Genomic DNA, 111086 nt, shown 5'->3' on the forward strand with positions numbered 1-111086 from the left:
GCGGCGCACCAGGCAGCGGTTCGGTGACGAATCCCGACAAGATGATCAAGGTCACGGTCGGCAAGTAATGTTTCGCGCGGGCTTTTGCGGCCGGCGCATCCCATTCAAAAACGGACAACCCAAGGAGAGGACTGGCCATGGCCGAGATCAAGGACCCGGAAAACACGATCATTCTGGAAACGACCAAGGGCAAGGTCGTCATCGCGCTTCTGCCGCAGGTGGCCCCCGGTCACGTCGAGCGCATCAAGGAACTCGCCCGCGAGAAGGCCTATGACGGCGTTGTGTTCCACCGCGTCATCGAAGACTTCATGGCCCAGACGGGCGACGTGAAGTTCGGCAAGCAGGGCGGAGCTGATTTCAATCCGTCGCGCGCCGGCATGGGCGGTTCCGACAAGCCGGACCTGAAGGCCGAATTTTCGGCAACGCCGCATGTCCGCGGCACCTGCTCGATGGCCCGTTCGCAGAACCCGAACTCGGCCAACTCGCAGTTCTTCATCTGCTTCACCGACGCACCGTGGCTGAACAAGCAGTATAGCGTCTGGGGCCAGGTCATCGAAGGCATGGACGTCATCGATCAGATCAAGCGCGGTGAACCGGTGCGCGATCCCGACTCGATCGTTACGCTGCGCGTCGCTGCTGACGCCTGATTGACTGGGTGATCCTTTGCCGCCGGCGTGGAAACCCGCCGGCGGCATTTTCGTGGAAGGAAAACAGCAATGATCGTGGCACTCTGGGCCATTCTCGGTGTTGTTGCCGGTGCATGTATCGCCGTTCAGGCTCCGATCAACACGCAACTCAGCCGCATGCTGGGCGGTGCGCCGACGGTTGCTGCCGGAATATCCTTCTTTGCCGGCGCTGTTGTGCTTGGCATCATTTCTTTCGTAATCATCCGGGACGAGGGACGTTCGCTCGACTGGTCCGCTCCCACGCCATGGCTCTATTTCGCCGGTGGCTGCCTGGGTGCCCTCTACGTCACGACTGCCGTGCTGCTGACCCCGCGTATAGGCGCCGCAGCCGTGATGGCATTTGCCGTAACGGGGCAATTACTGGCCGGGATCCTCATCGACCGGGCTGGATTTCTCGGTGTCGCCGTGCGTGAAGTCGGGGTTGGTCGAATTGCGGGGGCCGTCCTTCTCATCGCGGGCGCGGTGATGATCCGGGTATTCTGAACAGGTTTCTTATGCGTGTAGAGCTTTTCGATTTCGACCTGCCGGACGAGAACATTGCGTTGAGGCCCGCAAGTCCGCGTGACAGTGCGCGGCTACTTGTCGTTAAGCCGGATGAGGCGCCGGAACTCTCCGATCATCGGGTGTTTGACCTGCCGTCTTTCCTCAAGGCCGGCGATGCGCTGGTGTTCAACGACACAAGGGTCATTCCGGCGCAGTTCGAGGGTGTGCGTCTACGTCCCGGCGCGCAGGAAACGCCGGTTTCCGCCACCCTGCACATGCGCGTTGCGGCCAATTGCTGGCATGCTTTCGCCAAGCCTGGCAAGCGTATCAAGGAAGGTGATCGTATTCGTTTCACCTCCGCCGATGGTTCGGCCGAAATCGAGGCGCTGGTGACGGAAAAGCGCGAGGCGGGTGAAGTCGCCCTGACTTTCGATCTTTCCGGTCCGGATCTCGATGCGGCGATCGCCACCGTCGGCCATATTCCACTGCCGCCCTATATCGCCGCCAAGCGTGCCGAGGACGAGCGCGATCGCGCCGACTACCAGACGATCTATGCCCGCGAGAACGGCGCTGTCGCTGCGCCGACCGCCGGCCTGCATTTCACGCCCGAACTCTTCGAAAGGCTGGATGCAGCCGGCATTTCCCGGCATTTCGTCACGCTTCACGTTGGGGCAGGGACCTTTCTTCCGGTGAAGGCTGACGATACCGACGACCACCACATGCACCACGAGATAGGCCATGTAAGCGCGGAAACCGCGGTGGCGTTAAATGCCGTGCGGGCAAGGGGCGGGCGCATCGTTTCCGTTGGCACGACATCGCTGCGTCTGCTCGAAAGCGCCACAACGCCGGAAGGTGTTGTCCAGCCGTGGAGCGGTTCGACCGGGATATTCATCACGCCCGGTTATCGGTTCCGCGCGGTGGACCTGCTGATGACCAATTTTCACCTGCCGAAATCCACGCTGTTCATGCTGGTTTCGGCCTTTGCCGGCCTTGAGACGATGCGGCGCGCCTATGCGCACGCCATAGAAACCGGCTACCGTTTTTATTCCTATGGCGATTCCAGCCTTTTGACCCGGAAGATCTGAATGAGCGAGCAATTCACCTTCACCCTCAAGGCCACGAGCGGGAAGGCGCGTCTTGGTGAAATCACCATGCCGCGCGGCACGATCCGCACGCCGGCTTTCATGCCAGTCGGCACGGTCGGCACGGTCAAGGCCATGTATCTCGATCAGGTGCGGGAAGGCGGGGCCGATATTATTCTCGGCAATACCTATCACCTCATGCTGCGTCCTGGCCCGGAGCGGGTGGCCCGGCTGGGAGGCTTGCATGAACTGATCCGCTGGCCGCATCCTATCCTGACGGATTCCGGCGGCTTTCAGGTCATGTCGCTGTCCGGTCTGCGCAAGCTGGACGAGAAGGGCGTGACCTTCAAGAGCCACATAGACGGGTCGTTGCACCATATGTCGCCGGAGCGTTCCATCGAAATCCAGGGGCTGCTGGACAGCGACATCCAGATGCAGCTCGATGAATGCGTGGCGCTGCCCGCCGAGGCGAAGGAAATCGAGCGCGCCATGGAAATGTCGCTGCGCTGGGCCGAGCGCTGCCGCGTTGCCTTCGGCGAACAACCGGGCAAGGCGATGTTCGGCATCGTGCAGGGCGGCGATATTCCCGACCTGCGCGTCCGCTCGGCGGAGGGGTTGAAGCAGCTCGATCTCAAGGGCTATGCCGTGGGTGGTCTGGCAGTGGGTGAGCCACAGGATGTTATGCTCGATATGCTCGACATTACCCTGCCGGTATTGCCGAACGAGAAGCCGCGCTATCTGATGGGCGTGGGTACGCCGGACGATATCCTGAAATCGGTGGCACGCGGCATCGACATGTTTGACTGCGTGATGCCCACCCGTTCCGGCCGTCATGGCCTTGCGTTTACCCGGCGCGGCAAGGTGAACATTCGCAACGCCCGTCACGCCGAGGATATGCGCCCGCTCGACGAGGAATCATCCTGCCCGGCGGCGCGCGACTATTCCCGCGCCTATCTGCATCATCTGGTGCGTTCCAACGAGGCGCTGGGTGGCATGCTTCTGTCGTGGAACAACCTCTCCTACTATCAGGAATTGATGCAGGGCATCCGCAAGGCGATCGCGGAAGGCCGCTTCGCCGATTTCTATGCCGAGACGATCGAGGCGTGGGAAAAGGGCGATATCGACGCCCGGTAATTCCACCTCTGCCTGAATCAATTCACAGCCGCGTGAGGAACGGTTCCGCGCGGCTGCCATGCATTCAAACCGCTTGCAACGTTGCAGATGGCGTGCGAATGGCAACGCACGCCATCTTCTCATCCATTCGGGATTACTCCCGCTTCGTTTCCGGAGCCTCCCATGGCTGCGCTTGCGCCGTCTGCCCTGCTGCTGTTTTGCAATTCGATCCTGTTCATTTCACTGTTCACGCGAATGCCTGCCATTCAGGTGGAACTGGGCATCGACAAGGCAGTGCTGGGACTGGCGCTGCTCGGCATGCCGGTTGGTACATTTCTGGCGTTACCGCTGGCCAGCCGGGTGGTGGAGCGGTTAACTCCACGGCGGGCGGCGGCGCTGATGCTTGGCCTGCTTGCCTTCGTCGAGCCGCTCTTTCCGGTCATGCCGCTCTATGGCTTTGTGCTCTGCTTCATTGCTTTCGCATTCCTGCGCACTATTCTCGATGTCTCCGCCAACATGATCATCAGCCAGACGGAGCGCACCACCGGCAAACGCGTCATGGCCCGCAGTCATGGTTTCTGGTCCATCGGTCTTCTGGTCGGATCCACCTTTTCCGGCTGGGTTGCAGCCCTCGGCTTTACGCCCGTGTATCACCTCGGCTTCATTGGCGGTTGCATGCTGATGGCGGCATTTCTGGTGCTCGCCATCACCCCGGAGCCTGAGCCGGGGGAAGCGGAGCCCGCACGCCGCCGTGGTATTTTCGTGGTTCCGAACCGGGCGATCCTGCTCATCTGCCTGATGATCTTCGGCGTCGCCATTTCCGAAGGCGCTATCTACGATTGGGGCATGTTCCTCATTCGCGAGCGGATTGCGGCCGATCCCGCCATCGCCGGGCTGCTTTATGCGTCCTTCACCATCGGCATGGGCTTTACGAGACTGATCGGGGATCATCTGCGTGGAAGGTTTTCGCCACCGTCTATTGTGCGTGGTTCGGCACTTGCGACCGCGATCGGTATTGTCTGGGTGGTCAATGCCGGTGGCTATACCGGTGCGGCGCTCGCGCTGGCGCTTACGGGTGGCGGCGTGGCATTGATTGCTCCGCTCGCCTTTTCGACGGCGTTGTCTTTGCCGGGCCGGGGGCAGGCGGATAATCTGGCGGCGCTGGCCATGACAATGCTGATCGCCACGCTCGGCGTGCCGCCGCTGCTGGGGTCGGTTGCCGAACATGCCGGAATCGCCTGGGCGTTTCTGGTGCTGCTGCCGTTCATTGGCCTGACCTTCCTGATGGCGCCGGTGGCCACCGGCCGATCGATCAGGACCGAGTGAGCCAATCTTCGATGCCATACGCGGCGGCACGGCCCATGGCAAGGCAGGCGGTCAACAGGTAACCGCCGGTCGGCGCCTCCCAATCCAGCATTTCGCCCGCTGCGAACACGCCGGGCAGGGCCTTCAGCATGTAGCGGTCATCGATGGCGTCGAGGCGCACGCCGCCGGCGGAAGAAATGGCTTCGGCGATGGGGCGAGGGCGATCCAGCCGCAGGGGCAGGGCTTTGACGAGCGCCGCCAACGCCTCCGGCGAAAGCCGCGATGCGTCGGGTTCACATTCGCGAATGAGCGCGGCCTTGACGCCTTGCAGTCCGGCGGCCTTGCGCAACCGGTTGGCAAAGCTGGCCTTAGGATCCTGACGCGCCAGATCGCGGGCGAGGCGGGCCACATCTCGATCCGGCGTCAGATCGAGCGTCAGCACGGCCAACCCATCGCGTTCGATGGCATCGCGCAGGCTGGCTGCATGGGCATAGATCAGGCTTCCCTCGACGCCATGGCGGGTGATGACGAATTCGCCTTGATGGCGTCCGGCCATCGAGGTGGCCGCAACAGCCTTTACGGGCTCACCGGCAAAGCGTTCCTGAAATGTCGCGCTCCAGGCCCGTTCGAAGCCGCAATTTGCCGGGCGAAAGGGGGCGATATCGACACCCTGTGTCCGCAAGCCCGAGACCCAGGCCGCATCGGAGCCGAGGCGGGGCCAGCTTGCGCCGCCAAAAGCCAGCAGGAATGCATCCGCTTCGATCCGCAATGTCCGTTCGGGAGTCCCGATCAGCGCACTGCCACCGGAGAAGCCGGTAAAGCGGTGTCGGGTCAGGATTTTCACCCCGAGCGCCTCCAGCCGGGCGCGCCAGGCCCTAAGCAGCGGGGAGGCTTTCATCGCGGTCGGAAACACCCGCCCCGACGTGCCGACGAAGGTTTCTGCGCCGAGGCCCCTAGCCCATTCGCGAACATGATGCGGTCCAAAGGCGTCGAGGGCAGGGCGCAGCATGGGGGAGGCCGTGCCGAAGCGTTCGGCAAACAGGGCGTAAGGTTCGGAATGAGTGATATTCAGCCCGGATTTGCCTGCAAGCAGAAACTTTCGCCCGATCGTTGGCATAGCCTCATAAACCGTCACGGAAAATCGCGCCGATGCAGCCAGTACTTCCGCCGCCGCCAGTCCGGCGGGGCCACCGCCCAGTATGGCTACCGTCTTCCTGTCCATGCCGGCTCCGCGGTTCGAATCCTATCACCGTGTTCTGACCGATCACGCGGGGAATGCCAAGCGACTGAAAGCGGAACTTTTGTGGTGTCAGGATGTTAATACCCCGTCGCCGCAACAAGTTGGATTCACTTTGTGCGCCGGTGGTGGAAATTAGAATAGTGATTTTATGGAAAATATTGACTGAAAGGCGGCGACCGGCGAAAATCAGTACCGTTAAGCCATACGGCGAAATGAAGGAGGATGGTGCACATGATGAGTGGTTTCAGCCTGTTTTCGTTCGACCTGTTCGGTCTTTTCCGCGCTCTTGGCGCACGTGACGTCGACAAGGAAACCAAAATCGAACCGGCAGAGCAGGGCGATATCTATTTCTTCGGCATGTTCCCGCTTCTTTGAAAGGAAATTCATCCATGTCACTTGCTTTTGAAAAGACCGGTCCGGCGCTGCGGACCAGAAGCAGCAAGGATATTCGCGCATCGCTTCATGGTGCTGCCCAGCGCTTCGCCATTGCCGCATCCTTTGTGATCGTTGCCGCGTCAATTGCTATTCTCTAATCAAGGGAAACGTGAAAGCGGCTTGATATATTGGGTGCTATAAACTTCGCGCGGTCAATTGTGTTTCATCCGTCGACAGACTAAATCAATGATATTCGGGCGGTCAGAGTGTTCGTCAGGCCGCCCGTACAGACTGACCGCGAGAGTTGACTGATATATGCTGACCAAAAAAGGCAAGTATGGCCTCAAGGCGATGGCAGACCTTGCGCAGCTTGCGCCGGGCGAGACGGCTTTCGTGAATGAGATTGCCACGCGCAACAACATTCCGAAGAAATTTCTCGATACAATCCTGCTTGAACTGCGCAATGGTGGCATGTTGCGTTCAAAGAAAGGCCCTGGCGGAGGCTACGCCTTGTCCAAGCCGGCTTCCGATATTTACATCGGTCAGATCGTGCGCACGCTCGATGGTCCGCTGGCTCCCATCCGCTGCGCTAGCCGCACAGCCTTCGAAGCCTGTGAAGACTGTTCCAACCCTGAGACCTGCGCCGTGCGGCTTTCGATGACCGAGGTGCGTGACGCCATGTCAGCCGTCCTCGACCACATGACACTCGATCAGTTCATTCTGCAGGAAAAGGCTGGGGCCAATCGCGCCTGAGTGATCGCCAAACTCGGGAAATTCGTGGTCGTGGAATGTATTGCGCTTGATCTCGCAGTAGATTGTTGAACGACGACGCTCAAGCTGGCGGGTCATCTCGTTGATCGGTACCTTGCGGGCAACGAGGCGATAAAGCCGCTGTCGACCGGCGAGGGTCAGTTGTGGATAGCAGTGCGATATACCAAAACCGCCAAAGTTAAGTCATTGAAATAATTTACATGTCTCACTTGAATATAGAATGTATCCGGCTACAAACAAATATCACATAAGATAGATTATGGAACACATGAGTGAGAAGGCTTGGGAGAAACTTTGCGCCCGCCGCTGCCAAGTGTCGATAATTCAACGGTTTATTGTCCGCTTGGGTGTCCAAGGACACATTACCATGGGCTGGCATGACGGGTAAAATCTGGCCCGATTACGGCGCGGACGGATTGGCCTCAACCGTGAATACCAGCCCGTCATAAGCCGGCTCGACATGGGCCGGTGTCTCACCCATGACGGTCTCATAATCGAGCGGAATGTGCATATGCGTCAGCACGGCATGGCGAGGTTTCAGCCTGTCGATCCATTCCAGCGCTTCTTCCAGCGAAAAATGGCTGGGATGGCGTCGATATTGCAAGGCGTCGATTACCAGAAGATCGAGGCCTTGCAGCTTCGGCACGGTTTCATCCGGGTAAGCGGACACATCGCTGCAATAGGCCACGTCGCCGATGCGAAAACCCAGAGAATGAATATCACCGTGCCTTTGTAGTAGCGGCATGAAGGTGATCGGGCCGCCCGCGCCTTCGATGGTCACGGGACTGTCCGGCGTCTCGATGATTTCCGGTTTCACGATGGGCGGGTAACTGCTGCCGGGCGGTGTTTCAAGGCAATATCCGAAACCGGCCCGGATGCGGTCCATCGTGAACGCATCCGCGTGGATCGGTATGCGGCTGTGCTGCATCACGAAGTAGCCGCGCAGATCGTCCAGCCCGTGCAGATGGTCAGCATGGGCATGGGTATAGAGAACGGCATCGATGTGCTGCACGCCAGCAGAAATCATCTGCTCGCGGAAATCTGGCCCGGTATCGATGACGACTGTCGTCTTGCCGCCGCCTGGCGCGACCTGTTCCACCAGAAACGAGGCCCGGCTGCGGCGGTTTCGCGGATTGGACGGATCGCAGGCCCCCCAATCGCCGGTGATACGGGGAACACCGGGAGAAGACCCGCAGCCGAGCACAGTAAAGCGTCGCTGCCATGTCTTCCGTTCTTCCGTCATGCCACGACCTTCGGCATACGGGAGAAGACCCGAAAAGCATTTTCGGTGGTGATCCGCGCGATCTCCTCATAGGAGACGCCCTTCACCTCTGCCAGCACCTCCGCCGTGTTCACGACGTAGGACGGTTCATTGCGTTTGCCGCGCCAGCGCTTCGGTGCCAGATAAGGCGCATCGGTTTCGACCAGAAGCCGGTCGAGCGGCACGGTGGCTGCGATGTCGCGGAGTTCCGTCGATTTCGGGAAGGTCAGGATACCGGAAAAGGACACGTAACCGCCGAGTTCGACACCTGTGTCAGCCAGCGCCTGGCCGGAGGAGAAGCAGTGCAGAATGAAGGGGAATGCCCCCTTCCCCGTCTCGTCCCGCAGGATAGCCGCCATGTCCTCATCCGCCGCGCGACTGTGGATGACGAGCGGAAGCTGCGTGCGGCGCGCGGCTTCGATGTGGCGCAGAAGCCCGGTCTTCTGGTCTTCCGGTGTCTGTGTATCATAGAAGTAATCGAGCCCGGCCTCGCCGATGGCGACGATCTTCGCGTGCTTTTTCGTCAGCGCCACGAGGTCGTCGGCGGTAATGTCGAGTTCCTCGTTGGCGTTATTCGGATGCGTACCGACCGAACAGAAGATATTCGGATATTTGTCGGTGATCGCCAGCAGCATGTCGAGCTTGCGGACGCGGGTGGAGATCGTCACCATCTGGCCGACGCCGGCCTCCATGGCGCGGGCAACTATTTCGTCGCGCTCGGCCTCGAAGTCGGCGAAATCCAGATGGCAGTGCGTATCGATCAGCATGGAAACGGTCCTTACGCTTCCGGCGCCACGTAACGCGGGAAGACCGGCGTGGGGGCAGAAAGCGGAGTGCCGGGAACGAGACGACCCGCGTCGCCCAGTGCCACGAAATCACGCTTGTCGGCCGGAGCCGCCACGAGATCGAGCAACTTGCCAGCGCTGGTCGGCATGATCGGTTGTGTCAGGATGGCGATCTGGCGCACGACTTCCGCGGTTACGTAAAGCACGGTGGCCATGCGCGCCGGGTCGGTCTTCTTCAACGCCCAGGGCTCCTGACCGGCGAAATAGCGGTCCGTTTCGGAGACAACGGCGATGATGGCCGCCACGGCCTTGTGAATCTGCTGCGTGGCGAATTCCTCGCGGCATACGGTCAGCAGGCCGTCTACCGAGGCGAGCATGGCCTGATCGGCGTCCGTCAGTTCACCCGGCGTCGGGATCTGGCCGTCGCAGTTCTTGACGATCATCGACAGCGAACGGCTGGCGAGATTGCCGATGCCATTGGCGAGGTCGGCATTGATGCGGGTGGCGATCCCCTCTTCACTGTAGGAGCCGTCCTGGCCGAAGGAGACTTCGCGCAGGAAGAAGTAGCGCACCTGATCGAGGCCAAAATGGTTCACCAGATTGACGGGATCGACGACATTGCCGAGCGACTTTGACATCTTCTCGCCCTTGTTGAGCAGGAAGCCGTGGGCGAAAACGCGCTTGGGAAGCGGCAGACCGGCGCTCATCAGGAAGGCGGGCCAGTAAACGGCGTGGAAGCGGATGATATCCTTGCCGATGATGTGAACATCCGCCGGCCAGAACTTTGCCAGCGGGCCGTTGACGTCTTCCACATAGCCGGTGGCGGTGATGTAGTTGGTCAGTGCATCGACCCACACATACATGACATGCGCCGGATCATCCGGAACCTTGATACCCCAGTCGAAGGTCGTGCGCGAGACCGACAGATCCTTGAGGCCACCCTTGACGAAGGAGAGGATTTCATTGCGGCGCTCGGTCGGGCCGATAAAATCTGGCTGATCCTCGTAAAGCTTCAGCAGGCGGTCTTCATAGGCGGACAGGCGGAAGAAATAGCTCTCTTCCTCCACCCATTCCACCGGCGTGCCTTGGGGGCCGTAGCGCACGCCATCCGCGCGCAGCTCGGTTTCACCTTCCTGATAGAAGGCTTCATCGCGCACGGAATACCAGCCGGAATAGCTGTCCTTGTAGATATCGCCATTGGCCGCCATGCGGCGCCAGACTTCCTGAACCGTCCTGTGATGACGCTCCTGCGTGGTGCGGATGAAGTCATCGTTGGAAATGTTCAGAAGCTTCGCCATATCTTCGAAAGCGTCGGAGTTGCGCTTGGCAAGTTCCTGCGGTGTGATCCCTTCGGCGCGGGCCGTCTGCTGCATCTTCTGGCCGTGCTCATCCGTTCCCGTCAGGAAGAACACCGGACGACCGTCAAGCCGCTGGAAGCGCGCCATGGCATCGGTTGCGATCATTTCGTACGCATGGCCGATATGGGGCTTGCCATTGGGATAGGCAATCGCGGTGGTGATGTAGAACGGGGACTTGTCTGTCATGGCGGGCTTCATCCGATGTATCTTTCAACATGCCGCTCTTACTCCAACTGGGTCTTGAGTGGAACAGCAAGTTTACCGGAAAAGCCGATTTACGGGTCGAGGATCAACCCAGAGCCTTCACATCTTCCAGAAGCGATATGATGGTCTGCTTGCGGTCGAGATTGTAGGCCTGCGAGACCCGCAGCCGTTCCTGAATGTCGGCGGCAAGGCGGGCCTGCCGGTCGGCGGCATCGAGATCGCCGGAAAGCGCGAGCGCCCTCGCCCGCAGCATGACGGTGTTTTCCAGATGCCCGGTGAAGAAGCCGTGGATGACGTCGTTATCCTTGGAAGACAGCACATCCGCCAGCTTGTGCATGGCCTTGCGTGCGGACGGACCGGAGGCCGCCAGCACTCCTGAGAGTGCTTCAGCAATGTCCATGCCGCCATAGTTGATGAGCTTGAGCGCTTCCGAAACGCTGCCGCCCGCCTTTTCCAGCAAAGCCTCGGCATTTGCACCGGGATCGACCCTCAGCGCCGCGAGTGCCTTTTTCAGATCAGCCGTGCCCAGCGCCTCGAGCCTGAGCGGCAGGCAGCGCGAGCGAATGGTCGCCAGAAGCCGGCCTGGCGCATGGCTGAGCACGAGGAACATGGCCCTTTTCGGCGGCTCCTCAAGTATCTTCAGGATGGCGTTTGCGGCATTGCGGTTCAGATCATCAGCAGGATCGATGATGACGATGCGCCAGTTGCCGGTGCCGGAGGTCTGGGCGAAGAAGTGCCCTGCCCGGCGCACTTCGTCCACCGTGATCGCCGCCTTCACCCGGCCTGTCTTTTCGTCGACCGGTCGGGTCAGATGCAGCAGGTTATGGGAGGCGCCTGACGCAATCTGACGGCTGATGACGGATTGCGGATCGGGGTCGGCAATCGCATCCGGTGCGGTGGCCGGGTCTGGATGGGAGAGAACATGGTTGGCGAAGCGGAAGGCGAGTGTGGCCTTGCCGATCCCCTCCGGTCCCTCCATCAGGATGGCGTGGTGACCTTTGCCTGATCGATAGGATTGCGCCAGAAATGCCTGCGCCTCGGCATGGCCGAAAAGCCGTGTGTTTTCCGAGGGATGGATGGCCCCGTCGAGAACATCGTGCCGCTCGTTGCTCATACCGTGCCTTCCGTTTCGCCACCCGCGGGCGCGATCCCTGCAAGGCGCGGCGCCACCACGGCCATGATGTCATTGGCGATGGTTGCCACGTCGCGGGTCGCGTCGATGACCTTGCAGCGGTTCGGCTCGCGGCGGGCAATGTCGAGAAAGCCCTGCCGGCGTGCTTCGTGAACGGCGATGTTTTCCTTCTCGTAGCGATCCGGCTCTCCACCGGTGCCGGTGGCTTCGGCGCGCTGGCGCGCGCGCGCCAGGCCGGCGGCCGCCGGAATATCGAGGATGATGGTGAGATCCGGCGGTGTGTCGTCGATCGCCACCCGTTCCAATCGCGTCAGGAAATCAGGACTGAGATCGCCAGAGCCGCCCTGATAGACGCGCGAGGAATCCATGAAGCGATCGCACAGGACGACGGCGCCACGCTCCAGCGCGGGCCGGATGACTTCGCGAACATGGTCGTTGCGCGCTGCTGCGAAGAGCAGGGCTTCCATGCCCGTCCCAAAGCCTTCCACGGCGCCGGACAGCAGGACGTGGCGAACCGCTTCCGCACCGGCGGAACCGCCGGGCTCCCGCGTTACCAGCACATCGAAGCCGCGCCGCGTCAGTTTGTCGGCGAGGTGACGGATCTGCGTGGACTTGCCAGCCCCCTCCCCACCTTCAAAACTGATGAACAAACCTCTGATTTCAGCCAAGACGCTTTCCTGTCAGTCCGGGAATCCCATGCGGTGCCACCGCTCAGCGCATTTCATAGAGCAATGACGCCGGCAATGAAACATCGGCTTTCACAGCCATGAGAAAAGGAGTGACCAGACCGCGTCCTTCGCCCGACTGGCAAGCCCCCCCTCGCCCACGGCTTCGGAAGTGTAGACCGGCGCTTCCTGAAGAACAGCGTCCCCGATCATGATCCTGATGCGACCGACCTCCTGATCCCTGTTAATGGGCGCGCGGATCGGTCCGCGATAGACAACTTGCGCGGAAAGACGGCCCAGATCGCCGGTCGGTGCGTAGACCCGTACATCCTCTCGGGGCGCCAGGGCCACCTTTTCTGCCGCGCCGCCGTAGACCACGGCCTGTCCGACGACATTGCCGGCGCCATACACCGTAAGCGAGGTGAAGCCATTGAAACCCCACTCCAGGAGACGGGCTGCTTCGTCCTGCCGCTCCTTCTCGCTGGCAAGCCCGCTCATGGCGAGGTAAAGGCGTGTGTCGCCCCGCATGGCAGTGGCCATGAGGCTGAACCCCGCCCCTTCAGCAAACCCCGCCGCGAAACCATCGACGCCCGCGATCGTGCCGAGAAGCGGGTTCTTGTTGCGCTGGCGAATGCGGTTCCATTCGAAATCGGCCTGGGTATAGAGCGGCAGCACCTGCGGATATGCGGTGCGCATATGTCTGGCCAGCCTCACCATATCGATGGCGGTCATGCTGCTCTCTGCCGGCGGCAGGCCAGTGGAATTGCCGAAGCGTGATCCTGACAGACCGAGCGTATTCGCCCGCTCGTTCATGCGTGTGACGAATGCCGGCTCCGAGCCTGCCAGACCTTCCGCCAGAACGATGCAGCCATCATTGGCATTTTGCACGATGACGCCGCTCAACAAATCCCTGACAGTGATGTTGCTGCGCAGGGCTGCAAACATGGTGGTGGTACGGGAAGGTGCGCCGCCGGTACGCCAGGCGAATTCCGTGACCGGATAAGTGGTATCGAGACTTATTTCGCTTCTGGAAAGGGCATCGAGGACGGTTTCCACCGTCATCATCTTGGCAATAGAGCCCGGCGCGAAAGGCTCATCGGGCTTGCGGGAAAGAAGGACTGTGCCTGTGGCCTCCTCGACCATCAGCACGCGCGGTGCTTTCACATCCGCCAGCAGAACAGGATTGTTCTGGGCCCATGCACCGTGATTTGCCAAGGCCGTACAAGCGGCCCAGACCAGAAAAAGCGCTTGCCGGGTCTTCATGCAAGCCCTTTCCTCAAACTGAAGATGTCAGCGACTGATCGGGGCGGCCCCGGTGGTCCAGACGAGCGCCACATTCGGCTTTGACGGCGAGACGGCCGTCATCGGGGCCTGCTGGTGTGCGACGGGCTTGGCAGCAGCGGGTGCGCGCGGCACAACCTGCATGACAGGCGCTGCGGCAGCGACCGGAACCGGTGCGGGTGCGACGCGCGGGGCAGCCTGCACCGGCGCAGCGGCGCGAACGGTGGCAGGAGCAACGCTTGCCATCGGACGCGAGGCCGGCAGCGGAACGGCCGACGCCGTCGCCGCATGTTTGGCGTTGGCGTTCGCCGATGCCGCCTCTGCGGCAGCAGTGGATGCGGACATCATGGCAAAGGCGGAAGGACGCGTATTGCCACCGCTGGGCGTCGATCCGGACAGGCTCGTCTGCATGGAACCGGACGTCTGGTAGGATTCCATGCGGCGCATCGGCGACGACGATCCCATGCGTTCGTTGGAAGCGACCATGACGCCGGTAGCGATCTGGCCTTCCGGTGCGATGGACGGCAGGCGATCACCCTTGCGAACGTAGGAGGCCATCAGATACGGCATATCGTGGCCATCGAGCGGTGCGCGACCGACATATTGCACGTTGACGCGGCCCGTGCCGGTGCGCTGGAAATCCAGAAGCTCCGCGGCCTTGTTCGAGACGTCTATGATACGACCAGGGTGATAGGGGCCGCGGTCATTCACGCGCACGACGACCGAAGAACCGGTATCGAGATTGGTGACGCGGGCATAGCTCGGCAGCGGAAAGGTCGGATGTGCGGCGGAAAGGTGCAACTGATCATAGACTTCACCGTTGGCCGTCAGGCGACCATGGAAAGCCGATCCATACCACGAGGCGAGGCCAGTCTTGTTATAACCCTGCTCTTCCTTGGGAACGTAGGTCTTGCCCTTCACCTGATAGGGCTGGCCCAGCATGTAGCGACCGCCGCCCTTGGGAATATTCTTGCCATCAGCGACGCGCGGGCTGGCTTTGACGCCATATTCCTTCTCCGAGAAATATTCCTTGCTGCGTGCCTGCTGTTTCTTGGGCTCCATCTTCTGGGTCGTCGCGCAAGATGCCATGCTGAGACAAACCATAGGAAGGACAATCCACGAAAAGCCCTTCGCCAGCTTATGTCCTGCATTCTTCTTGCTCATCTTGTCCCACATCCTGTCATGGCCGGTCAAAACAACGAAATACGAAACCGGTCCGCCCCTCACCTCACGCTTCATGTCCGCGAGGATCGACAACTCCACAATTCATATCAGATGATGGCAAAAATGGGAGGCGCCAATCAATAACGTTAAAATTCAATGTATTATGGTTAATGGATCGTAAAGTCCTTGCCTGTTTGCAGGCTCCCGCCGGCCGGCGCCGCCCGGACGCGGCTATTAATTCGCCACGAAACAGGGCAGCACTCTTGCCAATGACGCGGCCTTTAGGCCATAAGGCGGCAATCGGAAGAGTGGCCGAGCGGTTTAAGGCACCGGTCTTGAAAACCGGCGTAGGCGCGAGTCTACCGTGGGTTCGAATCCCACCTCTTCCGCCATTTTGGCCAAAATGGCCAATTCCGAGAACGGATTGGTGCCGATTGCCGCCGATTTCCCTCCGTACTTCTCTTCTCGGGAGCCTGAAGTGCCGTCGCCCCGACCGCAATGCCACTGACTATGGCGCAAAGGCTTTGCTCGCCATGCAATGACTACAGAACAAGCTCGGCAACAGCGTCCTGCGCTTTCGACACCGCATCGGGCGCCAAGGCCGGGATATTCATCCCCTGCGCACGAACGGTCTGCACGTCCGTAACGCCTATGAACCCGAGGATCTGGCGCAGGTAAGGCTCGACGTAATCCCACGACTGCCACGGGCCGTCCGTGAACACGCCACCCGACGCGAGCACCAGGATCGCCCTCTTGTGCTTCGCGAGCCCGAACACCCCACCTTCGGCATACTGGAATGTCCGGCCTGGTCGGATGACCAGATCGATCCAGGCTTTGAGTGCTGATGGAATGCCGAAGTTCCACATCGGTGTCGCGATCACCAGAAGATCGGAGGCCAACAACTCGTCAGTCAATGTGTCGGACAGGCGTACGGCCTCTTGTAATCGCGCTGCCTCGTCCGGGTCCTTCGTAGAGATGGCCCGGAGCGTGGTCCCATCCAGATGCGGCAGGCACTCGGTTGCGATATCGCGGCGCACGAGTTTTGCCGATGGGTAAAGATCGACAAGGCGCGCGGCCAGTGTGTCGGCCACGGCCCGGCTTGCCGAGTCCCGTCCCCTTGGGCTGACTTCGATCATGAGAATCTGCTTCATGGCGATCACCCCCGAGCCTGCGCCGTTAGCGCATTCCAGGCCGCGAGCGAGTCCATGTAATCCCGCCAATGGGCAATCTTGCGGTTCTCAAGCCGGATGATCGAGCAAAACCGGTTATCGTAGTTCACTCCGGTCGAAAGGATCGTGCCATGCACCTCGTATTCAATGACGATGCCGTCATCCGTCTTATGAACGGCCAGCTTGTCGGCTGATTGCAGCGCGATGGCTTCAACATAGCCCCGGAATACGGCCATCAGATCGTCACGCCCGGTGATGACGCGCGGCCAGCCGGGCACCTCATAAAGAACTTCATAAATGGTCTGGTTGGTGATGACGTCGAAGAAATGCCCACCATCAACGAGATCGCCAAGCGCCTCTCGTACGAGGTCGAAATATGGGGCCGCAGGTTGGTAGGTGGCGTACTCGGGATTTGGCATCGGGCGCTCTCCGCTATTCGAGTAGTTGCTTACTGAATGAGAGCTAGATATAATCTGGAAGCCAATTCTTCGGAAGAACGCATTTTGAAATCAGTCACTTACGTCGAGGTAAGTTATGGGGGCGTCGAGCAAAATCAGGCAGTTGGACCCTGCAGCGATTTGCCGGAGTTCGGACCCGCTGGCGGTACGGGAGTTGCTGACGAAGATCGGCGACAAATGGACGATCTTCGTCGTGCTCTCGCTCGATCTCCTGGGTGGCCGCGCCCGGTTCTCCGAGCTTGAGCGTGCGGTCCCCGGCATTTCGCAGAGAATGCTGTCTTCTACCCTGAAGAACCTCGAGCGAGATGGGATGGTGATCCGGGAGGTGTTTCCCGAGGTACCGCCCCGCGTCGAATATGAGATGACAGAACTCGGAAGACGGCTGCTCCACCCAACCCAAGGATTGGTCGATTGGGCCAAGGAGAACTGGGAACAGGTCCGTGAGGCGCAGTCGCGATACGATGAACGATAGCGTCGGCAGCTACCGTGGGAGCTCGCCATCCGCAGCGGGTCGTTTGCCTGCATGAACGACTCAAGGCGTTTGCTCGCCTTCTCCGAACACTGCCGAAACCTCTCTATTGGCGCCAAAAGCTACGCAATCGCTGCCAAAGACCGTCGATTACCGCACAGAGCGGACATTTCCATTAAATATCAGATGACTATCGTAAATCTGTAGTGCTCATCTTCATCGGGTGCTGTCCGCCATTTCCCTCGAAATCGTTCAGTTCATGCGGCGCGGGTTTGTTGGGAAAGCGCTATGGCATCCGCTCCGGCCGGGAAGTGCAGCCGTTCGGTGGTATCATTTACGGCGGTCCAAATGGTTTCCGCGACATCTGCTTCCTGCGTTGTCAGGGTCGGCGCGGCAAAGGCGGCGAAGATCGGGGCTGCAAAATCCGCATAGGTTTCGGGAATGAGATCTTCGATCCGGACATTGGTGTTCTGGCTGAAACGGGTCGTCGGACCGTAGCCCGGCTCCACCAGCTTGGTGCGAATGCCGAAATGGTGGAGTTCGTGGGCAAGCGACCCCGTGAAACCTTCGATGGCCTGTTTGCTGGCTGTGTAGGCCGCCGCCAGCGGCATGGCGGCTAGCGTGACCGAGGATGTGACGTTGACGATAACGCCGGAACGGCGGGTGCGCATCTGCGGGATAACCGCCTGGCACATGGCCATGACGCCGAACGTATTGGTATCGAAGACCTTGCGGACGTGGTGCATCGGTGTGGCTTCGAAGGCACCAACGACACCGATACCGGCATTGTTGACCAGCACATCGACCGGTCCAGCCGCCGCGATGGCGGTTGTGATGCTTTCATCGCTCGTCACGTCGAGCGGCAGAAGTGTCAAGTTCGGCGATTGCGGCAGCAGGTCGGGGTTCGGCCGCCGCATGGTGGCGATGACGTGCCAGCCTTTGGCGAGGAAATGGCGCGCGGTTTCAAGGCCGTAGCCCGACGACGTGCCGGTAATCATGATTGTTTGCATTTGAGCCTCCATCAGGTTGGGATGGCCCTTGTTAGACGCAATAGCCTGGATCGACCATAATCATCAGTCCGTTATGATTGCTCAATCGTCCTGACTGCATACTGTGTGATTGGGGCGGGCCGATTTCAGACGGCTTCGCGGGCGAATTTTCCCGGAGGACAGCCCTGTCGTTTCCGGAAGGCTGTGCTGAAGGCGCTCGCGGATTCGTAGCCAATCTCTTCGGCGATGCTTTCGAGGTTTTTTTCTCCCCGGATCAACGCATCCCTGGCCAGGGCCATACGCCAGCGGGAAAGATATTCGATTGGCCCGTAGCCGAGAACATCTCGAAAGCGGGCGGCGAAGGCCGACCGGGACTGACCAGCCAGATTCGCGAGTGACACAACTGTCCAGTTGGCTCGCACATCCGCGTGCATTGCCCGCAGGGCGCGGGCAAGAGAAGGGTCGCGCAGACCGTTAAGCAGCCCGGATCTGGAATCGTTTGCGGCTGTGCCCTGCCCCCGCAACGCCTCGATCAACAGAACCTCGAGCAGACGTTGAAGAAGCATCTGTCTGCCGGGATCATCGCCGGCGCATTCTTCCATTATGAGATCGATCACGCGGCTCAGTTTGCCGGTCCGGCCACTGGAGGATGGAATATGGATCATGCGCGGCAGCAGCGTTAACAGCAGTGCGGCATTGGCCGGCTCGATATGGAAACTGCCGCCCAACGATTCGAAATCGGTCTCGCCTTCCTGCTCGCCGTGGCGGACGGCTGTGTCCATCGGTTCGCGCATGTGGGCATCGACGCCCAAATGACTGGTGAGCGTAAAGGCTGGTGTTGTTGGCAGAAGCAGGAAGTCACCTTTGCGCAGCCTCAGCGGTTCCTGGTCCTCGAAGGTAATCCAGCACTCGCCTTTCAGAATGATTGTGAAGCCGGGCGCATCATGCGCCACATAGCGCACGCCCCAGCGCCCTCGCCCGGCAATGGGTTTGGAAATAGCCGTGTTCGGCCGAAGCAAGGTCACGATATCGCTTAGCGGGTCCATTCTGGACTTTCTGTAATCATATTCAGAGTTTCATGTTAGATAATCCATGCGGAATTGTCGAGCGCGCGCTTAACCGCCTCGCTTCTGGACAACCTGCCATTGTCATATTTGCGACACATCACGCGGAATTGTCGTACATTTCATCTTGTTACGCTTTACAAAAGGTGATGAATGAGGTTATTCAACACTTACCTTTCGTGGATCCACACGCGAAGGGTCTCAGCGGGGGATCCCGACGATCATAGACGGGATTTCCCCATTTCCCTGCCCTGAGCAGACGCCCGCGTTAGCGGGCGTTTTGTTTTTAAGGACCAATTGTCGCGTTTGTGGTCTATCCGGGGCGCGACGGCGAAGATTACCAACTATTCACTTCAATACCGCGCAAGGTTGTGTCACCACGCAATCAGACGACGTGCAAGCAGGCAGGAGATGGTGGAACGATGAGCGAGCTGGACGGAAGAGCGAGCGGTGCGGCCGGGCAGACGACGCCCGACATGGCGGCCATTCTGGGGGCAGCCGGCGGCATCTCTGGTGGCATGTCCGGCGGGGCAAAGCGGCGGAAGTACATCATCACCTCCCTGCTCGTTCTGGGGCTGGCTGGCGGTGGCTATCTGTGGCTCTCCAGCGGTTCGTCCGCCCGGTACAGCTACACGACGATGCCGCTGACGCGGGGTGATCTCAACGTTATCGTCACTGCGACCGGTTCGGTTCAGCCGACCGATCAGGTGGATGTATCCTCGGAGCTTTCGGGCACGATCCGCAACGTCAACGTCACCTATAACAGCCTGGTGAAGACCGGCGATGTTCTGGCCGAACTCGATACGAACAAGCTGCAGGCCGATTTGCAGAGCGCGCGCGCGAAGCTCGCCTCCGCACATGCCAATGTGGTGAAGGCCGATGCTGAGCTCAATGCGGCGAAAACCAAGCTCGACCGGCTGACAAGTCTCGTCGACAACCGCGTTTCGAGCCAGCAGGATCTCGACGCCGCTCAATATGCCTATGATGCAGCGGTCGCCGCCAAACAGATCAACGAAGCAAGCGTGTTATCCTCCGAAGCCGATCTCAAGCTGGCAGAAGTTAACCTTGGCAAGGCGAAGATCGTGTCGCCCATCGACGGGGTGGTCCTGACGCGCGACGTCGATCCCGGCCAAACGGTCGCCTCGTCCCTTTCCGCTCCCGTGCTGTTCACAATCGCTGGCGATCTGCGCAAGATGGAGTTGCAGGTGGCCGTTGATGAAGCGGATGTCGGGCAGGTGGAGGAAGGCCAGAAAGCCACTTTTAACGTCGACGCCTATCCGGAAAAGAGCTTTCCGGCGAGCATTGAGACCGTGCGATTCGCCTCTGAAACCACATCGAATGTCGTGACCTACAAAGCCATTCTGACGGTGGACAATGCGGATCTGCTTCTGCGGCCCGGTATGACGGCGACGGCGGATATTACCGTTCAATCCGTGGATGACGCGCTGCTTGTTCCCAATGCAGCGCTGCGCTATTCGCCTCCCGCGACGGAGGCGAACTCGTCGGGCTTCAGCCTCAGCCGAATGTTCCGTCCGCCGCGCTCGCCGAGTACGGGCCGTCCGGCGCAGACCAAATCCACAGAAGGCCGGACCCTGTGGGTGATGCGTGACAAGACCCCGGTTTCGGTTCAGGTGAAGACCGGCCCGACGGATGGGCGCTCCACCGTTCTGGTCTCCGGCGACATCAAGGAAGGCGATCAGCTTGTGACGGATGCCACAACGGTTTCCAACTGAGGGGAACGCGTCATGGCCAATATTCCGCTGATTGAGTTCCGCAAGGTTTCCAAGATTTACGGATCGGGAGAGGCTGAAATCCGCGCGCTGGATGGGGTCGATTTGACGATACAACAGCACGAATTCGTCGCCATCATGGGACCTTCCGGTTCGGGCAAATCGACGGCGATGAACATCATCGGCTGTCTCGATGTGCCGAGCGCCGGTGAATATCTGTTTCAGGGTGTGGCGACCAGCGGCTTCGGCCGTGCGCAACTGACGATGTTGCGGCGGCATATGCTCGGCTTCGTGTTCCAGGGCTTCAATCTTCTGCCCCGCACATCGGCGATCGAAAATGTGGAGCTTCCTCTCGTGTATCGCGGCGTTGACGCTGGCATGCGTCGCAAACTGGCCCGAGATGCTCTGGCCCGCGTCGGGCTGGCAGGTCGCGAAAACCATACGACCCAGCAACTTTCCGGTGGCCAGCAGCAGCGCGTGGCGATTGCCCGAGCCATCGTTACCCAGCCCGCCGTTCTTCTGGCGGATGAACCGACGGGCAATCTGGATACAAAGACGAGTATCGAAATCATGGAGTTGATCACCGGCCTCAACCGGGATCAGGGCATCACCGTGATCATGGTGACGCACGAGAACGACATTGCCGAATATGCAAAACGCATCATGCGCTTCGTGGACGGCAAGATCGAATCCGACAGGCCCAATCCGGAGCGGGAGGCGACGCATGTTTCTTGAAACACTGAAACTTGCGCTGCGCGCCATTCGCCGTAACATGCTGCGCTCCTTCCTCACGGTGCTTGGCATCGTCATCGGCGTTGCTGCGGTCATCGCCATGGTCACCATCGGCAACGGCACGACCGCGCAGGTGAAATCCGAACTGTCCAAGCTCGGTACCAACATGCTCTTCGTGCGGCCCGGCCAGTTCGGCCCCGGGCGGGCCAGCACCACTGCGCGTGCCTTTACCGATCGGGATGTCGAGGCCATCCAGACCCAGATCTCCGGGCTGCGGGCCGTTTCGCCTTCCAACCGCAGCACGGCCACCGCGATCTATGGTGGCCAGAACCATTCGACATCCGTAACCGGCGCAACCAATGATTTCTTCATTGCACAGGATTGGGACCTGACGGAAGGCCGCGACTTCCTGTCTGGTGAGGAACGGGGCGGACAGGCCGCCTGCGTGATCGGTCAGACCGTAAAGAAGGAGTTGTTTGGTTCGAGCGATCCCATCGGTCAGCAGATCCGGATTGGTTCTATCTCCTGCCCGGTGATCGGTATTCTGGCGGCCAAAGGCGAATCCGGCATGGGGAGCGACCAGGACGATACCATCGTCATGCCGCTCAAGGTGTTCCAGCGCCGCATCGGCGGCTCGACCGACATTTCCTCGATTTCGCTCTCTGCCAAGGACGGTGTCTCGACCTCCAAGATCCAGGCGGACGTGGAAAACCTGCTGCGCGAGCGTCGCAAGATCCAGGCCGGCCGCGAAGACGACTTTTCCGTGAATGACATGACGCAGCTTGCCGCAACCATGACCGGCACGACGACGCTGCTGACTGGTCTTCTTGGTGCCGTGGCGGCCGTCAGCCTGCTTGTTGGCGGCATCGGCATCATGAATATCATGCTGGTTTCGGTGACAGAACGTACCCGCGAAATCGGCATCCGCCTCGCCATCGGCGCGCTGGAAGGACAGGTGCTGACGCAGTTTCTCGTCGAGGCCGTCACGCTGTCGCTTCTGGGCGGCGTCACCGGTATTGTACTGGGTCTCGGCCTTGCCTTCCTCGGCACAAGCCTCATGGGCCTGCCCTTCGTCACCAGCCCGTCGATTATCTTCATCGCCTTCGCATTTTCGGCGGCGATCGGCATGGTCTTCGGTTACTTCCCGGCGCGCAGGGCGGCACAGATGAACCCGATCGAGGCGCTTCGGCACGAGTAAAGACCCTCTGGCCCGGGAGCCAGAGGGGACTCTATCAGCCCTGCTTCACCAGTTCTGCGAGTTGCGTCATGACCACCGCCGCGCCGCTGAGGCGTTTTTCGGGGGTGGGCAGGTCGCGGTTGAGATAGACGCTGTGGTCCGGCCTGATCTTTGCCAGCGAACCTTGCTTGGCGATATAGCCGACAAGACCCGCCGGATTGGGGAATTCCTTGTTGCGGAACTGGATGACGACGCCCTTCGGGCCTGCTTCCAGCTTTTCCACATTGGCGACGCGGCAGAGCGACTTGATATAGACCACCTTCAGCAGATGCTGAAGTTCGAGCGGCATCGGGCCGAAGCGGTCGATCATTTCCGCGCCGAAGGCATCGATCTCCTTGAGTTCGGTGATCTCGCCCAGACGGCGGTAAAGGCCCATGCGCAGATGCAGATCCGGAACGTAGTTTTCCGGGATCATGACCGAGGTGCCGACCGAAATCTGCGGCGACCAGCCGCGCTCGGCCACATCCTCGTCGCCGCGTACTTCCGCAACGGCTTCTTCCAGCATCTGTTGGTAAAGCTCGAAACCGACTTCCTTGATGTGGCCGGATTGTTCCTCGCCCAGAAGGTTGCCGGCGCCGCGAATGTCGAGGTCGTGGCTGGCAAGCTGGAAGCCGGCGCCCAGCGTGTCCAGCGATTGCAGCACCTTTAGGCGGCGGTCGGCACCTGAGGTCAGAACCTTGTTGACCGGCAATGTGAAGAGCGCAAAGGCGCGCACCTTGGACCGGCCGACGCGGCCGCGGATCTGGTAAAGCTGCGCCAGACCGAACATATCCGCACGGTGCACGATCAACGTATTGGCCGAAGGCACGTCGAGGCCGGATTCGACGATGGTGGTCGAAAGAAGCACGTCATACTTGCCCTCGTAGAAGGCGTTCATGATGTCTTCCAGTTCGCCCGCCGCCATTTGCCCGTGGGCGATGGCGACTTTCAGTTCCGGCACGTCGGATTCGAGGAAGGCCTTGATATCGGCAAGATCCGCCAGACGCGGGCAGACATAGAAGCTCTGTCCGCCGCGATAATGTTCGCGCATCAGTGTTTCGCGAATAACCAGCGGATCGAAGGGCGAGATGAAGGTTCTGACCGCCATGCGATCGACTGGCGGCGTGGTGATGAGCGAAAGTTCGCGCACCCCGGTCATGGCCAGTTGCAGCGTGCGCGGAATGGGCGTCGCCGAAAGGGTCAGGACGTGAACGTCCGTCTTCAACTCCTTTAGCCGCTCCTTGTGCTTGACGCCGAAATGCTGCTCCTCATCGATGATGAGAAGGCCGAGATTGGCAAACTTCACGCCTTGCCCCAGCAACGCATGGGTGCCGACGACGATATCGGCCTTGCCTTCGGCCGCGTTCTTCTTCACCTGCGCCAGTTCCTTGGGGCCAACCAGACGCGAGGCCTGCTCGACACGAATGGGCAGGCCGCGGAAGCGCTCGGAAAAAGTCTTGAAGTGCTGGCGGGCGAGCAGCGTGGTCGGCACGACGACGGCCACCTGAACGCCGTTCATGGCAGCGGCAAAGGCGGCGCGCAGCGCCACTTCCGTCTTGCCGAAGCCGACATCGCCGCACACCAGACGATCCATCGGCCGGCCGGCGGCGAGATCTTCACGCACGGCCTCGATAGCGGCCATCTGGTCCTCGGTTTCCTCATAGGGGAAGCGCGCGGCGAATTCGTCGTAAAGGCCCTCGGTCGTCGAAAGCACAGGCGCATGGCGCACGAGACGGGCAGCGGCGACCTTGATGAGGCCGCCGGCCATATCCAACAAGCGCTTTTTGAGCTTGGCCTTGCGCATCTGCCAGGCGCCACCGCCGAGCTTGTCGAGTTGCGCGTCGGAGGACTCAGAGCCGTAGCGGGACAGCAGGTCGATGTTTTCAACCGGCAGGAACAGCTTGGCGTCGTCGGCATATTGAAGTTCCAGGCAGGCATGTTCTGCGCCCGCCACCTTGATCGTGCGCAGACCGACGAAGCGACCGATGCCGTGTTCGGCGTGAACGACGATGGAGCCTTCATCAAGCCCCGCCACTTCAGCAATGAAATCGGCGGCACGTTTGCGCTTCTTTGTCCGGCGCACCATGCGGTCGCCGAGAATATCCTGCTCGCCGACCACGACGAGATCGCCGGTTTCGAAGCCGTTCTCGATGCTCAGAACCGCCGATCCCGCCTCGCCCTTGCCGAGCTTCAGAAGCTCTTTCCAAGAGGCGACGGGCTTGATCCGCTCAAGGCCGTGTTCGTTCAGTACTTGCAGCAGGCGATCGAGTGAACCGTCGGACCAGCCGGTCACCAGCACCTTCGAGCCCTTGGCGCGCTTGTCTGCGATGTGCTTGACGGCGATGTCGAAGACGTTGACCCGCTCACCCTCGCCTGCCTCGTTGGCCATCGGTGCAAAGCGCGGCCCCGCATGAGCGTCGAGTTCCAGAACACGGGTCGCGCCCGTTTCGGCCTCATTGAACGGCGTCAGGCGGATCGCCTTGCGTTCATCGAGAAGACGGCCGAACTGTTCGGCGCTGAGATAAAGCTGGCCCGGCGGAACCGGCTTGTAGGGTGCACCCTGCGTGCCGCCATGGCTCTTGCCCGGTATCATGTTCTCGTGGCGGGCCTGATAATAGTCCTGAACCAGCCGCGCGCGTTCGGCGGCGGCCTCGCGCACCGTGTGGTCGGTGACGATGCGGAACCCTTCGAGATAGTCGAAGACCGTTTCCAGATTTTCATGGAAGAGCGGCAGCCAATGTTCCATGCCGGCATAGCGGCGGCCATCGGACACGGCGACATAGAGCGCGTCGTCGCGGGTCGCCGCGCCGAACATGCTGAGGTAGTTCTTGCGGAAGCGGCTGATCGCATCCGGCGTCAGCGTCACTTCGCTCATCGGGTTGAGATCGAGCGACCGCACCGGGCCCGTCGTACGCTGGCTGGCGGGATCGAAAGCGCGGATGCTCTCCAGCGTATCGCCGAAGAAATCGAGCCGTACAGGCTCTTCCGCTCCCGGCACAAAGACATCGAGAATGCCGCCGCGCACCGCGAACTCACCCACTTCGCGCACGGCCGGAACGCGGTCGAAACCGTTCTTTTCCAGCTTGGCGGCGATGTCTTCCATGCGGATCTGGCTGCCGGGCCTGGCCGAAAAGCCGGAGGCTTCAATCACCTCGCGCGGCGCTACCTTCTGCAGCATGGCATTGACCGTGACGATGACGATGGCCGCATGCGGCTTCTTCGCATGCTGGGCGAGCCCGGCCAGGGCTGCCAGCCTTCGAGCCGATGTGTCGGCGCTCGGCGACACTCGGTCATAGGGCAAACAGTCCCAGGCCGGCAGCGTCAGCACCGGAATTTCAGGGGCGGCGAAAGACAGCATCTGCTGGAGATCGGCCAGACGCTGGCCGTCCGAAATCAGGAAGGCCACGGGCTGGCCCTCGCGCGCCAGTTCCGCCAGCAGGAACGGGTCCATGCCAGCGGGCACATGACCTACCGTCAGCGCTTCCTGCGATGCGCCGATCCGCTTGGCGTCAAATCCGGAAATCATCACTTCGCGCCGATATTATCCATTGTCACGGGATCGAAATCCGGGCGGGTGGCGGCAATGCGCTGAAACATCGGCGTATCCATATGTTCCGGCACGGCGCGCGAACCGTTGATCCAGCTAATGAGGTCCTGATCTTCCTCGCGCATCACATGTTCGAGCGCATCCAGTTCCGCCTCATCGAATCCTGAGATTTCCTTTTCGGCGAACTGACCCAGAATAAGGTCCATTTCGCGAATGCCACGATGCCAGCAGCGATAGAGAATGCGGCGGCGGCGTTCATCGAGATCGGCGCTGGTGCGGGTCAATCCGGTCATGGTCTTACCTTCGGGCTTCGATGTCTCGCGCAAACGTCCGCTGAAAATGCAACGTGGTTTCGGCGACATGCGCTGTTGATGCGCGCTTCTATAACCCTTAATTTCGCCCCTGTCAGCCGTTCGCGGCACCCGCTTTTACGAGAGTTCCATTCCGGTCATGCGTCCAGCCCTGCTCGATCCCCTGTTTGCCTCGGTCACTTCGCTTCCGGGCGTCGGACCCAAGCTTGCCGTGCTGTTGGCCAAGCTGACCGGTCACGAGGACGGCGAGGATGCGCGCGTGGTGGATCTGCTCTTCCTGCCGCCACATTCCCTCATTGACAGGCGGACCCGGCCGGAGATCGCCTTTGCACCAGAGGGCACCGTCGTGACCATCGCCGCTCGCGTGGATCGCCATCAGCCACCGCCGCGCGGCAACCGGTCCGCGCCCTATCGCGTGTTCCTTCAGGATGGCACCGGCGAACTGGCGCTCACCTTCTTCCACGCCAAGGGGGACTGGCTGGAAAAGGCGCTGCCCATCGACGAAGACGTGATGGTGAGCGGCAAGGTCGACTGGTTCAATGGCCGCGCCTCCATGGTTCACCCGGATTACATGGTCAAGGTCAGCGAGGCGGATAACTTGCCCGTCGTCGAGCCCGTCTATCCGCTGACGGCGGGCCTTTCCGGCAAGGTGCTGCGTCGCGCGGTGGAAGCCGCCGTCAGCCGTCTGCCGCATTTTCCCGAATGGCTGGACGAGACGCTCGTGCGCAAGCAAGGCTTCCCGACCACAGGCGACGCCTTCCGTCGCCTGCACGATCCGCGCGATGCCGCCGACATGGACCCGCAGGCACCGGCCCGCCGCCGTCTGGCCTATGACGAATTTCTGGCCGGTCAGGTATCGCTGGCGCTGGTGCGTCGCAATGTTCGCCGTACCAAAGGCCGCCCTGTACACGCCAGCGGTAGGCTGGCGGAAAAGATCCTCGCCAACTTGCCGTTCTCGCCGACCGAAAGCCAGAGGAATGCGGTGGCGGATATTCTGAAGGACATGGCGAGCGAAGAGCGCATGCTGCGGCTCATTCAGGGCGACGTCGGTTCCGGCAAGACGCTGGTGGCGTTGCTGGCCATGGCGGCCGCCGTCGAGGCGGGCGGTCAGGCGGTGCTGATGGCACCGACTGAAATTCTCGCCCGGCAGCATTTTGCAACTATATCCCGTTTCCTAGAAAAAACAGATATTTCCGTCGAACTGCTTACGGGAAAGATGAAGGCGAGCGAGAAAAATGCGGCGCTCGCGCGGATCGCCTCGGGCGAAGCGCAGATCATTGTCGGGACGCATGCGCTGTTTCAGGATGGCGTGACCTATGCCGACCTGATGCTGGCAGTGGTGGACGAGCAGCATCGTTTTGGCGTTCACCAGCGTCTGCGCCTGACGGCCAAGGGCTTTGCGCCGCATATGCTGGTGATGACTGCGACCCCCATTCCCCGCACGCTGGTGCTGGCAGCCTTCGGCGACATGGACGTTTCCAAGCTCACCGAGAAGCCGGCGGGCCGCAAGCCCATCCAGACCGTGACCGTGCCCGCCGAGCGGTTGGACGAGATCGTTCATAGGCTTGAGAAAGCGGTTGAAGAAGGTAAAAAAGCTTATTGGATATGCCCACTTGTGGAGGAATCCGAAGAAAGCGATTTAACCTCTGTCGAGGAGCGCCACGCCGTTCTGCGCCAGTTCTTCGGTGACAAGGCAGGGCTCATACACGGACGCATGAGCGTCGCGGACAAGGAAGCCGCGATGAGCGCTTTCAAGGATGGCGAGACGCGGCTGCTGGTGGCGACGACCGTTGTCGAGGTGGGCGTCGACGTGCCGGATGCGACGATCATGGTCATCGAACATGCCGAGCGCTTCGGGCTTGCCCAGCTTCACCAGTTGCGCGGACGCGTGGGGCGTGGCGATGGCGCTTCCTCCTGCATCCTGCTCTACAAGGCGCCGTTGTCGGAGAATGGCAAGGCGCGGCTGAACATCCTGCGGGAAAGCGAGGACGGGTTCCTGATTGCGGAAGAGGACCTGCGGCTGCGGGGCGAGGGCGAATTGCTCGGCACCCGCCAGTCCGGCACGCCGGGCTTTCGGATCGCAAGCCTTGAGGCCCACGGCGATCTTCTGGAGATCGCCCGCAAGGATGCAGCCTATGTGATCGACCGTGACCCCGAGCTTCAGGGTGAGCGTGGAGAGGCGTTGCGCACCCTGCTCTACCTCTATCGCCGCGATGAGGCGATCCGTTTCCTGCGCGCCGGTTGAGACGTCAGGCGACCGGCTCCGCCCGCTCCTTGAAATCAGGCGTCACGAGGCCGCCGGAGAGCAGAAGCTTGGCGGCATCTTCCGGGGTCATGTCGAGCGGGATGATCTTGTCCTTCGGCACGAAGAGCAGGAAGCCAGCAGTCGGCACGGGCGTCGGCGGCAGAAAGACGGCCACCATTTCCTGTCCCATTTCGTTGAAACGCGCTGCCAGTTCGCCCTTGGCCTCATCCGCGATGAAGACCATGGCATAGGTACCGGGACCGGGAAACTCGATCAGCCCGACCTTGCGGTAGGAACTGGAATTTTCCTTCAGCACCGTTTCGAAAATCTGCTTTACGCCCTTGTAGATCGGGCGCACCAGCGGCGTGCGGTTCAGTACCGACTCGGTGAAGGTGACGACCCACTGGCCGATGAGGTTCGAGCCAAGCAGGCCGATCAGCGTGATGAAAATGACGGCAATCAGCAGGCCCAGACCGGGAATGGCGAACTGCAGATATTCTTCCGGATTGTAATGCAGCGGGATATAGGGCTTCACCCAGCTATCGGCCCAATGGATGAAGGTCCAGATCAGCCAGGACGTGATGACGAGAGGCGCGCAGATAATCAGCCCCGTCAGGAAGCTGTTGCGCAGTCTCGTACCAAATGAAATCTTGTCCGGGTTGTCGCTCATGCCTTACCGTCACCCTTGCCATGAAACGCCGGATGGAAGGCAACAATGCCGGAGCGGCCTTGATCCGACAAGGGCAGCGCCAGGAAAAATACCGGGGGAACATCAGGCAGAACAAGTGCTTCCCGCGCTGCAAAACCGAAGCGGCTGTAATAGGCGGCGTCGCCCACGAGGACACAGCCGCCAGCGTCGCGATCCTGCATCCAGGCAATGGTCGCCTTCATCAGGGCCGAGCCGATGCCCGCGCGCTGGAAATCCGGCAAGACGGAGATGGGACCGAGACCGAACCAGCCGCAATCGACGCCATCGATGAGCACGGGAGAAAGGGCGACATGCCCGATGATGTCGCTGCCTTCCTCGCAGACCAGAGACAGGGCAAGAGCGCCCGCCCGCCTCAGGTCGCGGATGATCCGGGGTTCGGACCCATCGCTATAGGGGTGCCCGGTGAAGGCGGCGATGGTCACGGCCTCGATGGCCGCTTCGTCACCGGCCCTCTCGTGGCGGATGATCATTCCACCGTTACCGACTTCGCGAGGTTGCGCGGCTGATCCACATCGGTACCCATGAAGACGGCCGTATGATAGGCGAGCAACTGGATCGGCAGGGCAAAGACCATCGGCGCGATGATCTCATCGACATTCGGCAGCACGATGGTCGCCATGGTCGCAAGCTTGGAAGCTGCCGCGCCCTTTTCGTCTGTGATGAAGATGATCTTGCCGCCGCGCGCCGCCACTTCCTGCATGTTCGAGATGGTCTTCTCGAAGAAGCGGTCATGCGGGGCAATGACGATGACCGGCATGTTCTCGTCGATCAGCGCGATGGGGCCGTGCTTCAACTCTCCGGCCGCATAGCCTTCGGCATGGATATAGGAGATTTCCTTGAGCTTCAGCGCGCCTTCCAGCGCTAGCGGATAGCTGGTGCCGCGACCGAGATAGAGCACGTCCTTGTAGCGCGACAGGTCACGCGCGAGGTTTTCGATCTGCGGCTGAACGGCATTGAGCACGCGGTTCATGATGCGCGGCATTTCGATCAGCGATTTGACCAGCGCGATTTCCTCGGCTTCCGAAACCGTGCCGCGAGCGCGGCCGGCGGCCACCGAAAGGGCGGCCAGAACGGCAAGCTGGCAGGTGAAGGCTTTCGTGGAGGCCACACCGATTTCCGGACCGGCGAGAATCGGGAAGACCGCATCCGACTCACGCGCAATGGTCGATTCCTTGACGTTCACGACGGCGCCGATCTTCAGGCCTTCAGCCTTGCAGTAGCGAAGCGAAGCCAGCGTATCGGCGGTTTCGCCCGACTGGGAAATGAAGAGTGCGGCCTGATCCGGCGAGAGCGGCATCTCGCGATAACGGAACTCCGAAGCCACATCGATCTCGACCGGCAGACGTGCATAACGCTCGAACCAGTACTTGCCGGTCAGGCCCGCAAGATAGGCAGTGCCGCAGGCGGAGATTGCAAGACTGCGCACGGCGGCAAAATCGATGCCGGGCTGGGTTGTCACCTTGTTGGTGGTGAAATCGACATAATGGCTCAGCGCGTGCGAAATGACTTCGGGCTGCTCATGGATTTCCTTTTCCATGAAATGACGATGGTTGCCCTTGTCGACCATGAAGGCGGCGGCCTGGGTGATCTGGCGCTGGCGAGCTACCGGCTTGCCGGCATGATCGATGATCTCGGCGCCAGTCTTCGTGAGGATCGCGCAGTCGCCATCGAGCAGATAGGTGATCTCATTGGTGAAGGGAGCAAGCGCAATGGCGTCCGAGCCGATGAACATCTCGCCCTTGCCCCAGCCGATGGCCAACGGCGGGCCGAACAACGCACCCATGATCGTGTCCGGATCGTCCTGAAACATCACCACCAGCGCATAGGCGCCGGTGACGCGGTTCAGCATCTTCAGCATGGCATCGCGGTGGGACAGTCCCTCGCGGGTGTATTTCGCCAGAAGCTGGGCGACGACTTCCGTATCGGTTTGGCTGGCGAAGGTTGCGCCATCGGCCAGCAACTCATCGCGGATTTCGGAAAAGTTTTCGATGATACCGTTGTGAACGACGGCTACACCATCGACAAAATGCGGATGGGCATTGGTTTCATTGGGAATGCCATGCGTGGCCCAGCGGGTATGGGCGATGCCGGTGGTGCCGGGCAGAGGATCGCCAGCCAGCTTGTGTTCCAGATTGTACAGCTTGCCTTCGGCGCGCCGACGGTCGAGCACGCCATGGTCGATGGTCGCGACACCGGCGGAATCATAGCCACGATATTCAAGGCGCTTCAGCGCATCGACCAGACGACCGGCGACCGGTTCATTGCCCACGATTCCAACAATGCCGCACATGCTGTTCTTCCATATATCCCAGGTTACAGGCCCACGCGGCCTCTACTCGAAATGCTTTAGCGCGTGGGTATCAAAGCGCAATCGCCGCGCCGGTCACTTTCGGTTTCGGCGCGTAACGTAGCACCTCACCCCTTCTTCTTCGCGGCCTTGACGGCGAGATTGCGCTCACGGATAACGACCGCTCGTCCCGGCTTCATTTCCTGTCGCGCACGGCCAAGCGCCAGCGCTTCCGCCGGAACATCGGCCGTGATGACGCTGCCCGAGGCGACAAGCGCATCGTCGCCTACCGAAACCGGCGCCACCAGCGATGTGTTGGAGCCGATAAAGGCACGCTCGCCGATGCGGGTCACGTGTTTGTTCACACCATCGTAATTGCAGGTAATGGTGCCAGCACCGATGTTGGCATCCGCGCCGATAAACGCATCGCCGATATAGGTCAGGTGATTGACCTTGGCACCCTTGCCGATCTCCGCCTTCTTCACCTCGCAGAAATTTCCAACCTTGGAGCCTTCGGCGAGGTGCGCGCCGGGGCGCAGGCGGGCAAAGGGACCGACGGTCGCGTCGGCTTCGACATGCGCGCCTTCCAGATGGGAAAAGGCATGGATCACCGCGCCGCTCTCCACCGTCACGCCCAGACCGAAAACCACATTGGGTTCGATCAGGGCATCCTGGCCGATCACCGTATCATGGGACAGGAACACCGTTTCCGGCGCAATCATGGTCACGCCGGACAGCATGATTTCGCGGCGCTTGCGTTTTTGCCACAGGCTTTCGAGCACGGCGAGTTCAGCGCGGGTATTACAGCCGGTCATTTCCTCCTCGGAGGCCGCGACCATGACGGTGCGACCACCGCGCGCCCGCGCGATCTCCACGAGATCCGTCAGATAATATTCGCCCTTGGCATTGCTATTGCCGATACGCTCCAGAAGATCGAGGGCCTTGTGTCCGTCGATAGCCATGATGCCGCTATTGCACCACTTGACCGCCCGTTCAGCCTCGGTCGCATCCTTCTCCTCACGGATGGCGACCAGTTGCCCGTCTTCCGTCAGAAGGCGGCCATAGCCGGTTGGGGCATCCGTGTGAAAACCAATGACCACGACGTCGTTGCCTGCAGCGAGCGCACGGCGGGCCTCCAGCAGCGGTTCGGGCGTGATCAAAGGCACATCGCCATAAACGACGATCACGTCGTCATATCCCGCCGCAATCGCTTTGCGCGCCGTCAGAACGGCATGGCCGGTGCCAAGACGTTTTTCCTGAAAGAAAGCCTCGACAGGCACACCTTCCGCGGCGGCGGTCGCCGTTACCTTATCGGCGTCACGACCGACGACCAATGCCGCATTGCGAACGCCGGCAGCGTCAATCGCCCGGACAACGTGCGAAATCATCGGCAGGCCGGCAACCGGGTGCAAAACCTTCGAAAGGCTGGATTTCATCCGCGTACTGTCGCCAGCGGCGAGAATGACTGCCAGACAACTGCGTTCCATGAAAATGCCCTTCCCTGCCTTCTAATCCTTAACCGCTCTCGGCAAGAAGCGAGTGCGACTCTCTGCTTCTTCATAGCAGCAGGGGGCGCTTGCTCAAAGGCGATACGTTGAAGGTTTCAGGCGGGGGCGCCGGCTGCGTGAACGATGGTCGTCATGGCAGACGACGCCACGTCCTCGTTACGCTCCAGAAGCGCGGTCACGAGCGCACGGTAGCTGTCACCGGCTTCGCGGCACACATGTTCGGCGAATGCCGGATCATAGCGGAAATGGCCGATGAGTGCCGCTTTCAACAGCGCGTGAGCTGATTGAAGAAAGACGTTGGCAGATGCTTCGGTCACCGCCGTATGAATGGAAAGCATGGCTGCAACCGCATCTTCTGCGGACAGCGTGCCCGAAAGCAAGCTGCTGACATTCTGATTGATGGTCGTGATCTCCGCGTCGGTTGCATTGCGCGCGGCCAGCCCGGCGGCGACGGGCTCAAACGCCAAACGAACGACTGCCAGTTGAGACAAGAGGCGTGCATCGACCCCGGTTTCGATATACCAGAGCAGCACTTCCGGATCGAAATGGTTCCATTCGGCGCGAGCGCGAATACTGGTTCCGATACGCACACGCGGACTGATCAGCCCCTTGGCGTCGAGTGTTTTCAGCGCTTCGCGGAGAACCGTGCGCGAAACATGAAACCGTTGGGCAAGCTCGGCATCACCCGGTAACAAGGCTCCGGTATCAAACCGACCGGAAACGATATCCCTTCCGAGCTGCTCCACGACGCGGGCATGGTTGGTCGTGGCTTGCCGCCCTTTCAGCGTTGCTTCCAGTGTTGGCCTGCGCACTTCTGTTGTGTCCTGAATTATGACAATGCAGGACAAGAATAGCGTGCATGAACGCAAATCGGTTAAAAAACCGCCTATCAATAATAACCCCTTCTTTGTTGGGGCAAATAACAGAAAAGCAAAGACCCGCATCGGCTTAGCGATGCGGGCCGGATTTACGGCAATGATTTCCGACAGATTACTGCGGCAGCTTGTCTTCTACGCCTTCAACGTAAAAGTTCATGCCGAGGATGGTGCCGTCATCCGCCTTTTCACCAGCCTTGAGCCAGGGGGTGCCGTCCTGCTTGTTGAGCGGGCCGGTGAAGGGGGCGATCTCGCCGGACTTGATCTTGGCTTCGGTTGCTTCGGCCTTGGCCTTCACGTCGTCGGGCATGTTGGTGTAGGGCGCCATGGTCAGGATGCCGTCCTTCAGGCCGTCGAAGCTTTGTTCAGACTTCCACGTTCCATCGAGCAACGCATTGGTGCGCTTGATGTAGTAGGGACCCCAGGTATCGACGATGGCCGAAAGCTGCGTCTTAGGGCCAGCCTTGATCATGTCGGACGCCTGACCGAAGGCCTGGATGCCACGCTCGGCGGCAACCTGCATCGGTGCGGTCGTGTCGGTGTGCTGCGTCAGGATATCGACGCCCTGGTCGATGAGAGCCTTGGCGGCGTCGGCTTCCTTGCCGGGGTCGAACCAGGTGTTTGCCCATACGACCTTCAGCTTGAAGTCGGGGTTCACGGTACGGGCACCGGTCACGAAGGCGTTGATGCCGGCGACGACTTCCGGGATCGGGAAGGACGCGATGTAACCGCCAACGCCCTTCTTGGAGATGGCGCCAGCGATCTGGCCGTTGATGAAGCGGCCTTCATAGAAACGCGAGTTGTAGGTGGAGACGTTTTCGGCGGTCTTGTAGCCCGTTGCGTGCTCGAACTTCACCTTCGGGAACTTCTGCGCAACCTTGAGCGTCGCATCCATGAAGCCGAAGGAGGTGGTGAAGACGAGGCTGCAGCCGGAACGGGCCATGCGCTCGATGGCGCGTTCGGCATCCGGACCTTCGGGAACGTTTTCAAGGAAGGGCGTTTCGATCTTGTCGCCAAGCGCCTTTTCGAGTTCCTGGCGGCCGAGTTCGTGGGCCTGGGTCCAGCCACCGTCGGTTCTGGAGCCGACGTAGATGAAGCAGACCTTGGTCTTGTCGGCGGCTTCTGCCGTAACGGCAGCGCCAACCAGAACCGCAGCGCTGGCGGCAAAGGAAAGAAGAAGCTTTTTCATAGTAACCTCTTTGGTTGATGTTTCCGAAGTTGGTGGCAGCTCAGCGATCCGGGACGAACGGCTTGCCGAGCGATGCGGGTGTGTTGATCAGCGTCGTGCGCCGATTTTGCGAGATGAGAACGAGAACCACGACCGTCGCGACATAGGGCAGCATCGACAGGAACTGTGCAGGGATAGCGATCCCGAATTCCTGACCGATGATCTGTGCGTGAAGCTGGGCGATGCCGACGGCACCGAACAGGTAGCCGCCGATGAGAACGCGCCACGGCCGCCAGGAAGCGAAGACGACAAGCGCCAATGCAATCCAGCCGCGACCCGCCGACATGTTCTCCACCCATTGCGGCGTATAGATCAGCGAAAGCTGTGCGCCCGCGAGGCCGGCACAGGCGCCACCGAACATGACGGCGAGATACCGGGTGCGGATAACGTTGATGCCGAGCGCATGGGCGGAGCCATGGCTATCGCCAATCGCACGCAGCTTCAGGCCGGCACGGGTCCTGAACAGGAACCAGTTGATGCCGAGCACCAGTGCGATGGACAGATAGAAGGCAATGTCCTGCTTGAAGAGGATCGGCCCGATAAAGGGAATATCCGAAAGCAGAGGGATAGCGATTGCCGGCAGTTTGATACCGGGAATGCCAACGAAACTTTCGCCCAGCATGCCGGAAGCGCCGAGGCCGAGAATGGTCAGCGCCAAGCCGGTCGCCACCTGGTTTGCCACCAGCGTCAACGTCAGAAAGCCGAACAGCAGCGAGAACACGGCGCCGGAGACGATGCCGGCAATCACGCCAATATAGGGCGAGCCCGTCATCTGCGCCACGGCGAAGGCACCAACGGCGCCCATGATCATCATGCCCTCGACACCGAGATTGAGAACGCCGGCCCGTTCCGTCACCAGTTCACCAAGCGAGGCAATGACGAGCGGCGTAGAAGCCGTGATGATCGTCAGAAGAATAGCTTCGAAGATCATGTCAGGCCTTCCCTTCCGATTTGCCGCCCGCCAGAACGAGCCTGACCTTGTAGAGAATGAGCGTATCGCAGGACAGCACGAAGAACAGTAGCAGGCCCTGGAAAACGCGGGTGACCTTATCGGACACGCCAATCGAAAGCTGCGCGGCTTCGCCGCCGAGATAGGTCAATGCCAGAACCAGACCGGATGCGATGGCCCCGAGTGGATTGAGGCGACCGAGGAAGGCGACGATAATGGCCGTGAAACCGTAGCCGGGCGAAATGATCGGCTGAATATGGCCGATGGAACCCGCGACTTCCGAAATGCCGGCGAGACCCGCCAACGCGCCGGAAAACAGCATCGAGAACCAGATCATGCGGCGCGAGGAAAAGCCGGCGAAGCGCCCTGCCCGTTCTGACTGGCCGAGAACTGCGACCTGAAAACCCTTCATCGTGAACCGCATCATGATCCATGTCAGGAGAGCGGCAATGAGGGCAAAAGCAAAGGCCCAATGGGCGCGGCCCGATTCGAACATCGGCCCAAGCGTGGCGGCATCGGAGAAGGTGACAGATTGCGGGAAGTTGAATCCCTTCGGGTCTTTCCACACGCCACGCGCCAGCCAGTCAAGGAAAAGCTGAGCGACATAGACAAGCATCAAGCTGGTCAAGATTTCATTCGTATTGAAATGGGCCTTGAGCAGCGCCGGAATCCCCGCATAGAGCGCACCGCCGAGGGCTCCGAGAATGAGCATCATGGGCAGGGTCAACGGCGTCTGCCATCCGGCAAATACGATCGGCAGGATGGAACCGAATATCGCGCCGACGGTGAACTGGCCTTCGGCGCCAATGTTCCAGTTATTCGAACGATAAGCGACCGACAGGCCGACGCCAATGAGGATCAGCGGTGCGGCCTTGATGGCAAGCTCGTGCAGTGACCAGGTGTCGAGCAAAGGTTCGATGAAGAAGCTGTAGAGCGCGCTCAGCGGATCCTTGCCGAGCGCCATGAACATCAGTCCGCCGAAAAACACGGTCAGCGCCAGTGCCAGAAGCGGCGACAGCAAGGCGTGCAGCTTCGATGCCCGAGGCCGTCTTTCAAGCTCAATGCGCATGCGCTGCCTCCGGGTGATTGCTGCCGTCATGCATGCCGCCCATCAGCAGGCCAATCTTTTCCATCGTCATTTCACCGGCCGGATAGGGTGCGGAAAGCCGCCCTTCAGAGATCACAGCGATCTGGCTGGCGACCTCGAAGATTTCGTCAAGGTCCTGACTGATGACGATGACGGCCGAACCGCTGCGCGCAAGGTCGACCAGCGCCTGACGGATACGGCTGGCCGCGCCGGCATCCACACCCCAGGTGGGCTGGTTGACGATCAGAACCGACGGCTGGCGGTCGAGTTCACGGCCGACGATGAACTTTTGCAGGTTGCCACCCGAAAGCGACCCGGCGGGCGGGTCGATGCTCGCCTTGCGGACGTCCATTTCCGCGCTGATTCGCTTCGTTGCATCCGAAAGCGTACCCTGGCGGATGAGCCCCAGAGGCCCGCCGCTCAGGAAGGCCGCCCGATCCGATTGACTGCGGGCCAGAAGCAGGTTTTCCGAAAGCGAAAGCGCCGGCACGGCAGCGTGGCCGTGGCGTTCTTCCGGCACGAAGCTGGCTCCCAGCAGACGGCGGCGGTTGATGCCGAGCGTACCCGCCGGCACACCATTGAGAAGGACAGCATTGGCATCGGCCTGCGGGAACTCACCCGAAAGCGCATCGAACAACTCGCCCTGCCCATTGCCGGCAACGCCAGCAATCGCCAGCACCTCGCCGGCTCGCACGGAAAGCGAAATGCCCTTGAGTGAAACGGCAAACGGCGTGCGTGCCGCAACCGTCAGATTGCGGGTCTCAAGCTTGACCGCGCCGATGGCGACGCTCTGGTCGCGCTCGACGCTTGCCACATCGGCGCCGACCATCATGCGAGCCAGCGACGACGGTGTTTCGCTCTTGGGGTCGCAAGCGCCCGTGACCTTGCCGTGGCGAAGCACCGTTGCCCGGTCACAGATGCGCTGCACTTCTTCCAGACGGTGGCTGATATAAAGAACCGAGCGGCCTTCCGCGCGAAGCTTGTCCAGCGTTTCGAAAAGCTTGTCGGCTTCCTGCGGTGTGAGCACCGACGTCGGTTCATCAAGAATGATCAGACGCGGATTCTGGAGCAGCGCGCGGACAATTTCAATGCGCTGGCGCTCCCCGACCGAGAGATCGGCCACATGGGCGGACGGATCGAGCGGCAGGCCATATTGACGGGACAGGGCCGCAGCCTCTTCGGCCACCTTGGAAAGCGGCACATTGTCATCAAGGGAAAGCGCGATGTTTTCCGCGACCGTCAGTGCCTCGAACAGCGAGAAATGCTGGAACACCATGCCGATGCCGAGCTTGCGCGCTTCGCCCGGAGAACTGATCGAAACCGGAGTCCCGTTCCAGACAATCTCGCCGGATGTCGGGCTCAGAACGCCGAAAAGCATTTTTACGAGCGTGGATTTGCCTGCGCCGTTTTCACCGAGAAGCGCGTGAATCTCGCCGGGCATGATTTCGAGATCAATGCCGTTGTTTGCAGCGAAAGTACCGAAAAGCTTCGTCAGTTTCCGAACGGACAACAGCGGGACAATGGCCGCTTCTGTCATAGTCAATCTTTTCCCCTCGACCGGCACCCGGCGGGCTCTTGCAGGCCCGTTCCACAGCGGCGGCTTTCACGCGTCGATTTCACGACCAATTATTGACCACCCGGATAAAACTTATGCAAGCCCTTTTTTTAGCCACACACAGTGTGCATGGGTTGCGACGCAGGCGGGTTACTTTTTGCCAAGCCCCGGAAAAAGTTGAAGGACTGCGCCGATCGCATATAGGTACAGACCACTTGCCGTAATGCCGATCTTCAACCACAGCGGAGTCTGGAAGCCGACCGCCAGTGCGTAGGCGCCCAACCCGGCCCAGACGAAGAAAACCGTGAGATTCAGCCCCCGCAGTCGCTTCACGCGCACGGGGTGCAGGAAGTGGATGGGCAGGAAGGTGAGAACAACCGAAAAGGCGACCACAAGACTTGCCGCCAGCATTCCGGCATCCACCACGAAGAGCGTGAAGATGACCATGTTCCAGACGACGGGGAAGCCGGAGAAGAAATATTCGTCGGTCTTCATGCCCATGTCGGCATAATAGATGGCGCTCGAAACGACGATGGCGCCGCCAGCGAGGAACGACCAGGGTTCACCGATCATGCCGCTCTGATAAAGTGCGAAGGCCGGCAGGAGAACGTAGGTAACGTAATCGATGATGTTATCGAGTGTGTCGCCCGACCAGTTCGGCAGAACTTCCTTGACGCGCACGCGCCGCGCGATGGGGCCATCGATACCATCCACGAAGAGTGCGGCGGCCAGCCACCAGAACATCGAAACGAAATCGCGCTCAGCAGCAGCGAGAACACCAAGAAAGGCCAGGAACGAGCCCGAAGCCGTGAGAATGTGGACGGAAAAGGCCCGCATCTCCGCATAGGGAACCCGTCTGTAATTGAAGATTTTCATGCCCGCGTCCCCTGGACAATGCCTCGTCATTCCGCTTCTAGACCGAAAAGATAACGGGAGGAAAGCGGCATTCGCTGACTTTTCACATGGTGCGGATGACGGAAAAACGCGCCGGGCCCGAATGCCGCATGGAAATCCGTGTGCGGGCGGCATAAGTTACGTCCGGTTGAATTGCTTCGGAGCGTGAAATGGCAAGGTTCGAAACAGCGGTTGTGGGTGGCGGGCTTGCCGGGTTCATTGCTGCACTTGCAATGGGGCGCGCCGGTCGCTCTGTTGCACTGATTGCCCCCGAAACGGAAAAGACCGACCGCCGTACCACGGCGCTGATGGACCAGTCCGTGCGCTTCATGGAACGGCTTGGCCTTTGGGACCGCGTTTCGCCCGATGCCGCCGCCCTTTCCACCATGCAGATCATTGATGGCACGGCGCGGCTCATCCGCGCGCCGGTTGCCCGCTTCCGTTCGTCGGATATCGGCGTTGCCGCCTTCGGCTATAATTTTGTCAACAGTTCCCTGCTCGGCGCGCTGCTGGATGCCGTCGTCGCGGAACCCAACATCACCCTGTTTCCGTCTACTGTGGAAAATGTCGCTCTTTCGCCCGATGGCGTTACCCTTTCCCTTTCGGACGGCGTAACGGTGGAAGCCGATTTCGTGATCGGTGCGGACGGGCGCAAGTCCCGCATGCGGGAAGCGGCGGGTGTCGGTATCCGCACCTGGGCTTATCCGCAAACGGCTGTCGTGCTGAATTTTGCCCACACCCTGCCCCATAACAACACCTCTACCGAATTCCACACGGAAACAGGCCCGTTCACGCAGGTGCCGTTGCCGGGCAACCGGTCGAGCCTCGTTTGGGTCGTGCGCCCGGAGGAAGCCGAGCGTCTGCTGGCGCTCTCGCCCGAGGATCTCGGTGAACGGATCGAGACCCGCATGCAGTCCATGCTCGGCAAGGTAACCGTGGAAGACGGCGCGCAGGCCTGGCCGCTTTCCAGCCTTGTCGCCGACCGGTTCGGCAAGGGGCGAGTCGCGCTGATCGGCGAGGCCGCCCATGCCTTCCCGCCGATCGGTGCGCAGGGCCTCAACCTTTCGCTGCGCGACATCATCACCCTGACGGAAATTCTCGGCACGGTGCGCGAACGTCCGGTGCCTGCCGATGCCGGCGACCGTTTCGACCGCCGCCGCCGCATGGATGTGTTGAGCCGTACCTATAGCGTCGATCTGCTCAATCGCTCGCTGCTTTCTGAGTTCCTGCCGGTGCAGATGGTCAGGGCCGCTGGCCTCCACCTCATTTCCGGCCTTGCGCCGCTGCGCAACATGCTGATGCGCGAGGGGGTGGAACCCGGCCGCGGTCTGCGGGCCCTGCCCCAGATGCTGAAAGACGCGGTCAGCCGCCGCTGACTTCCCGGTTCACAGCCAGCCGGCCCGGATGGCGTAGAGAAACGCCGACAGGGTGAAGACCGAACAGGCGGTGGTGACGAGGATGGTCACGGATGCCTTTTCCTGCCAAACACCATAGTGCTGGCCCATGACCTGCACGCTTGCCGCCGTGGGCAGTGCCGCAACCAGAACCGCAGTGTGCACCCACACAGGATCGAAGTTGCCGAACTTGGTCAGCACCGCATAGACCGCCAGCGGATGCAGCACCAGTTTGACCGGAACGATAGCAAGAATATCGCCGGGCACACGGGTCAACGGTTTCAGTGCCAGTGTCACGCCGATCGAAAAGAGCGCGACCGGTGCCGCCGAGGATGCCAGGGCATCCACGAACTGTGCGAGCGGTCTCGGCTGGTTCCATTGCAGCAGGGCCGCCGCAAGCCCCGCCAGTGCACCGAGCACGAAAGGATGGCTCAACACCTTCCTGCCGATATCGCCGGCAAGCTGGATGACGGAGCGGCGATCCCCCTTGGCAAAGGCCATGAGTGCCGGAATGACCGTGAAATGCGTGGCGTTTTCGAAGCAGACGATCAGCGCGACAGGGATCGCCGCCTTTTCACCGAAAGCCAGAAGCGAAAGGCCTGGCCCCATGAACCCGATATTGCCGTAGGAACCGGCAAAAGCCTGCATTGTCGCTTCCGGCGTCGTTTTCCGGCGCCACAAGCGGGCCACTGCAAAGATCAGCACGAACATGAGATAGGTGCCGAGCACATCGAACAGGATGAAATCGAACCGGGTGATATCGGCAAAGGGCGCCCGCGACATCAGCTTGAACAAAAGTGCGGGCATGGCTGCGTAGATCACATAGATATTCAGCCATCCCAGTGCTTCGATGGGTTGGCGAAAATAGAGCGCCGCACCGTATCCGACGGCAATCAGGCCGAAAAAGGGGATGAGCATCCCGATGATATCAGCCATGTCCGCCGCTCCCGATTCGTGTACGCGCTCCGGTTTAACCGATCTGCATCAACACGGGGAAGGTCTGCTGGAACCAGATTGCGGCATCGCTCACGAAACCGAAGATGAAGGCAAGGCCAGTCAGCACGAGCAGGAGGCCCATGATCTTCTCGACCACGCCCAGGTGTTTGCGGAAACGGGTGAGGAAGCGCATGAACGCACCGGAAAAACCGGCAGCAATCCAGAACGGTACAGCCAGACCAAGCGAATAGACCGCCAGAAGCAGGGCACCATCACCCACCGTGTCACGCGCGGCTGCGACACCGAGAATCGCTCCCAGCACCGGACCGATACAGGGCGTCCAGCCAAAGGCGAAGGCAAGGCCCATGATGTAAGCGCCGGATAACGTTGCAGGCCGGCCGCCGCCCTGGAAGCGCGCTTCACGCGCCAGAAAGCCAATCCGGAACAGGCCAAGGAAATTCAGACCCATGACAATGATGATGAGCCCGCCGACCTTCGCAAGAAGATCCATATGCTGCCGCAGGAGGCCACCAATGGTCGACGCCCCTGCCCCCAGCGCCACGAACACGGTCGCAAAGCCGAGCGTGAACAGGAAGGCCGTCAGAAGAACGGCGCTCCGTGTCCGCACGGCCGCCGCCGCGCTTCCCTCGGATTCGCCACGAAACTGGTCCAGCGAGATGCCCGCCATGTAACAGAGATAAGGCGGCACCAGCGGCAAAACGCAAGGGGATAGAAAGGACAAGGCTCCGGCCACCAGCGCGCTCAGGAATGAAATATCGGCGATCATGACGCGAAACGCTCCGGAACCTGTGAATTGTGCGCCTTCCTAGCGCCCGAAAGCCGCAAATGCCAATCACCTTTTCGCATCCGCGACTTGAAACCGCAGGAAAGCCGCAAAACCTTCCATTTTTCGGTTGACCGCTCAATGGCTCGTGCATATGTTCCGCGCACTTTCGAGAGGCGGCCTTCGCCCCACGGGAGCGCGTAGCTCAGCCGGTAGAGCAACTGACTTTTAATCAGTAGGTCTTGGGTTCGAACCCCAACGCGCTCACCACCTTCCCTCCCCAGAAACCCTAGTGTTTTCATAATCTTATCTACACCCTTTGAAATTTCTGCACGCCCCCACAAAATGCCTGAGGGTCAGCATAGGGTCAGCCGCCTAAAAACCGTGCAGTATCAACAAGCAATTTTGACGTTTGATTGCCGACTCGGAATCACGACTCAGTCGTACTGTCCGCATGCATATGCAGCGTATACCTTGCATGGATTGCACAGTCGGTGCCCGTAGCCATCGCTCATGATAACCGTCTTACACCGCATGCACTCTCTCAGTTTCCGAACCTGGACAGACGTCGACTTCGGCTTCTGCAGCCCTGGTTTGCGGAGACGGCTCTCGACGGCAGCCTTGGTCCGCCCGAGCGCCTCGGCGATATCGCGCAGTGTCATGTGACGGCGGCGTAGCTGATCGAGAAGAGCGTCATCGTCAGAGGTCCAATACGTCCTCCCGTCCGCCGTGGGCTTCCCCTCGGGCCGATATCGGCGTCCGAGACGGAGATCGGCAGCGCGCGGTTTGAACGTGGTCGGCGGCTTGCCAATGGCTGCCTCTATCTCGTCGTCCGTAAAATTCTTCGCCCACATTTCCGCGAGCGTCGCATCCTGCTCTTTTGTCCAGCGGCTCCCCATCGATCTCTCCCTCTATCGAAGTCTTGAGATCGATTCTGTGGTCTGAACGCCGCCGGCGGAAATTAGACGGGACTTATGGTCAGCCCCTTGAACTCCCGACGCATTGCTTCGTACGCGTCGCCCGATCGATGGGCCGTCAGTCGCTCCCCATCTCGATATCGGTCGAGGAGAGCGCGGACGTCATCGATCAGTGCTGGTCGCGACGACAGCACTGTCTCGAGCGGATCGAGGCGGCCGAGGGCTACCGACACATCGACGTAGGCCGCGGCGGCCTCGACGACGTCGTGACGGTCAAACGACATGTCGATGAACTCCATACCCTCGCGCCTGTTGGCATTCGGCGCACCATACTCGCGGACCTGTAGGCGTATCCACAAGCCAACCAGGACGGCCGTCACGCGCACACGACCACGCCGAAAGGCGTGTGGCGTCTCTGACGATATCGTCGGCAGCGTGAATGGTTTCCTCGGGCAACGGACGCTCGAAACCGAGCGTGATCCACATGAGACCACGCTCGGTTTCGAGCTTCTCGATCCGAAGATCAGGGTTGAGTTCGCGGAGCGCCTTCGCGGCTTCGACGGCAGCCGTGAAATGGCCGACGTGGAGATCGACCTCGGCCCAGGGATACACGACGTCAGCGTACGCACGCTTGAATACGCGGCTCATCAGGTCATCCATTAGTGCAGGCTCCCCTTGTTGATCTGCTCGACAGCTTCGAGCGCTCGTCCAATGATCTCGTTGACCTGCTTCATGCCGTTGGCTTGGATGAGATGCACCGCGCCCGCGATCTGAAAAGTGAGGTCACCCTCCGCATCGCGAACGATGCCGATCACGATCAAGAACGCGCGGACGTCGGTCGGCAGGTCTACGAGTTCCTGCATCGCGGCGTGGACGGCAGGCAGCCATTCGTCCGGAATGTCGACAGGAGCGGTCGGCGAGATCATCGCGCCGTAGATGTGGTTCAGTTCTTCGCCGGTCATCGCTTAGCCATCCAAGTCCATGCCAACGGTCAACTCTTCAAACGTCCGCGGGGCGAACCCCGTGTCGGGGCAGTCCACCCCGACATCCCTAGAGCGCCCAAGAGGCGGCAGGCTGCCGTGGCTATGGCCGAAGAAATGGACAGCGCCCTTATGCGCGCCAGGCCATGTCCTGTGGGCGTAGTGGCTTAGGTAAACACGACGTCCGTAGTCCGTCGTCTCGAGCGCCGTCGTCGGCGTCCCGAGCCAGTCCAGACGTGCGATCGTCGGATGCATCTGGTTGGCTTTCTTGAAATCATGGTTGCCGAGGACGAGCTTCTTCATGCCCTTGAGGCGGCCGAAGATGGTGCGGACACGCTCCTCGTCGTGCAGGCCCATGGCGAAATCGCCGAGGTGATAGACGATGTCACGCTCTCCGACGACGGCGTTCCAGCGGTCGATCAGGGTCTCGTCCATCTCCTCAGTCGAAGAGAACGGACGGCCTGGATGGGTTAGCATAAGAGCGTGGGAAAAGTGGCTGTCAGCCGTGTAGAACTTGCGTCGGAAGTGCGACATGAGATGTCTCCTGCGAATAGATCGATAGCGGTCGTCAGCCCCCAAGGGCTTCAGTCGGCTATCGCTATGCGCAGGTTGGTCATCTCGGTCTCCATCAATTCGCGGCAACCATGCCGGGCACGAATTGGTAAGTCAACGCGGCATCCGCGCATCCGGTTAACGAGATGCGATCGGATCAGAAGTCGATGTCGTCGTCGCTGTAGTCAACGGCGGCCGTCTTGAAATCAGGGGTCGGCTCGTCGCCGTAGCTGAGATGCGCGTAGTCGTCGCCCATGGAGATGTCGTCATCGGCGACATACTCGGCTTCGACAACGTTCGTCTCGATGACGGCGGTGACCACCTTCTTCTTCGGCTGACGCTCGACGGCGACGCCGACGTCCTCGGCGATGTTGAAGCTACCGAACTGAGCAAAGTCCTTCTTGTCGAGCCAGAACTCGAGGACATCGTCAGCGCCGTGCTGGTCGATCAGACCGATGAAGTCGGCGTCTGACAGGCCAACGCTGAACTCTGCCTTACCGCCCATGGCCGCCCAGACCTCCAGTTTCCACTTGTCGGCGACGAACTGCACGCTGCTGTTCAGCCACGTCGCGGCTTTCCGCAGAACCAGGAGGTTCGGGTAGCGCTCGGTCGGGATCGAGTTGACGCCCGTGTTCACGGCATCGACCTGTTCGCGGGCCTCTGCGGTCAGGTTCAGGGCCTTCACTTCCTTGAGCTTCTTGGCCGCGTTGCCGACTTCGATGAGAATGTCGTCCTCAGGACCGAAGCCCAGGTCGAACGACAGCTTGAAGCGGCGGCGCGGGCCAGAGATGGCGAGCAGGTCGTCACGGACGCGAGCGATGGCATCTTCGACAACGCTGGTCTGTGCTGTCTCCGGAATGCCGAGAGCGGACGCGAACTGCTGACGGCTGCCGCCGATGGTCTGCCGCTTGGACCAGTGCTTGCCAGCCTCGAATGAGGCCTTGATGTAGAGCGCCGTCGTGTATTTCGAGCGGAACTTGGCGATGGCGTTGATGTCCACCCAGCCGTAGTCCCTGCTATGACCGACGGCGTCGCGCAGCACCTTGGGCATGCCGAACGTGACGATCTCGCCATCGATCTCCAGCATCTCAAGCATTGGCATCGAGACACGGCCGTGAGCGCCAAACTGGTTGACGTGAATCGACATCTGGAGCGACGTCAGCTTCTGGAGCGACTTGATGATGCGGCTACGGTGTTCGACGCCGAGGAAGTCCTTGAGGGCCTGCATCGAGATAGTAGCGGTGGCGTCTTCGATTCCGTGATGCCGGTGCTGCCCGAACAGTCTCCAGAAGATCGCGATGTCTTGGGCGTTCAGGGTCTTGATGTCGGTCTTGAGGGTTTCGACGACAACCCGGGGAATCTCGATCCTCGGCGACGTCCTGTCGTTTGTCTGAACGGTCTCGAAATCGAAGTCGGAGGCTTTGATGCCACGGCGTTGATAGCCACGGATGACGGCATTGCCGGAAAGCTGCCAGATGTAGTCAGAGCGGACGCCAGCTTGGTTCCAGTGTTCCATGAACGTGCCGCGCTTGCCGTGCATCTTATGCCGCGGCTTGCCCATTTCGTCGATGTCTGTAGGTTGCTGGTAGTCCAAGATCGTCTCCCCGTTAAACAAGGATTGATCGAGATGGCGCACGGCGCAATAGCCGACGACAGGATTATTTCACGTATTGCTCTCGGGCCTTAGAGTTCTGCCGCCTCTGCTCGTCTGTCCAGGGTGGTATCATGGAATCATAATAAGAGGACTTATTAGAGCGCGTAACGGGGTTGTCTTAGAAGACCTTGGATAGCGTCTTCGAGACCTTATGGGTTCAGAGAATACACTGGGGTTTCCTGTCTTCCCTGGCGGGGCCTAGCGGGGCGCTTCGCTTGTTTTTGTTCTTTAGGTCCAAAGCGGCGAAGCGTCGAGTAACCGTCAGGCGGACGAGAGAACATTATGAGCGTAGCGACACATAAGATAGCGCTGTCCTGTACCCTTCGGGTTCGTGACGGCGAAGCCCCTTGGTTTCATTATCTATTGGGAGCGCCAGGGAGAGTCGTCGCGCGGAGCGCTCCTAGTGCGCGACGCGTTTTTAAAACGCAAAGTTACTTGTAACCGAAATACGTTCATGGCGACTCTGTCATCGTTAGCAAAGTTACATGTAGGTCCAAGAAATTAAAGTTACACGTAACTTTCGTGTTGTGTGAAGTTCCGCCGGTCGACATGCTTGTGTCAGTGGAGCCGAGGGAGACGGACATGAAGACGTACACACAGCAGTTGCTCGAAGAGATGATCGCGGACGACGATGCGCCGGTCGCCGAGAAGCCCAAGATGAAGCGTGGCCGCAAGGTCCGCGAGGATCGGTCGGGCGAGACGCCTGAAGAGTTCCGCGCCCGGAAGTCCGAGGAGCAGAAGGAACGCCGTGCTGCGCGCGCCGCGAAGGAAGCCGAGATGAAGACGGTCATCAGGACCGCCGACACCACACGTCAGGCGTTGGCCGATGCGGCGATGGTCCTGCTTCATGAGGGCGGCGAAGTCGCGGCCAGGATCGAGGCACTGCTCGGCGAAGTGTTCAATGTCCAGGTGGGCGCTCCGATGAGCATCCGCTCTGAGTGTAGGACCCGCACCCTCAAGCCGAAGTACCTCAAGTACCCCCCGATGACCGACGCCGAACGCGCACGTCGGATCAAGGCGCTGGCGATGTGATCCAATGTGCGAATGGGACAAATGTGACGGCTTATACCTCTAGCTCCGGTTTAACCATATCTTGAGGTTCTTGCGGCTGACACTCGCCAAGGCACACGCCCTGGTTTAAATGGGGCGAATGCCCCACCAGTCTGTCTTCAGATGGCGCTACGACCGCAGACCAGCGTTCTGCGCTTTTGGATAAACGAACAGGAGGCATCAACCGACCCGCTGACCACGGCGATATTCGGCGGCATCGACGATTGTCCGAGCCTTTTCAAGCACGTCCTCAAGATCGACACTTTCCCCGCGATCCAGTTCATCGATGCCTTGAGCATCTCGGAGAACTTCCGCTCCTTCACCTGCCAGATATTGACCAAGGGCCCTCTGCATCACCCAGGTACGATCTCGATCCAGAAGCACGGCAATCCGATCAAACTCCTCAACCAAAGGCGTCGGCAACCTGAGGGAAACCTGGGTTTTTTCGTTATGCAACATGGCAAACCGCACCGTATTTCACTGAAATACGGTGTAACCCATTCGCTATAAAAGTCAATTGCCACTGCTCTTTGCTGCCCGGAGGGAATCGCATAAACCCCTGATTATCGGACATTTATGCAAATTTTATCGAGCCTCAATATATAGTGGTTCCGGAGCTAACGGGACGTCAAATGTGTCCCATTGAAGATTTAAGATGACGCGGCGGTCTTGGGTGTCCCAGCCGCCGTTTTTGTCGCTTGCATGATAACGCCGTTAGATCGGGCGCATAACGGCGTTACGGGAGAAGCGCGAGATGGCAAAGGTTTCGAGGGAGCAGTGGTACAAGACGACAGAGCGTCAGAGGGAGGCCTCGGAGCGCACGAGGTCGGCGAGGAAGAAAGCCCGCAGTCCTCAGGCGCGCGACGTAGACGAGGCATTGTCGGCGGCCATGGCGTCGGTATCCCGGCGCATCCTGCGTGAGGACAAGGCCGCCCGAGACGCGGGCTCCTGCGTCGAGATGGTGATGCCCAGGCAGATCACCGACTGGCTCCTGGATGCTACCATCAGCCACCTTGTCGACATCCGAGGAATGGATCGCTCGAAGTCGAGGTCCGCACTTCAGGACCGTCTCAAGAAGAGCCGACGCTACCAGTCCTGATCGGCGAGTTCGCTGATACCTACACATCATCCAAAGCTCTGGACCCCATCTGGCGGCCTTCCCTGCGCTTGTTTTCTGAGGCGTTAGTCTCGTTTCCCCCCATTACTCCCCAAATCAGAATCGAAAATTTTGAAATAACGGCGTTTTTGCTTAGTGCCTTGCAAGGCCCAGAAACACGATCTCCTCACAGTCTGAGGAGACACCGATGAGAAAGCAGTTTTCCCCCGCCCAGATCGCACTCGGCCATTCGTTCAAGCAGGCGTGCGCCAACAACGATCTGGACACCCAGCTCGCCGCTCCCCGATACGTCGGCGAGCGCTTCCTGGCGCACTGGCATGCGGGAATGGGTCCGTCTCGTATCATGATCAAAGGCGGATACAAGTTCGGTCAGGCCGACAGGCCGACGCAGGACTGCGATATCGTCACCGTCCGGAGATATAGCAACGGCGAGATACAGCGCGGTTTCGGCATCATCGCTGAGCGCCTGGCCGCCGAAGGCATCACGTTAAGCCGCTGGTCTTCGGAAGCGCAGGAGATCGAAACAGGACACGACCCCGTCGTTCGTTACAAGATCGAGGCGACCCTTGGCACCATCCGCGCCAACGTCGACTTGGACATCTCAACCGCTATCGGCCCCGACGCATTTCCCAGGGACGTCCCTTTCGAAGACCTTCCGAGGATGTTCAAGGCTCCGAAGTGGCCGACGCTGCACGCTCAGGTGCAGCCTGACGAAGCTGCTGTCGCTGAGAAGTGGATCGCGGTCATAATGCAAGACGCTGGCGATTATCGCGTCAAGCACTTGGCTGACGTGATCTCGTATAACGCCCGTGGCGTCGATCTCGACCGTGTAGCCGAGGAACTGATCCGTGTTTGCCGTCATCGCGGCATTCCGATATCGGTTTGCGCGCCGTCGCCGCCGGCTCTCCGCTGGCCCCGTTGCGACCATCGGGAGTCATCGTGGAACGCGTTCCGGGCAAAACGGAACTGTCCATTGACGTATGATCAGGCTTGGATCGACGTCAGCGCCTATTGGGCTGATACACATCGCGCGCTCACTCTAGCGCTCAGGAACGGACCGAGACGTACGTTCTCCGACCGAATAATATTCGACGAAATCATGGCAGCGTCACGCCGACCAACAGTACATCAGTACATCCCAAAAATGTAACTCGATTATATATATTTATATATACAAATAGCTTGCTTCATTCCGCCGATGGAGCAACCATTGTTGTTAGGAGGCATTCAGCAACAAGCCTCAGAGGAGATGGAAATGACAACACTACTTCAGACATTGGCGAGCATCCAAGATTCCGCCGTTATATTGGGCCACGTGCATCGTCGTCAGGCCGATCTGGACACGCTCTTCGCCAAGAAGTCAGATCGGGACTTCAGCCAAGCTACGACCGAAGACTTGTTCGATCTCTGCTTTGTAGATGCGTTCTTCGGCCATCTAGCACGTCCCTATATGCTTAAAGACATGCAACAATGGCAGGCTGATACCCATGCCAGATATGAAAAAGATGCTGCGGTCGTTGCCGCAGGCATCAGCAGGGCAGCCAAGGAGCTGCATGTCAAAGCAGGCATGCTCGCGGCTCAGACGTTAATGTTCGGCACAGGACCTCGCTCGTGGAAGCAGACCGAGAAATATCTCGCGATCGCCGAAGAGCCTAGAGGCGATGCGTCCTTGGCAGCCTGAGCCCAACATTAACCTTTCACGCAAGAGGCGGCCCCCCAGCCGCCTTTTTCTATGCATGGGGCCCGGACATCATCCCCTCAGACGACTATGTCGAAGGCAACCTGGGGAGACGGCCATGAAACTGACGGACGACGAGAGGATGGCGATGCGCATGCTGCGCGAGGAACTCTGCCTCCAGGACATGTACATCGTGCATGACAGGATGGAAGAATTCCTCGACCTCAGCATTGGTCGCGCCTTCATCACTCAGGTGCGCGCCCTTGATCGCCAGAAATACAAGGGCGCTGTCCCGCCTGAGCGTCCTCGGCACATCGTCCTGCAGACATGGAAAGCCCGTATCGAAGCGTGGACCCGTGTTCACGAGTACGATTTGATCGAGATTATCGACTGGCTCATTTCGTCTTGCGCCCAGCCATTGCCTTGGATCGAGAACCTCGACGAACTCGGGCGACCCAAGAAGCTCATGAAGTGCGCCGGGATTACCGCGCTGGCGTACGAGGCGAACAAATGGGCGCTCCGTCGCGACACCATGCTCGCGAATATCAGGCTCGGTCCTGACGACGAGCATGTCGAAATGGACCTCGGCGGCGGCCTGACGTTGGTGCGGATGCTGACGCCCGCCGCGCTGGACGTCGAAGGCGCGCGCATGCAGCACTGCATCGGCAAAGGCGGCTACGACGTCCGTCTCCATGAAGAGTACGGATGCCGATACTACTCCGTCAGGGCTTCGGATGGCGAACCCGTGGCGACGATCGAGGTCTGCGACGAATACGTCGACGACGTCTCGCGCGGTGTCATTCGGCAGCTACAAGGTCCTCGCAACTCGCACCCCGATCCGGACGTCGTCGCGCGCGTGGTCGAGGCGATGCCGTCCATGAACTGGGTGGCGAGCTGGGCGACAGAGAGCCGTATCGAGGAGCAGACTGCCGCGCCCCTTGGCCCTCGTATGTAGGATATGTCGATGAACACCTTTGATCCCCAGAAGAGAGCCGCCGAGAAACAGGCATCTCGCGATGAGGATGGTTGCCATCGGCGGGAAGCCGATCCGTCGACAAAAACCATCAGATGATTTGTAGCCCGCCGCCGGCGGCCACACCATTTCCGTAGTCAGTGCGTCAGAGGGAGAAATGACATGCAGGACAGACCGACCGAAGAAATGGACGTGATGGTCCTTACCATGCGCGCGATCGAGGCGCACATGGCGCTCTACAGCGATGCGCAGCAGGACATCATGATGCAGCACGTGCGCGGCCTTGCGGCCTACGAGGCCAGCCGCCCCGAGTGGAAGCGCCCCGTCAAGGACAACGTCATCGATCTGGAGATCGCCCGTGTGAAGGCCCGGCTTGAGGGACATGTCCGTCGTGAACGCTCGTCGGCTATTGCCGAGACCAGGAACACGGTGAAGCATTGGGTGAATGCTTTCGGAGACGACGTGTATGACGGCGACTAAACCCACATTCCCCGAACCAGGCGACGACGCCTGGCCGCCCTGTGACGATCCCGAGTGCGATCACTACATGGCCCCCTGGTGGCCCGAGGCGATAGCGCAATGGGAACTGGATACGGAAGACGCCACGGCCCCGTCGGGTCTCCCCAACTGCTTCTGGTAATCAGGACCCCGCCATCGTCGCGGGGTCTTCCATTTCAGGAATCGTGCCGGCGGACGCCCGTCGTGCGAAATCCAGGACAACAATCAACTCAGACACCAAAAAGGGAGATTGTGATGTCTGAGTTGAACAAAAAGCCTGATAACCTGCTGCTCAAAGTTGCCTACGATGCCGAGCGAGTCACCCTTCAGAGAGCGACAAACGGCTACGTGACACGGAACCCTGTGGCCTCAAACGGAAAGACGTCATCTATTCCGTTTTTGACGACAGTCGCGACTTCGATCTTAATCGATCGCCTAGAGTCCAGTCGTTGCAGGATAGAAATCGAGCCAGCCAGAACGCCAGATGCACAGACGGTAGTCACCGTCTACAAGCGCCGATGTGATGACAACACCTCAGAGCACATCGTCTACATCCCCAAAGGTTACGAGGTGCCTGGATGGGTATGGAACACGCTGTATAAAAAGCCCTTCCGCGTCGTCAACACGCCTTTCAATCAAGACGCGAGCGAAGCGGCTGAAGACAAGCTGCACCTCTTCACCGAGCGCGGCAAGGGTTTTCCTAAGCCGAAACTCATCATGTATCCTGAACTCGGTCTTGGTGACGTTGAGACGGGATGGACAATTGGCTCCCCGGCCTTCTGCCAGCCCCAGTACCGTCGCCCTGAAGCAGCCGACCTCGCCGCATACGCAAAGGCTGTCGTCAAGCCTGACGCTCCCGACGTCGCCACCGTCGCGGCCGCCGAACTCACGCCGTCCCTGCCGGATATCGACACCCGCATCTCGGCGATCGCGGGCCTTCTGGCACTGGCGACGGCCAACTACGACTCGGTCGACGAGGACGATCTCAAGGCCGCCACGGCAGCAGGCTATGCCAACCCGACCGTCCTCTCGGCTGTCGTGGACATGCTCAAGGACGTCACCGAGGACGCCGAGAGCCGTGGACGGTCGGCAGGATGGGATGACGGCTGGAAGGCCAAGGAGGCGACGATCGGAGACGACGGCCTCGACACCGCGTCGCGGATCGCGAAGGGTGGAAGGCTGCGCTCGACGCCCGAGGAGATGGACCCGATCCTGCGCCTCGTGCGCGCCCAGACTATCGTCGCCGAACTCGACGCCGCCAAGGCTCTGGAGGACGATATGTTGGACTTCGACGACGTCGAAGCTGTTGTCCAGGCTGCCAAAGCGTTCCGCGAAGCTGTCAGCAAAACCATCCGTTAACCCCCGGACAAGGTCTCCATCTCCCGGTAGCGTGCCGACGGAATGGAGACCTTTTTCATGCCCGCAATTTCCCACCACGAAGCCCGACAGCGCCTGTTCACCCACCTTGCCGCCATGCTCGCATACTGGCGCGATCTCCCGCCCGAGCAGCTTCTCCGCGGCAACCCTGACGCCGATCCCGTTCACGAGCGCCTGAGCGGATTCTTGTTTTCCACGCTCGTAGCCATCGACGGCAGCGCGGCGCTTCCCGGTTTTGACCTTGTCCCGCGTGACGATAACGAATGGCCGACGACGTCGATAAATGAGAACGTCGAACTGCATGCCGCTTTTCCCGAGGACCTCATTCCACCTCCCAGCACACCACGGTCTTAACCGGATTTTTTCCAAAGTATCGAACGCTGTCTTTACTTTAGACGACGTAGACATGGCGCGGAAATGGAGAAGCACATGTCTGATAATCCTGATGAAAATCGCAAAGTCCTAAGCCTCGACGAACATCGTGCCAAGCGGCGGCCCGTGAAAGCGGTTGATGAGGATACCGACGACGATGATGTTGAGGACGACGGCGAACGTTTCGTTGCGACATTCCAGGGCGACCCCGATGACATTTTCGATCAGGTCGTCGAATTCCTGAGCGGCGATCCCGAGATCGGCGACGTTATTGCTGTCCGTCCTCAGCTGCTGATCCTCGAAGACGAAGGCGATGGAGACGTGCACGGCAGATACGATGACGCCGTCTGGGAAGAAACTCTGCCGATGTGGGATGTTGACGGGGACGACGGAGAGCCGCTCGGACCGTTCGACGCATCTGTTCTGCTGGAATTGATCAGGACGCATGCCGACGACTTCAAAGCTATGCTAGGTTCCAAGGAGCCTGTGCAGAACGATGACAACGCTTTCCTGACGGCCTTCTATCAGTACTGATAGCGGAGCATTTCAAGACCCCGGGGCCGCCCCGGGGTCTTGCCCGTGAAACGCCAAGCTTCACCCACGCTGCTCCGCGATCCTCGTATTGGAGGAGCAACCCCATGGCAGGCATCACAGTACAACCTAACACACTGGACCTCGGGACCCTCGAGGCCGATATCAGGCGCGCTGCTACCCTGACCCTCAGGGGTATGTCTGACGGTCTGCGTGACGGCCATCGTCAGTATCTCCGCGACAATCTCGACAGTCCGACGGTGTTCACCGAGAACTCCTTGTATGTCGTAGGCACCACGGCCGCGACGCCCGAGATCATTGTAGGCGTCAAGGACCAACAGGCCGGCTATCTCCAGTACGCCTATGACGGTGGTCACAGAGACCGCGCCGTGGTGCCCACTCTCGACGCGCCTTTGGACACCCATGGCAATCTGCCGCGTGGATACACCCGTGCTGTGGCGGCCGCCGATGGCTTCTGGCTGACAACGCCCAAGGGCATCCGCGGCCTGTTTACGGACAATGGCAACGGCGGCCTGCGCGCGCTCGCCCTGGTGCTGGACACCGACTATGAGCAGCGCCTTGATTTCCGTGAGGAAATTGAAGACCTCGTAGACGAGCTGCTCCCTGACGCCGCCGAGAAGGCGTTCTCGCTCGTGTTCGGTCAGTCGTAAAAATTGCCGGCGGCGCGATATCAGGCTAACGGCCGACATAGAATCTCCTGAGCGACAAGGGAGATTGCAATGTCGAATACGGAGAGAGTTCTACGCAGACACGAGATCACGGACTGCTGGTTCGTGGATGAAATCACGACTATCGAGGAATGCGATATCGCTCTCTCGATCCTCATGGAATACGCGGAACATATTGACGTCGATCTCGACCATTACGTCAAGTTGCGCAGTAGGCAGGTCCATGACACGGCGTTCGATGAGGCATGGTGCATGCGCGCCCGTGGTGCGTTGGGTTATAAGCGATCAGCAATCAGGGCCGTAGAAAGACTTCGGAAGAACATAGCGGATAAGGAGCGCCAATCGTTCTTTGAGTTCATCGGCAGTGTCGTCGGCGACGAGACGATGGATGGATGGCGAAAGCAGTTCAGCAGAGATCGTAAGGAAGCTGAGAGGGCTGCTAACCATGGCAATTGAAACCGCACCCGAGATTGAGCTCGACAGCTCACACAAGGTGCAGTCGTTCCTGACAGACGCTGCGGATCGTTTCGTGATGTCTTACTCAACTGCCCTTTTTCAGTCGCTCTTGACCCCTGTCAACGAGAACACACTCGATCCTGTTCAGCAGGTTATCGCTCTCGACGATGCTGTCAAAAAGGGCATTGTCTCGCGCGCCGAGGCATGCCGTCGCATGGGCTATGACATCGAGGAGATTGATGCCGAGCGGGCGGATGAAGAAGCGCGCCTTCTTGAGCTTGAACCTACTTTGAGTGAGTTCTTGGAAGCTCTAAGAACCACCACGCCTCACACACCCCCCTGGGGGTAGGTTCTCCTAAGGCCATGAACTTCAACAGGTTTCGCGTTCGTCGGGGTTCCCTCACTGGGAGCCCTGAAAACCAGGTAACAACCTGAGGACCTGGCCGACGGGGAGCAGAAATGTCGGAAACAATCCAGAAATCTTCGGGCGTCTCTCAGGCACAGTTCTCCATCATCGCGGGCGTGTCACGAAAGACCGTAACGACATGGAAATCAAAAGGCTTTCTGGTTTTTCTCGATGATGTAACGGTCGATGTCGACGCCTCGATCGCGCTCCTCCGAGATCGCGGCCTCGGAAATTTCGGCGACGTTACCCCGTCCGTTACCCCATCGGAAACGGGTAACAGCTTCGATGACGGACCCGATCCGTTCGCGGTCGCCGTCGAACGCACCGAGCAAGCCCGACAGATCGGCGACGTTGCCGCCGAGGTCATGAATTCACCCGACTTCGAACTCCTCTCGTACGCCGACGCGTCAAGGATGAAGGAGAACTTTCTCGCGCTGACACAGCGCCTCAATTACGAAACGAAGGTTGGCCGGCTCGTCGATCGATCGGAAGTCGAAGCCGACTTTGCCAACCGTTGGGCCGCCGAACGCAACGCCTGGGAAGTCTGGCCGTCGACCGTCTGCGGCGATATCGCGGCTCAGCTCGGCCTCGATCAGGTCAAGGTTCGCGTCGTACTCGAGGCTGCCGTCCACTCCCATCTAACCGCCCGCATCCAGGCCGCCTATGACGAAGTGGCGTAACCGGGAGGCGGAAGACGCCGATGAACTCACGACTTCGGAAGCCTTGGCTCGTCTCTTCGACGACGAGCTGCCTGGATTGCCCGACCCGGCGTTCGTATCGAGGTCTGCCTTCGTTGCGGGATACAAACCTGCCGCGAGGTTGAAGGTCTCCGAATGGGCCGACAAGAACCGCATCCTTGCGGGCGTCGGTGCATCTGAGCCAGGCCAGTGGCGCACCGACCGTACCCCTTATCTCCGCGAGTTGATGGACAACCTGTCCGCAGGATCGGAGGTTTGGAAGCAGTCGCTTATAGCAGGCGCGCAGTTGGGCAAGACCGAGTCCGGCCTGAACTGGATCGGCTACACGATCGACAACAATCCGGGTCCCTTCATGTTCGTGCTGCCGAAGGCGGACACGGCGAAGAAGATCAGCAAGCAGCGTATCGCACCCCTCCTGAATTCGACAGCATCCCTCCGCGAGAAGATTACTGACCGCAACCTTCTATCGCTCGAGTATCTCGGCGGCATGATGTTCTTCGCATCGGCGCAAAGCGCCAGCGACCTGATGTCCATGCCCGTCAAGGACCTCTATCTCGACGAGGTCGACCGCATGCCCGTGGACGTCGAGGGCGAAGGCCCTCCGTTCAACCTAGCCATTGCCCGTACCCGCACCTTCAAGAGCAAGCGGAAAATCTACTTCACCTCTACGCCGACACACGAGTCGACGTCGGTGATCTGGAACGAAGGCTGGCTCAAGGGCGACATGCGCCTGTACTTCATGCCGTGTCCCCTCGACGGCTGCGGCAATGACATCGTCTTCGAATTCGAAAACCTCAAATGGACATGGGGGAAGGCAAAGGAGACGGTCCATTACGAATGCCCTCACTGCAAGGGCAAGATTTACGAGCGCGAAAAGACCGGCATGCTCGCCAAGGGGCGTTGGATACCGACGCGCAAGGACCTGGAGAACGTCGAGCCTGGCGTCCGTTCCTATCGTCTGCCGTCCCTGTATTCGCCGATTGGCTGGTACAGCTGGGACGAGATGGCCATCAAGTGGGAAGGTGTTCAAGGGAACCCGTCGAGGATCGCGGAATTCCGCAACGTCGATCTGGCGCTCCCGTCTGTCGAGGTTTCCGAACGTGTCGACTGGGATGTCGTCTGGACGCGGGGCGACGTCGGCGCGCAGCCGTATCAGATGTTGCCCGAGGGCGCTCCGATACCCCGCGAGGTCCTTTTTCTCACAGGCGGAATGGATATCGGTCAGGATCATATTGAGCTCGGGGTCTGGGGATGGGGTCGCAACCGCAAGCGCTGGCTCATCGATCACATCCGCATCTACGGCCCGACGTCTTCGATGTACACGAAGGAAATATGGGACCTCGCCGCTACTGAAATACATCGCACCTACACGAACGTTGACGGCGTCGAACTCGGCTTCCGCAAGGTTCTAGTCGATACCGGGTATATTCCCGAGGTCGTGAAGCCGTGGGTGCGGCAGCAAAACCAGTTGATCGTTATGTGCTGCGATGGCGTGGATGGTGCCGATCAGGCCTTTAACGGCGTCAAGGTCGTAAACCAGGGTGTACCGGTTCAAGGCTCGTCGGGAAAGACCACGAAGGTCGGCTCGATCCCCGTGGTCATGGTGGACGTCTCGCTTTTCAAGAGCGAGTTGATGGGCTCATTGTCCATCCCGCGCCCCGAGATATCGGAAGTATCCCCAGACGGATGGGTACATATGCCTGTGCAGGGTGGCTCCTTCACCACGGAAATCTGCAAACAGTTGGTCTCGGAGCGCAAAGTCATCGAGCGTGACTCCAACGGCGGCATCACCAAGATCAGGTGGGATCGCGTGGAAGGTCGCCGCGCCGAGGTTCTCGACGGCCACAACTATGCCAGAGGCGGCGCTGAGCTCCTTGGATGGAGCCGAATGACGGACGCGCACTTTGCCCGCTTCGAACGCGAGTTGGTGGATGCCGCCACCGCCATCAAGGAGGCCAAGGCCGCCTCCGACCGTGGCGCACCCATCACTAAGCCGCCTGTTTCGAAGGTCGGCGTCATCTCGCCGAAGACCACCGTCTCCAAGCCCGTCACTATCGCCGTGCCTCAAGCGCGGACGACGGGTCCTACTGTGACGATCACAGGAGCAGCCCCAGAACCGCAGCGTCTGGTGCCTCTTCCGAAAGCCATGAGAACTATGGCGACAGCAGGAGATTGAGATGGCGACGACGGAAATCCTGACCCTCCAGATGAGGATCGCGGAAGCCGAGATGGCGAAGCACCAGATCGCGATGGGCAAACAGCTCGTGGTCCTGTCATACAGCGCCGAGGGCACGAACACCCAGCAGTGGAGCCAGGCGTCGCTTCCCGCCCTCGAACGCCACATCGCCGACATGAAGGCACAGCTCGCTCGCTTCACGGGCGTCGGCGTTCGCGGCCCGATCTACATCGCGTAACCGGAGACCGCGACCATGGCCGTCTCCATCTCCAGTCCTGACGTCTCGAACCTGATCCTCGCCGCCGACGGCTCTCCGATGCGTCGTATGTCGACGTCGGCGCAGGACAGTGCCTATCGCGCGGCGTCGCAGGAACACGTCGCGATGAAGGCGTTCCGTCCGCCTCGTGGATCAGCGGACAGCGACCTGCTTCCCGAGAAGGACACTATCGATGCACGCGCTCGCGACATGGTTCGCAACGAGCCGTTGGCGAAGTCCGGTATCGGCGTGTGGCTCGACATGGCCATCGGCACGGGCGTCACCGTTCAGCCGATGCCCGACTACCGCGCGCTCGGGATTACGAAGAAGCAGGCCGACGAGTGGGCGTCCGTGGTGAAGAACCTCGTCCACGAGCATCTCGACTCGCGTTTTATCGACGCCAGCGGTCACGGCCCTCTGCTCGACATGATGCGGCTGATCTTCAGAACGAAGTTGATACAAGGCGAGTTCGCGCTCCTTCCACATTATCTGCCGGACCGTCCAGGTACGAAGTTCGGCACCTGTTACCAGATCATCGATCCCGACCGCATCTGCAACGACAAGGACCAGCCCGATACCGTCGACCTGCGTTCCGGCGTCCGCATTGACGAGTACGGCGGAGCGGTGGCGTATCAGGTGCGTAAGTCGCACGAGTCCGATGGTGTATTCGGATACGACCCGAAGCAGTACGAGTGGGAGGAAATCCCTGCCTACGACGAATTCGGACGTCCGCGCTTCATGCTCGAATTCGAGCGCGAAAGAGCCGAGCAGCATCGCGGCCTGAGCCTTCTGGCGGCCGTCATGCCCAAGTTCAAGGTCGCTAGCGAATACGAGTCGGCCGAGCTACAGGCCGCTCTCGCCAACGCGATCGTCGCCGCCTTCACCGAGTCCTCCATGGACATGCCGTCGCTGCTGGAGATGTTCGGCGGCGATGCGGCGGCCCTCATGCAGAACCGCGCCGACTACCAGCTGAAAATGCAGATGGGCGCTATCATGCCCCTGTTCCCGGGCGACAAGTTCGCCTCCCACAACCCGGCAAGACCGAACACCGCTTTCCCGGCATTCATGGACAGCGTCGCACGTCACATCTCCGCAGGCGGCTTCGAGCTGCCGAAAGACTTTGTTCTCCGAGACTTCACGGGCGGCTCCTACACCTCCCTGAAGATGGCGTTCAATACCGCGCAGAGAACGGTCGGCACGGCACGGGAATGGATGAAATCCCACTTCCTCGCTCCCGTCGTCGGCATGATTATCGAGGAGGCCGTTGGCAGAGGCTTCGTCGAAGCGCCGGGTTTCTACGAGAACCGCCGCGCCTGGACACGGTGCAACTATATCTTCGACGGTGCCGGCTGGCTCGACCCCGTCCGTGAGGCGCAGGCCGCGCAGCTTCGAATCGCCGCCACGATCTCGACGCTTCAGGACGAATGCGCCGAACAGGGCAAGGACTGGGAAGAGGTCCTCGAGCAGCGTGCGGCCGAGTTGAACAAGATGAAGGAACTGAACCTCGACGTCGCGGTCATTCAGCAGACCGTCGCTGTCGCGCCCCAGACCCCTGAGGAACACGACCGCTGATATCAGACCGTTGTCGTCGTCGAATCCCATAGGCGTTCGATGACGGCTTCTTCGATCTTCTTGAAGAGCGGCTCGCCCTCGGCCTTCAGCTTGTCCGCGCTTTCGCGCATGCGCGGGCGGACGTCATGTTCCTGGTTGATCTGATGTTCGAGTACCGCCGAGTGAATCAGGTCTATCAACGTCTTCATATCCTGGCGGATCGCGGGCAGGACGAAGATGCCGTGCTTCGACAGCGAGGCGTTCGCTTCACGTAATTTATCCATGGCGTCGGCGTAACGGTATCGCTCCAGTATACCGATGTAGGTGTTCTGTTTGTCGGTCGCGTCCCTGATACCACGCTTCTGTCCTTCCGAGAATCGTGTGCCCGAGAGGAATTCGTCGAGGTCCGCCTCGTTCATACGGCCGATGTCGGCGTATTGCTGGAATACCGCCATGTAGCCGCCAGCCCAGTCTCGGGCATCGACTAGCTTCGCCCAGATGTCCGGAAGAAGTTCGAACTCGCGGTCGTGAAGACGCTTTGTCCTGTCGAAGACGCCGTTGATGCGGTGACGCAGCCGTTCCAGCTCTCGGGTCTGCTCTGACTTGTAGGCCTCGAGCTGTTTCGCGAACTTCTGGTCGATCCACTTCGCCCCGAGGTACCTGAAGAATGCGTAGGCCGCCCCGATGAGGGCGACGATCGACACGCCGATCAGGCTCAGGATGGCGAGGATCGTTTTCAGGACTTCCCAGAGCCTGAGTATTTCGGCGAATAGTTCAGTCATGACGTCCCCCGTTACCCGTGGACGTACAAGTAATGTGTGGCCCCGACCGCCGCAACACTTTCACCGGGCCTCACACGTTCCTGCTGGCGTCTCCTGATAGAAATTCAGGAGTGACAGATGCTCAAGCTTTTCAGATCGACGTCCCACCTCGGACAGCCTTGGGCTATCGAGCAGTCGGCTATGCGCGCGATCCTCGCCCGCGCCGAGGAGCAGGAACGGTCTTTTCAGGCGATCGCGAAAGAATGGGGCGACCAGCTCGAGGGAGCTTGGGACGGCCAGATACACAACGGCATTGCCGTGATTCCAGTCGGCGGCGTCCTAATGAGGCAGCTGTCCTGGTGGGGTCTTTTCTCCGGTTCCAGCTCATACGAAATCCTGATCAGGGACATCAACGCTGCCGTCAAGAACCCAGACGTCCGCGCGATCATTCTGGACGTCGATAGCCCCGGTGGCGAGGTGACCGGCTGTGCCGAGTTGGCCGACGCCATCCATTCCATGGCTCAGGAAAAGACCATCGTCGCCTACGGCACGGGCATGGTCGCCTCGGCCGCCTACTGGATCGCTTCCTCGTGCAGCCGTGTCGTGGTCTCCGCAACGTCCTCCGTCGGCTCCATCGGCGTCATGGCGACAATCATGGACGCGAGCGCCGCCTACGAGCGGAGCGGCATCAAGGAATACCGTTTCATCTCCTCTCAATCGCCGATGAAGAACGCCGATCCCGGCACCAAGGAAGGCGACGCCGCCATCCAGACGAACGTCGACGCGCTCGCCGAAGTCTTCGTTTCCGCCGTCGCGAATTTTCGCCGGGTCTCACGCGCGGACGTCCTGTCAGATTTCGGGAAAGGCGGATGTTTTGTCGGCCAGGCGGCGGTGGATGCGGGTCTCGCAGACGCGGTCGGCAGCCTGGAAGGCCTGATCTCCGAACTCGGAAACACCAATCAATCGACTGCCCCGGCTCTGCCGGCGGTGACGGGAGGAAACGAAATGGGTCTCATCAAGGCGACAGCCAAGAGCCTGAAAGTCAAAGCCAAGGCGCGGGCCGCCGAGGAAGACCAGAACGCCGAGGACGAGGAAGAACTCGACGCCGAAGACGAGGATGACGTCAACGCCGAAGGCGAGGACGACGACACCACGGCCGAAGGCGAAGACGACGATACGTCCGCCGAGGACGAAGAGGTCGACGCCGAGGACGAGGAAGAAGCCGAAGACGAAGAACCCGTTCCGGCCTCCAAGGCCAAGGCGAAGGGTGAAAAGGCCCGTATCGCCGCGATCCTCGGCCACCCGGCCGCCGTCGGCCGTCGCAAGCTCGCCGAGCATATTGCCCTCTCGACGTCGATGTCCGTCAAGGCGGCCGCCGACATGCTCCGCGCTTCGCCGAAGAAGACCGCCACGTCCGCCAAGGGCAACGGCTTCGACGCCCGTCTGCGCGCCCAGGGCAACGTCAAGCTCGGTGCCGGCAGTCAGGGGACCAGGTCGGCCCGTGACGGCGGCGACGAACTCCTCGCAACCGCAAAGATGCTCGGCATCAAAACCAGGTAAGGAAACCCACCGATGTCCGCATCTTTTTCCCGCACAAGCTACGTCGTCAAGGAAATCATCGCTGGTGATTTCCCGCTCGTGACACGCCCCGGCGTCCTGGCCGCTGGCCAGAACCTGACGCGCGGTGCTGTCCTTGGCCGCGTGACCGCCACCGGTAAGCTCGTCCTGTCGGTCGCCGCGGCCACCGATGGATCGGGGACGCCGTTCGCCATCCTCGCTGACGAAGAGGCCGACGCATCGGCTGCCGACGTCGGCGTCACCTCCTACCTCACTGGCCAGTTCCTCGCCCGGAACCTGACCTTTGGCGCGGGTCACACGGCCGACAGCACGCGCGACGCGCTGCGTCTGCTCAGCATCCACATCTAATCGCGGCGGGGGGAACATAACCATGGCCAAGACTATCGACATCTACAGCACCAACGCCATGCTCAAGGCATCGCGTTCGCTTATCACTCCGAAGCTCGGCATCTTGGACCTCTGGTTCCGCACCGAGCAGCTGGAAGCAACCGAGGAAATCCACTTCGATATCGAAGTGAAAAAGCGCAAGATCGCTCCCTTCGTCGCTCCGACGTCGCAGGGCAAAATCATCGAGCGCGACGGCTACGAGACGGCGACCTTCCGTCCCGCCTACGTGAAGCCTAAGACTCCGCTGCGTCCGGCTGACGCCCTGAAGCGCGCGATCGGAGAAGGCCTCGAAACACCTCTGACTCCGTTCCAGCGGCGTCAGGCGTCGCTCCTGGCGACGATCGCGGACCACAAGGAGATGATCGATCGCCGCCTCAACCTGATGGCCGTCGAGTCCGTCGTGGACGGAAAGGTCACCGTCAAGGGTGACGGGTACGCGGAAAAGGTCGTCAGGTTCGGCCGCGACGATAGCCTATCGATCGTGCTGTCCGGTTTTGACAAATGGGACGAGGACGGCGCGACGCCGATCGACGACCTGGAAGCTGCGTGCGAGCGCGTCCACGAACTCGAAGGCGCTCCCGTCACCGATATCGTCATGGACCCCGTGGCAACGAAGTACTTCAGGCGCAACAAGCAGGTCACCGAAATCCTCGACATCCGGCGCGCCGCCGGCGCGCCGACAGCCGAGCTTGGCGGCCTGGGTTTGGCGTCGGTGCCGAACGGCCTGAAGTTCGTCGGTAACTTCGGCTCGTTCAACGTCTGGACGTATTCCGAATACTACCTCGACCCCGATACCAACACCGTGAAGCCCGTGTTCGCACCTGGCACCGTTGTCGGAGGCTCGGACGCAATCGAGGGACTGCGTGCATACGGCGCGATCCTCGACGAAGAAGCAGGAATCCAGGCGGTGTCGATCTTCCACAAGAGCTGGGTCGAGAACGATCCGTCGGTGCGCATGCTGCTGTCGCAGACGTCGCCTCTTCCGGTCCCGACACGTCCGAACGGCTCCTTCTCCATGAAGGTTTTCGGCTGACCAAACGAGGCCCCGCCGAAACGGGGCCTCTTTCAGTCCACTGTCATCAGAATTAGGAGACGCCACATGGCGAAGAAGCCCGAAACAACCCCGTCGGAAAACACCATCGAACCGATCGTGACCGAGGAACTCTACAACGCCACGCTTACCAGGACGGTCAAGCACGACGGCAGATTTCATTGGCCGGGTACCGTGTTCTCGAACATCGGCGTCGATTTCGCGTCGGAACTCCAGAGCGCCGACGCTGCCGTGATCACGGCAGTAGAAATCGCCGAAGTCCAGGCACCCGACGAAGACCCCGTTGCATGACGCGTCTATCTCCGCGCGAGCATGCCTCAGGCCCCTGGTTTTCGTAATCGGGGGCCGTTTCGTTTCACCGAGCGTCACACATTAAAAGACGCCATCCTCAAGGGAAACACGGAGTCTTCAAATGGGTAGCTTTGCGACCAAAACGATATTCGGCGATCCCGAGCTTATTCCGGTCATGCCGCTGGATACCGCGAACGCCCAGATCAAGCTCATCTCGAGCGCGTCTCATAATGCTGATTTCGTCATACCTGACGGCATACAGCTCGTGGAAATCGTCGTCATCGCTCAGATCGAGAGCGCGGATATCGTCAATCTTTTTTACAGCGACAACCCCGCCGCGACCCCAGCCCTGAACCCCTACCCTGTCGGCCCGTGCTCCGGCACGTCGCGGCTGACATACGCCATCGGCGAGAGCCGAGACCTCAGCATCTTCCTCGCGCAACCCGCTACGGGCAGCGCGATGGTTGCAATTTTGGGAGCCTGATAATGTTCAACTCGGGTTCTCCAAGCTCTCCAGGTGTCTCAAAAGCCGAGCTGGAATTTGCGAAAGCTGAGATGATCTCTCAGATGATCACGCGGGAAAATTTAAACACGGCGATCGGCCGGAGCGGCTGGGTCAGCCTCGGCACGCTCAGCCTGAGCGGCAAGAATTTCATTGATTTAACTAATGTTTCTTCCGATGCCAATGAACTCGACCTCGCGCTCCAAGGCGTCTCGACGACCGCGACGTCGAGTATGTACGCTCGCGTCTACGGCGAGACCGGGTCGCTGCTGTCGAGCGGCTATTATGGCTACCTCAACAACTTGGCCGGATCGACGTTGTCATCAGTCGCTGAGAGTCCAGGCGACGCCGCCATCCTGGCGGGCAGCCTGCTGGCGAACGGGTACATGTCGGGAGGTATCAGGTTGCGTAGGCAGCTCGGCAACACTTGGCGCATCGAATCATCGGTCTTCGACGCCGCAAACCGAAGTATGTTTTCTTGCCATGTCACGACGGCCGTCGGCGTCGGGATCACGGGCATCCGTCTGCTGCTAGGAACCGCAGGCGTGACATGGGACGACGGGTCCGTGACAACAAGATGGAGACGGTGATGGCACGTATTGGTCTACGCTACAACGCCGAAACGGACACATACGAGGACGTCGAGGACGATTTCGAGATCGCAGAAGTCGTGATCCCGTCGCCGCCGATCTCCGATCGTCAATTTTTCCACCAGCTCGCGATCGACGGTCGCATATCCGAGGCCGAGGCATTGGCCGCCGTAGCAACCGGGACGCTCCCCGCTGCCGTCGAGACGATCGTGTCAGGCCTGTCCAGCGTCGACCAGTTCTCAGCACGCATGCTGATGACCGGGGCGACGAGCTTCCACCGAGATCACCCCCTGGTGATAGTATTCGCCACGGCCATCGGTATGGACGCCGACGGCCTCGACGAGTTCTGGTCGGCCGCATCGGAGCTGTGACGTCATGCTCCTGACCAGCGCACCCGGATTTGAAGACTTCGCCCGAACGCTGCTCTCCACGGGGAACGCCGAGGACGTCGTGCTGAAATCCGCCGGCGGTGGCGAGAGAACGATCCGCGCCATCGTCAGGCAGAAAGCTCGGGAATTCCCCGAGAGCCAGCGGGGGTACGCGATGAAGACGATGCTCAACACCCTGCGTGTCGACCCCTCGGACATCCTCGACATCCAGAAGGACGATAGCTTCGAGGTCCGAGGCGTCACCTACAGCATCGCTGACAAAGGCAACGGCATCCGCCCCGACGGCGTGGCCCTGGTGACAATCGATCTGGAGACGACCCCGAGATGAGCATCGAACAGGATATCGTGGACATCATCATCGCCCGCATCGTCGCCGAATGTCCCGAGTTCGGAGGTCGTGTCGAGGAATCAGCGCACGTACCTCTGACTCCAGAAGATTGGCCGTGCGTCCGCGTCCAGCTGCCAACGACCCAGACCGAAACCCGCGACGGCGGACGACAGGGTCATCGTCCCCGTAAGAACGATGGTCAGATTGCCATCAGCCTCGTTCATGACGGTAGGGACACAAGCGTTCTGGCCGTACAACGCGCGCTCGGCCTGCGGATCGACAAGGCGCTCATGGACGAACCCTTCCTGCGCGGCGCGGACGGCAAGGCGCGGGTTTCCGAACTCATTTCCACCGGGTCTCAATCGGGCACGACGAGCAATCGTGGCTCAGTCGTCTCCGTCAGGCAGCTCTTCTACTCGGCAACCTGGCGGACCACCGAACAAAACAATTCCGTGCCGATGCACGCTTAACCGGGAGTCGCCACATGGCTGCATCTTATTCCGTCCTCAGCCCGAAATTTTACAAGATGTCTCGCGCAGAGGTCATCTTCCGCGTCCTCAAGAACGGCGTAGCGATCACGCCCTTCCGCCAGTTCGGTGACGTGGACAAGTTCGGGTTCAACCTGACGTCCACGAAGGTGGCGCGCTACAGGAAGAATGCTCGCGTGCGCACCAAGGCGAAGGAAAGCGTCACTCAGATCGACTCCGCAGTGTCGATGACGGTTTACCAGTTCACCCAGTTCGTCAGGATGATGTCGATCCTCGGCGTCGCAGTTGATTACGAACAGGACGCGGGAGACTTCGAGTATCAGGAGACGGCAGCTGTCGGCCTGTTCTACGTCGGCGTTCAGGATATCGAAGTCACTGGGATCGCCTCGGGTTCCACCACATTCACCGCTGGCCAGTTCCGCACGGTAGACCCTGAACTCGGTATCGTCGAGGTCTTCGAGTTGCCCGCGGGTCTTGCCGAAGGAGCCGTCTTGACGATCAGCGGTACGAAGGGTGCTATCGCCAAGGGTACCAGAATGAAGGCCAAGGTTGGCGCTCAATCTTCTAACACCCTCGAAATCATCGTCCGCGACGTCGGCGAGGATTCCATTCCTCAGGCGCTCCACTTGTACCAGGTCGAACTATCGCCTGCGAACGAGGTGGCGTTCATCGGCGAAGACGACTTCGACTCGGTGGAGTTCACCGGATCGGCGCTGGACACCTCTCAGGGGCTGGGCGTCCTCATGGACCTAAGGGACGAGTGATCGGCCGCATCCGACCTTGCGAAGCCGCCCTCGTTGGCGGCTTCTTCATTTTCACCGGGTCTCACGCGCGCCTGCCGCGCTCTCCTGATCCAAGCGCTGGAGATGCGCCACAGGAGAGACCATGACCGCACTTGCCCACCGAAACCTCGCCGCGTTCAAGGCGATGAAGCGGACCCACACCGTCGTCATCGGCGACACCAAACTGGAAATCAGCCCGCCGGGCCTCATCGAGATCATCGAACGCGTCGAAGCCGAAGTCAGCCATGAAGACCTCAGCAGGTTCGCCACCGGCGACGTCGATATTCCGGGTCTCCTCCGCAAGGTGCCCGCGCTGGCCCGCTGGATCGGTGTTCGTAGCCTGGCCGCCAAGGCCGACGCCGAGGCCGCTGCCGAGATCGAGGAATACGTGATCTCCCTTCTGCCCGACGAGCTGTTCGAACTCGCTGAAGGCATCGTCGCCGCCATCATGCCCGACACAGAGACCTCTAAAAAAAAGCTGGCGAGCCTGGGGCTTCGGTTCGGGATCACGGTCGAGAAGCCCGCTCCGGCAAAGGTCGCAGCCGAGTAAGCCACCCGTCGCAGGTCAAACCTTCCACAGGTCCGTCTCTGGGCCTGTGGGAAATGCTCGACCAGGCCTGCGCCGTCCTCGTCGAGGCTGGCTATCCCGATCCCTGGATGATGACACCGCGGCAGATCATGCATCGACTGCACATCCATAGGCACCTGAAAGATTACGAGGGCCTTCGGGAGCTGGATATCGCGACGCTCGCCTCGCGTGGCGACGAGAAGACTATTGAAAGTTTCCGATCCGCAATCACCGAGCGTCACGCGCCCGAACGGTCTCACAGTGAGGAAACATCGGCACCCGTACCCGTGTCGGACGCGACGGCCAAGAGGCTCGACGCCCTGCACGGAAACCTTCCCTGGAGAGATCGTAAGTGACCCAGCCCATCATCAACGCGAAGATCAGATTCCAGGGTCTCGACGAGATCAAGGCTTCGTTCGCGTCGATATCGGCAGACTTCGAACGCGCCGCCGACCGCATGAGCGATGCGGGCAAGAAGGTCGGCGACGGGCTGTCCAAGTCTGTCGGCGTCGCCAACACCACGCTGCGCACGACCGGCACGGTCGGGGTCCGCAGCTTCGGCCTGATGAAGAACGCCGTCGGCGGCCTAACGACGATCATCAAGACGTCATCGAGCATGGTCACCGAACTCGGAAAGGCCGCCGTCAACGCTTCCGGCAAGATCGCTACCCTCGGCGTCGGCGCTGTGGCTGCCGTCAACGGGTTCGGTATCAAGGTCGGGTCCTCGATTTCGGAAATGGGCAAACTCGCCCGCGCGGCTGGCGTCTCCACCGAGACGTTCTCGCGGCTAGCTTCCGCGACCCGTCTGGCTGGCGGCTCCGTCACGGACATCACCACAGGTCTCCAGTCTCTATCCGACCGCATCATCGACGCCTCCAAGGGCGGCGCGTCCGAGGCCTATTTCAAACAGATCGGCGTCAGCGTCCGCGACCTCAACGGGGAGATCAAGTCGACCGACCAGATTCTCGACGAAGTCGCCGACGGCCTCAAGGCAATCCCCAAGGACAACCTCCGCGCCAGCGCCGCCGTCGACCTGTTCGGGACGAGCGCCACGAAGCTCCTGCCGATCCTCGAGGACGGCGCGGAGGGTCTGCGCAAGTATTCCGCACAGGCTGACCAGTACGGCACCACGGTCACGGAAGCCCAGTCGAAGCAGGCGTCCGATCTCATCGCGAAATCCCGGAAGGTCCGCGAAGCCCTGATCGGCATCTCGTACAAGGTCGGCGACGCCCTGTTGCCCCAGCTCACGAAGAATTCCGAGAAGACAGCCGCCTTCCTCGCCAAGAGCGGCGACCGGATCGCGAAGATCGTCGGGGACGCCGCCGCCAACATCACCAGCCTGTCCGCCGATATCGCTCGCGCGTTCATGGGCGACATCGGAAAGATCGAGCGCGGATGGGTCCGCAAGCTCGTCCCGGCACTCAGCACGGTCAAGGATGTCCTTGCCGACGTTCTCGACATCATCGGCGGTAAGACAGCCACCAGAGCGACCTGGCTTAACGACGTCTGGAAGGCGCTGAACTCTGCGTCGGCTGCGGCGTGGTCGCTAGCCCAGGCAATCGTCGCGGCGGCCGGCTACGGAGAATCACAGTTTCCGACCCTTGCCGAGATCGCGGCGACCGTTGCCGTTGCCTTCGACAACCTGCGACAGGGCATGTCCGGGGAAAAGGGCGAATACTCGATGCCGTGGGCGGGCAAGATCGGCGAGACGATCCGCAGCCTCGGCATCGCCGTCGGTGCGGTCGCGGGCGTCATCGTCAACTACCGTGACGAGATCGCGACTGCCGTCGCCTTTATCGCCTCGGCGTTTTCCGACCTCGTAGTGGCGGTTGCCACGCTCCTGAACGGTGACCAGATTGCAAAAGAAAATCCCTTCGCGTTCCTCGGCCCGATCGCCGACTGGGTCAAACAGCACCGCGATACCATCGTCAACCTGTTCAAGAACCTGCCGAACGATATCGTCGTCGCGGTCACCACCGTGAAGGACATCTTCGTCACGTTCTACAAGGGCCTTGACGCCGTCGCGAAGGCGCTTGGACTGGACAGTGGCGTCCAGCTCGGTCTCGTGTTTCTCATCCTGCACCTGACGAAAGCGACCGCGATCTTTCAGACGATCGCGACGGCGATCTCCACGACGCTCTTTATCGTCAATGGTTTTGCGGGTGTTTTGAGGTCGGTCGGCCAGTTGATCTTCAGCGCGATCATCCCGGCGCTGACATGGCTGACGACGCTGTTCGTCGGAGCCACCGCGCCGATGTGGGTGATGATCGGCGCTGCAACCGCTATCGCCGTCGCGATCGCTGGTATCGGATATGTCGTCTACCAATTTCGGGATGAGGTTTGGGCCGTTCTGAAGTGGGTTTTTGGAACGCTCTGGTCCGCCATGAAGGGCATCGTCCAGACGATCCTGCACCCCGTCGAAACCTTTAAAAGCGCCATCCGCTCGATCGCCGAGTGGTTCGGGCTTATCGATCCCGTAGAAATCTCCAAGCCGTTCGAAGAAGCGGGCGACCGTATTCTCGATGCGTCCGGCAAGACCGTCGAGCGGGTCGAGAAAGACCACGCCGCCATGGAAAAGGCGGCCGCCGACAGCCGCCAGGAAATGGAGAAGGCATTCGGCACGATAAAGGACAAGGGCTCGGAAGCCTTCGGCGGCGTCACGGAGAACGTAAAGGAACTGAAGGCCGAGATCAGCACGGCGGCAACTGAGAGCACGAGCAAGTGGGACGCCATGTTCGCCTCGGGCAAGGACGCCGCAAGCGGTGCGACCGCTTCCATGGGCGACCAGTTGCGCAAGCTGCAGCAGCAGTACGGTCTGACTGGCGAGCAAATGAAGACCTCGGCCATGGACACGACGTCCAAGGTCTCCGAGCAGCTCGCCGATCTCCGGAAAGAATACGGACTGACCAGCGAGCAGATGGGCGCAGCCATCTCCGACACCGTCGGAGTTATGGACGAGAAGCAGATCGCCGCGATCAAGGCGGCGCAGGATCGCATGTCGTCCCTCGACGTCTCTCTGCCCGATCTGAGCATGCCGACGTCTCTCGGCACAGCTGGCCTCGACGCCGCGAAGAAGAAGCTGGACGAACTTGTGAAGTCCGGGGCAAAGCTCCCCGAGGGCCTTGGCGGCACGCTCAAGACCTCGTTCGGCGACGTCAAGGACGCCACGGCCGACGCGGTCGACAGCGCGAAGGAAGCCATGGCCGAAATGCCAGACACCTTTGCGGACTTCGGCGACCGCGCTAGGGACGCCCTTACCGACGGCATGGAAAAGGCCGGCACGGCGGCGGACTACGTGGAAACACAGACCGCCAAGGCGGTAGCGTCCATGAAGACCATGTGGGACTCGAGCGACGAGTATCAAGCTGCGGCTTTCGAGAAGACCAAGTCCACCTGGAGCCGGATGACCGATTTCTTCCGAGAGCAGGTCGATGCTACCCGCATCGTCTTCCATGGCCTGTGGCGCTCGTTCGACCTCGCGCCAGCCCTGGCGTATTCCGACGTCACCGACAGTTTCGAGGGACTGTTTCCGTATTTCGACGACCTGGCGACCCAGATCGGCGACCGCTTCCGAGCGTTATGGAGAGCGATCACGGCGGAGGCTTCCGATGCTGTCGGACGCATTTCCGAGACCATTCCATCGTTTGGTACTCAAGGTTCGATAGGTTCCGCAGACAAGTCTCCGCGCCTTGCAACAGGCGGGATCATCCGTGGCCCCGGCGGCCCCGTCGGCGACAAGATCAGGGCGTGGCTCTCGTCTGGCGAAGGTGTCGTCAACGCCCGTGCCGTCACGCACTACGGCGAGAACTTCATCCACGGTCTTAACAACCTCATGATCCCCAGAACCCATTTCGCCACCGGCGGCATCGCGGGTCAGATGGTTCCGGCATCATCAGGCATGGAAAACATGGGGTCTTGGAATCTCGCCCTTGGCGGCCAGCGCATCGGCCAGGTCTTCGCCGAGCGCGACGCCGTGCGCGCCGTCAACCGCGCCATGAACAGGTCGGCGGCCGCATCGCGAGGACCGGCCGCACGCTGGAAGAGGAGCTGACATGTATTACGGCGAAACCCATCTCGACTTTCTCGAACTTGGAATCGTTCCGCAGTCGTCGAGAAATCTCGGACAGACGATCACCCCAGACACGCCTGTAGCTCAGCGCCGTCTCGCGAACGGGGACCTGAAGGATCGAAGCCGTCCGAGTCTCAGGAAGTACCGTTCAACGATCACCTTCGGGGACACGTATCCACCTGCGTTCGACGGGCTTTGGTCAGGAGCCATTCTGACTACGCATAACGCCGCCGAACTGTCCGGCGATGCGGGGAAGCCGTTCTCCAGACCGCACGTCCCCGGGTCCGTGATCTGGCGTGACGCGAATGGTGACATCGTGCCTTCCGGCGCAGATGAGGCCGTCGCTCCCCAGGGGGCCACGAATTACACCTACCGGCCGATCATCGTTTGGATGGTCGGAGAGTGGGATATCGATCACGATGAATGGGGAGCTATGGTTTCGGCCACCCTGAACTTGCGCGAGGTCTGATATGGCCTGGGGCGATCCGTATATTGCAATGGTCGATGAGGACGAGGTCTTCGACCCAGCCGTCCACTGCCGCTTCGATCTGGAGGTGGAGCGCATCGAATTCGGGCCGAGTTCTGAGGACGAGTTCGCGACCTTCCAGATCGACGTGCGCCCGCCCGAAGGCGGCCTCGCCAATCCCGGCAAGAAGCAGTGGGCGTTCTTTTCGTATCTCCATCGGAACGGCAACGTCTACTTCCTGGCTAAGGGCAAGGTCGACGCGTTTCCTCTTGGCGGCGATCCTGAGAGCGCCACGCTGCTGTTCAAGTGCGCGCCCGGAGACTGGGAAGCCGCCCAGCTCGTCGTCCTGCAGGCCACCAAGAACGAGGGTCATTATGACGACGTCCTGATCGCGTCCGACAAGCGTGACGACCCCGTCGAACTGCTCGACGGCCAGAGTCGCGTCATAGCCTTCCATCCCGCGACCCATGCCGTCGGTCTGCACGATATCTTTGGCGTCGGCCTCGATGTCATCGATTTCGGCCTCGAATGGTACGACGACAGCCTTTCCGCCGAGGTGACGGCTCCCGCTCTCGAAGAGGTCGAGGTCAACGTCACGGCCACCTGGAAGCAGATGCTGTCCGGGATCGTCTTCGCGACCAACGCTGTCGAGGAGGCTTTCGAAGACGTCGTCGCCACCTTGACACCCGACGATTTTGAAAACCGCTGGCCCCGCGTCGGAGACGGACTGGCGAACGCGAACGGCTATTCGGTGCGCTCGTCGTCGCTCGTGCGGACATACCCCGCAGGCCAGCCCGAGAAAGCCGGACCTTTTCAGGGCTCGTCCGACAACTACCAGTACATCACCGACTCGAACCTCACGGCCAAGGAAGCGCGGCCCGTCGAGCTTCCCATCGTCTATTACGACCCCGACATCAGCCTCTCCTGGTCGGCCGAGCAGACCCGCACCGAGCGTATTAAAATTGTCCTCCGCTCGGGCGCTCAGGACACGTCCCTTGGCAAGGGCGGCAGGCAGGTTATAGACCTCGACTGTCAGGATGTCACGATCGACGACGTCACTCCGGCATGGAAGTCGTCCACTTATTATTCCGTCGGAGCGGTGGTCCGTCAGGGCAGCGCGAACTGGCGTCGTGTTTCCGCTGGCATGTCGGCCGCGACTTGGGGGCTTGATTTCAAGCGGGTCGATACGACGTCCTTCCCACCGGTCCTCGTCCAGAACTGGGAAAAGCAGGAACTCGACGCGTCCCCGCTCGGCGGCGTCCACCTCGACAGATATCTGACCACCGTACGCGGCCACAGGACGCTGCTCGCCGCAGCCATGCGGGGCCGCGCCGTCCTCGCCGACAGCATGCGCGCCGTCGAGATAACGGTCGAGGTGCCGCTCGACGACGCCATCGAGAAAGGTTTGTGGATCGGCAAGGTCGCGCGCTTCACGATCCCAAGGAGTCGGTTGGCGATCGAAGGCGACTTCCTCGAGGGCAAAGTCACCGCCTACCGCATGACGATATCGGCTGACGACGACGACCATATCTGCTCGATCACCATCAAATGCGCCCTCGGATCGGGCAAGGCAACGCCTGCGCCGGCCGGCACGGTTTCGACGTCACTGACGGGTGACGACTGGGATGTCGTCGCGCTGCCGTCCGTGTCAGCGCTCGAACCGTCGCCTATGAACGCCGGCGGCGTCATCCGCGCCAATGTCGAGAACGCCGTCGCCGATCAGATCGCCTACATCGAGGAACGCGATTATGACCCCGCCGCAGGTCGCACCGACGACAACGCCACCGATCCGAGCAAGCTGATATCCGACGTACCGACAAACTTGTCTTTCGACCTTGTCCCACTCGCGTCCGACGATAAACTCTTGCTGGAAGCGGAAATCATTTCTGCGATCCCGTTCGAGGGACCACGGCAGATCGATCTCGGAGGTGCAGCATGACCGACCTGACCACAGGCATCCGCCGTGCGGCGACGCCCGAGCGTTCCCCAGGACCGAACGTCACGTCGACAGCAGGCGTCAACGCTGGCGATCCGACCCTTCAGTCTCAGCCACCGATCCGCACCGTCGGTGCCACGGCTCCCGCGTTCCCGAAAGCCGAGGGCGCACATAAGAGCAACGGATGGCACGAGCTGACCGATGTCGAGATCAGGGCGTATACGGAGACCATGGTCGTGCTCAACGTTCCCGACGGTGGTTCCGTTGCCCTCGATCCGACACGCTGCCAGATATGGCGCGTCTCCGTTGCAGGGCAGACTACGATCATTTTGCCTATGCCGGAATTCCCCACGGCGGCCACCCCACGGCAGGATGCGCCCGAACGCATGCGGACGTGGTCCTGCGTCCTCATGCTGTCGGTACCTTCAGGCGGATCGATCCCGTCGTTTCAGGGCGTCAGCTGGTCGGAGAAGGCCACCATACCCGACACGCTGAACCCCGACGGATCGCAGCCAGTGAACTATGGTGGGCTGTATGTCTTCACGTTCCTATTCGATCCCGTGTCGAACGTGGTCCTCGGCTTCGAGGGAGGCATGCGCTTCTGATGCTGACCCGTCGCGTCCTCGCCCGCATCCGGAAAAAATACGAGACCTCGGTGTCCCTGTCGCAGTGGTACGCCAAGGTGAAGGGTATCGGCCTGCGCGTCGTCCCCGACGCCGAGGGATATCTGACCTTCCCCAACGACTATTCAGTGACGGAATCGAACGGTGGATATCTCGGTTTCGTCGGCGACGGTATCGTAGCGGGATCGCGCGGAGGCTTCTCCAGCTTCGCGCAGAAATGGTTCACACCACCGTATGACCCTCTGGCTCCCGACGTCAGCGCCCAGAACCGCGCGAGCGGCTCCAATCCGGTGCAGATGCTTCGCGACGTCCTGCTGTCCTTCGGCGGCCGCATCGGGGATCAGGGTGCCGTTCGTGTGACGCTCTACGATAGCGCCTTCGGCACCAACATTTTCGTGCGCCCCGAGTATTCCCACGCCGTCGGCGGCGTCGAGCCGCAATCCCCTGACGGAACCTTCTGCGCCATGTTCCGAGAGGACTGGGCTTCAGGCGTCGTTCTCGACCGGTCAGGCGTCGATGCGTTTCCGGACGCCGACTATGGAAACAAGGTCGTCAGTGGGTCGTTCGTCGTCCCGTACTACGACACGCAGGTCGCCGAGGCCTCAGATTGCTATATGACCATTGCGTCGTCCGACCGCGCCATCGGGTATCACACGCTGCCTGACGATCCACGTCTGCGCCCCTTCATCCCCGCAGGCGCTGAAAGCCTTCCTGTTCTTTTCAGCCGTCGTCAGGTGATAGGTTCGACCTTCGCCCGCGCCAAGAATGCCACGTATTTCATCGCCACGATCCGCTACGACGAGGCCCGTAAGGCACCCGACAATGCCGCCGTGAACGGTTTCAGGAACGCCCAGGCTTCCTACTCTTGGGGTTCCGTCAGCGCCCTGTGCAAGCTGTCTCCCGGGAATGTCGTGACCGTGGAGAACATCCTCTATCGGCATGCCTTCTACCATGCCCCCGGCCGCTATGCCTTTACGACGTCGGATGGCATGGAGCGCATGCATGTGAACAGCCGCCCGGATGGCGCGACCGAGGCCGACTTCCCGCCGCGACCCAGGATGCCGCATCCGCAGAACATCCACTCATCGGAAAACGTCTGGGACACCTCGCTCGAGCCGAGCAACGGCGCGCGTCTTCTCAAGATGGCTGACTACATGTTCGTCCACTCATCGGGACGTCCCATCAACCAGGTCCTCCGTGTTCGTCTCGGTCTCGACAACCAGACCGCCTTGACGTTCGTGACGCTGCCCGAGAACTGGGAGACGTGGACAGCTTTCGAAAACCACGGCGTCCTGCTGCTCGTTGAAGGCGACAACGCGACCATCCACCAGTCGATCGACGCAGCCGAGACATTCCGCACCTGGGTGGCCCCGAGCGCGTCGCTTTACCATGAGCGGGCGGCATGGTCTCCACGTGCGCCTGAGGTCATTCCCGTGTGACCATTCGGCTTGTTCCATTTCCGCCGGCGGCCAATCATTGGTCCATCGGCGATGGAAATGACATGACTGAGGCTCGCAAGAAATATTCCCGTACATCCAAGGGCGACGGATCGGTAAAGGACAATGCCAGGAGCATGTCGCCGATCGAGGAGAACATCCAGATCGGCCTCGCGGAGGCGCTGTCGAGGACCGTGTTCCTGAGGGACATGACCATCGTGGATATCCAGAAGATCATGCCGCATTGGCGAACGGGACACCTTGCCAGCCTGCGGGCCATGAAGATGGACGAGTTCGGCACCTGGAAGCTGTCCTATGCCGCCGAAAAACTCGGCGTGACGCCCATCTGCCACTTCGTCCCGGCCATGGCGCGCTCGGGATACGACGGCGACTTCGCCGAACTATTCAACATCCTGCATGCCGCGGGAGAAGCCTGCGGAAAGGCTCTCCCCGAAATCGGCCAGAGGACTTATCCCTTGGCGTGGGTGGCCTGTGAATCGGCCAGACTGTCATGCCACCTCGCGATCGAGGGCATTCGCCGCAATCGACATTTCGCCGATCGGGAGGCCGAGGATTTCACCCTACAGCTCGTGTCCGCCTCCAGGCTCCTCAATCGCATCACCCATAAGACCACAAGGATCAGGTTGGCAATATCCAAGCTCGAGGCAGCATGCGACGCGCTCGACGAGTTTTCCGAGGGCCAAATCAACCAGGCCAAACCCCACATTTCCGACGAGCCTCACGCTGCCGCTTGATGATCTTCTCTGGAGAAACAAGACCTCCAGAATGTGGACACCGCAATGGCAGACCCCATCACCATCGACCACTTCATGAAGATCGTCGAAGGTCAGGCGAAAATCGCCGAGAAACTCGACAATTTCATCGACGCCCAAAAATCGATGAAGAGCGAGATCGACGCAATTAAGGCCGACGTCGCCGCGATCAAGCAAGCGAACAGCAGCTATAAAGCTTACGTCCAGGGCGCGCTCGGCTTGTTCACCATCATCTGGACCGGGCTAACGCTTTTTGTCATCCCGATTATCCATAAAAAACTTGGCCTCGGCTGATGCTCAGGATTCCTCCGCCGGCGGAATTTGCTTTCTCGATATTGCCAACAAAACGTCTTCCTCAGCCTGAGGAGGCCGATAAATGACGAGAATGACGATGTCCGTGGCGGAACGGGCCGAAAAAATCCGCGAACTTGGACTACAAGACCTTGGCCGTCGCGCGCTTTCGAAGCGTCTCAACTGGTCGATCCACGAAGCCAGGATGGCTCTGGAGCATCTTCGCAAGGCTCCGATCGCCGAGCCGCCCCAGAAGGCGAAGCCGGAGAAGCCCAAGCCGCCTCGGATATCCTCGATCCCGGAGATCGACGCCGATCTCGAACCCGGCCGCGTCCACCGCTTCATTCTGACAGCCGCCCAGGACGACACCCCAGTTTTCAAACCGTTTCTCGACAACCTCCTAGCCTATGCCGACTATCTGGGCGCTCAGATCGCCGTCGCCGGATTTACCTACCAAAAGGGCTTGTTCGAAGACCACGCCGCCGCCAGCGCCGTCTTCGCCCCTGAAATCCGCGACTACATCGTCCATGACCGCGTCAGGGTTACGCCGAGCCTTCTCTTCGTCGCCGACGCCAACGTCCTGCCGACATCGCCGAAGCCTTTGAGCGGATGGGAAACCGTCAATCGCGGACAGCATGTCGTCGTCCCCGCGGCCCGCATCGCACTGAAATCGATCCCGAGGCCGATATCCGATCCAGCCCGATACGCGGTTTCGACAGGCTGCTGCACGCTGCCGTCATATGCCCCTCGGACGGCCGGCCGAAAAGCCATATCCCGACATACCTATGGGGCGCTCCTCGTCGAAGTGGACACCGATGGCGAGGTCTTCTTCCGCCACCTAGTCGCGTACAAAGATGGGACCTTCCAGGACCTCGACGCCTTCGTCACACATGGTCAGGTCTTCCGAGGCTGTAGCGTCGCGACTATCGTCTGGGGCGATATCCACCATGAACAACTCGACCCCGTCATCGCCATGGCCTGCTTTGGCTACTGCACCACGCAGAAGAAGGTCGTGACGAAGAACAGCATCTACGAGTATTTGCGACCGTCCTTCTCATTCTTCCACGACGCTCTCGATTTCCACAGACGGAATCATCACAATATCGCCGATCCCCACCTGATGGCCGAAGCCTACGTATCCGGTAAGGAGAACGTGGAAGATGAGGTCCGCGACGCCGCCAACTTCATCAACGAGATGCATAGGGAATGGTGTACGTCGGTAATGGTGCAGTCGAACCACGACAGCGCCCTCGGCCGCTGGTCGAAGGACAAGCGCGGACAAGAAGACCCGGCGAACTCGTACTACTGGCATGAAATCAACGCTGCCTGGCATCGTGCCATCCGAAACCGTCTGGCTAACTTCAACATTGTCGAATGGGCAATGCGCGGCGCTGGCCTGCTAGATAGCGTTGTGTTCCTTGCTTCTGGAACCTCGTACGTCATCCGAGACTGCGAATATGGCTATCACGGAGATTATGGCGTGGGAGGCGCTAGAGGCTCGACGTCGGCATTCACCCAGATCGGCAGACCATCCGGTAAAGGCCATGCTCACGCGCCAGAGATGGAAGGCGACTCCCACACGGCCGGCATCTCGTCCAAGCAAGATCAGGGTTATAACCGTAATGGTTTCACCAGGTGGGGGTTTGGCCACGGTGTCGGTTACGACAATGGCACTCGCATCATGCTTCTCCAGACGGCTGACGGCAGGTACCGGGCTATCGGCGACCTCGCCGAAAACCGTCTCGCCGCATGACCTTGTGATTTCCAATTGCGAAATTTCGCAATCCAAAATCACAAAGCGTTTGCAAAGCTATAGAGCCGTCAATTATTTTTTCGGTTTAAGTTGAAACGAGGTATCAAACACTCCAGGTGAGTTCTGTAACCAGTCAGAAGGACACCTGAAATGAACGAAGCCCGCCTTGCTCAGATCGCCGATGCGAAGACCAAGCTCCTCGCCGTACACGTCGCGCTCAGCGATGTGTCGAGCGACATCGACACGCTCCACGACGACGAAGTCGATGCCGAGCGCCAGGAAGATGACGCCGATCTGTTTTCCGCGAAAGTCGAGAGTGCCTTGCTGTCTGCATACGAGCAGACTGCGGCGGCGCTCGAAGCGTTGGACGTCTCGATCGCCGAACTCTCCAAGATTAAGGAAGGCGATGTTGGGGACTACGCAAGCCAGTGGTTCCCGGAATTGAACGAAGAAGATTGAGATCGCGGCGGCCTTCGGGCCGCCTTTCTCATTTCCGCCGGGTCTCACGCGCCCCGTCGGACTGACCATGTCGAGGTATTCGGGAGAGCCTCGCGATGGTCGCGTCCACCTACACAGCTGCTATGAAACACCTCCGCCGCGACGAAGGCGGATATGTCAATCATCCGTCCGATCCAGGTGGAGCGACGAACCACGGCGTCACTCAGGCCGTCTACAACGCTTATCGCAAGCGTAGGCACCTTAGCGTGTGCTCCGTCCGCGAGATCACCGAGGCAGAAGTCGAGGCGATCTATCGAACCCAATACGCAGACAAGGTCCGCTACGACGATCTGCCCGCTGGCGTGGACTACGCGACCCTCGACGCTGCCGTTAATTCCGGCGTCAGCCGTGGCGCGAAGTGGTTGCAGGCATCGATCGGCGTCAGCGCCGACGGCGTCGTAGGCCCCCAGACCGTCGCCAAGGCGAAGGCGTCTGACCCCGTGAAAACCGTCAAGGCGATCTGCTCTAAGCGCCTGGCGTTCGTTCAGAGCCTCAAGACTTGGTCCGTATTCGGTCGCGGATGGGGACGTCGTATCGCAGGCGTCGAAGCCAACGGCGTCGCCATGGCGCTCGCGGCAGGTGGCATGTCCTCTCTCGGGATCGCGGCAGTCGCCAAAGCCGAGGCTGACGTCGCCTCGGCAAACTCGACGGCGCAGAAGACTGCCGCTGGATCGACGGCTGTCCCGGCCGCCACATCGGCAGGCAGCGCCGCAGTTACGGACGTCAGCACCGTCACCGTCATCGCGCTCTGCGTCGTCGCCGCCGTCCTAGTCGCCGCCGTCATCTATTTCGTCCGGAAATCGAGCATCAACCGCGACCGTGCCGAGGCCTACGCCGCTGTCGCCGAGGAGACCCTGCATGCCTAAGACCGCCCTTATCATCCTCATCCGCCAGGCGCTTGTCGTCGGTGGCTCCCTCGTCGTCGGTTCGACCCTCGATCCTTCGCAGGTCGAGACCGTAGCGGGCGCGGTCGCGACCCTGATCGGCGTCGTCTGGGAAGTCTATGAGAACCGTCACGCGCTCCGCAGGAAGACGACAGAATGACCGCGCTCCTCGCCTGGTTCACCGCGACGTCTATCGGCAAGACGCTCCTTAAATGGAGCGGGATCGCCGCGCTGCTGGTCGCTGGATACTGGCGTCTCTATGCCTCGGCAAAAGCCGACGTCGAGGCCAAACACGTCGCCGAAGACCTCCAGAAACTCAGGGAAAAGGAAGACCTCAATGAGACGGTCCGCAAGATGGACGGCGCTTCTGTTGACCGCGAGCTTGCTCGCTGGGTGCGCGACTGACGGCAGCATCTGTACGGGTTGGCGTCCGATCCGGCCGTCCTCGGCTGACATCGAAGCGATGTCCGAGCAGACCAAGCGCGATATCGTGACCAGCAACCTCTGGGGCGAACAAAACGGGTGCTGGAAACCGTAACCTCAATTTCGGCCGGCGGCGCTTGTGTCCTGTCTCTGCCGACCACATCATCGATATAGCGGGCAGGCAGTTTCCTCAGGCGGCTTGAACGTGTTGCTGTGTGGAGCCGGGGCTTTCCTTCCCCGGCTTCTTTCATTTCTGGGAGGACGACATGACCGAGTACACGTTCCACGACTTTGTCCGCGATAACTACGGCCCGTTCGCATTCGACGACGATCTCGAGGACTTTATCGCAGACCGAGAATATGAGCTTTCCGAAGCCTTCGACGCTTGGTCACGGGATAACGATGACGAATGAAAAAGGGAGCCATCAGGCTCCCTTTGCTGCTTTCATTTCATCCAGACGGCGGAGATGTTCTGGCGAACCCCGCCAATAGTGATCCTTCGGTAGGACGATCCTCTCGACCACGAAGCGCCCATCCTGAAACATGAACGGCGGCGCTCCGTTGCGCTCCTCGACCGATCCGTCGGGCCGACGAACGAGGTAAACGATGCGGCTCACATAGGGCTTCGACGTTGGCCTGGACGGCGGTACGACGGCCTTGCCCTTCGACTTGAGGAAGTCTGCAAACGATCCGCTCATGCTGCATGTCTCCTCATATCTTCGAGCGCCTCGGCGGACCGTGCGGCGCAGACCATCTGCCACGTAGGCTGGATGCCGTGCTCAGGATGTTCGCGACCGACCCAGCCGACGGTGTAGACGTCGAGGCCAGCTATAGATGCCAACACATCTACGGGGACCAGCCCGCCGAACGCGATCTCACGCCACTCGTGCCGCTGACGCGCGCTGTCGTCGAGCGTCGGGATTTCGCCACCATCAGCCTTGACGACACCGCCGAAACGATCGGCGTAGTCGAGTGCCACGAAATAATTCCCGAACTGTAATTTAGACGGCGCGCCTTCCACGCGATACGCTACCGCACCGTGGGGAACGTGAGTGTTGTAACGACGGTGATTGTGCATCACGAACTCCCGGAGTTCTTCGATGACCTCCGCAGTCGGCACTCTGTGCGACTTGCTCCCAGGAGCGGCTTTATATTGACGGACCGTCTGCGCGCTTTTGCCCAGACCTTCAGCGACTACTTTGATGTAGTCGCTCGAGAACAGTACGCAATTCTTGAGTAATCCGGAAAATGCGGCGTGCGCCGCGATAGCATCTGACATTGTATATCTCCATTTTTCGATCATGCTCGCATTACAATCGTTGCCGTATGCAAAGACATATACAAGATAGCCGACAGAATATTTTGTATCTTTCTTCGTCTTCGTCAAATGTAGTAGCGCAACAGCAATGGGAGATGCTTACATGCTTGCACGTTTTGCCGCGGCCTTGACGGCCGCATTCCAGATGATCGGCAAAGTCGGAAAATGGTCGTGGGACGTCGCCGTGGCGACAGTTAGGTTCCCGTTCGAACTGATCTCCACCAAGCCGCCGCTGCCTCAGTTCAACCCAACCGTGGAAAAGTCCGACGTCTTAGACGAGTACAACGAGGCTCGTAAGCGTCACGCGGCTGTCCAGACCCTGGACCGCGACGGCATCCACACGCTGCTCGAATACTGCCGCGCTCACCGTGACGACCGCGCGACCATGAAGCTGCCGAAGGACTTGCCGCCGCCGGTCCTCGCGAGCCTCGTATCCATGGACGATAAGGCGCTCAGGTCTCTGGCGACCGCTGGCGTCGGTCAGGTCCGCAAGTTCATGTCGGGCAAACCTCATGGCATCCACGGCGTCCCCGCAGTCGCTCCTGACCCTGACGTCGTGCCGACGGCGGCCGACGACGAGCCTCCGAGGAACGCATCTCATCATGAGAGGGTGCTCTGGAAGATCAGGGCGAACATGCTCAAAGATCGCCAGAGCGAGTTCCGGGCACCCGCACCAAGATAATGAAAAGCCCGCCAACTTGGCGGGCTTACTTTTTGGCGGTGTTATCGACGACGAGACGGGGCCGTCGGAGCGCCGCCAACATCTCTGCATGCCGATGCGGCTCCTCATACGCGAGATCGCCGTACTCCCGCCGCAGGAGCTGCCATTCGCGATCTGTCACCATTACGCGCGGCCCGAGGACAGGGCCACGATGACGTCCTGGCGCTGCTGACACGCCTGGCGCAGAGATGCGACTTCGGCCTCTAGCTCGGCGACAGCGAGGACGGCAGCGCGCGCGAGGTCTTCCATTTCGTATGCGTGCGCCTTTGCGGCTCCCAGAGCGTCGTAGTGAGCCTGCTGGTGCTTGGCTTCGGCGATGCCGTCGAGCGCGTTAAAAAGGCCCTGCGCGAGGCCCATGGTTGCGCCCGCGATGAGCATCATCCCCGGGAGATTTCCCATCGCGGCCTGATGCGCGGGAGAGCCAAAATGTGCCTGTGCCATGTCTGCCTCCATCTGTTTCGGACACCACCTATGCCGGGCACCGAGGGCTCCGGCAAGTCTCGTCGTCGAGTTAAAGCGATCGGAAAGTTAACGCCCGATCTCGACGACCTTGCACATCGCGAAATCAGGGTTTTCGACTGAGCGACCGCGATCGAAGTTATCCCGCACATAACCCCGCGGATTGCAGACGACCCTCGTCGACGTCCCCGGTACTACGTAGTCAAAATTCGCGTGCGTGTGCCCGTGAACCCAAAGTTCAGGCTGGAACTCCTTGATCTCTGCGTCGAAATCAGACGCAAACGAGGGCGTCAGGTCGTCGTGCGCGTATTGCGGCGCGACGGACAGATGATGCGGACAATGGTGTGTAACGACGACCGTCGGCCCGTCATGCGGACGCGCCAGGGCATCACGAAGCCACGCACGGCTCTCATGGTGCAGCACGCGCGTCCGCTCAGGCTTCCACGGCGTGAGATGACCGAGACCGTCCAGATCGTGGATATGACTGAAATCGTTCATGGACCAATGCGCGATTTCCATCGCCCGCCGCATGTCGCCGTAAAGCTCATAGTCTGTCCACATCGTCGCGCCAAGGAAGCGGACACCGTCGAGAACGACCTCGTCGTTTTCCAGAAAATGGATGTGCGGAAACTCTTCGGCAGCGCGACGTCCGCTTTCCACACTCTTTGCGTAGACCTGTCCGTAATGATCGTGATTCCCAGCTACGTAGACCGTCGGCACGTTTGGAAAACGCTTGTGCAGCCATGCCATCGACTTGCCGACGGGCGCACTGACATCGCCCGCGACGACCAGGACGTCCGTGTCTTCAGGAAGGTCGACTGGATCGGGGAAGGAGAACGCGAGGTGCAGGTCCGAGAATACAACGGCTTTCATATTGACCTCCGAGAGGGGAATTGAACTCACGGTATGCCGGGCACAGCGGACTCCGGCAAGCCGACGCACGCGGGTATTGCGATCGAGGAGTTAATGGAGCCCGTGCCGTCGGGACGGGAGCATGCGTTGTCCTGACGGAGGTGAAAATGCGCCGGGTTTTAGCGCGTTCCATTTGAGGTTGAATGTTTACCTGTACCGGATAGGATCACAGCAGATTCTACAGCATGGACAGTGATGGCCGAGGAAACCGAAATATGGAGGCCGGGGAGCTTCACGAAAAACTTCAGCTGGGGTAGTCCCTCGGCCGGGTTGTCGGAGCTTCATGAGCTGATCGAACTCGGCTTCGATGGGAAAATGGAAGACGTCCCGCGCGAGGTCTTCAGGCAGCGCGTCCGTCCGCTTGGCAGGCCTGAATACATTCCCATCAACTTCTTCCTATTCAACCGCCAGGAGCGTGGCACCGATTACCTTGTCGCAGACGAGCTAGTATTCCAGGCGATCAACTGGAGGCATAGTGCGCGCTTCGACAAGCTTGCGTTGTTCGCATTTAACCTTTCTATCGTAGGCAAGTGGAAAGGGCAGATGAAGGACCAGCGCCGACCCGCTCTATGGGCGAATGCCTATATACGGGAGCGCATATCGAGAACACTGAACTGGGAAACTCGCGGCATCAGCGCCAACGACATTGAATCCTTTGTCCTTGGCGACAAGCGATACGTCGCCGAAACCACCAGAAAGCTTTCGACCAACTACAACTACCTTCTGCAGGGAGGCCGTATCCGAGAGTTCTCCACCTCAAGGATCGAACGGTGGTGGGTCGACTGCTTGTTCCTGGCTCTCGACCGCATTATCGAGGATCGCAAGATCGACAGGATCGGGACGCCGCCGTCGGAATACGGCCCACTTCTCCGGCGTTTCGGCTTTGTTGAACTCACGGGGAAAAGGTCCCTAGAGAAGGACTTAGCCATCAAACATCTCGTTTCGTTATATGACGCATGCGGCGGCCGACTTAGATTTTCCGATGATGCGGCTAAGGAGCGAACCAAGGCGCTATTGCCGGACGTCCAGAATTTCGCCGCTAACGATCCGAGACCGCGCGGCGCGGTGCACGTGACCAACCCCCGCATTCTGAAGAGCATACCTGCAGTCTGCGCGATGCTGGCAAGGTATGCCGGATTTGACGATATCGGACCAGACGATCTGGACGAGTTTGACTTGGAGGATTTCGTGCGCCGCAAAACACGTGCGGCGCTCGACAAGCTGGAGGCGGCTGGAGTGGTTCCTACCATGACGGCCGAAGAGTTGATGAAGTTGACGAGGGGTGAATGACCACGTTCATCGATAGCAATGTCCTGATCGCCATTCTGAAGAAAACAGAGAAAATCCATGACTGGGCGGTCAAGGAGTTGGAGGCATGCAAGAAGGAGGGACCAGCCGTGATCTCCGACGTCGTCTATAGTGAAGTTAGCGTCTCGCTTGAAGACGTCGAGAAGGTGAACGCGTTCATTTCCGAACTAGGACTCGAGCGTTACCCAAACAACAATGACGACGCTATGTTTCGAGCTGGGAGAGCCCACCTTCAGTACCGCAAAAACAAGGGTGAGCGCACGGGCACGCTGCCTGATTTCTTCATCGGAGCAATAGCAGAGGTAGAGGATGCTCCGGTCATGACCAACGACGTAGGACGATTTAAGACGTATTTCCCAAACGTCCGCCTGATCACGCCTCCTTGATCGATCGCACGAGACGCATCCTGCTGGTACTATCAGTATACCGAATCAACCTGCGATCCATAGATGTTTGATGCCCTTATTGAACGCGGCTTCCAAGTCGATATCCATAGCCATGCCCGGGCGATCCTGAGCGTCGATTTCCCTGACGCCGTCGCCGATCTGGAGGAAGCGATTGGAGCACTCTCGATCCCGATAGAGGAAATCGTAGGATCTGGCGGCGGCGAGTCACAGGGCACCCAACGTCTTCGCCGAGCGCTCGCGCAGCGTGGCTGGACGAAGATGAACTTCACAGTGGAGAAGCGAATCAACGGCGTTGCCCGCGAGGCCATAAGCCACGAGATCGATCATGTGAAGGCTTTTGCCCCGGGCGTCGTGGCGGCCGAGATCGAGTGGAACAACAAGGACCCGTTCTTCGACAGAGACCTGGAGAACTTCAAACGGTTGCATGCCGACGGAGCGATATCGGTCGGCGTCATCATCACACGTGGCACCTCTATGCAACACGACCTCAAGTCAATGGTGCAGCGTTTCGCGACCGAGCGCGGCCTGAATTCCCACGAGGCTGTAGTCGCCTTTGGAATGAGCCGTACGGCTCGCCAAAACAAGGAGGTCGATCGCCGTATAAAGGCGGGTCAATCCTATGAGGAAGCGTGGGCCGGTCAGTTCGTTTCCGACAAGTACGGTCAGGCGACGACGCATTGGTCCAAGCTCGAGGACCGTGTTCATCGCGGCGTCGGCAATCCGTGCCCGCTCGTTTTGGTCGGATTGCCATCAGCCATCGTGACGTTCGACGAAAATCTCGAACTCGAAGACATCGAGCGCGAAGACGACAATCTGGTCAAAGAAGGAATAGCAGACGTCGCTTATTGATTACTCGGCCGCCACGCGGTCAGTAGCGGAATTGAACCCATAGGTCTTCCAATCAGGTTCGTATGTCTCGTCGGCCTGATTGCCCCACGTCGCCCAGTTCTTGCGGACGCCTCGGCCGAACATCTCGAGATACGGCCCAGGTGAGCAGGATTCGATAAGAGGATACTGTTCGTCAGGCTTACGGGAATGCTCTCTCTTGCGTGATGACAGGTAGTTCACCTGTGATCGGCCCGGATCGAGAGTGCGAGCGTTCTTTCCACGTACGCCGAAGAGGATCAGTTCGGTGACGTTGCGGAAATAGAATCCGACGCCGCGACCGTCAGAGCCGCCGTCTTTCCGAATCTTGTGCCAGACGAGGTTGGACTTGTACTGGAAGCCCCATGCCTTCATGACCTCCAGCCCTTCAGGAAGAAGTGCATTCGGAACCCAGAGGTATAGGTGAGCTGTAGGCGCGCACGCCTTGGCGACTGGCAGTTCCATGATTTCCGGGAGAGCCATAGTCCCGTAACGCGAAAGGCGCTTATGCTCGGGGGCGACCTTGCCTGTACGGTTGACGAACTGCCACGGCGGGTCGGCCATAATGGTCGAGAACCTGCGGCCGTCGACGAAGTTCAGGAAATCCTGTGAGGGTGAAGGAGCGGCATCAGGGCGCTTGAGCATTAAATCTCCTTTGATTCCCGGAACTTGTAAGCGTTTCAACTTATCGCAGGCACCGCAGAGAATCGAGCATTGATCTATGGATCGGTTAACCTCGACTACCATATAGAGCTTGCCTCGTCCTTGCCTTTGTTCGGGCAGTCCCCAATTTCAATCTGCGTTTGCATACTGCAATGGCAGCCCAAATAAACGTTCTTTATTTGTTCTTAATTTTGAGTCGGGTCAATCCGGATAGGGAATTCAGCGCTGCCGGCTATTTCGTCATGCGCCGATGTCCGGCACAGTCGCGCTGTGGATATTGCACCCGAGGGCATGCCAGATACTCGCAGAGCTGTCGGAGTGGCATGATAAGCAGGACTGCACGCGCCAAAGCGAGGTGAGGACATGACTGATATCCGCATCCTCCAGATGCTCGACCAGGCGTGTCAGGGCGACTTCGAGATTCAATGGTGCTCGGTGAGCGGAGACGCCGATCAGTAAACTTCCGCGTTTTCCATCAATGCAACATCAATTTCCCCGAGCTACAACTCAAAGGACGTTTCTCGGGGGACTTTATAAATGAAATCCGTTCTTGCTGCGGTTATCGCACTTCTGTCTATCTGCTCACCCGCCTCGGCGCTCGATCATGGATACTGGGTTGTCGTTGGTAACATGCTGCCCGACCAAGTGATCGGCGGGAAAACGCAGAATGCCATTCAAGCTAAGATTGGCCGTTGCGGCTATGAGCCGTTCAATGACTTCAGCTTCAAGTTTGGGTTTAAACCCGGATACATCACGTTTGTTCTGGGAGCCTACGCGACAAAGGCGGAGGCAAATGCCGTCCTCAAGAGCGCGAAAAGCTGCGTCCCCGACGCATACATCAAGTACGGCGCATACGCTGGTGAATGATATGAGACCGATTTTTGCTGTCCTTGTCGCATACACCACCGTTGTTACCTGCGCCGATGCCTCGGATTTTCCGAAAGAGGAAGTTGACAAAGCAATTGCGGTCGTAACCGCACGGGAAAAGGAAAGCATCGAAGCGTGCGTAGTCGCTACCGGCACGAAGATCGCTTAAGACGTGCAGCAGAAGGACCTAAACGCCGACGGCATCAATGAGTTGATTATCAGCAGTTTTCCCGCCGAACTCGGAAACGGTGCGACGGGTTGCTACGGGATGGTCGGCAAAAACATGTACCTGTTGTCGAGCGAGATCGGAGCATGGAGGAACCTGACGGGCGGCCTCGGTGACAACGCCTTAAGCTTCGAATTCCATGATCGAGCGGCAGGAAAAATGCCTGACATCGAGGTGACAGGACCTGGCTTCTGTTTCCCGATCCACCGCTACTCCGACGGCGAATACCGCAGCTGGAAGGTCTGCAACTGACATGGACTGGCCCTCTTCGGAGGGCTTTATCATTTCAATCGTCGGGATCGGTATCGGCGTCTGGATCGTGGTTTGCTTCCATCGCCGCCCGGATATCTTCGAAGTACTGATCGCCGAGGTGAGCGCCGATCATCGCTTCGTATTCGTGGATATCCTCGAGCTCGTAATCCGCATAGTCGCCGTCGAACTTCGGGTTGAACGACTTAAACAACAGGTCCTGATAGGCTTTCAGGACCTTGAATTTCTCCCGCAGCAGCGGGTTCATATTGTATACGGCCTGACTGACCGACTCCGCACCCTCGTTCCGATGGGTGACTAGTTCGACGCTTTCCTTGGCGTCAAAATCGAAATTTTTCCATTCAGCCAGATGCGTTGTAAACGCCCGGCGGAAATCATGGCTACCTCTGAATGTCTTCGGTAGCGGCCCCTTGGCAGCCCGCCCCCGATCAGTGACGTCCGAAATCGTAGAGTCCGACAGATGTCCGTCGCGGTTGTCCCTGCCCTTCCCTTTTTTTAGCTGAGGAAAAAGATAGCGATTGTCGTCACGGGTCCGCTTGAGCTGTTCATGGACGACTGATGACGCAACCTCGGGCAACGGCAGCGCCCTGAAACCGCCCATCTTGTCGGGTCCAAGCGCCCACACATAAGCCCATGGCCGATCAGGTGTGCGAATGAACTGCCCCTTGAACGATCGCAGAACAGTCGCGATACGCTGGCCCGTCAAAATCTGGAGTAGCAGAGCCGCGCGCGAGCAGTCCTTCGTGATCGGGTCGTCGTAGCAGAAGCGGATGCCGAACTGGAAAATCTGTTTTGGGGTCACGAGCGGCGCTTGGATGATGTCCTCGGGCCGAAGGTCCTTGGCTTCCAGTTTCGGGCGCTTCGGCGCTCGGATCAGTCGTGCGATGTTGAGCGTCAAGCCGGACTCATGTTGGTTGTCGGGGTGTGTCGCCCACGAAAAAACAGCCTGAATTGCGGCGTGCGTCAGGCGAGCCTGCGGATAAAGCGTGTCCTTCCGCGCGTTCTCCTTAGCTCTGCCGCGCAGGATGATGTTGCGGGTGACGGCAGCCAAGTCGTTCGGCGTGATCGATTTGACGGGCATGCCATGCAGCGGCCTGAAGTCGTCGTAGAGAGCCCCCTTAGGGTCGGTACCGAGCGCGGAAATGTTGTTCGAGTAGGACTTAGACGCTCCCGTCTCTTTCAGATGCTCGAGGAATTTGTCTCGCATCACTTCCCACGTCCATTCCCCCGCCTTGACGCCTGCCTTATGTTCGGCCCTCTCAACGTCTTTCTCGCCGCCGACGACCTCGGCGATGAGATAAGAGGGATCGAGACCCTCCCTCTTCGCATGCTTGATCTTCGGAATCAGGGCGCGGATCGTCGGTAAATCCTCCGGCGTGAAATACGCCACAGGACCGATCTGCTTTTTGAATGTCTCAGTCAGACACCAAAAAAATGCCGTGCCGCTCTTCACACGGATCGCAAGACCAGGAGCGTCGGTATCACGGTACTCGACTGTCTCTTTTTTCTTCGCGGCGTTCTTGGCCGCTGCCATCGTATTTCCGTCGATCCTGACCCGCGCCATCTGACCCTTCCTGACCCTACTTTTTTCGAGGGTCAGCATAGGGTCAGCGGCCAGGAAAGCCAAATAGATAGCTTCGGGGTCTTGCCCTGTTGCCGGATTTGGTCAACAATTGAATAATGGTAAGTAATTTCAATTATTTACAAGACTTCATTTCCAACGTTGACGATCTCGAAGTCTTCAAATAAGTTCCAAAATTCTAAAACGACTAACTTTTAATCAGTAGGTCCAGGGTTCGAATCCCTGCGCGCTCACCACTTTCCCCTTAAATCTTTCCACGCCAGTTGATCTGTAATCGCAAAGCTTTGCGAACGGCGCGCATGACTTCAGCCGTGTTTTGCTTTTGCGAAATATATTGGCGCGGCTGATACCAGTATTTATCCGGAAAAAATCGCCTTGCGGAACACAAGCCGAACATATAGTGTCCGTTCTGTATTTGTTTCAAGATTCTTTTGGGGGACCGATGCTCACGCGCAAGCAGCAGGAATTGCTACTCTTCATTCACGAACGAATGAAGGAATCTGGTGTGCCGCCCTCATTCGATGAAATGAAGGATGCACTCGATCTCGCGTCGAAGTCGGGGATTCATCGCCTGATTACGGCGCTCGAGGAGCGCGGGTTCATTCGCCGTCTGCCCAATCGCGCACGGGCGCTGGAGGTCATCAAGCTGCCGGAGGCCTATTCACCGCCTCAGCAAGTCCGGCGCGGTTTCTCGCCGAGCGTTATCGAGGGTAGCCTTGGCAAGCCGCAACCTGTCGCGCCACCCAAGGCAGCATCGAACGAGAACGAGGTGGTGTCCGTTCCGGTGATGGGCCGTATCGCAGCCGGCGTGCCGATTGCGGCGATCCAGCACAACACCCATGAGATCACCATTCCTGCCGACATGCTCGGTACCGGCGAGCACTATGCACTCGAGGTCAAGGGCGATTCGATGATCGAAGCCGGCATCTTCGATGGCGATACGGTGATCATTCGCAATGTCAGCAATGCAAGTCCCGGCGATATCGTGGTTGCCCTCGTTGACGACGAGGAAGCGACGCTGAAGCGATTCCGCCGCAAGGGCGCTTCGATTGCGCTTGAAGCAGCAAACCCTGCCTATGAAACGCGAATCTTCGCGGCTGATCGGGTGAAGGTTCAGGGTAAGCTTGTTGGCCTTATTCGTCGCTATCACTGAGTTGCGATGACGTTGTCTCGACCGAGTCATCCACAAAACGGTCGCTGCGCCAGTCGTAGAGCCGATGACGTGTCCAAGGGCGAATAGTATTATTGCGGGCGGTTTCGATCTGCATTCGGTCTGCTTTGCCATCTTCGAAACGGATGGTGATCGACCCGCTGCGGCTCAGATGCGTTGCGGTAAGCAGTCGGGTTATGGTGCCTCGGCCTGCTGATACCTCACCTGAAGAGACCCTGCTCCCCGTGTCAGATGCCTTCGACCCTTTGGAACCGGTGGGGCAGCGGGATTGCCGCAGGCGCACCGGCGTGATGATGATGTCCGCGCTCTGGCAGGCAATGCCGATAAAGGCCGCATCTTCAGCGTAAACGATGCGCACCTCATCGCTCAGGCCGTGACGGTAACGCGCAGCGCACCACGCCTTTTCCTGACAGGTGAAGCGGTCCGGTTCGCTTTCAGAAAAGACGAGCGTCATCTCTTTCTGCGCCGCCTGCTCCTCGTCGGCATTGAGCGTGCGGTGACGGATCTTGTCCCGTTGCCCGCTGCCCGATACGCCACGCAGCATGGTCGGCCTCAGGTGGGCCGATGTCGTCAACGCCCGCCGCCATTGGGAAAAGATGAAGGAAGGAGGCCGTTCGCGATTGGTTGCGATGCCACGCGCGCCGATAAGACCGATGAGATCGCCACCTTCTGCGACGATGATGGCGGGTTTTGACCTACCCGGCAGGATGGCAGTCGAGGCGAGCGTTGCCGCGATAATGATGGCGCCGGCCAGACGAAGACGGGTTTTGAGAAGCGTGAGAAGCAGGAAGCCGATAACGACGAGGGAAAAGACGTAGGGTGGCATCAAGCCTGCCCCACCCTCGCCTCCCCAGGAGGCCACCTCTTTGGCCACATCGATCACGAGTTCGAGGCCAAACCCCATGATCCGTAGTGGCCATGCATCCAGACTGAACGGCATCAGCAGCATGGCGAGAAGGCCGGCGGGCATGACGATAAACGACACGATCGGCATGGCCGCCAGATTGGCCGGTAGCCCCCACAGTGCCAGTTGCTGGAAATGGGCTATGGAAAAGATCGCCGTCGAAACACCGCCAATGATGGAGGTCAGCGCAATGCCCCAGACAAAGTGCCATCCTTTTATCAGGAGTGCCCTGGCCGGCAGTGCGGAAGGGCGAGCATCCTCCCGCCCGCTGTCCTTGAGAAGCGCGTAACCGGCAACCAGTGCGACCGTCGCGGCGAAGGACATCTGGAAGCTGGCGCCCATGACATCAGACGGCGAAAGAATGAGAATGACGAGCGCGGACAGTGCAACGTTGCGCATGCTGATCGACGGTCGACCGATCAACACAGCGATAAGCATGATCGACATCATAAGCCAGGCGCGCTCGGCGGATACGGCAGAGCCCGACAAAAGGTAATAGGCGGTCACGCCTGCCAGCGCACCGACCGCTGCGAGTTTCTTGATAGGGAAGGATTGCGCGAAACCCTGATGCAGACTGAGCACCATGCGAAGACCGACGAAGAAGATACCGGCGGACAGCGCCATGTTGAGACCGGAAATGGCGATGATATGCGCTAGGCCGGACAACCTCAGTGCTTCCGCGGTCTCCCGGGTCATGGCGCGTCGTTCGTCCGTGACCATGGCTGTCGCGAAGGCTCCCGCATCACCGGGTATGATGCTGCGGATACGCTCGCCGATGACGCTGCGAAGGTGGCTGATCCAGGCCCGAGCGCCGGTTCGAAAGTTTTGAGGCAGAGCGTCAATGACTGCGGGGTGCGGAGCACCGTAAAAGAATCCAATGGCGCCGATTTCCTGAAAGTAGCTGGAAAAGGCGAAATCCGTCAGCCCCGGCATAGCCGGCCCGGATGGTGGTGATAGGCGGGCACGGCCGGCAATTCCCTGTCCATCGGCCAGTGTGGCGTGACGTGCCCGAACAATCAGCGCCACCCGGCGCGGCGGACGTTTCAGGACAGGGTTGGCTGTTTCAAGGACATCAACGATATAGCGGAAGCCGCCGCCGGCCACCGCCTCGCGTGAAACCACCCTGCCCGTCAAATTGACGGTTACGGGGCTGTCGAGAAGAATAGTTGCCTTGTGTGCGGTTTCGCTTGCGGCGAGCCACATGCCTGCCGCAACAAGCGCAATGGCAGCAGCAGGCAGGCTGACGGCGGGTAATCTGCTCCTGAACATCAGGGTAAGAACGCCCCCCATGAACAGGAGGACGCGAAAAATCGCCGGCTTGGGGTCCTGTTCGGCACCGAACCATAGAACGGCGCCGAGGCCGAGGAAAACCGGCGCGAAGAGAAAGGCGCGACCGTGCGCTATCTCGGTCTCGACCAAGGACGCGAATCGCTGAGAAAATCCGGCGGCTTTAGTCGCCTCTACGTGTTCTTCGGCGATGGGTGGTTCAGCCGCCTTGCTTATGACAAAGCCACCCTCAAGCCTTGCGGGAGGCTGCGAACCTGCACGGTCGTTTACCGGAATCCCAAGGAAATCCTTGTTATTTGCCGCCTTCGGCATCGCCTCTCCAGCGTCGTATACGATCCATTTATCATGATGAAATTGTCGGTTCGTCACTCCGTTTCAAGCTTGCCGTCAGGATTGCAAAAGAGCAATATGTCCCAGAGCCGCACAGAGGACAAGGAATGTCCCGGGTGGTTCGTTCCCGTCCGAAAGCATCGCTAGGCCACATCTCGCTCGACCACCTAAGACACTGTTTACCCTAAAACAACGGGGGCATTTGCCCTTTGGCTAGGTTGGCATAAGGCTTACGATCATATAGCTAACGTCACGGACGCTTAACCTGCGGCGCCTTAAATGTGCCGTAATCGCACTTGGAGGATCAGCATGACGGATAAATCCACTCTGACATTGGGCGACAAGACGGTCGATTTCGCCGTTCGCCACGGCACAATCGGTCCGGACGTGATCGATATCGCGACACTTTACAAGCACACCGGCGCCTTCACCTACGACCCGGGTTTCACCTCCACGGCATCGTGCGAATCCAAGATCACCTATATCGACGGCGATATCGGCATGCTGCTTCACCGCGGCTACCCCATTGAACAGCTCGCTGAAAAGGGTGACTTCCTCGAAACCTGCTACCTTCTCCTTTACGGCGAACTTCCCACCGCCGCACAGAAGAAGGATTTCGATGCGCGCATCACGAACCACACGATGGTTCATGAGCAGATGACGAAGTTCTTCTCCGGCTATCGCCGCGACGCGCACCCGATGGCCGTCATGGTTGGCACCGTTGGTGCGCTGGCAGCCTTCTATCATGATTCCACCGACATCACCGACGAGCATCAGCGCATGGTCGCTTCGATGCGCCTCATCGCGAAGATGCCGACGATCGCTGCCATGACCTACAAGTACCATGTCGGCCAGCCCTTCGTTTATCCGAAGAACGATCTCGACTATGCCGCAAACTTCCTGCGCATGTGCTTCGCCGTACCTTGCGAAGAATATGTGGTGAACCCGGTTCTGGCCCGCGCCATGGACCGTATCTTCATCCTGCATGCCGACCATGAGCAGAACGCTTCGACCTCGACCGTTCGTCTCGCCGGCTCCTCGGGCGCCAACCCGTTCGCCTGCATCGCGGCTGGTATCGCATGCCTCTGGGGCCCTGCTCACGGCGGCGCCAACGAAGCCTGCCTCAACATGCTGGAAGAGATCGGCACCGTCGACCGCATTCCGGAATACATCGCCAAGGCAAAGGACAAGAACGATCCGTTCCGTCTGATGGGCTTCGGTCACCGCGTCTACAAGAGCTATGACCCGCGCGCCAAGATCATGCAGAAGACCATGTATGAAGTTCTGGAAGCCACCGGCCATGGCAATGACCCGCTGATGCAGGTTGCTCTCGAACTCGAGCGCATTGCCCTGTCCGACGAATACTTCGTCGAGAAGAAGCTCTACCCGAACGTCGACTTCTACTCCGGTATCACGCTGCGCGCGCTCGGCTTCCCCACGACGATGTTCACGGTGCTTTTCGCTCTCGCCCGCACCGTTGGCTGGATTGCACAGTGGAAGGAAATGATCGAAGACCCGCAGCAGCGTATCGGTCGTCCGCGCCAGCTCTACACGGGCGCTGCGAAGCGCGACTACGTGCCGACAGACAAGCGCTGATCTCTGTCACAGTCTATCCATTGAAAGCCCGGCCTCTGGCCGGGCTTTCTGCTTTTGGCATCTCTGCAATCCGTCACCCTTGTCAAACTCAGAGCAAACAAAAAAACCCCGGTCGCACGACCGGGGTTTTCGAAAGGTACAGACGTCAGTCTATAAGCTCTTTACGGGGTCTTTGCAGCCTTCTGGGCGTCCTCAAGCTTCTTGCGGGCTTCCTCGGCCTTCTTCTGCATGCTGTCCTGCAGGTTACGCTGGCTTTCGGCGAGTTCCGACTGCGAGATCGGCGCGCCATCAAGAGCGCCGGAGAAGCCGCTCAGGGTAATCTTGATCGGGTTCGGCGCGCGGCGGAAGTTGATCGAGGTGAAAACGACCTCATTGCCCTTCTTCAGGCTGGCGATCACGGCATCCGTCAGCGGCAGTTCAGCCGTGCACTTGTCGGGAAGACAAACGGCATAATCGAGCTTCTGGCCTTTGCCGCCGTCGATCTGCATCATGATGCCCGGCTGGATCAGGCGCGCGGAGGGAACGGAGACCTGAAGGATCTTGCGATTGACCTTACCCTCGACATTGATGAGGCCAACAGCGGTGATGAGCTGGCCGTTCTGAGCCAGAACGACGTTCTGCGTTACGCAGACATCGCTGTCTTCCTGCTTGGCGCAGGTCTTGTACCAACCGAGCGGCGGCGTGCCACCCTGTTGCGGCGCGGCAGCGTCCTGGGCCATGGCGGCCGGCGCTGCGAAGGCAGCCGAAGAAAGAACAAGCGCGGACATGGCCGTCCGCATGGTTTTCGCTGGCATGAACGTCATAACGTTTCCGTCTCCTGAAATCCGCTCCCGAAGCCGCTGGCGCAGCTCCCTTGGTCGGGGTTGCTTGCTCGTCACCTGCTTGGCAAATGAGGCGATTACATGGCCCCCGCTTCCCGCACACCTGTTACACGGGCGCAAAGGCAATATCCAGCTTTACTTTGGTCTTTTCGGGTCGCCTAAACGGGTGGGTCAAGAAAATATTGGCAAGAGGCCACCTTGTGTTAGCCTCAGCCGAATCGCTTACCCCCCGGAGAGATTTGGAATGCGCCGTCTGATCGCCTGTCTGGCCTTTACGCTCGTTTCGGGCTTTGCTGCCGCCCAACCCGTTCACGGTATCGCCATGCATGGGGAGCCGGCGCTGCCAGCAGATTTCAAGCACTTTCCCTACGTAAATCCGGATGTGAAAAAAGGCGGCCGGATTGCCTACGGTGTCGTCGGCACCTTCGATAATCTCAACCCCTTCATCCTGAAAAGCATGCGCACAACGGCACGCGGCATGTGGGATCCGCAGTTCGGTAACCTCGTCGTCGAAACGCTCATGCAGCGCTCGCGCGACGAAGCTTTTTCTCTCTACGGCCTTCTGGCGGAAACAGTTGAATGGGATGATGACCGCACCTTCATCCAGTTCAACCTCAACCCGAAGGCCCGCTGGGCGGATGGCCAGCCGGTGACTGCGGATGACGTGATCTTCAGTTTCGAGGTGCTGCGCGACAAGGGTCGCGTGCCCTTCAGCAAACGGCTCGATTCGGTGGCGAAGATGGAGAAGGTGGGCGAACGCAGCGTGCGCTTCACGTTTAACGAAAAGGCCGATCGCGAAACGCCGCTCATTCTCGGTTTGAATGTACCGATCCTGCCGAAACATGCGACGTCCGTGGATACGTTCGACCAGTCGACGCTGACGCCGCTGATGGGCTCAGGTCCCTACAAGGTCAAGACCGTAAAGCCGGGTGAAAGCATCGTTTACGAGCGCGATCCGAATTACTGGGGCAAGGATTTGCCTTCCAAGATCGGCTTCGACAATTACGATGAGATTGCCGTCGAGTATTTCCTGCAAGACGCGACTCTGTTCGAGGCTTTCAAAAAGGGGGCTGTCGACATCTACGCCGATGGCGATCCGGTCCACTGGACGCGCGCCTATGATTTTCCCGCAGTCGCTTCCGGCGAAGCCATCAAGGAAGTGTTCAAGCCTGCCCTGCCGTCCGGTATGCTCGGTTTCGTGTTCAACACGCGGCGGAGCCAGTTCACCAATGTGAAAGTGCGTGAAGCACTGGCCACGGCCTTCGATTTCGAGTGGGCGAACCGCAATCTTTATGAAGGCGCCTATACGCGCACCCAGAGCTTCTGGCAGAACTCGGAGCTTTCCAGCTTCGGCAAGCCGGCAAGCCAACGGGAACTGGAGATACTCGGCGCGGCCAGGGACAAGATTTCACCGGCTCTTCTTGACGGCTCGTTCCGCCTGCCGGTCAGCGATGGCTCGGGCCGCGACCGCAACCAGCTTCGCAAGGCGGTCGATCTTTTCAAGCAGGGTGGCTATGCCATTCGCGATGGCAAGATGGTCGACACATCCGGCAAACCCTTGAGTTTCGAGGTGATGACGCAGACGCCGGACCAGGAAAAGCTCGCCATTGCCTGGCAGCGTTCGCTGCAACCGCTCGGCATTGCCGTAACCATTCGCACGGTGGATGATTCGCAATATCAAAGCCGGACCATCGCTTTCGATTACGATGTGATCATCAAGGCCTTCACCTCCTCGCTTTCGCCCGGCGTGGAGCAGGAAGGGCGCTGGGCCAGCACGTCGCGGGATCGCAATGGCAGCGACAATTTCGCCGGCACTTCGGATCCAGATCTGGACCGGATGATTTCAACGGTTTTGACCGTGCGTTCGCAGGAGGACTTCCTGGCCGCCGTCAGGGCTTATGATCGCCTGCTTATGGCTGGAAACTACGTCGTACCGCTCTATCATATCGGTGAACAATGGATCGCCCGGCGGGCGCATATCGAACATCCGGACAAGGTGCCGCTTTACGGCTACCAGCTTCCGGTCTGGTGGGACAAGCGGGCGCAATAAACTTACGGCGGTGCCCGCCACACAACGAGGTTTATAATGACGTCCATTCGAATCGACATCGTTTCCGATGTCGTGTGCCCGTGGTGTTATCTGGGCAAGGCGCGACTGGAACTCGCCATTGCCGAAGTTCAGGACAGCATATCCACGGAAGTTTTCTGGCAACCCTACCAGCTCAATCCGGACTATCCGCCCGAAGGGGTCGATCACCAGAAGGAACTGGCCGAGAAACTGGGCGGTGTGGAAAACGTGGCGCGCATCCACGAGAACCTCAAGGCGCTTGGACGCGAGGTTGGCATCGCCTATGATTTCGATGCGATCAAGATCGGCCCGAACACGCTCGATGCTCACCGCCTCATCACCTGGGCGGGCATCGAGGGACCGGACATGCAGGATGCCGTTGTTTCCGCGCTGTTCAAGGCGAATTTCGAGGAAGGCCGCAACATCGGCAGCCGCGCGGTTCTCTCCGAAATCGCCGGAGAGTGCGGCATGGATAGCCGGGTCATAACCGCTCTGCTTGGTTCGGATGCCGACAAGGATACGGTTGAACAGGCCATCGCCGCCGCGCGGGACATGGGCGTGGCCGGTGTGCCTTTTTTCATCATTGACGGCAAATATGCCATCAGCGGCGCACAAACGCCTGACATGCTGGCGAATGCTTTCAGGCAAATTGCGGCCGAAAAGAGCAGTGAACAGCAGAAACTCAACTGATTCCGGCAGGGGCCCGCACCCCTGCCCGTTCCCTCCTTCACGGGCCGTCTGACAGATGGCCACACTTCGGATTGCGCCACATTGACCTCCGACCAGACGATCAAGGGCATCCTGACGGCCTTTGCGGCGTTCCTGATCTATTCGCTCAGCGATGCCAGCGTAAAACTGATCGAGGGCGGCCTTTCGCCCTACGAATCGGCCTTTCTCGGCGCGGTCTTCGGCCTTTCCGCCATTCCCTTTATGCTGAAACGCGGCGATCGCTGGACGGTTGTATTCGAAACACGCAAACGCCGGCTGTGGCTGATGCGCTTTGTTGCCACGGGTATAGCCACTGCCGCCAGCGTCACGGCCTTCACGCTGCTGCCCATGGCCGAGGCATTCGCACTCATCTTTCTGCTGCCTTCCTTCGTCACCATCCTTTCGGTGATCGCGCTTCGGGAAAAGGTGGGCGTAAAACGGTGGTCAGCGGTCGTGATCGGTTTTATCGGTGTTCTGGCTGTGCTGAGGCCGGGCTTCCGGGAACTGGGTACCGGTCATGTGGCGGCGCTTTTGACGGCTGTTGGTGCTGCCGTGAATATCATCGGCATGCGGGCCGCCGGCCCTGGCGAAAGCCGGGCCGCGCTCTATGGCTCCAATGTTCTTGGCGTGCTTGTCATCTGCGGCATCGCCATGGCACCGGTCTTTGCCTGGCCGACGACGGAACAATGGTTGCTGCTGGCCGGCTATGGGCTTCTGGCGGCATTTGCCAACGTTCTGCTGATGATCGCCACCCAAAGCGCCCCAGCAGCCTACATCGGCCCGACACAATACAGCCAGATGCTCTGGGGCATCCTGCTCGGCTATCTGATCTTCGGAGACGGCGTCGACGCGCCAATGATCGTGGGCATGGCTCTTATCATTGCGTCCGGCCTGTTGACGCTGTGGCGGGAAAAGAAGAAGGGCATCATTTCCTGAACGTATCCCACGCGGGTTGCGAATGGAACGCGATGATAATTAAACCATTGTCCAAAAAGCAAAAAACCCGGCCGAAGCCGGGTTATTGGTGCGGTCGAGAAGACTCGAACTTCCACGGGTTGCCCCACAGCGACCTCAACGCTGCGCGTCTACCAATTCCGCCACGACCGCATCGTGGTAGGCGTCGTCTTGCGGCGACGGAGGTGCATTTAGCAAAAGCTTTTTGGGCGCACAAGAGCGTGTGCAAAGATTTTTTGAAGATAATTTTGCAATGCCGCGCAATGCCTTGCGCCGTAAGGGTTTGCGCGTGACAGAATAGTTTTCCACCGTTGGGGATATGCCTGTTTTTTGCCGGTACAGGCTGTATAAGGGGCCATCGCGCCGCGAATCCCGCTCTAAAAAAATCTTGCCGGTGCGGTCTTCCAGGATTTTCGCCATGCTTCGCACAGATCTCGATGTTTCCATGCTTCCCGCCGAAGGTTCGCCGCCGGTGCGCTGGCGCATTTCGGATGAACTGGTGCCCTACCCCGAAGCGCTGGCCGAAATGGAAGCGCGAGCCGTCGCTATTGCCGAGGGCAAGGCCGATGAACTTGTATGGCTGCTCGAGCATCCGCCGCTCTACACGGCTGGAACCAGCGCTGATGCCCATGACCTTCTGCAACCGGACCGGTTTCCGGTCTATGACGCCGGGCGCGGCGGCGAGTACACCTATCATGGTCCGGGCCAGCGGGTTGGTTATGTGCTGCTTGACCTCAAACGCCGCCGGCAGGACGTGCGTGCCTATGTCTCGGCCATCGAGGAGGTCGTCATCCGCACGCTGGCGAAAATGAATGTGCGTGGCGAACGGCGGGAGGATCGTGTGGGGGTGTGGGTGCGCCGCCCGGAACGTCCACCGCTGCCGGATGGCTCGATGGCGGAAGACAAGGTGGCGGCTATCGGTATTCGCCTGAAGCGCTGGGTGACCTTCCATGGCTTCTCCCTTAACGTCGAGCCTGACCTCTCCCATTTCGGCGGGATCGTTCCCTGCGGCATCAGCGCCTATGGGGTCACGAGCCTCGTCGATCTCGGCCTGCCGGTGATGATGCCGGATGTCGATGTACTGATCCGCCAGTCCTTCGAAGAAATTTTCGGTCCCACCGTGCGGGACGAATGAATGCCATGACCGAACGGACCGCCGAAAACCCCTTTCGGGGCATGGCCATCATGGCCGCCTGCATGCTGCTTTTGCCGGGTATGGATGCCATCGCCAAGGTTCTGGCTGTCCATGGCGGCATGGCACCCGCTCAGGTGACGTTCTACCGCTTCCTGTTCCAGTTCGTCTGCTGCCTGCCGTTGCTGGTTATGCTCGCCGGTCGCAACGCCTTCCGGGCGAAACGACCGGGCATGAATCTGCTGCGCGGTGCGCTGCATGCTGCGGCGAGCCTGATGTTCTTTACCGCCGTCAAATACATGCCGCTCGCTGACGTGTTCGCGATCTATTTCGTGGAGCCGTTCATGCTGACGGCCATGTCCGCCTTCTTTCTCGGCGAGAAAGTCGGCTGGCGACGCTGGTCCGCCATCGTCATCGGTTTTGGCGGGGCGCTGATCGTCATCCAGCCAAGCTGGGAGATCTTCGGCTGGACGGCTCTTCTACCCGTCGCCTGCGCTTTCCTGTTCAGTCTCTATCTGTTCATGAACCGGGCCATAGGCGAGTCGGATTCGCCGCTCGTGATGCAGACTTGGGCCGGCGCAGGCGGAACCCTGTTCATGGGGGTGGCGCTTCTGGCGGGAAACGCGGTCGGCCACGCAGACTTCGTACCATCATTGCCACGGGACGGGCTTGAGCTTGGCCTGCTGGTGCTGCTCGGCTCCATGTCCGGCTTTCTGCATCTCTTCGTCGTCAGGGCCTTCCGTCTGGCTTCTCTGTCGCTTCTCGCACCGTTCCAGTATTTCGAAATCATCTCGGCGACCGTGCTTGGCTATGTGCTGTTTTCAGATTTCCCCAATCCCGGCAAATGGCTCGGCATCGCCATCATCGTTGCCTCAGGCCTCTTTATCATCTGGCGCGAACAGGTTCGGGCAAAGGAAGATAAAATGCGAGCGAATGCGGCAAGCGCCGCTTAACCGCATCGTTTGTCTCAATATCAATGGTTGAGGATTATGATCTGTCTTCAGGTTTCATGATGAAACGGAGAACAGGATGAGCGAGTTTCGCTTTTCGTACCCGGCATGTGTCATCGCCGGCAAAAGCCTTCTGACTGCGCAGGATATTGCTATTTTGCGCACCATCGCCCTGCCCCGGGGCGTGCAATGCGAAACGGATATCGTTTCGCTTCTGGCGATCAACAATTCCTGTCGGGAAAAATGTCCGGAATGGACAGACTATTTCACCGCGGTGATTGCCGACTTCGTGCTGAACCGACTGGCTCCTCGCGGCCAGCTTGATGATGCCAAGGCCGGGCTGGTGCAGCGTCTGTTTGCCACCGCCGGATTGATCGGCTCCACCGAGGAACTGGCGCTCGTTCTCGCCCTCATCGAACACGCGCCCCGTGCGCCGGAAAGCCTGGTAGCCTTTGCGCTTGATCAGGTGCGTCACGCGCTCCAGAGCGGTCAGGGCGCCTATGCCGACAGCCGCAAGGCCAGCGCGGGCATCAATGCCGACGACCTCGCCTACATCGCCCGTGTGCTGGACGCTGCGAGCGACGACAGACGCGATACCCTGTCACCACTTGCTGCCACGGTTCTCATGGCCATCGATTCCGTTGCGGTTTCGGCCTTCAACCATGCTGGCTGGAGCGATCTGATATACGCGCTGCGCGGCCCGCAAAGCGCGGACGCGCCGTGTGGCATTGCCGCCTGAGCCCGGACAGGGTAATTCCCCTGCTAGGCACGTCAGGGGAGTGACTATGATCTATGTGGATGCGGACGCCTGCCCGGTGAAAGCGGAGATACTGAAGGTCGCGGAGCGGCATGGCCTGAAGGTGACGTTCGTCGCCAATTCCGGCCTTCGCCCTTCCCGGGATCCGATGGTAACCAACGTCATCGTTTCAGCCGGGTTCGATGCCGCCGACGACTGGATCGCCGAGCGGGCCGGTGCGGGTGACGTGGTGGTGACGGCGGATGTGCCGCTGGCCGGGCGTTGCGTGGCTGCCGGAGCGCTGGTGACGGGGCCGACGGGCCGTGTCTTCGACCAGACGAACATTGGCATGGCGACCGCCATGCGCGACCTATCCGCCCATCTGCGCGAAACCGGTGAAAGCAAGGGCTATAACGCCGCGTTTTCGCCGCGTGACCGTTCGGCCTTTCTGGAAACGATGGAACTGCTATGCCGACGCGCTAAAAGCCATAATCAGGGCTGAAGGGCAGCTTCCAGCGCCATGGCCACCGACATGCCGCCCGGCGGATCAAGCGACAGCGCCTTGGCGGCAATACGGGCAATCTTCTCCGACAAGGCCCAGCCATTGGCAGAGCTTGCGGAATAGACGCCGACCGCGATGACCGAGCCATTCGCGACGGAGGCAGCCTTCACCGTGAATCGCGCCCTGTGACGCTGACCGAAGAAGAACGGCGTCTGCGTGATCGAATCGAGCCGGACGGACACGACGACGCGGGGCAAGGGTTCCCTGCGGATGGTCGCCTGAACGGAACTCTTGAGGCGCTGTTCCACATCACGGGCGAGAGCGGGCGCCACGCCCTCACCTGCCGTCACAAATGCCCCGCGCACGTCGTAAAGCATCGCATCGCCACGGCCTCCCGCCGCCGGCATGCGGAAAGCCGACAGACTGACCACGGCAAGCAATAGAAACAGGGCAGATACGGCTTTCCTGAACATCGGTGGACAAGGCTCCTCTTGGGAGCATGATCCACCTCTATGGTTAGGAAAGCGTTACGTTCTGAGGGCTGCTAATGCCGATGCGGCAGCCAGCATTTCCGCCTTGCGCCAGGCGCGGCGGGCGGAGGCCTCTTCATCCTCCCCCCACTGTTCGATGGTCCAGTCCTCGTCGATATGGGCGCGTTGCCAGGCCTCTTCGGCCGAAAGTTCGCCCTCCGCAAAGGCAAGCGCCAGAAGGGCCGAGCCGGTCAGCGTGGTTATGGTGTGCAGGCAGGCAAGTTCCAGCGCCGACTGGTACTTCCGTAACGTAACCCCAAAGGCGGCAATGGCTTCACGCGGCTGTTCCCGGTGCATGATACCTTCCACGGTCTCGAAGCGAGCCCCCAGCGTGTTCGCCGCCCAATCCAGGATCGGATCCCAGCCTTCCGCTTGCCGGGTCACCAGCGCTTCCGGCGCATCGGCGCGGTAGCAGAGCAGGTCACTGGAAGAAAATCGCAGGATATCCTCAAGCACGGATTGCGTGTCCGTTGCGATACCGTCCAGCGCCGTGTTGACGATGCGGGTGATCGGCATCTTGGCGGGATCGACCTCCGTGTCCTGCGCCTGCCATTCGGCGGCCACCAGCGCGGCCAGCGCCTCGGTCGGCACCATCAGCGCGTTACGGGCCGGCGTTTTCACCGGGCGGCCATCGAGCAGGATTGAGAAGCCCGCTTCCGCATCGCCCGAAACGGTCACATCCTTGTAGAACCGCTTGGGCAGCGGGCGCTTCATCTGGATTTGCGCGCGCCGGGTCGGATCGGGATGGCTCAGCATGTCGTCGGCGTGGTCGGCTATCTCGTTCAGGAAATCGCGCATGGCATGGCCTCCGTCAGAAAATCATATCATAGAGATCGGCGGGGCGTGCGGCGATGCGGTCTGCGCCCGCCTTCAACAGGTCTTCCACGGAACCATAACCCCAGGAAACACCGAGCGCCTTCGCCCCGGCGGCCTTCGCCATCTGCATGTCGTAGATCGCATCGCCGATGACGACCGTCTGCGCCGGCGTCATGCCCATTTCGTCGCAGCATTCCGAAACCATCGCCGGATGCGGCTTGGAGGGGCAATCGTCCGCCGTGCGCGCCACGATGAAGTGCGAGCGAATGCCGTTGTTTTCGAGCGTGCCTTCAAGACCCCGGCGGGATTTCCCGGTGACCGCGCCGATCAGAACATCGTCACGCGCCGCCAGTCTTGCGATCAGGTCGGCGATACCATCGAACATGGTCTCGGGATATTTTGCCGTAGCGCGCACGCCCATGAAGATGGACTTGTAATAGGCCATCATCTCGATGGCTTCCTCGTCGGCATGCTCCTTGCCCTGTATGCGGGCGATGGCGATGTCGAGCGTCAGGCCGATGATTGCCTTCGTCTGCACCATGGACGGCCGGGCGTGGCCGAAATGCTCGAAAGTCTGTTCCATTACCGCATGAATGAGGGCTGCGCTTTCGACCAGCGTGCCATCGCAATCGAAGAGAACAAGCTTCATTCGTCGTCACTCTCCGCGCTGTCCTGATCGAAGCCGAGCAGGTTCCAGCTCTGGACCATATGTGGCGGCAGTGGCGCGGTCACGCGCAGGCGTCCGCCGTTCGGATGCGGAATATCGATGTGGCGCGCGTGGAGATGCAGGCGCTTCTGGATGCCACCGGGGAAATCCCAGTTCGGATCATCGATGAAATATTTGGGATCACCAATGATCGGGTGGCCGATATGCAGCGCGTGAACGCGAAGCTGGTGGGTGCGGCCCGTATACGGTTCCATCTCCAGCCAGGCGAGACTATGGGCTGCCGTCTCGACAACACGATAATAGGAAACGGCGTGATCGGCCCCGTCCTCACCGTGCTTGGCAACACGCATGCGATCGCCATCCTCGGTCTGCTCCTTGACGAGCCAGGTGGAAATCTTGTCGTCGCGCTTGCGCGGCACGCCCTTCACCAGCGCCCAATAGGTCTTCTTGGTGTCGCGCTCGCGGAAAGCGGCGGTCAGCTTCTGAGCAGCACCACGGGTACGGGCCACCACGAGAACGCCGGAGGTGTCACGGTCAAGCCGATGCACGAGGCGCGGCTTTTCGCCCTTCGGGCTCGTCCAGGCTTCCAGCATCTTGTCGATGTGACGGGCTACGCCGGAACCGCCCTGCACGGCAAGGCCGGCCGGCTTGTTCAGCACAAACACCTTGTCATCCTCATGCAGCAGCATGCGGGCCAGCAATTCGGCATCGCCTGAATGCTTCAGGTCCTTGCCGGCTATCGGGCCGGTCTTTGGCGCCTTGGCGTCCACCTCCATGGGCGGGACGCGCACCACCTGACCGGGCTGCACGCGCGCATCGGTCTTGACGCGGCCACCATCGACGCGCACCTGTCCGGAACGCAGCAGTTTCTGCAACTGCCCGAAACCGAGGCCGGGATAATGGATCTTGAACCAGCGGTCGAGCCGCATGCCCGCTTCGTCTGCCTCGACCGGGATATGTTCGATGCCCGCCATTGGATGCCTTGTCCTTGTCACTTGAAGGCGTCCGTTTACCGGCTTTTCGCGCTGGAGGAAAGGCGTTTCGACCTTTTCAGAGAACAGCGCGCACTGTGAGCAGTCCAGCTCCTGTCGCGAGCAGCGAAACGACGACGCTTGCCGCAACGTAAAGCATGGCTTCCGTTACGGCACCCTTCTCATAAAGCACCCAGACATCGAGCGAAAAGGCGGAGAAAGTTGTGAAACCGCCAAGAAAGCCGGTGATGAGCAAAAGGCGCAGATCGAGCGGCGCGGACACGCCCCTGACGATCGCTTCCGCCAGACAGCCGATGGCGAAGGAACCGACGATATTGACCGTCAGCGTGCCCCATGGAAAGCCGGGACCGATAAGGCGAAGTGCAGCCAAACCGGTAAGATAGCGGCAGACGGACCCGGCGGCTCCGCCCAGGGCGACAAGGAGAATGTTCAACATGCCGCCAGTCTTAAACCGGCTGACGACGTTGTCCAGAGGAAGTGCTCAGGGTTCGTAGGCCAGCGCCTTTTCGAGCCATCCGTCCACAAAGCCGGCCACCTGCGACCAGTCTGTGAATTCGCGGTCGGCCTTCCCTGAAACGCCCTCAGCGGCCGGCGCCTTGGCCGCAATGCGGCGCACCATCCAGCGCTTGAAGAAATCATATTCGGCAAAGCGCAAGGCACCCGCCACATGGGCGATCTCGCGCGGCGTCCAGCCTGTTTCAGCAATCAACTGATCGGCAAAGTGGCGTGCTTCGTCCTGTTCCTCCGAATATTCGCTGGCAATCATCAGCGATACGGATACGAAGGCTGAAGGCACACCGTTCAGCCAACCACGTTCGCGGTGCACGAAATCGAAGAACGGCGCGGGGTAGCGCCCGCCGTGAACGGGCGCACACAGGATGGCGGCTTCCGGGCGTTCCAGCGAGTATTCCGCCATCGTGGCGACATCGAACAGCACCGCACGGTGGCCCCGCGCCTCGACCTGTTCTGCAATCGCCGAGGCAATCTTGCGTGTCTGCCCCTCGATGCTCGTATATCCAACGAGAATGATCATCTTTTCTCCTCCAGATTCGGCCGCGGATCAGTCCTCCTCACCAACCGGCGACCTTGCGCACGATAAATCAACGTTGACGTAAACGGAAGAAGAAAGATCGCGATGCGCAAACGAAAACCGCCCGCGACGAATGGCGCGGGCGGTTTTTGAAATGGGCATTAAACCGGTGTCAGACCAGACGGCTCTGGTCCAGCGCCGCGCCAATGAAGCTTGCGAACAGCGGATGCGGGTCGAGCGGGCGGCTCTTTAGTTCCGGGTGATACTGAACGCCGATGAACCAAGGATGATCCGGGTACTCGACCGTTTCCGGCAGAAGACCATCAGGCGACATGCCGGAGAACACCAGACCGCAGGTTTCGAGACGCGCCTGATAATCGGCATTCACTTCGTAGCGGTGACGATGACGCTCGGAAATCTCGGTATTGCCGTAGATGCCGGCAATTTTCGTCCCGCGCTTCAGTGCCGCCTTGTAGGCACCAAGACGCATCGTGCCGCCCAGATCGCCCGAAGCATTGCGCTTCTCAAGCTGATTGCCCTTGACCCATTCCGTCATCAGACCAACCACCGGTTCATTGGTCGGGCCGAACTCCGTCGAGGATGCGTCTTCGATGCCAGCCAGATTGCGTGCCGCTTCGATCACAGCCATCTGCATGCCAAAGCAAATGCCGAAATACGGCACCTTGCGTTCGCGGGCGAAACGGGCGGCATTGATCTTGCCCTGCGCGCCCCGTTCGCCGAAACCACCGGGAACGAGAATGCCGTGCACCTTCTCAAGCCACGGCGCCGGGTCTTCCTTCTCGAAGATTTCCGACTCGATCCACTCCAGGCGAACCTTGACGCGGTTGGCGATACCACCGTGATAAAGCGCCTCGATCAGCGACTTGTAGGCATCCTTGAGGCCGGTATACTTGCCGACGATGGCAATCGTCACTTCGCCTTCCGGAGTGCGGATACGGCTTGCCACATCTTCCCAGGCGTCGAGACGCGGCTGGGGCGCCGGCTCGATGCCGAAGGCGGAGAGAACTTCCTCGTCCAGACCTTCCTTGTGGTAGGCCATCGGCACGTCGTAGATGTTCGCCACGTCGAGCGCCTGAATGACGGCGGACGGACGCACATTGCAGAACAGAGAAAGCTTGCGGCGTTCGGCTTCCGGAATTTCCCGGTCGGCACGTACGAGCAGAATGTCGGGATGGATGCCGAGGGCCTGCAATTCCTTCACGGAATGCTGCGTCGGCTTGGTCTTGAGTTCGCCGGCCGCCGGAATGTAGGGCATCAGCGTCAGGTGGACGTAAATCGCGGAACCACGCGGCAGATCGTTGCCGAGCTGACGGATCGCTTCCATGAAGGGCATGGCCTCGATATCGCCGACCGTGCCGCCTATCTCGCAGATGACGAAGTCGTATTCGTCATTGCCTTCGATCACGAAGTCCTTGATTTCATTTGTAACGTGCGGAATCACCTGAACCGTTGCGCCGAGATAGTCGCCGCGACGTTCCTTGTCGATGATGTTCTTGTAGATCCGCCCGGTGGTGATGTTGTCGGTCTTGGTTGCCGAACGCCCGGTGAAGCGTTCGTAGTGGCCGAGATCGAGGTCCGTCTCGGCACCGTCATCCGTCACGAACACTTCGCCGTGTTGTGTCGGGCTCATGGTGCCGGGATCGACGTTCAGATAGGGGTCGAGTTTGCGAAGCCGCACCCGATAACCACGGGCCTGCAACAACGCTCCGAGAGCCGCGGCCGCAATTCCTTTTCCGAGGGAAGAAACCACGCCGCCAGTGATGAATACATATCGCGCCATGGGATTCACCGGATACCTTTTTAAAAACGATTCCGCCAGCCCAAAAATTCACGTTTTGGGGATCATGTTGGGGAAAAGCTGGACATAAGAAAACCGGCAGGCGGGACCTGCCGGCGGATGAAGTCTTCAGACCGGTCAGTTGCCGGTCGGAACGCCAGAATTGTTGGCGGGAGCCGGTGCTGCCGGAGCGGCGGGTGCTGCCGGAGCCTGGCCCGCCGGGCCGAGCGAATCGAGAATGCCCGCGCCGGAGCCCTGCGTGGCCGGAATACGATCCAGCACATCGGTCGGCTTGGCTTCGTAACGCGCCAGAAGGCCGAGGCCAAGCGACGTGACGAAGAACAGCGTTGCGAGAATGGCCGTCGTGCGGGTCAGCGCATTGGCCGTGCCACGGGCCGACATGAAGCCGGAACCGCCACCGATGCCGAGGCCGCCGCCTTCCGAACGCTGGATAAGCACGATACCGACCAGCGCAATGACGATCAGGAGATGGATGACGATCAGTACGTTTTGCATTTGCAGCCTGTCCTGCCCCGCAGAAAACGCGGGTGAAATCGAAATGGGTTGGCGGCTCTTTACATGAGGCGAACCGCCATTCCAAGACCCTTACGCATTTTAGGGCCAGTTTGTGCCTGAGTGCGACGTTTTCCCCCGCAGG

121 protein-coding genes, 3 tRNA genes and 1 pseudogene (1 of these 125 only partly in view) are annotated in these 111086 nt (G+C 60.1%); 74 read left to right on the forward strand and 51 right to left on the reverse strand.

Going from position 1 to position 111086, the window contains the following annotated elements; all coding sequences use genetic code 11:
• The 6 genes from GGQ66_RS04285 to GGQ66_RS04310 all read left to right on the forward strand — a co-directional run.
• Positions 1-68, forward strand: the 3' end of a protein-coding gene (locus GGQ66_RS04285; RefSeq protein WP_183789779.1) for a peptidylprolyl isomerase. It extends 493 nt beyond the left edge of the window; only the last 68 of its 561 coding nucleotides appear in the window; its start codon lies beyond the left edge, outside the window; the stop codon is at positions 66-68.
• Between the two features lie 69 nt (positions 69-137).
• On the forward strand, positions 138-647 hold the full coding sequence (locus tag GGQ66_RS04290; protein ID WP_183789781.1) for a peptidylprolyl isomerase: 510 nt from the start codon (positions 138-140) through the stop codon (positions 645-647).
• 69 nt (positions 648-716) lie between these two features.
• Positions 717-1169 (forward strand): DMT family transporter, encoded by a 453-nt coding sequence (locus GGQ66_RS04295; RefSeq protein ID WP_183789783.1) that lies wholly within the window; start codon positions 717-719, stop codon positions 1167-1169.
• 11 nt (positions 1170-1180) lie between these two features.
• Positions 1181-2254 (forward strand): tRNA preQ1(34) S-adenosylmethionine ribosyltransferase-isomerase QueA, encoded by a 1074-nt coding sequence (gene queA, locus GGQ66_RS04300; protein ID WP_183789785.1) that lies wholly within the window; start codon positions 1181-1183, stop codon positions 2252-2254.
• Positions 2255-3385, forward strand: a complete 1131-nt coding sequence (gene tgt / locus GGQ66_RS04305; protein WP_183789787.1) for a tRNA guanosine(34) transglycosylase Tgt — start codon at positions 2255-2257, stop codon at positions 3383-3385.
• A gap of 162 nt (positions 3386-3547) precedes the next feature.
• Positions 3548-4690, forward strand: coding sequence for an MFS transporter (locus tag GGQ66_RS04310; protein ID WP_183789789.1), 1143 nt, complete (start codon positions 3548-3550; stop codon positions 4688-4690).
• On the opposite strand, the gene GGQ66_RS04315 is transcribed toward GGQ66_RS04310, so the two are convergent.
• A complete protein-coding gene (locus tag GGQ66_RS04315) occupies positions 4677-5891 on the reverse strand; it encodes a TIGR03862 family flavoprotein (RefSeq protein ID WP_183789791.1) in 1215 nt (404 codons plus the stop codon). The genes GGQ66_RS04310 and GGQ66_RS04315 overlap by 14 nt on opposite strands.
• A gap of 252 nt (positions 5892-6143) precedes the next feature.
• Between GGQ66_RS04315 and GGQ66_RS04320 the strand changes: the two genes are divergently transcribed.
• The 3 genes from GGQ66_RS04320 to GGQ66_RS04330 all read left to right on the forward strand — a co-directional run bounded on the left by GGQ66_RS04320 (position 6144) and on the right by GGQ66_RS04330 (position 7037).
• Positions 6144-6284, forward strand: coding sequence for a hypothetical protein (locus tag GGQ66_RS04320; RefSeq protein WP_183789793.1), 141 nt, complete (start codon positions 6144-6146; stop codon positions 6282-6284).
• A 14-nt stretch (positions 6285-6298) separates the two neighbouring features.
• Positions 6299-6442 carry a hypothetical protein gene (locus tag GGQ66_RS04325; protein WP_183789795.1) on the forward strand — a complete coding sequence of 48 codons (144 nt, stop codon included), beginning with the start codon at positions 6299-6301 and terminating at the stop codon, positions 6440-6442.
• Between the two features lie 157 nt (positions 6443-6599).
• Positions 6600-7037 carry an RrF2 family transcriptional regulator gene (locus tag GGQ66_RS04330; protein WP_183789797.1) on the forward strand — a complete coding sequence of 146 codons (438 nt, stop codon included), beginning with the start codon at positions 6600-6602 and terminating at the stop codon, positions 7035-7037.
• Here GGQ66_RS04330 and GGQ66_RS04335 read toward each other — a convergent pair.
• From GGQ66_RS04335 to GGQ66_RS04370, 8 genes and pseudogenes are all read right to left on the reverse strand, one after another.
• Positions 7026-7217 (reverse strand): annotated as a pseudogene (locus tag GGQ66_RS04335) (helix-turn-helix domain-containing protein); the annotation flags it as partial. The gene GGQ66_RS04330 and the pseudogene GGQ66_RS04335 overlap by 12 nt on opposite strands.
• 238 nt (positions 7218-7455) lie before the next feature.
• A complete protein-coding gene (locus GGQ66_RS04340) occupies positions 7456-8298 on the reverse strand; it encodes an MBL fold metallo-hydrolase (protein ID WP_183789799.1) in 843 nt (280 codons plus the stop codon).
• On the reverse strand, positions 8295-9083 hold the full coding sequence (locus GGQ66_RS04345; RefSeq protein ID WP_183789801.1) for a TatD family hydrolase: 789 nt from the start codon (positions 9081-9083) through the stop codon (positions 8295-8297). The genes GGQ66_RS04340 and GGQ66_RS04345 overlap by 4 nt, the downstream gene beginning before the upstream one ends.
• Before the next feature lie 11 nt (positions 9084-9094).
• Positions 9095-10645, reverse strand: coding sequence for a methionine--tRNA ligase (gene metG / locus GGQ66_RS04350; RefSeq protein WP_183789803.1), 1551 nt, complete (start codon positions 10643-10645; stop codon positions 9095-9097).
• Between the two features lie 103 nt (positions 10646-10748).
• Complete coding sequence (locus GGQ66_RS04355) at positions 10749-11777, reverse strand: DNA polymerase III subunit delta' (protein ID WP_183789805.1); 1029 nt, start codon at positions 11775-11777, stop codon at positions 10749-10751.
• Positions 11774-12463: a dTMP kinase gene (gene tmk / locus GGQ66_RS04360; protein ID WP_183789807.1), complete on the reverse strand. Its 690-nt coding sequence runs from the start codon at positions 12461-12463 to the stop codon at positions 11774-11776. The genes GGQ66_RS04355 and tmk overlap by 4 nt, the downstream gene beginning before the upstream one ends.
• Positions 12464-12553: 90 nt before the next feature.
• Positions 12554-13723 carry a D-alanyl-D-alanine carboxypeptidase family protein gene (locus GGQ66_RS04365; RefSeq protein WP_183789809.1) on the reverse strand — a complete coding sequence of 390 codons (1170 nt, stop codon included), beginning with the start codon at positions 13721-13723 and terminating at the stop codon, positions 12554-12556.
• A 27-nt stretch (positions 13724-13750) separates the two neighbouring features.
• A complete protein-coding gene (locus GGQ66_RS04370) occupies positions 13751-14845 on the reverse strand; it encodes a septal ring lytic transglycosylase RlpA family protein (protein WP_370686294.1) in 1095 nt (364 codons plus the stop codon).
• A gap of 362 nt (positions 14846-15207) precedes the next feature.
• On the opposite strand from GGQ66_RS04370, the gene GGQ66_RS04375 reads away from it, so the two are divergent.
• Positions 15208-15297, forward strand: a tRNA-Ser gene (locus GGQ66_RS04375).
• 150 nt (positions 15298-15447) lie between these two features.
• Here the strand turns inward: GGQ66_RS04375 and GGQ66_RS04380 are convergent.
• Both GGQ66_RS04380 and GGQ66_RS04385 read right to left on the reverse strand, forming a co-directional pair.
• The gene (locus tag GGQ66_RS04380) at positions 15448-16056 is read right to left on the reverse strand and encodes an FMN-dependent NADH-azoreductase (protein ID WP_183789813.1); all 609 of its coding nucleotides are present in this window, start codon (positions 16054-16056) and stop codon (positions 15448-15450) included.
• A gap of 5 nt (positions 16057-16061) precedes the next feature.
• On the reverse strand, positions 16062-16493 hold the full coding sequence (locus tag GGQ66_RS04385) for a nuclear transport factor 2 family protein (protein ID WP_183789815.1): 432 nt from the start codon (positions 16491-16493) through the stop codon (positions 16062-16064).
• Between the two features lie 115 nt (positions 16494-16608).
• Here GGQ66_RS04385 and GGQ66_RS04390 point away from each other — a divergent pair, with 115 nt between their 5' ends.
• Positions 16609-17004: a winged helix-turn-helix transcriptional regulator gene (locus tag GGQ66_RS04390; protein ID WP_183789817.1), complete on the forward strand. Its 396-nt coding sequence runs from the start codon at positions 16609-16611 to the stop codon at positions 17002-17004.
• 254 nt (positions 17005-17258) lie between these two features.
• On the opposite strand, the gene GGQ66_RS04395 is transcribed toward GGQ66_RS04390, so the two are convergent.
• Both GGQ66_RS04395 and GGQ66_RS04400 read right to left on the reverse strand, forming a co-directional pair.
• Complete coding sequence (locus tag GGQ66_RS04395) at positions 17259-18011, reverse strand: SDR family oxidoreductase (RefSeq protein ID WP_183789819.1); 753 nt, start codon at positions 18009-18011, stop codon at positions 17259-17261.
• Positions 18012-18136: 125 nt separating this feature from the next.
• Positions 18137-19036 (reverse strand): AraC family transcriptional regulator, encoded by a 900-nt coding sequence (locus GGQ66_RS04400; RefSeq protein WP_183789821.1) that lies wholly within the window; start codon positions 19034-19036, stop codon positions 18137-18139.
• Between the two features lie 440 nt (positions 19037-19476).
• Between GGQ66_RS04400 and GGQ66_RS04405 the strand changes: the two genes are divergently transcribed.
• From GGQ66_RS04405 to GGQ66_RS04415, 3 genes are read left to right on the forward strand one after another with little or no spacing between them, the layout of a single operon-like run.
• Positions 19477-20787 carry an efflux RND transporter periplasmic adaptor subunit gene (locus tag GGQ66_RS04405; protein ID WP_183789823.1) on the forward strand — a complete coding sequence of 437 codons (1311 nt, stop codon included), beginning with the start codon at positions 19477-19479 and terminating at the stop codon, positions 20785-20787.
• A 12-nt stretch (positions 20788-20799) separates the two neighbouring features.
• Complete coding sequence (locus tag GGQ66_RS04410; RefSeq protein ID WP_183789825.1) at positions 20800-21519, forward strand: ABC transporter ATP-binding protein; 720 nt, start codon at positions 20800-20802, stop codon at positions 21517-21519.
• Positions 21509-22714, forward strand: a complete 1206-nt coding sequence (locus tag GGQ66_RS04415) for an ABC transporter permease (protein WP_183789827.1) — start codon at positions 21509-21511, stop codon at positions 22712-22714. The genes GGQ66_RS04410 and GGQ66_RS04415 overlap by 11 nt, the downstream gene beginning before the upstream one ends.
• A gap of 34 nt (positions 22715-22748) precedes the next feature.
• Here the strand turns inward: GGQ66_RS04415 and mfd are convergent, their stop codons facing one another.
• Entirely contained in the window at positions 22749-26258 is a 3510-nt protein-coding gene (gene mfd / locus GGQ66_RS04420; protein WP_183789829.1) for a transcription-repair coupling factor, read from the reverse strand.
• Positions 26258-26572, reverse strand: a complete 315-nt coding sequence (locus tag GGQ66_RS04425) for a succinate dehydrogenase assembly factor 2 (protein WP_183789832.1) — start codon at positions 26570-26572, stop codon at positions 26258-26260. The genes mfd and GGQ66_RS04425 overlap by 1 nt, the downstream gene beginning before the upstream one ends.
• A gap of 157 nt (positions 26573-26729) precedes the next feature.
• Here GGQ66_RS04425 and recG point away from each other — a divergent pair, with 157 nt between their 5' ends.
• Entirely contained in the window at positions 26730-28835 is a 2106-nt protein-coding gene (gene recG, locus GGQ66_RS04430; protein ID WP_183789834.1) for an ATP-dependent DNA helicase RecG, read from the forward strand.
• A 4-nt stretch (positions 28836-28839) separates the two neighbouring features.
• Here recG and GGQ66_RS04435 read toward each other — a convergent pair whose 3' ends face one another.
• The 10 genes from GGQ66_RS04435 to pcsA all read right to left on the reverse strand — a co-directional run bounded on the left by GGQ66_RS04435 (position 28840) and on the right by pcsA (position 39909).
• On the reverse strand, positions 28840-29505 hold the full coding sequence (locus tag GGQ66_RS04435) for a DUF502 domain-containing protein (protein WP_183789836.1): 666 nt from the start codon (positions 29503-29505) through the stop codon (positions 28840-28842).
• Entirely contained in the window at positions 29502-30014 is a 513-nt protein-coding gene (locus GGQ66_RS04440) for a GNAT family N-acetyltransferase (RefSeq protein WP_183789838.1), read from the reverse strand. The genes GGQ66_RS04435 and GGQ66_RS04440 overlap by 4 nt, the downstream gene beginning before the upstream one ends.
• The gene (glmS, locus tag GGQ66_RS04445; protein ID WP_183789840.1) at positions 30011-31834 is read right to left on the reverse strand and encodes a glutamine--fructose-6-phosphate transaminase (isomerizing); all 1824 of its coding nucleotides are present in this window, start codon (positions 31832-31834) and stop codon (positions 30011-30013) included. The genes GGQ66_RS04440 and glmS overlap by 4 nt, the downstream gene beginning before the upstream one ends.
• Positions 31835-31959: 125 nt before the next feature.
• Positions 31960-33318: a bifunctional UDP-N-acetylglucosamine diphosphorylase/glucosamine-1-phosphate N-acetyltransferase GlmU gene (gene glmU / locus GGQ66_RS04450; RefSeq protein WP_183789842.1), complete on the reverse strand. Its 1359-nt coding sequence runs from the start codon at positions 33316-33318 to the stop codon at positions 31960-31962.
• 116 nt (positions 33319-33434) lie between these two features.
• A complete protein-coding gene (locus tag GGQ66_RS04455; RefSeq protein ID WP_183789844.1) occupies positions 33435-34283 on the reverse strand; it encodes a FadR/GntR family transcriptional regulator in 849 nt (282 codons plus the stop codon).
• A 46-nt stretch (positions 34284-34329) separates the two neighbouring features.
• A complete protein-coding gene (locus GGQ66_RS04460; RefSeq protein ID WP_183789846.1) occupies positions 34330-35403 on the reverse strand; it encodes a BMP family ABC transporter substrate-binding protein in 1074 nt (357 codons plus the stop codon).
• 40 nt (positions 35404-35443) lie between these two features.
• Positions 35444-36373, reverse strand: a complete 930-nt coding sequence (locus GGQ66_RS04465; protein ID WP_183789849.1) for an ABC transporter permease — start codon at positions 36371-36373, stop codon at positions 35444-35446.
• 1 nt (position 36374) lies between these two features.
• The gene (locus tag GGQ66_RS04470; RefSeq protein ID WP_183789851.1) at positions 36375-37460 is read right to left on the reverse strand and encodes an ABC transporter permease; all 1086 of its coding nucleotides are present in this window, start codon (positions 37458-37460) and stop codon (positions 36375-36377) included.
• The gene (locus tag GGQ66_RS04475; protein ID WP_183790338.1) at positions 37450-39015 is read right to left on the reverse strand and encodes an ABC transporter ATP-binding protein; all 1566 of its coding nucleotides are present in this window, start codon (positions 39013-39015) and stop codon (positions 37450-37452) included. Before GGQ66_RS04475 ends, GGQ66_RS04470 begins: the two co-directional genes overlap by 11 nt.
• A 168-nt stretch (positions 39016-39183) precedes the next feature.
• Positions 39184-39909 (reverse strand): phosphatidylcholine synthase, encoded by a 726-nt coding sequence (pcsA, locus tag GGQ66_RS04480; RefSeq protein ID WP_183789853.1) that lies wholly within the window; start codon positions 39907-39909, stop codon positions 39184-39186.
• A 188-nt stretch (positions 39910-40097) separates the two neighbouring features.
• Between pcsA and GGQ66_RS04485 the strand changes: the two genes are divergently transcribed.
• Positions 40098-41303 (forward strand): UbiH/UbiF family hydroxylase, encoded by a 1206-nt coding sequence (locus GGQ66_RS04485; RefSeq protein ID WP_183789856.1) that lies wholly within the window; start codon positions 40098-40100, stop codon positions 41301-41303.
• A gap of 9 nt (positions 41304-41312) precedes the next feature.
• Here the strand turns inward: GGQ66_RS04485 and GGQ66_RS04490 are convergent, their stop codons facing one another.
• Together GGQ66_RS04490 and GGQ66_RS04495 are read right to left on the reverse strand one after the other, a co-directional pair.
• Positions 41313-42257: an AEC family transporter gene (locus tag GGQ66_RS04490; protein WP_183789858.1), complete on the reverse strand. Its 945-nt coding sequence runs from the start codon at positions 42255-42257 to the stop codon at positions 41313-41315.
• A gap of 34 nt (positions 42258-42291) precedes the next feature.
• Positions 42292-43044: a cytochrome c biogenesis CcdA family protein gene (locus tag GGQ66_RS04495; RefSeq protein WP_183789860.1), complete on the reverse strand. Its 753-nt coding sequence runs from the start codon at positions 43042-43044 to the stop codon at positions 42292-42294.
• A gap of 191 nt (positions 43045-43235) precedes the next feature.
• Here GGQ66_RS04495 and GGQ66_RS04500 point away from each other — a divergent pair.
• Positions 43236-43311, forward strand: a tRNA-Lys gene (locus GGQ66_RS04500).
• A gap of 691 nt (positions 43312-44002) precedes the next feature.
• Here the strand turns inward: GGQ66_RS04500 and GGQ66_RS04505 are convergent.
• Positions 44003-44257: a hypothetical protein gene (locus tag GGQ66_RS04505; protein WP_183789862.1), complete on the reverse strand. Its 255-nt coding sequence runs from the start codon at positions 44255-44257 to the stop codon at positions 44003-44005.
• A 136-nt stretch (positions 44258-44393) separates the two neighbouring features.
• On the opposite strand from GGQ66_RS04505, the gene GGQ66_RS04510 reads away from it, so the two are divergent.
• A complete protein-coding gene (locus GGQ66_RS04510) occupies positions 44394-44621 on the forward strand; it encodes a hypothetical protein (protein WP_183789864.1) in 228 nt (75 codons plus the stop codon).
• Here the strand turns inward: GGQ66_RS04510 and GGQ66_RS04515 are convergent.
• From GGQ66_RS04515 to GGQ66_RS04525, 3 genes are all read right to left on the reverse strand, one after another.
• Entirely contained in the window at positions 44618-44920 is a 303-nt protein-coding gene (locus tag GGQ66_RS04515; protein ID WP_183789866.1) for a hypothetical protein, read from the reverse strand. The genes GGQ66_RS04510 and GGQ66_RS04515 overlap by 4 nt on opposite strands.
• A gap of 3 nt (positions 44921-44923) precedes the next feature.
• Positions 44924-45472 (reverse strand): hypothetical protein, encoded by a 549-nt coding sequence (locus tag GGQ66_RS04520; RefSeq protein WP_183789868.1) that lies wholly within the window; start codon positions 45470-45472, stop codon positions 44924-44926.
• A 175-nt stretch (positions 45473-45647) separates the two neighbouring features.
• Positions 45648-47084: a RepB family plasmid replication initiator protein gene (locus GGQ66_RS04525; protein WP_183789870.1), complete on the reverse strand. Its 1437-nt coding sequence runs from the start codon at positions 47082-47084 to the stop codon at positions 45648-45650.
• 642 nt (positions 47085-47726) lie between these two features.
• On the opposite strand from GGQ66_RS04525, the gene GGQ66_RS04530 reads away from it, so the two are divergent.
• Positions 47727-48176, forward strand: a complete 450-nt coding sequence (locus GGQ66_RS04530; protein ID WP_183789872.1) for a hypothetical protein — start codon at positions 47727-47729, stop codon at positions 48174-48176.
• A gap of 198 nt (positions 48177-48374) precedes the next feature.
• On the opposite strand, the gene GGQ66_RS04535 is transcribed toward GGQ66_RS04530, so the two are convergent.
• Entirely contained in the window at positions 48375-48653 is a 279-nt protein-coding gene (locus GGQ66_RS04535; RefSeq protein ID WP_183789874.1) for a CopG family ribbon-helix-helix protein, read from the reverse strand.
• A gap of 430 nt (positions 48654-49083) precedes the next feature.
• Here GGQ66_RS04535 and GGQ66_RS04540 point away from each other — a divergent pair, with 430 nt between their 5' ends.
• From GGQ66_RS04540 to GGQ66_RS04610, 15 genes are all read left to right on the forward strand, one after another.
• Positions 49084-49293, forward strand: a complete 210-nt coding sequence (locus GGQ66_RS04540) for a hypothetical protein (RefSeq protein ID WP_183789876.1) — start codon at positions 49084-49086, stop codon at positions 49291-49293.
• Positions 49294-49498: 205 nt separating this feature from the next.
• A complete protein-coding gene (locus GGQ66_RS04545; protein ID WP_183789878.1) occupies positions 49499-50461 on the forward strand; it encodes a nucleotidyl transferase AbiEii/AbiGii toxin family protein in 963 nt (320 codons plus the stop codon).
• A gap of 105 nt (positions 50462-50566) precedes the next feature.
• Positions 50567-50992, forward strand: a complete 426-nt coding sequence (locus tag GGQ66_RS04550; protein WP_183789880.1) for a hypothetical protein — start codon at positions 50567-50569, stop codon at positions 50990-50992.
• A gap of 115 nt (positions 50993-51107) precedes the next feature.
• On the forward strand, positions 51108-51944 hold the full coding sequence (locus tag GGQ66_RS04555) for a PcfJ domain-containing protein (RefSeq protein WP_183789882.1): 837 nt from the start codon (positions 51108-51110) through the stop codon (positions 51942-51944).
• Between the two features lie 180 nt (positions 51945-52124).
• The gene (locus GGQ66_RS04560; protein WP_183789884.1) at positions 52125-52442 is read left to right on the forward strand and encodes a hypothetical protein; all 318 of its coding nucleotides are present in this window, start codon (positions 52125-52127) and stop codon (positions 52440-52442) included.
• A 273-nt stretch (positions 52443-52715) separates the two neighbouring features.
• Positions 52716-53819 (forward strand): hypothetical protein, encoded by a 1104-nt coding sequence (locus GGQ66_RS04565; protein ID WP_183789886.1) that lies wholly within the window; start codon positions 52716-52718, stop codon positions 53817-53819.
• Between the two features lie 57 nt (positions 53820-53876).
• Entirely contained in the window at positions 53877-54191 is a 315-nt protein-coding gene (locus tag GGQ66_RS04570; protein WP_183789888.1) for a hypothetical protein, read from the forward strand.
• A 75-nt stretch (positions 54192-54266) separates the two neighbouring features.
• The gene (locus GGQ66_RS04575) at positions 54267-54743 is read left to right on the forward strand and encodes a hypothetical protein (RefSeq protein WP_183789890.1); all 477 of its coding nucleotides are present in this window, start codon (positions 54267-54269) and stop codon (positions 54741-54743) included.
• Between the two features lie 104 nt (positions 54744-54847).
• The gene (locus tag GGQ66_RS04580; protein ID WP_183789892.1) at positions 54848-55411 is read left to right on the forward strand and encodes a hypothetical protein; all 564 of its coding nucleotides are present in this window, start codon (positions 54848-54850) and stop codon (positions 55409-55411) included.
• Between the two features lie 123 nt (positions 55412-55534).
• Complete coding sequence (locus tag GGQ66_RS04585) at positions 55535-55885, forward strand: hypothetical protein (protein WP_183789894.1); 351 nt, start codon at positions 55535-55537, stop codon at positions 55883-55885.
• Positions 55875-56234, forward strand: a complete 360-nt coding sequence (locus GGQ66_RS04590; protein ID WP_183789896.1) for a hypothetical protein — start codon at positions 55875-55877, stop codon at positions 56232-56234. The genes GGQ66_RS04585 and GGQ66_RS04590 overlap by 11 nt, the downstream gene beginning before the upstream one ends.
• A 110-nt stretch (positions 56235-56344) precedes the next feature.
• Complete coding sequence (locus GGQ66_RS04595) at positions 56345-56971, forward strand: hypothetical protein (RefSeq protein WP_183789898.1); 627 nt, start codon at positions 56345-56347, stop codon at positions 56969-56971.
• Complete coding sequence (locus GGQ66_RS04600; RefSeq protein WP_183789900.1) at positions 56955-59165, forward strand: terminase gpA endonuclease subunit; 2211 nt, start codon at positions 56955-56957, stop codon at positions 59163-59165. Before GGQ66_RS04595 ends, GGQ66_RS04600 begins: the two co-directional genes overlap by 17 nt.
• A gap of 1 nt (position 59166) precedes the next feature.
• Positions 59167-59403: a gpW family head-tail joining protein gene (locus GGQ66_RS04605; protein ID WP_183789902.1), complete on the forward strand. Its 237-nt coding sequence runs from the start codon at positions 59167-59169 to the stop codon at positions 59401-59403.
• A 15-nt stretch (positions 59404-59418) separates the two neighbouring features.
• On the forward strand, positions 59419-60993 hold the full coding sequence (locus GGQ66_RS04610; protein WP_183789904.1) for a phage portal protein: 1575 nt from the start codon (positions 59419-59421) through the stop codon (positions 60991-60993).
• Between the two features lie 2 nt (positions 60994-60995).
• On the opposite strand, the gene GGQ66_RS04615 is transcribed toward GGQ66_RS04610, so the two are convergent.
• A complete protein-coding gene (locus GGQ66_RS04615; RefSeq protein WP_183789906.1) occupies positions 60996-61754 on the reverse strand; it encodes a hypothetical protein in 759 nt (252 codons plus the stop codon).
• A 117-nt stretch (positions 61755-61871) separates the two neighbouring features.
• Between GGQ66_RS04615 and GGQ66_RS04620 the strand changes: the two genes are divergently transcribed.
• From GGQ66_RS04620 to GGQ66_RS04740, 25 genes are all read left to right on the forward strand, one after another.
• Positions 61872-63293 (forward strand): S49 family peptidase, encoded by a 1422-nt coding sequence (locus GGQ66_RS04620; RefSeq protein ID WP_183789908.1) that lies wholly within the window; start codon positions 61872-61874, stop codon positions 63291-63293.
• Between the two features lie 12 nt (positions 63294-63305).
• The gene (locus tag GGQ66_RS04625) at positions 63306-63659 is read left to right on the forward strand and encodes a head decoration protein (RefSeq protein WP_183789910.1); all 354 of its coding nucleotides are present in this window, start codon (positions 63306-63308) and stop codon (positions 63657-63659) included.
• Between the two features lie 22 nt (positions 63660-63681).
• On the forward strand, positions 63682-64731 hold the full coding sequence (locus GGQ66_RS04630; RefSeq protein WP_183789912.1) for a major capsid protein: 1050 nt from the start codon (positions 63682-63684) through the stop codon (positions 64729-64731).
• A 66-nt stretch (positions 64732-64797) separates the two neighbouring features.
• Positions 64798-65040 (forward strand): hypothetical protein, encoded by a 243-nt coding sequence (locus tag GGQ66_RS04635; RefSeq protein WP_183789914.1) that lies wholly within the window; start codon positions 64798-64800, stop codon positions 65038-65040.
• Between the two features lie 121 nt (positions 65041-65161).
• Entirely contained in the window at positions 65162-65524 is a 363-nt protein-coding gene (locus GGQ66_RS04640) for a hypothetical protein (protein ID WP_183789916.1), read from the forward strand.
• Between the two features lie 2 nt (positions 65525-65526).
• Entirely contained in the window at positions 65527-66132 is a 606-nt protein-coding gene (locus GGQ66_RS04645; protein WP_183789918.1) for a hypothetical protein, read from the forward strand.
• Positions 66132-66503, forward strand: coding sequence for a hypothetical protein (locus GGQ66_RS04650; RefSeq protein WP_183789920.1), 372 nt, complete (start codon positions 66132-66134; stop codon positions 66501-66503). The genes GGQ66_RS04645 and GGQ66_RS04650 overlap by 1 nt, the downstream gene beginning before the upstream one ends.
• Before the next feature lie 4 nt (positions 66504-66507).
• Positions 66508-66849 (forward strand): head-tail joining protein, encoded by a 342-nt coding sequence (locus tag GGQ66_RS04655; protein ID WP_183789922.1) that lies wholly within the window; start codon positions 66508-66510, stop codon positions 66847-66849.
• The gene (locus GGQ66_RS04660; protein WP_183789924.1) at positions 66846-67319 is read left to right on the forward strand and encodes a hypothetical protein; all 474 of its coding nucleotides are present in this window, start codon (positions 66846-66848) and stop codon (positions 67317-67319) included. The genes GGQ66_RS04655 and GGQ66_RS04660 overlap by 4 nt, the downstream gene beginning before the upstream one ends.
• Positions 67320-67375: 56 nt before the next feature.
• Entirely contained in the window at positions 67376-68101 is a 726-nt protein-coding gene (locus tag GGQ66_RS04665; protein ID WP_183789926.1) for a phage tail tube protein, read from the forward strand.
• Positions 68102-68222: 121 nt separating this feature from the next.
• On the forward strand, positions 68223-68669 hold the full coding sequence (locus tag GGQ66_RS04670) for a hypothetical protein (RefSeq protein ID WP_183789928.1): 447 nt from the start codon (positions 68223-68225) through the stop codon (positions 68667-68669).
• A 53-nt stretch (positions 68670-68722) separates the two neighbouring features.
• Positions 68723-69043, forward strand: coding sequence for a hypothetical protein (locus GGQ66_RS04675; protein ID WP_183789931.1), 321 nt, complete (start codon positions 68723-68725; stop codon positions 69041-69043).
• A complete protein-coding gene (locus GGQ66_RS04680) occupies positions 69040-72738 on the forward strand; it encodes a phage tail tape measure protein (RefSeq protein WP_183789933.1) in 3699 nt (1232 codons plus the stop codon). Before GGQ66_RS04675 ends, GGQ66_RS04680 begins: the two co-directional genes overlap by 4 nt.
• Before the next feature lies 1 nt (position 72739).
• Positions 72740-73225 (forward strand): hypothetical protein, encoded by a 486-nt coding sequence (locus tag GGQ66_RS04685; protein ID WP_183789935.1) that lies wholly within the window; start codon positions 72740-72742, stop codon positions 73223-73225.
• Position 73226: 1 nt separating this feature from the next.
• On the forward strand, positions 73227-75161 hold the full coding sequence (locus GGQ66_RS04690; RefSeq protein ID WP_183789937.1) for a hypothetical protein: 1935 nt from the start codon (positions 73227-73229) through the stop codon (positions 75159-75161).
• Positions 75158-75763: a hypothetical protein gene (locus GGQ66_RS04695; RefSeq protein ID WP_183789939.1), complete on the forward strand. Its 606-nt coding sequence runs from the start codon at positions 75158-75160 to the stop codon at positions 75761-75763. The genes GGQ66_RS04690 and GGQ66_RS04695 overlap by 4 nt, the downstream gene beginning before the upstream one ends.
• Entirely contained in the window at positions 75763-77220 is a 1458-nt protein-coding gene (locus tag GGQ66_RS04700; protein WP_183789942.1) for a hypothetical protein, read from the forward strand. The genes GGQ66_RS04695 and GGQ66_RS04700 overlap by 1 nt, the downstream gene beginning before the upstream one ends.
• A 62-nt stretch (positions 77221-77282) precedes the next feature.
• On the forward strand, positions 77283-77972 hold the full coding sequence (locus GGQ66_RS04705) for a hypothetical protein (RefSeq protein ID WP_183789944.1): 690 nt from the start codon (positions 77283-77285) through the stop codon (positions 77970-77972).
• Positions 77973-78017: 45 nt separating this feature from the next.
• Entirely contained in the window at positions 78018-78284 is a 267-nt protein-coding gene (locus tag GGQ66_RS04710; protein ID WP_183789946.1) for a hypothetical protein, read from the forward strand.
• Positions 78285-78366: 82 nt separating this feature from the next.
• Positions 78367-80034, forward strand: a complete 1668-nt coding sequence (locus GGQ66_RS04715) for a hypothetical protein (protein ID WP_183789948.1) — start codon at positions 78367-78369, stop codon at positions 80032-80034.
• A gap of 150 nt (positions 80035-80184) precedes the next feature.
• Positions 80185-80493, forward strand: a complete 309-nt coding sequence (locus GGQ66_RS04720; RefSeq protein WP_183789950.1) for a hypothetical protein — start codon at positions 80185-80187, stop codon at positions 80491-80493.
• 95 nt (positions 80494-80588) lie between these two features.
• Entirely contained in the window at positions 80589-81398 is an 810-nt protein-coding gene (locus tag GGQ66_RS04725) for a glycoside hydrolase family 108 protein (RefSeq protein ID WP_183789952.1), read from the forward strand.
• The gene (locus GGQ66_RS04730; RefSeq protein ID WP_183789955.1) at positions 81391-81576 is read left to right on the forward strand and encodes a Pam3-gp28 family putative phage holin; all 186 of its coding nucleotides are present in this window, start codon (positions 81391-81393) and stop codon (positions 81574-81576) included. Before GGQ66_RS04725 ends, GGQ66_RS04730 begins: the two co-directional genes overlap by 8 nt.
• Complete coding sequence (locus GGQ66_RS04735; RefSeq protein ID WP_183789957.1) at positions 81573-81821, forward strand: hypothetical protein; 249 nt, start codon at positions 81573-81575, stop codon at positions 81819-81821. Before GGQ66_RS04730 ends, GGQ66_RS04735 begins: the two co-directional genes overlap by 4 nt.
• Before the next feature lie 284 nt (positions 81822-82105).
• Positions 82106-82252: a hypothetical protein gene (locus tag GGQ66_RS04740; RefSeq protein WP_183789959.1), complete on the forward strand. Its 147-nt coding sequence runs from the start codon at positions 82106-82108 to the stop codon at positions 82250-82252.
• Positions 82253-82264: 12 nt separating this feature from the next.
• Here GGQ66_RS04740 and GGQ66_RS04745 read toward each other — a convergent pair whose 3' ends face one another.
• Positions 82265-82537 (reverse strand): hypothetical protein, encoded by a 273-nt coding sequence (locus GGQ66_RS04745; protein WP_183789961.1) that lies wholly within the window; start codon positions 82535-82537, stop codon positions 82265-82267.
• Entirely contained in the window at positions 82534-83118 is a 585-nt protein-coding gene (locus tag GGQ66_RS04750) for a hypothetical protein (protein WP_183789963.1), read from the reverse strand. The genes GGQ66_RS04745 and GGQ66_RS04750 overlap by 4 nt, the downstream gene beginning before the upstream one ends.
• Positions 83119-83260: 142 nt before the next feature.
• Here GGQ66_RS04750 and GGQ66_RS04755 point away from each other — a divergent pair, with 142 nt between their 5' ends.
• Positions 83261-83839 carry a hypothetical protein gene (locus tag GGQ66_RS04755; protein WP_183789965.1) on the forward strand — a complete coding sequence of 193 codons (579 nt, stop codon included), beginning with the start codon at positions 83261-83263 and terminating at the stop codon, positions 83837-83839.
• A gap of 162 nt (positions 83840-84001) precedes the next feature.
• Here GGQ66_RS04755 and GGQ66_RS04760 read toward each other — a convergent pair whose 3' ends face one another.
• Both GGQ66_RS04760 and GGQ66_RS04765 read right to left on the reverse strand, forming a co-directional pair.
• On the reverse strand, positions 84002-84319 hold the full coding sequence (locus GGQ66_RS04760; RefSeq protein WP_183789967.1) for a hypothetical protein: 318 nt from the start codon (positions 84317-84319) through the stop codon (positions 84002-84004).
• 87 nt (positions 84320-84406) lie between these two features.
• A complete protein-coding gene (locus GGQ66_RS04765) occupies positions 84407-85210 on the reverse strand; it encodes a metallophosphoesterase (protein ID WP_183789969.1) in 804 nt (267 codons plus the stop codon).
• Between the two features lie 234 nt (positions 85211-85444).
• Here GGQ66_RS04765 and GGQ66_RS04770 point away from each other — a divergent pair, with 234 nt between their 5' ends.
• The 3 genes from GGQ66_RS04770 (at position 85445) to GGQ66_RS04780 (ending at position 87813) form a co-directional block, all read left to right on the forward strand.
• A complete protein-coding gene (locus GGQ66_RS04770; protein ID WP_183789971.1) occupies positions 85445-86539 on the forward strand; it encodes a hypothetical protein in 1095 nt (364 codons plus the stop codon).
• Positions 86536-86943 carry a type II toxin-antitoxin system VapC family toxin gene (locus tag GGQ66_RS04775; protein WP_183789973.1) on the forward strand — a complete coding sequence of 136 codons (408 nt, stop codon included), beginning with the start codon at positions 86536-86538 and terminating at the stop codon, positions 86941-86943. The genes GGQ66_RS04770 and GGQ66_RS04775 overlap by 4 nt, the downstream gene beginning before the upstream one ends.
• A gap of 63 nt (positions 86944-87006) precedes the next feature.
• A complete protein-coding gene (locus tag GGQ66_RS04780) occupies positions 87007-87813 on the forward strand; it encodes a BglII/BstYI family type II restriction endonuclease (protein ID WP_183789975.1) in 807 nt (268 codons plus the stop codon).
• Here the strand turns inward: GGQ66_RS04780 and GGQ66_RS04785 are convergent, their stop codons facing one another.
• Positions 87814-88473: an MT-A70 family methyltransferase gene (locus GGQ66_RS04785; RefSeq protein ID WP_183789977.1), complete on the reverse strand. Its 660-nt coding sequence runs from the start codon at positions 88471-88473 to the stop codon at positions 87814-87816.
• A gap of 555 nt (positions 88474-89028) precedes the next feature.
• Between GGQ66_RS04785 and GGQ66_RS04790 the strand changes: the two genes are divergently transcribed.
• Together GGQ66_RS04790 and GGQ66_RS04795 are read left to right on the forward strand one after the other, a co-directional pair.
• Positions 89029-89358, forward strand: a complete 330-nt coding sequence (locus tag GGQ66_RS04790) for an SPOR domain-containing protein (RefSeq protein ID WP_183789979.1) — start codon at positions 89029-89031, stop codon at positions 89356-89358.
• 172 nt (positions 89359-89530) lie between these two features.
• Positions 89531-89836 (forward strand): hypothetical protein, encoded by a 306-nt coding sequence (locus GGQ66_RS04795; protein WP_183789981.1) that lies wholly within the window; start codon positions 89531-89533, stop codon positions 89834-89836.
• Positions 89837-89870: 34 nt separating this feature from the next.
• On the opposite strand, the gene GGQ66_RS04800 is transcribed toward GGQ66_RS04795, so the two are convergent.
• Positions 89871-91418, reverse strand: a complete 1548-nt coding sequence (locus tag GGQ66_RS04800) for a site-specific integrase (RefSeq protein ID WP_183789983.1) — start codon at positions 91416-91418, stop codon at positions 89871-89873.
• A 460-nt stretch (positions 91419-91878) separates the two neighbouring features.
• Between GGQ66_RS04800 and lexA the strand changes: the two genes are divergently transcribed.
• Positions 91879-92589 (forward strand): transcriptional repressor LexA, encoded by a 711-nt coding sequence (gene lexA / locus GGQ66_RS04805; protein ID WP_183789985.1) that lies wholly within the window; start codon positions 91879-91881, stop codon positions 92587-92589.
• Here lexA and GGQ66_RS04810 read toward each other — a convergent pair.
• Positions 92570-94930: a ComEC/Rec2 family competence protein gene (locus GGQ66_RS04810; RefSeq protein ID WP_237358790.1), complete on the reverse strand. Its 2361-nt coding sequence runs from the start codon at positions 94928-94930 to the stop codon at positions 92570-92572. The two genes, lexA and GGQ66_RS04810, sit on opposite strands and share 20 nt — an antisense overlap.
• A gap of 507 nt (positions 94931-95437) precedes the next feature.
• On the opposite strand from GGQ66_RS04810, the gene gltA reads away from it, so the two are divergent.
• On the forward strand, positions 95438-96724 hold the full coding sequence (gltA, locus tag GGQ66_RS04815) for a citrate synthase (RefSeq protein ID WP_183789989.1): 1287 nt from the start codon (positions 95438-95440) through the stop codon (positions 96722-96724).
• 161 nt (positions 96725-96885) lie between these two features.
• On the opposite strand, the gene GGQ66_RS04820 is transcribed toward gltA, so the two are convergent.
• Positions 96886-97527, reverse strand: a complete 642-nt coding sequence (locus tag GGQ66_RS04820; RefSeq protein ID WP_183789991.1) for an invasion associated locus B family protein — start codon at positions 97525-97527, stop codon at positions 96886-96888.
• Positions 97528-97789: 262 nt separating this feature from the next.
• Here GGQ66_RS04820 and GGQ66_RS04825 point away from each other — a divergent pair, with 262 nt between their 5' ends.
• From GGQ66_RS04825 to GGQ66_RS04835, 3 genes are all read left to right on the forward strand, one after another.
• Positions 97790-99595, forward strand: coding sequence for an extracellular solute-binding protein (locus GGQ66_RS04825; protein WP_183789993.1), 1806 nt, complete (start codon positions 97790-97792; stop codon positions 99593-99595).
• A 36-nt stretch (positions 99596-99631) separates the two neighbouring features.
• Complete coding sequence (locus GGQ66_RS04830) at positions 99632-100303, forward strand: DsbA family oxidoreductase (RefSeq protein ID WP_183789995.1); 672 nt, start codon at positions 99632-99634, stop codon at positions 100301-100303.
• A gap of 81 nt (positions 100304-100384) precedes the next feature.
• Positions 100385-101257: a DMT family transporter gene (locus GGQ66_RS04835; protein ID WP_183789997.1), complete on the forward strand. Its 873-nt coding sequence runs from the start codon at positions 100385-100387 to the stop codon at positions 101255-101257.
• 86 nt (positions 101258-101343) lie between these two features.
• Here the strand turns inward: GGQ66_RS04835 and GGQ66_RS04840 are convergent.
• Both GGQ66_RS04840 and GGQ66_RS04845 read right to left on the reverse strand, forming a co-directional pair.
• Positions 101344-101428: transfer RNA gene (locus GGQ66_RS04840), tRNA-Leu, on the reverse strand.
• Positions 101393-101695 (reverse strand): hypothetical protein, encoded by a 303-nt coding sequence (locus tag GGQ66_RS04845; protein WP_183789999.1) that lies wholly within the window; start codon positions 101693-101695, stop codon positions 101393-101395. The genes GGQ66_RS04840 and GGQ66_RS04845 overlap by 36 nt, the downstream gene beginning before the upstream one ends.
• Here GGQ66_RS04845 and lipB point away from each other — a divergent pair.
• From lipB to GGQ66_RS04865, 4 genes are all read left to right on the forward strand, one after another.
• Positions 101694-102410 carry a lipoyl(octanoyl) transferase LipB gene (lipB, locus tag GGQ66_RS04850; RefSeq protein ID WP_183790002.1) on the forward strand — a complete coding sequence of 239 codons (717 nt, stop codon included), beginning with the start codon at positions 101694-101696 and terminating at the stop codon, positions 102408-102410. The genes GGQ66_RS04845 and lipB overlap by 2 nt on opposite strands.
• A gap of 5 nt (positions 102411-102415) precedes the next feature.
• Complete coding sequence (locus GGQ66_RS04855; RefSeq protein ID WP_183790004.1) at positions 102416-103360, forward strand: DMT family transporter; 945 nt, start codon at positions 102416-102418, stop codon at positions 103358-103360.
• Between the two features lie 76 nt (positions 103361-103436).
• Positions 103437-104096 (forward strand): hypothetical protein, encoded by a 660-nt coding sequence (locus tag GGQ66_RS04860; RefSeq protein ID WP_183790006.1) that lies wholly within the window; start codon positions 103437-103439, stop codon positions 104094-104096.
• Between the two features lie 46 nt (positions 104097-104142).
• Positions 104143-104595: a YaiI/YqxD family protein gene (locus tag GGQ66_RS04865; protein ID WP_183790008.1), complete on the forward strand. Its 453-nt coding sequence runs from the start codon at positions 104143-104145 to the stop codon at positions 104593-104595.
• Here GGQ66_RS04865 and GGQ66_RS04870 read toward each other — a convergent pair.
• The 8 genes from GGQ66_RS04870 to secG all read right to left on the reverse strand — a co-directional run bounded on the left by GGQ66_RS04870 (position 104586) and on the right by secG (position 110944).
• A complete protein-coding gene (locus GGQ66_RS04870) occupies positions 104586-105068 on the reverse strand; it encodes a hypothetical protein (protein ID WP_183790010.1) in 483 nt (160 codons plus the stop codon). The two genes, GGQ66_RS04865 and GGQ66_RS04870, sit on opposite strands and share 10 nt — an antisense overlap.
• A 54-nt stretch (positions 105069-105122) precedes the next feature.
• A complete protein-coding gene (locus GGQ66_RS04875) occupies positions 105123-105923 on the reverse strand; it encodes an ATP12 family chaperone protein (RefSeq protein ID WP_183790012.1) in 801 nt (266 codons plus the stop codon).
• Positions 105924-105936: 13 nt separating this feature from the next.
• Positions 105937-106590 carry an HAD-IA family hydrolase gene (locus GGQ66_RS04880; RefSeq protein WP_183790014.1) on the reverse strand — a complete coding sequence of 218 codons (654 nt, stop codon included), beginning with the start codon at positions 106588-106590 and terminating at the stop codon, positions 105937-105939.
• Positions 106587-107582: an RluA family pseudouridine synthase gene (locus tag GGQ66_RS04885; RefSeq protein WP_183790016.1), complete on the reverse strand. Its 996-nt coding sequence runs from the start codon at positions 107580-107582 to the stop codon at positions 106587-106589. The genes GGQ66_RS04880 and GGQ66_RS04885 overlap by 4 nt, the downstream gene beginning before the upstream one ends.
• 76 nt (positions 107583-107658) lie before the next feature.
• Positions 107659-108036, reverse strand: coding sequence for a fluoride efflux transporter CrcB (gene crcB / locus GGQ66_RS04890; RefSeq protein ID WP_183790018.1), 378 nt, complete (start codon positions 108034-108036; stop codon positions 107659-107661).
• Between the two features lie 45 nt (positions 108037-108081).
• A complete protein-coding gene (locus GGQ66_RS04895) occupies positions 108082-108633 on the reverse strand; it encodes a flavodoxin domain-containing protein (protein ID WP_183790020.1) in 552 nt (183 codons plus the stop codon).
• Positions 108634-108802: 169 nt separating this feature from the next.
• The gene (gene pyrG / locus GGQ66_RS04900) at positions 108803-110431 is read right to left on the reverse strand and encodes a CTP synthase (protein WP_183790022.1); all 1629 of its coding nucleotides are present in this window, start codon (positions 110429-110431) and stop codon (positions 108803-108805) included.
• Between the two features lie 135 nt (positions 110432-110566).
• Positions 110567-110944, reverse strand: coding sequence for a preprotein translocase subunit SecG (gene secG / locus GGQ66_RS04905; protein WP_183790024.1), 378 nt, complete (start codon positions 110942-110944; stop codon positions 110567-110569).
• Between the last annotated feature and the right edge of the window lie 142 nt (positions 110945-111086).

This window comes from Allorhizobium borbori, from assembly GCF_014196535.1.
Taxonomy (GTDB): Bacteria; Pseudomonadota; Alphaproteobacteria; order Rhizobiales; family Rhizobiaceae; genus Ectorhizobium; species Ectorhizobium borbori.

Coding starts and splice junctions, on each gene's coding strand:
- GGQ66_RS04290 (WP_183789781.1), top strand. CDS start 138: ATGGCCGAGATCAAGGACCCGGAAAACACGATCATTCTGGAAACGACC.
- GGQ66_RS04295 (WP_183789783.1), top strand. CDS start 717: ATGATCGTGGCACTCTGGGCCATTCTCGGTGTTGTTGCCGGTGCATGT.
- queA (WP_183789785.1), top strand. CDS start 1,181: ATGCGTGTAGAGCTTTTCGATTTCGACCTGCCGGACGAGAACATTGCG.
- tgt (WP_183789787.1), top strand. CDS start 2,255: ATGAGCGAGCAATTCACCTTCACCCTCAAGGCCACGAGCGGGAAGGCG.
- GGQ66_RS04310 (WP_183789789.1), top strand. CDS start 3,548: ATGGCTGCGCTTGCGCCGTCTGCCCTGCTGCTGTTTTGCAATTCGATC.
- GGQ66_RS04315 (WP_183789791.1), bottom strand. CDS start 5,891: ATGGACAGGAAGACGGTAGCCATACTGGGCGGTGGCCCCGCCGGACTG.
- GGQ66_RS04320 (WP_183789793.1), top strand. CDS start 6,144: ATGAGTGGTTTCAGCCTGTTTTCGTTCGACCTGTTCGGTCTTTTCCGC.
- GGQ66_RS04325 (WP_183789795.1), top strand. CDS start 6,299: ATGTCACTTGCTTTTGAAAAGACCGGTCCGGCGCTGCGGACCAGAAGC.
- GGQ66_RS04330 (WP_183789797.1), top strand. CDS start 6,600: ATGCTGACCAAAAAAGGCAAGTATGGCCTCAAGGCGATGGCAGACCTT.
- GGQ66_RS04340 (WP_183789799.1), bottom strand. CDS start 8,298: ATGACGGAAGAACGGAAGACATGGCAGCGACGCTTTACTGTGCTCGGC.
- GGQ66_RS04345 (WP_183789801.1), bottom strand. CDS start 9,083: ATGCTGATCGATACGCACTGCCATCTGGATTTCGCCGACTTCGAGGCC.
- metG (WP_183789803.1), bottom strand. CDS start 10,645: ATGACAGACAAGTCCCCGTTCTACATCACCACCGCGATTGCCTATCCC.
- GGQ66_RS04355 (WP_183789805.1), bottom strand. CDS start 11,777: ATGAGCAACGAGCGGCACGATGTTCTCGACGGGGCCATCCATCCCTCG.
- GGQ66_RS04365 (WP_183789809.1), bottom strand. CDS start 13,723: ATGAAGACCCGGCAAGCGCTTTTTCTGGTCTGGGCCGCTTGTACGGCC.
- GGQ66_RS04370 (WP_370686294.1), bottom strand. CDS start 14,845: ATGGTTTGTCTCAGCATGGCATCTTGCGCGACGACCCAGAAGATGGAG.
- GGQ66_RS04380 (WP_183789813.1), bottom strand. CDS start 16,056: ATGAAGCAGATTCTCATGATCGAAGTCAGCCCAAGGGGACGGGACTCG.
- GGQ66_RS04385 (WP_183789815.1), bottom strand. CDS start 16,493: ATGCCAAATCCCGAGTACGCCACCTACCAACCTGCGGCCCCATATTTC.
- GGQ66_RS04390 (WP_183789817.1), top strand. CDS start 16,609: ATGGGGGCGTCGAGCAAAATCAGGCAGTTGGACCCTGCAGCGATTTGC.
- GGQ66_RS04395 (WP_183789819.1), bottom strand. CDS start 18,011: ATGCAAACAATCATGATTACCGGCACGTCGTCGGGCTACGGCCTTGAA.
- GGQ66_RS04400 (WP_183789821.1), bottom strand. CDS start 19,036: ATGGACCCGCTAAGCGATATCGTGACCTTGCTTCGGCCGAACACGGCT.
- GGQ66_RS04405 (WP_183789823.1), top strand. CDS start 19,477: ATGAGCGAGCTGGACGGAAGAGCGAGCGGTGCGGCCGGGCAGACGACG.
- GGQ66_RS04410 (WP_183789825.1), top strand. CDS start 20,800: ATGGCCAATATTCCGCTGATTGAGTTCCGCAAGGTTTCCAAGATTTAC.
- GGQ66_RS04415 (WP_183789827.1), top strand. CDS start 21,509: ATGTTTCTTGAAACACTGAAACTTGCGCTGCGCGCCATTCGCCGTAAC.
- mfd (WP_183789829.1), bottom strand. CDS start 26,258: ATGATTTCCGGATTTGACGCCAAGCGGATCGGCGCATCGCAGGAAGCG.
- GGQ66_RS04425 (WP_183789832.1), bottom strand. CDS start 26,572: ATGACCGGATTGACCCGCACCAGCGCCGATCTCGATGAACGCCGCCGC.
- recG (WP_183789834.1), top strand. CDS start 26,730: ATGCGTCCAGCCCTGCTCGATCCCCTGTTTGCCTCGGTCACTTCGCTT.
- GGQ66_RS04435 (WP_183789836.1), bottom strand. CDS start 29,505: ATGAGCGACAACCCGGACAAGATTTCATTTGGTACGAGACTGCGCAAC.
- GGQ66_RS04440 (WP_183789838.1), bottom strand. CDS start 30,014: ATGATCATCCGCCACGAGAGGGCCGGTGACGAAGCGGCCATCGAGGCC.
- glmS (WP_183789840.1), bottom strand. CDS start 31,834: ATGTGCGGCATTGTTGGAATCGTGGGCAATGAACCGGTCGCCGGTCGT.
- glmU (WP_183789842.1), bottom strand. CDS start 33,318: ATGGAACGCAGTTGTCTGGCAGTCATTCTCGCCGCTGGCGACAGTACG.
- GGQ66_RS04455 (WP_183789844.1), bottom strand. CDS start 34,283: ATGCGGGTCTTTGCTTTTCTGTTATTTGCCCCAACAAAGAAGGGGTTA.
- GGQ66_RS04460 (WP_183789846.1), bottom strand. CDS start 35,403: ATGAAAAAGCTTCTTCTTTCCTTTGCCGCCAGCGCTGCGGTTCTGGTT.
- GGQ66_RS04465 (WP_183789849.1), bottom strand. CDS start 36,373: ATGATCTTCGAAGCTATTCTTCTGACGATCATCACGGCTTCTACGCCG.
- GGQ66_RS04470 (WP_183789851.1), bottom strand. CDS start 37,460: ATGCGCATTGAGCTTGAAAGACGGCCTCGGGCATCGAAGCTGCACGCC.
- GGQ66_RS04475 (WP_183790338.1), bottom strand. CDS start 39,015: ATGACAGAAGCGGCCATTGTCCCGCTGTTGTCCGTTCGGAAACTGACG.
- pcsA (WP_183789853.1), bottom strand. CDS start 39,909: ATGAAAATCTTCAATTACAGACGGGTTCCCTATGCGGAGATGCGGGCC.
- GGQ66_RS04485 (WP_183789856.1), top strand. CDS start 40,098: ATGGCAAGGTTCGAAACAGCGGTTGTGGGTGGCGGGCTTGCCGGGTTC.
- GGQ66_RS04490 (WP_183789858.1), bottom strand. CDS start 42,257: ATGGCTGATATCATCGGGATGCTCATCCCCTTTTTCGGCCTGATTGCC.
- GGQ66_RS04495 (WP_183789860.1), bottom strand. CDS start 43,044: ATGATCGCCGATATTTCATTCCTGAGCGCGCTGGTGGCCGGAGCCTTG.
- GGQ66_RS04505 (WP_183789862.1), bottom strand. CDS start 44,257: ATGGAGTTCATCGACATGTCGTTTGACCGTCACGACGTCGTCGAGGCC.
- GGQ66_RS04515 (WP_183789866.1), bottom strand. CDS start 44,920: ATGACCGGCGAAGAACTGAACCACATCTACGGCGCGATGATCTCGCCG.
- GGQ66_RS04520 (WP_183789868.1), bottom strand. CDS start 45,472: ATGTCGCACTTCCGACGCAAGTTCTACACGGCTGACAGCCACTTTTCC.
- GGQ66_RS04530 (WP_183789872.1), top strand. CDS start 47,727: ATGAAGACGTACACACAGCAGTTGCTCGAAGAGATGATCGCGGACGAC.
- GGQ66_RS04535 (WP_183789874.1), bottom strand. CDS start 48,653: ATGTTGCATAACGAAAAAACCCAGGTTTCCCTCAGGTTGCCGACGCCT.
- GGQ66_RS04540 (WP_183789876.1), top strand. CDS start 49,084: ATGGCGTCGGTATCCCGGCGCATCCTGCGTGAGGACAAGGCCGCCCGA.
- GGQ66_RS04545 (WP_183789878.1), top strand. CDS start 49,499: ATGAGAAAGCAGTTTTCCCCCGCCCAGATCGCACTCGGCCATTCGTTC.
- GGQ66_RS04550 (WP_183789880.1), top strand. CDS start 50,567: ATGACAACACTACTTCAGACATTGGCGAGCATCCAAGATTCCGCCGTT.
- GGQ66_RS04555 (WP_183789882.1), top strand. CDS start 51,108: ATGAAACTGACGGACGACGAGAGGATGGCGATGCGCATGCTGCGCGAG.
- GGQ66_RS04560 (WP_183789884.1), top strand. CDS start 52,125: ATGCAGGACAGACCGACCGAAGAAATGGACGTGATGGTCCTTACCATG.
- GGQ66_RS04565 (WP_183789886.1), top strand. CDS start 52,716: ATGTCTGAGTTGAACAAAAAGCCTGATAACCTGCTGCTCAAAGTTGCC.
- GGQ66_RS04570 (WP_183789888.1), top strand. CDS start 53,877: ATGCCCGCAATTTCCCACCACGAAGCCCGACAGCGCCTGTTCACCCAC.
- GGQ66_RS04575 (WP_183789890.1), top strand. CDS start 54,267: ATGTCTGATAATCCTGATGAAAATCGCAAAGTCCTAAGCCTCGACGAA.
- GGQ66_RS04580 (WP_183789892.1), top strand. CDS start 54,848: ATGGCAGGCATCACAGTACAACCTAACACACTGGACCTCGGGACCCTC.
- GGQ66_RS04590 (WP_183789896.1), top strand. CDS start 55,875: ATGGCAATTGAAACCGCACCCGAGATTGAGCTCGACAGCTCACACAAG.
- GGQ66_RS04595 (WP_183789898.1), top strand. CDS start 56,345: ATGTCGGAAACAATCCAGAAATCTTCGGGCGTCTCTCAGGCACAGTTC.
- GGQ66_RS04600 (WP_183789900.1), top strand. CDS start 56,955: ATGACGAAGTGGCGTAACCGGGAGGCGGAAGACGCCGATGAACTCACG.
- GGQ66_RS04605 (WP_183789902.1), top strand. CDS start 59,167: ATGGCGACGACGGAAATCCTGACCCTCCAGATGAGGATCGCGGAAGCC.
- GGQ66_RS04610 (WP_183789904.1), top strand. CDS start 59,419: ATGGCCGTCTCCATCTCCAGTCCTGACGTCTCGAACCTGATCCTCGCC.
- GGQ66_RS04615 (WP_183789906.1), bottom strand. CDS start 61,754: ATGACTGAACTATTCGCCGAAATACTCAGGCTCTGGGAAGTCCTGAAA.
- GGQ66_RS04620 (WP_183789908.1), top strand. CDS start 61,872: ATGCTCAAGCTTTTCAGATCGACGTCCCACCTCGGACAGCCTTGGGCT.
- GGQ66_RS04625 (WP_183789910.1), top strand. CDS start 63,306: ATGTCCGCATCTTTTTCCCGCACAAGCTACGTCGTCAAGGAAATCATC.
- GGQ66_RS04630 (WP_183789912.1), top strand. CDS start 63,682: ATGGCCAAGACTATCGACATCTACAGCACCAACGCCATGCTCAAGGCA.
- GGQ66_RS04635 (WP_183789914.1), top strand. CDS start 64,798: ATGGCGAAGAAGCCCGAAACAACCCCGTCGGAAAACACCATCGAACCG.
- GGQ66_RS04640 (WP_183789916.1), top strand. CDS start 65,162: ATGGGTAGCTTTGCGACCAAAACGATATTCGGCGATCCCGAGCTTATT.
- GGQ66_RS04645 (WP_183789918.1), top strand. CDS start 65,527: ATGTTCAACTCGGGTTCTCCAAGCTCTCCAGGTGTCTCAAAAGCCGAG.
- GGQ66_RS04650 (WP_183789920.1), top strand. CDS start 66,132: ATGGCACGTATTGGTCTACGCTACAACGCCGAAACGGACACATACGAG.
- GGQ66_RS04655 (WP_183789922.1), top strand. CDS start 66,508: ATGCTCCTGACCAGCGCACCCGGATTTGAAGACTTCGCCCGAACGCTG.
- GGQ66_RS04660 (WP_183789924.1), top strand. CDS start 66,846: ATGAGCATCGAACAGGATATCGTGGACATCATCATCGCCCGCATCGTC.
- GGQ66_RS04665 (WP_183789926.1), top strand. CDS start 67,376: ATGTCTCGCGCAGAGGTCATCTTCCGCGTCCTCAAGAACGGCGTAGCG.
- GGQ66_RS04670 (WP_183789928.1), top strand. CDS start 68,223: ATGACCGCACTTGCCCACCGAAACCTCGCCGCGTTCAAGGCGATGAAG.
- GGQ66_RS04675 (WP_183789931.1), top strand. CDS start 68,723: ATGCTCGACCAGGCCTGCGCCGTCCTCGTCGAGGCTGGCTATCCCGAT.
- GGQ66_RS04685 (WP_183789935.1), top strand. CDS start 72,740: ATGTATTACGGCGAAACCCATCTCGACTTTCTCGAACTTGGAATCGTT.
- GGQ66_RS04690 (WP_183789937.1), top strand. CDS start 73,227: ATGGCCTGGGGCGATCCGTATATTGCAATGGTCGATGAGGACGAGGTC.
- GGQ66_RS04695 (WP_183789939.1), top strand. CDS start 75,158: ATGACCGACCTGACCACAGGCATCCGCCGTGCGGCGACGCCCGAGCGT.
- GGQ66_RS04700 (WP_183789942.1), top strand. CDS start 75,763: ATGCTGACCCGTCGCGTCCTCGCCCGCATCCGGAAAAAATACGAGACC.
- GGQ66_RS04705 (WP_183789944.1), top strand. CDS start 77,283: ATGACTGAGGCTCGCAAGAAATATTCCCGTACATCCAAGGGCGACGGA.
- GGQ66_RS04710 (WP_183789946.1), top strand. CDS start 78,018: ATGGCAGACCCCATCACCATCGACCACTTCATGAAGATCGTCGAAGGT.
- GGQ66_RS04715 (WP_183789948.1), top strand. CDS start 78,367: ATGACGAGAATGACGATGTCCGTGGCGGAACGGGCCGAAAAAATCCGC.
- GGQ66_RS04720 (WP_183789950.1), top strand. CDS start 80,185: ATGAACGAAGCCCGCCTTGCTCAGATCGCCGATGCGAAGACCAAGCTC.
- GGQ66_RS04725 (WP_183789952.1), top strand. CDS start 80,589: ATGGTCGCGTCCACCTACACAGCTGCTATGAAACACCTCCGCCGCGAC.
- GGQ66_RS04730 (WP_183789955.1), top strand. CDS start 81,391: ATGCCTAAGACCGCCCTTATCATCCTCATCCGCCAGGCGCTTGTCGTC.
- GGQ66_RS04735 (WP_183789957.1), top strand. CDS start 81,573: ATGACCGCGCTCCTCGCCTGGTTCACCGCGACGTCTATCGGCAAGACG.
- GGQ66_RS04740 (WP_183789959.1), top strand. CDS start 82,106: ATGACCGAGTACACGTTCCACGACTTTGTCCGCGATAACTACGGCCCG.
- GGQ66_RS04745 (WP_183789961.1), bottom strand. CDS start 82,537: ATGAGCGGATCGTTTGCAGACTTCCTCAAGTCGAAGGGCAAGGCCGTC.
- GGQ66_RS04750 (WP_183789963.1), bottom strand. CDS start 83,118: ATGTCAGATGCTATCGCGGCGCACGCCGCATTTTCCGGATTACTCAAG.
- GGQ66_RS04755 (WP_183789965.1), top strand. CDS start 83,261: ATGCTTGCACGTTTTGCCGCGGCCTTGACGGCCGCATTCCAGATGATC.
- GGQ66_RS04760 (WP_183789967.1), bottom strand. CDS start 84,319: ATGGCACAGGCACATTTTGGCTCTCCCGCGCATCAGGCCGCGATGGGA.
- GGQ66_RS04765 (WP_183789969.1), bottom strand. CDS start 85,210: ATGAAAGCCGTTGTATTCTCGGACCTGCACCTCGCGTTCTCCTTCCCC.
- GGQ66_RS04770 (WP_183789971.1), top strand. CDS start 85,445: ATGGCCGAGGAAACCGAAATATGGAGGCCGGGGAGCTTCACGAAAAAC.
- GGQ66_RS04775 (WP_183789973.1), top strand. CDS start 86,536: ATGACCACGTTCATCGATAGCAATGTCCTGATCGCCATTCTGAAGAAA.
- GGQ66_RS04780 (WP_183789975.1), top strand. CDS start 87,007: ATGTTTGATGCCCTTATTGAACGCGGCTTCCAAGTCGATATCCATAGC.
- GGQ66_RS04785 (WP_183789977.1), bottom strand. CDS start 88,473: ATGCTCAAGCGCCCTGATGCCGCTCCTTCACCCTCACAGGATTTCCTG.
- GGQ66_RS04790 (WP_183789979.1), top strand. CDS start 89,029: ATGAAATCCGTTCTTGCTGCGGTTATCGCACTTCTGTCTATCTGCTCA.
- GGQ66_RS04800 (WP_183789983.1), bottom strand. CDS start 91,418: ATGGCGCGGGTCAGGATCGACGGAAATACGATGGCAGCGGCCAAGAAC.
- lexA (WP_183789985.1), top strand. CDS start 91,879: ATGCTCACGCGCAAGCAGCAGGAATTGCTACTCTTCATTCACGAACGA.
- gltA (WP_183789989.1), top strand. CDS start 95,438: ATGACGGATAAATCCACTCTGACATTGGGCGACAAGACGGTCGATTTC.
- GGQ66_RS04820 (WP_183789991.1), bottom strand. CDS start 97,527: ATGACGTTCATGCCAGCGAAAACCATGCGGACGGCCATGTCCGCGCTT.
- GGQ66_RS04825 (WP_183789993.1), top strand. CDS start 97,790: ATGCGCCGTCTGATCGCCTGTCTGGCCTTTACGCTCGTTTCGGGCTTT.
- GGQ66_RS04830 (WP_183789995.1), top strand. CDS start 99,632: ATGACGTCCATTCGAATCGACATCGTTTCCGATGTCGTGTGCCCGTGG.
- lipB (WP_183790002.1), top strand. CDS start 101,694: ATGCTTCGCACAGATCTCGATGTTTCCATGCTTCCCGCCGAAGGTTCG.
- GGQ66_RS04845 (WP_183789999.1), bottom strand. CDS start 101,695: ATGGCGAAAATCCTGGAAGACCGCACCGGCAAGATTTTTTTAGAGCGG.
- GGQ66_RS04855 (WP_183790004.1), top strand. CDS start 102,416: ATGACCGAACGGACCGCCGAAAACCCCTTTCGGGGCATGGCCATCATG.
- GGQ66_RS04860 (WP_183790006.1), top strand. CDS start 103,437: ATGAGCGAGTTTCGCTTTTCGTACCCGGCATGTGTCATCGCCGGCAAA.
- GGQ66_RS04865 (WP_183790008.1), top strand. CDS start 104,143: ATGATCTATGTGGATGCGGACGCCTGCCCGGTGAAAGCGGAGATACTG.
- GGQ66_RS04870 (WP_183790010.1), bottom strand. CDS start 105,068: ATGTTCAGGAAAGCCGTATCTGCCCTGTTTCTATTGCTTGCCGTGGTC.
- GGQ66_RS04875 (WP_183790012.1), bottom strand. CDS start 105,923: ATGCGCGATTTCCTGAACGAGATAGCCGACCACGCCGACGACATGCTG.
- GGQ66_RS04880 (WP_183790014.1), bottom strand. CDS start 106,590: ATGAAGCTTGTTCTCTTCGATTGCGATGGCACGCTGGTCGAAAGCGCA.
- GGQ66_RS04885 (WP_183790016.1), bottom strand. CDS start 107,582: ATGGCGGGCATCGAACATATCCCGGTCGAGGCAGACGAAGCGGGCATG.
- crcB (WP_183790018.1), bottom strand. CDS start 108,036: ATGTTGAACATTCTCCTTGTCGCCCTGGGCGGAGCCGCCGGGTCCGTC.
- GGQ66_RS04895 (WP_183790020.1), bottom strand. CDS start 108,633: ATGATCATTCTCGTTGGATATACGAGCATCGAGGGGCAGACACGCAAG.
- pyrG (WP_183790022.1), bottom strand. CDS start 110,431: ATGGCGCGATATGTATTCATCACTGGCGGCGTGGTTTCTTCCCTCGGA.
- secG (WP_183790024.1), bottom strand. CDS start 110,944: ATGCAAAACGTACTGATCGTCATCCATCTCCTGATCGTCATTGCGCTG.